Annotated in this window: 92 protein-coding genes, 1 tRNA gene, 1 other RNA gene and 1 pseudogene (1 of these 95 cut by a window edge); 34 read left to right on the plus strand and 61 right to left on the minus strand. The window is 61.8% G+C overall.

Annotated features, from left to right (window positions below):
• The 12 genes from tolA to rcdA form a co-directional block, all read right to left on the minus strand.
• A protein-coding gene (gene tolA / locus NKI95_RS04395; RefSeq protein ID WP_352714432.1) for a cell envelope integrity protein TolA crosses the window boundary here: on the minus strand, positions 1 to 318 show its 5' portion. 840 nt of this gene lie to the left of the window's left edge; 318 of the gene's 1,158 nt are visible here — the first part of the coding sequence; the start codon lies at positions 316 to 318; its stop codon lies beyond the left edge, outside the window.
• A gap of 7 nt (positions 319 to 325) precedes the next feature.
• The gene (tolR, locus tag NKI95_RS04400) at positions 326 to 784 is read right to left on the minus strand and encodes a protein TolR (RefSeq protein ID WP_352522864.1); all 459 of its coding nucleotides are present in this window, start codon (positions 782 to 784) and stop codon (positions 326 to 328) included.
• A 9-nt stretch (positions 785 to 793) separates the two neighbouring features.
• Positions 794 to 1,504 carry a protein TolQ gene (gene tolQ / locus NKI95_RS04405; RefSeq protein WP_254816465.1) on the minus strand — a complete coding sequence of 237 codons (711 nt, stop codon included), beginning with the start codon at positions 1,502 to 1,504 and terminating at the stop codon, positions 794 to 796.
• A gap of 295 nt (positions 1,505 to 1,799) precedes the next feature.
• Positions 1,800 to 2,270, minus strand: coding sequence for a tol-pal system-associated acyl-CoA thioesterase (ybgC, locus tag NKI95_RS04410; protein WP_352714434.1), 471 nt, complete (start codon positions 2,268 to 2,270; stop codon positions 1,800 to 1,802).
• A 146-nt stretch (positions 2,271 to 2,416) separates the two neighbouring features.
• Positions 2,417 to 3,457, minus strand: coding sequence for a Holliday junction branch migration DNA helicase RuvB (gene ruvB, locus NKI95_RS04415; RefSeq protein ID WP_352714436.1), 1,041 nt, complete (start codon positions 3,455 to 3,457; stop codon positions 2,417 to 2,419).
• A 58-nt stretch (positions 3,458 to 3,515) separates the two neighbouring features.
• The gene (locus NKI95_RS04420; RefSeq protein ID WP_352714438.1) at positions 3,516 to 3,920 is read right to left on the minus strand and encodes a type II toxin-antitoxin system VapC family toxin; all 405 of its coding nucleotides are present in this window, start codon (positions 3,918 to 3,920) and stop codon (positions 3,516 to 3,518) included.
• On the minus strand, positions 3,917 to 4,201 hold the full coding sequence (locus NKI95_RS04425) for an AbrB/MazE/SpoVT family DNA-binding domain-containing protein (protein ID WP_352714440.1): 285 nt from the start codon (positions 4,199 to 4,201) through the stop codon (positions 3,917 to 3,919). The genes NKI95_RS04420 and NKI95_RS04425 overlap by 4 nt, the downstream gene beginning before the upstream one ends.
• Before the next feature lie 67 nt (positions 4,202 to 4,268).
• On the minus strand, positions 4,269 to 4,889 hold the full coding sequence (gene ruvA, locus NKI95_RS04430) for a Holliday junction branch migration protein RuvA (protein WP_352522865.1): 621 nt from the start codon (positions 4,887 to 4,889) through the stop codon (positions 4,269 to 4,271).
• A gap of 13 nt (positions 4,890 to 4,902) precedes the next feature.
• Positions 4,903 to 5,325 carry a type II toxin-antitoxin system VapC family toxin gene (locus NKI95_RS04435; protein WP_352714442.1) on the minus strand — a complete coding sequence of 141 codons (423 nt, stop codon included), beginning with the start codon at positions 5,323 to 5,325 and terminating at the stop codon, positions 4,903 to 4,905.
• Positions 5,303 to 5,572, minus strand: a complete 270-nt coding sequence (locus NKI95_RS04440) for an AbrB/MazE/SpoVT family DNA-binding domain-containing protein (protein WP_352714443.1) — start codon at positions 5,570 to 5,572, stop codon at positions 5,303 to 5,305. Before NKI95_RS04440 ends, NKI95_RS04435 begins: the two co-directional genes overlap by 23 nt.
• A 56-nt stretch (positions 5,573 to 5,628) precedes the next feature.
• Complete coding sequence (gene ruvC / locus NKI95_RS04445) at positions 5,629 to 6,141, minus strand: crossover junction endodeoxyribonuclease RuvC (protein WP_352714444.1); 513 nt, start codon at positions 6,139 to 6,141, stop codon at positions 5,629 to 5,631.
• 322 nt (positions 6,142 to 6,463) lie between these two features.
• Positions 6,464 to 6,991, minus strand: coding sequence for a protease adaptor protein RcdA (rcdA, locus tag NKI95_RS04450; RefSeq protein ID WP_352714446.1), 528 nt, complete (start codon positions 6,989 to 6,991; stop codon positions 6,464 to 6,466).
• Positions 6,992 to 7,569: 578 nt separating this feature from the next.
• Here rcdA and NKI95_RS04455 point away from each other — a divergent pair.
• The gene (locus NKI95_RS04455) at positions 7,570 to 8,121 is read left to right on the plus strand and encodes a DUF2269 family protein (RefSeq protein WP_352714448.1); all 552 of its coding nucleotides are present in this window, start codon (positions 7,570 to 7,572) and stop codon (positions 8,119 to 8,121) included.
• 40 nt (positions 8,122 to 8,161) lie between these two features.
• Here NKI95_RS04455 and NKI95_RS04460 read toward each other — a convergent pair whose 3' ends face one another.
• Together NKI95_RS04460 and NKI95_RS04465 are read right to left on the minus strand one after the other, a co-directional pair.
• On the minus strand, positions 8,162 to 8,932 hold the full coding sequence (locus NKI95_RS04460) for a sulfite exporter TauE/SafE family protein (protein WP_352714450.1): 771 nt from the start codon (positions 8,930 to 8,932) through the stop codon (positions 8,162 to 8,164).
• A 95-nt stretch (positions 8,933 to 9,027) separates the two neighbouring features.
• Positions 9,028 to 9,477 carry an Lrp/AsnC family transcriptional regulator gene (locus NKI95_RS04465; RefSeq protein ID WP_023678010.1) on the minus strand — a complete coding sequence of 150 codons (450 nt, stop codon included), beginning with the start codon at positions 9,475 to 9,477 and terminating at the stop codon, positions 9,028 to 9,030.
• Between the two features lie 133 nt (positions 9,478 to 9,610).
• Between NKI95_RS04465 and NKI95_RS04470 the strand changes: the two genes are divergently transcribed.
• The 3 genes from NKI95_RS04470 to NKI95_RS04480 all read left to right on the plus strand — a co-directional run bounded on the left by NKI95_RS04470 (position 9,611) and on the right by NKI95_RS04480 (position 12,351).
• Positions 9,611 to 10,495: a DMT family transporter gene (locus NKI95_RS04470; RefSeq protein ID WP_352714451.1), complete on the plus strand. Its 885-nt coding sequence runs from the start codon at positions 9,611 to 9,613 to the stop codon at positions 10,493 to 10,495.
• A 175-nt stretch (positions 10,496 to 10,670) separates the two neighbouring features.
• Positions 10,671 to 11,318, plus strand: coding sequence for a thiamine phosphate synthase (locus tag NKI95_RS04475; RefSeq protein WP_352714453.1), 648 nt, complete (start codon positions 10,671 to 10,673; stop codon positions 11,316 to 11,318).
• A 1-nt stretch (position 11,319) separates the two neighbouring features.
• Positions 11,320 to 12,351 carry a tetratricopeptide repeat protein gene (locus NKI95_RS04480; protein ID WP_352714455.1) on the plus strand — a complete coding sequence of 344 codons (1,032 nt, stop codon included), beginning with the start codon at positions 11,320 to 11,322 and terminating at the stop codon, positions 12,349 to 12,351.
• A gap of 44 nt (positions 12,352 to 12,395) precedes the next feature.
• On the opposite strand, the gene NKI95_RS04485 is transcribed toward NKI95_RS04480, so the two are convergent.
• Positions 12,396 to 13,412 carry a zinc-dependent alcohol dehydrogenase family protein gene (locus tag NKI95_RS04485; RefSeq protein ID WP_352714457.1) on the minus strand — a complete coding sequence of 339 codons (1,017 nt, stop codon included), beginning with the start codon at positions 13,410 to 13,412 and terminating at the stop codon, positions 12,396 to 12,398.
• Positions 13,413 to 13,524: 112 nt separating this feature from the next.
• Here NKI95_RS04485 and NKI95_RS04490 point away from each other — a divergent pair, with 112 nt between their 5' ends.
• The 7 genes from NKI95_RS04490 (at position 13,525) to NKI95_RS04520 (ending at position 19,613) form a co-directional block, all read left to right on the plus strand.
• Entirely contained in the window at positions 13,525 to 14,382 is an 858-nt protein-coding gene (locus tag NKI95_RS04490) for a LysR family transcriptional regulator (protein WP_352714459.1), read from the plus strand.
• 138 nt (positions 14,383 to 14,520) lie between these two features.
• Positions 14,521 to 15,087 (plus strand): elongation factor P, encoded by a 567-nt coding sequence (efp, locus tag NKI95_RS04495; RefSeq protein ID WP_292664037.1) that lies wholly within the window; start codon positions 14,521 to 14,523, stop codon positions 15,085 to 15,087.
• Positions 15,088 to 15,168: 81 nt separating this feature from the next.
• The gene (locus NKI95_RS04500) at positions 15,169 to 15,969 is read left to right on the plus strand and encodes an inositol monophosphatase family protein (RefSeq protein ID WP_352504937.1); all 801 of its coding nucleotides are present in this window, start codon (positions 15,169 to 15,171) and stop codon (positions 15,967 to 15,969) included.
• A gap of 99 nt (positions 15,970 to 16,068) precedes the next feature.
• Positions 16,069 to 16,776 (plus strand): PAQR family membrane homeostasis protein TrhA, encoded by a 708-nt coding sequence (gene trhA / locus NKI95_RS04505; protein ID WP_352714461.1) that lies wholly within the window; start codon positions 16,069 to 16,071, stop codon positions 16,774 to 16,776.
• A gap of 115 nt (positions 16,777 to 16,891) precedes the next feature.
• Positions 16,892 to 17,917: a MotA/TolQ/ExbB proton channel family protein gene (locus NKI95_RS04510; protein ID WP_352714463.1), complete on the plus strand. Its 1,026-nt coding sequence runs from the start codon at positions 16,892 to 16,894 to the stop codon at positions 17,915 to 17,917.
• A gap of 1 nt (position 17,918) precedes the next feature.
• The gene (locus tag NKI95_RS04515; protein WP_352714465.1) at positions 17,919 to 18,950 is read left to right on the plus strand and encodes a peptidoglycan -binding protein; all 1,032 of its coding nucleotides are present in this window, start codon (positions 17,919 to 17,921) and stop codon (positions 18,948 to 18,950) included.
• Positions 18,951 to 19,214: 264 nt separating this feature from the next.
• The gene (locus NKI95_RS04520; protein ID WP_352714467.1) at positions 19,215 to 19,613 is read left to right on the plus strand and encodes a hypothetical protein; all 399 of its coding nucleotides are present in this window, start codon (positions 19,215 to 19,217) and stop codon (positions 19,611 to 19,613) included.
• 79 nt (positions 19,614 to 19,692) lie between these two features.
• Here the strand turns inward: NKI95_RS04520 and NKI95_RS04525 are convergent, their stop codons facing one another.
• Positions 19,693 to 20,025, minus strand: a complete 333-nt coding sequence (locus NKI95_RS04525; protein WP_352714469.1) for a DUF1304 domain-containing protein — start codon at positions 20,023 to 20,025, stop codon at positions 19,693 to 19,695.
• An 85-nt stretch (positions 20,026 to 20,110) separates the two neighbouring features.
• Here NKI95_RS04525 and NKI95_RS04530 point away from each other — a divergent pair, with 85 nt between their 5' ends.
• Both NKI95_RS04530 and NKI95_RS04535 read left to right on the plus strand, forming a co-directional pair.
• Positions 20,111 to 21,595, plus strand: a complete 1,485-nt coding sequence (locus NKI95_RS04530) for a carboxypeptidase M32 (RefSeq protein ID WP_352714470.1) — start codon at positions 20,111 to 20,113, stop codon at positions 21,593 to 21,595.
• A 206-nt stretch (positions 21,596 to 21,801) separates the two neighbouring features.
• Positions 21,802 to 23,829 (plus strand): DUF3857 domain-containing protein, encoded by a 2,028-nt coding sequence (locus tag NKI95_RS04535; RefSeq protein WP_352714472.1) that lies wholly within the window; start codon positions 21,802 to 21,804, stop codon positions 23,827 to 23,829.
• A 138-nt stretch (positions 23,830 to 23,967) separates the two neighbouring features.
• On the opposite strand, the gene NKI95_RS04540 is transcribed toward NKI95_RS04535, so the two are convergent.
• Positions 23,968 to 25,770, minus strand: a complete 1,803-nt coding sequence (locus NKI95_RS04540; protein ID WP_352714474.1) for an ABC transporter transmembrane domain-containing protein — start codon at positions 25,768 to 25,770, stop codon at positions 23,968 to 23,970.
• A gap of 205 nt (positions 25,771 to 25,975) precedes the next feature.
• Here NKI95_RS04540 and rpmE point away from each other — a divergent pair, with 205 nt between their 5' ends.
• Positions 25,976 to 26,197 (plus strand): 50S ribosomal protein L31, encoded by a 222-nt coding sequence (gene rpmE / locus NKI95_RS04545; protein ID WP_006327661.1) that lies wholly within the window; start codon positions 25,976 to 25,978, stop codon positions 26,195 to 26,197.
• A 67-nt stretch (positions 26,198 to 26,264) separates the two neighbouring features.
• Here the strand turns inward: rpmE and NKI95_RS04550 are convergent, their stop codons facing one another.
• Positions 26,265 to 26,906, minus strand: a complete 642-nt coding sequence (locus NKI95_RS04550; RefSeq protein WP_352714475.1) for a TetR/AcrR family transcriptional regulator — start codon at positions 26,904 to 26,906, stop codon at positions 26,265 to 26,267.
• 112 nt (positions 26,907 to 27,018) lie between these two features.
• Here NKI95_RS04550 and NKI95_RS04555 point away from each other — a divergent pair, with 112 nt between their 5' ends.
• Positions 27,019 to 27,852, plus strand: a complete 834-nt coding sequence (locus NKI95_RS04555; RefSeq protein ID WP_352714476.1) for a Rossmann-fold NAD(P)-binding domain-containing protein — start codon at positions 27,019 to 27,021, stop codon at positions 27,850 to 27,852.
• A gap of 1 nt (position 27,853) precedes the next feature.
• A complete protein-coding gene (locus tag NKI95_RS04560; RefSeq protein WP_352714477.1) occupies positions 27,854 to 28,333 on the plus strand; it encodes an anthrone oxygenase family protein in 480 nt (159 codons plus the stop codon).
• Positions 28,334 to 28,360: 27 nt separating this feature from the next.
• Here the strand turns inward: NKI95_RS04560 and NKI95_RS04565 are convergent, their stop codons facing one another.
• The 3 genes from NKI95_RS04565 to NKI95_RS04575 form a co-directional block, all read right to left on the minus strand.
• Complete coding sequence (locus NKI95_RS04565) at positions 28,361 to 28,672, minus strand: Rdx family protein (RefSeq protein WP_352714478.1); 312 nt, start codon at positions 28,670 to 28,672, stop codon at positions 28,361 to 28,363.
• On the minus strand, positions 28,669 to 29,418 hold the full coding sequence (locus tag NKI95_RS04570) for a YebC/PmpR family DNA-binding transcriptional regulator (RefSeq protein ID WP_023678028.1): 750 nt from the start codon (positions 29,416 to 29,418) through the stop codon (positions 28,669 to 28,671). The genes NKI95_RS04565 and NKI95_RS04570 overlap by 4 nt, the downstream gene beginning before the upstream one ends.
• A gap of 235 nt (positions 29,419 to 29,653) precedes the next feature.
• On the minus strand, positions 29,654 to 29,977 hold the full coding sequence (locus NKI95_RS04575) for an ArsR/SmtB family transcription factor (protein WP_352666129.1): 324 nt from the start codon (positions 29,975 to 29,977) through the stop codon (positions 29,654 to 29,656).
• A gap of 51 nt (positions 29,978 to 30,028) precedes the next feature.
• Between NKI95_RS04575 and NKI95_RS04580 the strand changes: the two genes are divergently transcribed.
• The 4 genes from NKI95_RS04580 to NKI95_RS04595 are packed head-to-tail and all read left to right on the plus strand — an operon-like array spanning position 30,029 to position 31,850.
• Positions 30,029 to 30,511 (plus strand): SRPBCC domain-containing protein, encoded by a 483-nt coding sequence (locus NKI95_RS04580; RefSeq protein ID WP_352714480.1) that lies wholly within the window; start codon positions 30,029 to 30,031, stop codon positions 30,509 to 30,511.
• A 28-nt stretch (positions 30,512 to 30,539) separates the two neighbouring features.
• Positions 30,540 to 30,932, plus strand: coding sequence for a VOC family protein (locus tag NKI95_RS04585; RefSeq protein WP_352714482.1), 393 nt, complete (start codon positions 30,540 to 30,542; stop codon positions 30,930 to 30,932).
• Positions 30,933 to 30,987: 55 nt separating this feature from the next.
• Entirely contained in the window at positions 30,988 to 31,350 is a 363-nt protein-coding gene (locus NKI95_RS04590) for a hypothetical protein (RefSeq protein WP_352714483.1), read from the plus strand.
• Between the two features lie 32 nt (positions 31,351 to 31,382).
• Positions 31,383 to 31,850 carry an SRPBCC family protein gene (locus tag NKI95_RS04595; protein WP_352714485.1) on the plus strand — a complete coding sequence of 156 codons (468 nt, stop codon included), beginning with the start codon at positions 31,383 to 31,385 and terminating at the stop codon, positions 31,848 to 31,850.
• Positions 31,851 to 31,871: 21 nt separating this feature from the next.
• Here NKI95_RS04595 and NKI95_RS04600 read toward each other — a convergent pair whose 3' ends face one another.
• The 4 genes from NKI95_RS04600 to ssrS form a co-directional block, all read right to left on the minus strand.
• On the minus strand, positions 31,872 to 32,636 hold the full coding sequence (locus tag NKI95_RS04600; protein WP_352714487.1) for a TerC family protein: 765 nt from the start codon (positions 32,634 to 32,636) through the stop codon (positions 31,872 to 31,874).
• Positions 32,637 to 32,706: 70 nt separating this feature from the next.
• Entirely contained in the window at positions 32,707 to 33,531 is an 825-nt protein-coding gene (locus NKI95_RS04605; RefSeq protein ID WP_023678036.1) for a TIGR00282 family metallophosphoesterase, read from the minus strand.
• An 81-nt stretch (positions 33,532 to 33,612) separates the two neighbouring features.
• Positions 33,613 to 34,200: a 5-formyltetrahydrofolate cyclo-ligase gene (locus tag NKI95_RS04610; RefSeq protein WP_352714488.1), complete on the minus strand. Its 588-nt coding sequence runs from the start codon at positions 34,198 to 34,200 to the stop codon at positions 33,613 to 33,615.
• A 141-nt stretch (positions 34,201 to 34,341) separates the two neighbouring features.
• A non-coding RNA gene (gene ssrS, locus NKI95_RS04615) (6S RNA) lies at positions 34,342 to 34,497 on the minus strand.
• A gap of 177 nt (positions 34,498 to 34,674) precedes the next feature.
• On the opposite strand from ssrS, the gene NKI95_RS04620 reads away from it, so the two are divergent.
• The 5 genes from NKI95_RS04620 to msrB all read left to right on the plus strand — a co-directional run bounded on the left by NKI95_RS04620 (position 34,675) and on the right by msrB (position 38,615).
• Entirely contained in the window at positions 34,675 to 35,514 is an 840-nt protein-coding gene (locus tag NKI95_RS04620) for an AAA family ATPase (RefSeq protein WP_352714490.1), read from the plus strand.
• 118 nt (positions 35,515 to 35,632) lie between these two features.
• Positions 35,633 to 36,079, plus strand: a complete 447-nt coding sequence (locus NKI95_RS04625; protein ID WP_352714492.1) for a GNAT family N-acetyltransferase — start codon at positions 35,633 to 35,635, stop codon at positions 36,077 to 36,079.
• A gap of 8 nt (positions 36,080 to 36,087) precedes the next feature.
• Positions 36,088 to 37,278: a vWA domain-containing protein gene (locus NKI95_RS04630; RefSeq protein WP_352714494.1), complete on the plus strand. Its 1,191-nt coding sequence runs from the start codon at positions 36,088 to 36,090 to the stop codon at positions 37,276 to 37,278.
• Complete coding sequence (locus NKI95_RS04635) at positions 37,279 to 38,100, plus strand: MBL fold metallo-hydrolase (RefSeq protein WP_352714496.1); 822 nt, start codon at positions 37,279 to 37,281, stop codon at positions 38,098 to 38,100. It abuts the gene before it with no gap.
• Positions 38,101 to 38,210: 110 nt separating this feature from the next.
• Positions 38,211 to 38,615 (plus strand): peptide-methionine (R)-S-oxide reductase MsrB, encoded by a 405-nt coding sequence (msrB, locus tag NKI95_RS04640; protein ID WP_352489224.1) that lies wholly within the window; start codon positions 38,211 to 38,213, stop codon positions 38,613 to 38,615.
• A gap of 3 nt (positions 38,616 to 38,618) precedes the next feature.
• Here msrB and NKI95_RS04645 read toward each other — a convergent pair whose 3' ends face one another.
• From NKI95_RS04645 to NKI95_RS04705, 13 genes are all read right to left on the minus strand, one after another.
• Positions 38,619 to 38,933, minus strand: a complete 315-nt coding sequence (locus tag NKI95_RS04645; RefSeq protein ID WP_352714497.1) for a hypothetical protein — start codon at positions 38,931 to 38,933, stop codon at positions 38,619 to 38,621.
• Between the two features lie 71 nt (positions 38,934 to 39,004).
• Entirely contained in the window at positions 39,005 to 39,445 is a 441-nt protein-coding gene (locus NKI95_RS04650; protein ID WP_292658543.1) for a hypothetical protein, read from the minus strand.
• Positions 39,446 to 39,486: 41 nt separating this feature from the next.
• Positions 39,487 to 39,747 carry a DUF2312 domain-containing protein gene (locus NKI95_RS04655; RefSeq protein WP_023719653.1) on the minus strand — a complete coding sequence of 87 codons (261 nt, stop codon included), beginning with the start codon at positions 39,745 to 39,747 and terminating at the stop codon, positions 39,487 to 39,489.
• A gap of 160 nt (positions 39,748 to 39,907) precedes the next feature.
• Positions 39,908 to 43,366, minus strand: coding sequence for a pyruvate carboxylase (pyc, locus tag NKI95_RS04660; protein ID WP_352714499.1), 3,459 nt, complete (start codon positions 43,364 to 43,366; stop codon positions 39,908 to 39,910).
• A gap of 234 nt (positions 43,367 to 43,600) precedes the next feature.
• Positions 43,601 to 44,731 (minus strand): branched-chain amino acid ABC transporter substrate-binding protein, encoded by a 1,131-nt coding sequence (locus NKI95_RS04665; RefSeq protein ID WP_352714501.1) that lies wholly within the window; start codon positions 44,729 to 44,731, stop codon positions 43,601 to 43,603.
• Between the two features lie 138 nt (positions 44,732 to 44,869).
• Complete coding sequence (locus NKI95_RS04670) at positions 44,870 to 45,217, minus strand: DUF6867 family protein (RefSeq protein ID WP_254816421.1); 348 nt, start codon at positions 45,215 to 45,217, stop codon at positions 44,870 to 44,872.
• Between the two features lie 18 nt (positions 45,218 to 45,235).
• Positions 45,236 to 45,964 carry an ABC transporter ATP-binding protein gene (locus NKI95_RS04675; RefSeq protein WP_254816420.1) on the minus strand — a complete coding sequence of 243 codons (729 nt, stop codon included), beginning with the start codon at positions 45,962 to 45,964 and terminating at the stop codon, positions 45,236 to 45,238.
• A complete protein-coding gene (locus NKI95_RS04680; RefSeq protein ID WP_352714502.1) occupies positions 45,964 to 47,112 on the minus strand; it encodes an ABC transporter ATP-binding protein in 1,149 nt (382 codons plus the stop codon). The genes NKI95_RS04675 and NKI95_RS04680 overlap by 1 nt, the downstream gene beginning before the upstream one ends.
• Positions 47,112 to 48,740 carry a high-affinity branched-chain amino acid ABC transporter permease LivM gene (gene livM, locus NKI95_RS04685; protein ID WP_352714504.1) on the minus strand — a complete coding sequence of 543 codons (1,629 nt, stop codon included), beginning with the start codon at positions 48,738 to 48,740 and terminating at the stop codon, positions 47,112 to 47,114. Before livM ends, NKI95_RS04680 begins: the two co-directional genes overlap by 1 nt.
• Before the next feature lie 4 nt (positions 48,741 to 48,744).
• Positions 48,745 to 49,647, minus strand: coding sequence for a branched-chain amino acid ABC transporter permease (locus NKI95_RS04690; RefSeq protein ID WP_023678052.1), 903 nt, complete (start codon positions 49,645 to 49,647; stop codon positions 48,745 to 48,747).
• Between the two features lie 336 nt (positions 49,648 to 49,983).
• The gene (locus tag NKI95_RS04695; RefSeq protein ID WP_352714506.1) at positions 49,984 to 50,985 is read right to left on the minus strand and encodes a 4-hydroxyproline epimerase; all 1,002 of its coding nucleotides are present in this window, start codon (positions 50,983 to 50,985) and stop codon (positions 49,984 to 49,986) included.
• A gap of 28 nt (positions 50,986 to 51,013) precedes the next feature.
• A complete protein-coding gene (locus NKI95_RS04700; protein ID WP_352714507.1) occupies positions 51,014 to 52,264 on the minus strand; it encodes an NAD(P)/FAD-dependent oxidoreductase in 1,251 nt (416 codons plus the stop codon).
• 48 nt (positions 52,265 to 52,312) lie between these two features.
• Entirely contained in the window at positions 52,313 to 53,206 is an 894-nt protein-coding gene (locus NKI95_RS04705) for a dihydrodipicolinate synthase family protein (protein WP_352714509.1), read from the minus strand.
• Positions 53,207 to 53,309: 103 nt separating this feature from the next.
• Between NKI95_RS04705 and NKI95_RS04710 the strand changes: the two genes are divergently transcribed.
• Positions 53,310 to 53,963, plus strand: a complete 654-nt coding sequence (locus tag NKI95_RS04710) for a GntR family transcriptional regulator (RefSeq protein WP_352714511.1) — start codon at positions 53,310 to 53,312, stop codon at positions 53,961 to 53,963.
• Between the two features lie 14 nt (positions 53,964 to 53,977).
• Here the strand turns inward: NKI95_RS04710 and NKI95_RS04715 are convergent, their stop codons facing one another.
• The 3 genes from NKI95_RS04715 to NKI95_RS04725 form a co-directional block, all read right to left on the minus strand.
• Positions 53,978 to 54,292, minus strand: a complete 315-nt coding sequence (locus NKI95_RS04715) for a hypothetical protein (RefSeq protein ID WP_352714513.1) — start codon at positions 54,290 to 54,292, stop codon at positions 53,978 to 53,980.
• Positions 54,293 to 54,596: 304 nt separating this feature from the next.
• Positions 54,597 to 54,893: a hypothetical protein gene (locus NKI95_RS04720; RefSeq protein WP_352714514.1), complete on the minus strand. Its 297-nt coding sequence runs from the start codon at positions 54,891 to 54,893 to the stop codon at positions 54,597 to 54,599.
• 208 nt (positions 54,894 to 55,101) lie between these two features.
• A complete protein-coding gene (locus tag NKI95_RS04725; protein WP_292658506.1) occupies positions 55,102 to 56,598 on the minus strand; it encodes a CoA-acylating methylmalonate-semialdehyde dehydrogenase in 1,497 nt (498 codons plus the stop codon).
• A gap of 375 nt (positions 56,599 to 56,973) precedes the next feature.
• Here NKI95_RS04725 and NKI95_RS04730 point away from each other — a divergent pair, with 375 nt between their 5' ends.
• On the plus strand, positions 56,974 to 57,855 hold the full coding sequence (locus NKI95_RS04730; protein WP_352666100.1) for a LysR family transcriptional regulator: 882 nt from the start codon (positions 56,974 to 56,976) through the stop codon (positions 57,853 to 57,855).
• 39 nt (positions 57,856 to 57,894) lie between these two features.
• Here the strand turns inward: NKI95_RS04730 and NKI95_RS04735 are convergent, their stop codons facing one another.
• The 8 genes from NKI95_RS04735 to rsfS form a co-directional block, all read right to left on the minus strand.
• Entirely contained in the window at positions 57,895 to 59,145 is a 1,251-nt protein-coding gene (locus NKI95_RS04735) for a D-amino acid dehydrogenase (RefSeq protein WP_352714516.1), read from the minus strand.
• 138 nt (positions 59,146 to 59,283) lie between these two features.
• Entirely contained in the window at positions 59,284 to 60,453 is a 1,170-nt protein-coding gene (gene alr, locus NKI95_RS04740; protein WP_352714518.1) for an alanine racemase, read from the minus strand.
• A gap of 29 nt (positions 60,454 to 60,482) precedes the next feature.
• The gene (locus NKI95_RS04745; RefSeq protein ID WP_352714520.1) at positions 60,483 to 61,004 is read right to left on the minus strand and encodes an RNA pyrophosphohydrolase; all 522 of its coding nucleotides are present in this window, start codon (positions 61,002 to 61,004) and stop codon (positions 60,483 to 60,485) included.
• Position 61,005: 1 nt separating this feature from the next.
• Positions 61,006 to 62,202, minus strand: coding sequence for a divergent polysaccharide deacetylase family protein (locus NKI95_RS04750; protein ID WP_352714522.1), 1,197 nt, complete (start codon positions 62,200 to 62,202; stop codon positions 61,006 to 61,008).
• Between the two features lie 199 nt (positions 62,203 to 62,401).
• Positions 62,402 to 63,727 (minus strand): S41 family peptidase, encoded by a 1,326-nt coding sequence (locus NKI95_RS04755; RefSeq protein ID WP_023719673.1) that lies wholly within the window; start codon positions 63,725 to 63,727, stop codon positions 62,402 to 62,404.
• Positions 63,728 to 65,071 carry a murein hydrolase activator EnvC family protein gene (locus NKI95_RS04760; RefSeq protein ID WP_352714524.1) on the minus strand — a complete coding sequence of 448 codons (1,344 nt, stop codon included), beginning with the start codon at positions 65,069 to 65,071 and terminating at the stop codon, positions 63,728 to 63,730.
• 151 nt (positions 65,072 to 65,222) lie between these two features.
• Positions 65,223 to 65,705 (minus strand): 23S rRNA (pseudouridine(1915)-N(3))-methyltransferase RlmH, encoded by a 483-nt coding sequence (gene rlmH, locus NKI95_RS04765; protein WP_352714525.1) that lies wholly within the window; start codon positions 65,703 to 65,705, stop codon positions 65,223 to 65,225.
• Between the two features lie 61 nt (positions 65,706 to 65,766).
• The gene (gene rsfS / locus NKI95_RS04770) at positions 65,767 to 66,144 is read right to left on the minus strand and encodes a ribosome silencing factor (RefSeq protein WP_023678068.1); all 378 of its coding nucleotides are present in this window, start codon (positions 66,142 to 66,144) and stop codon (positions 65,767 to 65,769) included.
• 239 nt (positions 66,145 to 66,383) lie between these two features.
• Between rsfS and NKI95_RS04775 the strand changes: the two genes are divergently transcribed.
• The gene (locus NKI95_RS04775; protein WP_352714527.1) at positions 66,384 to 67,241 is read left to right on the plus strand and encodes a mechanosensitive ion channel family protein; all 858 of its coding nucleotides are present in this window, start codon (positions 66,384 to 66,386) and stop codon (positions 67,239 to 67,241) included.
• A gap of 26 nt (positions 67,242 to 67,267) precedes the next feature.
• Here the strand turns inward: NKI95_RS04775 and NKI95_RS04780 are convergent, their stop codons facing one another.
• The 5 genes from NKI95_RS04780 to obgE form a co-directional block, all read right to left on the minus strand.
• Positions 67,268 to 68,557: an MFS transporter gene (locus tag NKI95_RS04780; RefSeq protein WP_352714529.1), complete on the minus strand. Its 1,290-nt coding sequence runs from the start codon at positions 68,555 to 68,557 to the stop codon at positions 67,268 to 67,270.
• Positions 68,558 to 68,631: 74 nt separating this feature from the next.
• Positions 68,632 to 69,219 carry a nicotinate-nucleotide adenylyltransferase gene (locus tag NKI95_RS04785; protein ID WP_254820477.1) on the minus strand — a complete coding sequence of 196 codons (588 nt, stop codon included), beginning with the start codon at positions 69,217 to 69,219 and terminating at the stop codon, positions 68,632 to 68,634.
• Positions 69,220 to 69,469: 250 nt separating this feature from the next.
• Positions 69,470 to 70,756: a glutamate-5-semialdehyde dehydrogenase gene (locus NKI95_RS04790; RefSeq protein ID WP_352714531.1), complete on the minus strand. Its 1,287-nt coding sequence runs from the start codon at positions 70,754 to 70,756 to the stop codon at positions 69,470 to 69,472.
• A 13-nt stretch (positions 70,757 to 70,769) separates the two neighbouring features.
• Positions 70,770 to 71,924, minus strand: a complete 1,155-nt coding sequence (proB, locus tag NKI95_RS04795) for a glutamate 5-kinase (protein WP_352714533.1) — start codon at positions 71,922 to 71,924, stop codon at positions 70,770 to 70,772.
• A gap of 2 nt (positions 71,925 to 71,926) precedes the next feature.
• Positions 71,927 to 72,958 carry a GTPase ObgE gene (gene obgE / locus NKI95_RS04800; RefSeq protein WP_352714535.1) on the minus strand — a complete coding sequence of 344 codons (1,032 nt, stop codon included), beginning with the start codon at positions 72,956 to 72,958 and terminating at the stop codon, positions 71,927 to 71,929.
• A 171-nt stretch (positions 72,959 to 73,129) separates the two neighbouring features.
• Between obgE and NKI95_RS04805 the strand changes: the two genes are divergently transcribed.
• Positions 73,130 to 73,999, plus strand: coding sequence for an endonuclease/exonuclease/phosphatase family protein (locus tag NKI95_RS04805; RefSeq protein WP_352714536.1), 870 nt, complete (start codon positions 73,130 to 73,132; stop codon positions 73,997 to 73,999).
• Between the two features lie 172 nt (positions 74,000 to 74,171).
• Here NKI95_RS04805 and NKI95_RS04810 read toward each other — a convergent pair whose 3' ends face one another.
• The 3 genes from NKI95_RS04810 to NKI95_RS04820 all read right to left on the minus strand — a co-directional run bounded on the left by NKI95_RS04810 (position 74,172) and on the right by NKI95_RS04820 (position 75,952).
• Complete coding sequence (locus NKI95_RS04810; protein WP_352714538.1) at positions 74,172 to 74,759, minus strand: GNAT family N-acetyltransferase; 588 nt, start codon at positions 74,757 to 74,759, stop codon at positions 74,172 to 74,174.
• 117 nt (positions 74,760 to 74,876) lie between these two features.
• Positions 74,877 to 75,146, minus strand: a complete 270-nt coding sequence (rpmA, locus tag NKI95_RS04815) for a 50S ribosomal protein L27 (protein ID WP_023678077.1) — start codon at positions 75,144 to 75,146, stop codon at positions 74,877 to 74,879.
• A 98-nt stretch (positions 75,147 to 75,244) separates the two neighbouring features.
• The gene (locus NKI95_RS04820) at positions 75,245 to 75,952 is read right to left on the minus strand and encodes a 50S ribosomal protein L21 (RefSeq protein ID WP_352714540.1); all 708 of its coding nucleotides are present in this window, start codon (positions 75,950 to 75,952) and stop codon (positions 75,245 to 75,247) included.
• A gap of 338 nt (positions 75,953 to 76,290) precedes the next feature.
• Between NKI95_RS04820 and NKI95_RS04825 the strand changes: the two genes are divergently transcribed.
• The 3 genes from NKI95_RS04825 (at position 76,291) to NKI95_RS04835 (ending at position 77,963) form a co-directional block, all read left to right on the plus strand.
• Positions 76,291 to 76,380: transfer RNA gene (locus tag NKI95_RS04825), tRNA-Ser, on the plus strand.
• Positions 76,381 to 76,778: 398 nt separating this feature from the next.
• Complete coding sequence (locus tag NKI95_RS04830) at positions 76,779 to 77,456, plus strand: site-specific integrase (protein WP_352714596.1); 678 nt, start codon at positions 76,779 to 76,781, stop codon at positions 77,454 to 77,456.
• 264 nt (positions 77,457 to 77,720) lie between these two features.
• Positions 77,721 to 77,963 carry a hypothetical protein gene (locus tag NKI95_RS04835; protein ID WP_352714541.1) on the plus strand — a complete coding sequence of 81 codons (243 nt, stop codon included), beginning with the start codon at positions 77,721 to 77,723 and terminating at the stop codon, positions 77,961 to 77,963.
• A 152-nt stretch (positions 77,964 to 78,115) separates the two neighbouring features.
• On the opposite strand, the gene NKI95_RS04840 is transcribed toward NKI95_RS04835, so the two are convergent.
• On the minus strand, positions 78,116 to 79,411 hold the full coding sequence (locus NKI95_RS04840; protein ID WP_352714542.1) for an RES family NAD+ phosphorylase: 1,296 nt from the start codon (positions 79,409 to 79,411) through the stop codon (positions 78,116 to 78,118).
• A 250-nt stretch (positions 79,412 to 79,661) separates the two neighbouring features.
• A complete protein-coding gene (locus NKI95_RS04845; protein ID WP_352714544.1) occupies positions 79,662 to 81,431 on the minus strand; it encodes an ATP-dependent nuclease in 1,770 nt (589 codons plus the stop codon).
• Between the two features lie 281 nt (positions 81,432 to 81,712).
• On the opposite strand from NKI95_RS04845, the gene NKI95_RS04850 reads away from it, so the two are divergent.
• Complete coding sequence (locus tag NKI95_RS04850; protein ID WP_352714546.1) at positions 81,713 to 82,099, plus strand: hypothetical protein; 387 nt, start codon at positions 81,713 to 81,715, stop codon at positions 82,097 to 82,099.
• A 20-nt stretch (positions 82,100 to 82,119) separates the two neighbouring features.
• Here the strand turns inward: NKI95_RS04850 and NKI95_RS04855 are convergent, their stop codons facing one another.
• A complete protein-coding gene (locus tag NKI95_RS04855) occupies positions 82,120 to 83,472 on the minus strand; it encodes an SIR2 family protein (RefSeq protein WP_352714547.1) in 1,353 nt (450 codons plus the stop codon).
• A gap of 290 nt (positions 83,473 to 83,762) precedes the next feature.
• Here NKI95_RS04855 and NKI95_RS04860 point away from each other — a divergent pair, with 290 nt between their 5' ends.
• The gene (locus tag NKI95_RS04860; RefSeq protein WP_352714548.1) at positions 83,763 to 84,335 is read left to right on the plus strand and encodes a recombinase family protein; all 573 of its coding nucleotides are present in this window, start codon (positions 83,763 to 83,765) and stop codon (positions 84,333 to 84,335) included.
• Between the two features lie 210 nt (positions 84,336 to 84,545).
• Here NKI95_RS04860 and NKI95_RS04865 read toward each other — a convergent pair.
• Positions 84,546 to 84,630 (minus strand): annotated as a pseudogene (locus NKI95_RS04865) (IS5/IS1182 family transposase); the annotation flags it as partial.

Raw genomic sequence — 84,630 nt, forward strand, 5'->3', positions numbered from 1 at the left:
CGGAGCCGCCGTCATGTCGACTGGCTGGGGCTTGGGCTCAGGTGTCGGCGGCTTGTCAGTGTCGACGCTGTTATCGCCGATTTTCTGGGCGTCTGGAACGATGTCGGGACGCTGCGTCGGCACCGGCGCCGGCTTGTCGTGCATCACAGCCTTCTTGTCGCCTTGCAGGACCTGTGCCGTCGCTTCCATCGGCACGATCTCGACCGACACCGATTCCGCATCGGACGCAGGCATCGCGGGCGGCGAGGACAACGTGAACAGCCCGAAGGCGATCGCCACCGTATGCAAGATCACCGATGTGGTGAGGCCGGTCCTCATCTTGCGTCTATTGATCCTGTTCCTGCAGTGAAACCAGGCCGATATTCTTGTAGCCGGCGGCCGAGATGCGAGCCATCACCTTCATGGCCGTGCCATAGTCGGTAGATTTGTCACCCCTGATGAAAATGCGCTCGTCATAGCCGGTCTTCGAGATCGCCTGCAGCTTGGCCACCAGCTCCTCGATCGGGATCTCGGTTTCCTGCAGGTAGATCTGACCGGCCGAGTTGATCGAGACGGTTATAGGCTGCGTATCGGCGTTCATCGCCTTGGCTTGCGTATCCGGCAGGTCGATCGGCACGCCGACCGTCAGCAACGGCGCCGCGACCATGAAGATGATCAGCAGCACCAGCATCACGTCGACCATCGGCGTGACGTTGATCTCCGATATCAAGGCGTGATGGCGGCCGCGTCGCCTGTGGCCGCGCCCGCCGCGTCCTCCGCCACCTGCGCTTACGGACATTCCCATGATCGTTCCTCAGGCCTTCTGCGCGACTTTTTCATCGATTTGGCGCGAGAGTATGGCGGAGAACTCATCCGCGAAGCCTTCCATGCGCACCGCGATCTTGCTCGCGTCCGACGACAGCTTGTTATAGGCGATGACGGCAGGGATGGCGGCGAGCAGGCCGATGGCCGTCGCCAGCAGCGCCTCGGCGATGCCGGGCGCGACCACCGACAGGCTGGTGTTCTTCGAGGCGGCGATCGCCTGGAACGAGGTCATGATGCCGATAACCGTGCCGAACAGGCCGATGAAGGGCGCCGCCGAGCCGGTGGTGGCGAGAAAGCCGAGCCGCCCTTCCAGCTTTTCCATTTCGCGGGTCAACGCCAGATCCATCGCCTTGTCGATGCGGGTTTGCAGGCCGAGCGGCGATTTCGCGCCCTTCTCGAAGCTTTTCTTCCATTCGCGCATGGCGGCGACGAAGATCGCGCTCATGCCGGTCGTCTTGCGGTCGGCGAGCGTGCGGTAAAGTTCTTCCAGCGACTGTCCCGACCAGAACACCTGTTCGAAGCGGTTGAGCGCCAGCCGCATGCGGGCATAGGCGACGAGCTTGTCGACGATGATCGCCCAGGTCCAGATCGAGGCGCAGAGCAACCCGATCATGACCAGCTTGACCACCCAACCGGCCTGCATGAACAAGGCCCAAATCGATAAATGCGCGCCCGGTTCGGCGAGAGCGATGTTTTCCATGTTACGTCCTTAAAGATTTTCCGGGCGTGGCTGGCGGCTGGCCCATGGGCATCCCTTGTGGTCCGTTCGCGTTAAGCTGGCGGAATAACCCCAAATGCACCGTTGGCGGCCTTTTCGGGGCAAATATTGGTGAAAGGAAGGCGCTTGGATTCTCCCAATCTTAACCAATCCCTTCATGGACCGTTATGGTTAAGGATGGGTTAGGACGTACAGCGCGGCGCATTGCCGCGCCCAGACGAGCCGCCCGGCGATCCTGGCCCCGACCGGGAGCTCGGGATCGTTGCCTCTGAAACCTTTATTTGCGCGTTCTGGGCATGAAGGCTGCCACCCAATCCTTGGGAAAGCGCCGCGGCCGGCCGTTGTCGCCGACGATCGCCGCTTCGACCCGCGCCTCGACCAGCACTTCGCTGCCGCGCTTCAACTGCTGCGCCATGACGATGCGCGCACCGGAAATCTCTTCGGTGCGCGTATCGATGGTCAGGATGTCGTCCATGCGGGCCGAACCGCGGAAATCGATCTCCATGCGCCGCACCACCCAGACTATTTTCTCGCCATGCTTGCCGTCGGCAAGCTCGGTGTGGTGGACGCCGGTGAGCCGCAGATAATCGGAACGACCGCGCTCGAAGAATTCGAGATAGCGGGCGTGGTAGACGACGCCGGAAAAATCGGTATCGGCATAATAGACCCGCGCCATCAATCGATGGCCGAATTCCGTCAGCGCGCCGGAAAGCCCGGCGGACAATGCCGATTCACCATGATCGTCCATTGCGCTGTCCTTTTGGTCCCGACCAGCACCTGTTTTTGGCACCACCTGTTTTGCGCATAGACCGGCGATGATCAAGACCTGGAGGGCGGAGCTGTTCTCGCTGGCAGTGTTGCTGTTTCCGGGACTATCGGCAACGAAGCCGCAAGCTAGGGCTCTTCCTGGAACAGGCTGATCTGCTGCTGCGCCAGGTCCTTCGGCGCGTCGAGGCCGAGATGCCGCCAGGCATTGGCCGCCAGCACGCGGCCGCGCGGGGTGCGCATGATGAAGCCCTGCTGGATCAGAAAGGGCTCGATGATGTCCTCGATGGCATCGCGTGGCTCGGAAAGCCCGGCAGCGATTGTCTCGATGCCGACCGGCCCGCCGCCGAAATTCCGGGCGATCATCGACAGATAGCGGCGGTCGAGCGCGTCGAGGCCGAGCCCGTCGACCTCCAGCCGCGTCAGCGCCTCGTCGGCGATCTTGCGGTCGACATGACCGTCGCCGGCAACGCTGGCGAAGTCGCGCACCCGGCGCAACAGCCGGCCGGCGATGCGCGGCGTGCCGCGCGCCCTCCGGGCGATCTCCAAGGCGCCGTCGTCGCCGAGCGGCATTTGCAGGATGCGGGCGCCCCGCCGCACGATCTGCTCGAGTTCCTCGACCGAGTAGAAATTGAGCCTGACCGGAATGCCGAAGCGGTCGCGCAGCGGGTTGGTCAACAGGCCGAGCCGGGTGGTGGCGGCGACGAGGGTGAAGCGGGCCAGGTCGATCTTGACCGAGCGCGCCGCCGGCCCCTCGCCGATGATCAGGTCGAGCTGGAAATCCTCCATCGCCGGATAGAGGATCTCCTCGACCGCCGGGTTGAGCCGGTGGATCTCGTCGATGAACAGCACGTCGCGGTCTTCGAGGTTGGTCAGCAGCGCCGCGAGATCGCCGGCCTTGGCGATGACCGGACCCGAGGTCGAGCGGAAATTGACGCCGAGCTCGCGCGCCATGATTTGCGCCAGCGTCGTCTTGCCGAGGCCGGGCGGGCCGACGAACAGCACATGGTCGAGCGCTTCGCTGCGGCCCTTGGCGGCTTCGATGAAGACTTTGAGATTGGCCCGCACCGCAGCCTGGCCGACGAAGTCGCCGAGCGTCTGCGGCCGCAAGGTCTGCTCGGCATCCTCGCCGCGTTTGTCGGGAGCAATGAGGCGTGGCGAAAGGCTCATGCGGACATCTCGAAGAAACATCGAATGATGGGAGAGACCATAGAATGGTATCTGTCGCTCATGCGAGCAGTTCCATACCGGGGATAGCCCTGGCAGCGCGCTGATCGAAGGTGACCGTGTGCGAGCAACCTAATTTTCGATTGTGCTCCGCAATCAACGCGTCGGCAAAGTCGACCTGCACTGAATTCGATCGCTCGAGCGCGATGACGATGGCATCGAAGTCTTCGAACTCCAGCGTCTTGATCTTGAGCAGCCTCTGGATCGCGGCCAACACCTGTTCCTTTGGCTGCCTGTAGCGCGAAGCCAACGACCAGCTGAATTCGACCAGCACGATCAAGCTCACGAAGCCGGGCATTTCCACACTAAGGCCGCTGCCGAACGCAAGCGCCTTCGCCCGCTGCTCCGGATCATCGTTGAGCACCATGCGAAGCAGAACGTTGGTATCGATGCCGATCGGCGTCAAGCGGGACCCTCTTGTCCGTCATTTGGTCTATCCCCGACAACATGCCGGCCGACCGCATCCCGCACAGCGGCGTCGATTTCCTCCAGCGTAGCGGGACCGCCAGGCGGATCTCCCAAGAATCCGGCGAGATCGGCAAATCCGAGATTGCGCGGCGTTCCGATCAGGTAACCATCCATGACCGTCCAGGCGATCGTATCGCCTGTCTTGAGCGACAAGGCGTCGCGGACGTCCTTTGGGATCGTGAGCTGTCCCTTGGAGGTCAGACTGGCATATGCGCCCATGTTCTTACTCCTGGAAAAAATTCTTACCGATTACATAATAGTTGGAATTTCACTTTCCAGCAACGTCTCACCGTGCCAGCTCCTTCAGCCCGAAGCGGATCAGCTTCGATGCGTCCGCCTCCTCGCCTGCCGTCTTCAGCGCCGCCGCCACCGCATTGGCGGCGGTGTCGCGCGAATAGCCGAGATTGACCAGCGCCGAGACGGCATCGGTGATCGGCGCCGAGGCAACGCCTTCGCCGAGCTCCTGCTTCAGGCCGATGGTGCCCGAGGCAGTGCCCGCATAGGCCGGCGCCTTGTTCTTCAGCTCGGTGACGATGCGCTCGGCCACCTTCTTGCCGACGCCGGGCGCGCGGCTGACCATGGCAATATCGCGCAACGCAATCGCATTGGCGAGATCGGCCGGTGCCAGCGTCGACAGGATGGCCAGCGCCACCTTGGCGCCGACGCCTTGCACATTGTTCATCAGCAGCCGGAACCATTCGCGCTCCAGCACCGACTGGAACCCATAGAGCCGCAGCATGTCCTCGCGCACATAGGTCTCGATGAACAGCACCACCGCCTCGCCGGGCGGCGGCAACGCGGCAAGCGTGCGCGCCGAGCAATAGGCGACGTAGCCGACGCCATGCACGTCGACGATGCAGAAATCCTCGTCGATCTCGTCCAGCGTGCCTTTTAGCTTGCCGATCATTTGAGCTTGCCGATCATGCCGGGTGGGTTTCCGGAGAGATGATATCGAGGTCCGGGAAGTAGCTGCGATAGCGCGCGGCATCGCGCGTCAGCAGGCGATGCCCGGCGACAACTGCATGGGCTCCAATAAAGAAATCCGGCAGCGTTCGTTCGCGGAGGCCGCCGGCGCGGCGATAGCGGGAATGCGTGACACCAGCGAGGAAGGCTGCTTCCCACGGCAGGAATTCGCGATCCATCTTGAGCATGTCGACTGCTTGACGAAGAGCCTGTTCGGTCGCAATCAACGGCGCGAGTTCGGACCAGACGATTGCATTGATGACGAGTGCGCCGTCGCGCCGGCATGCGGTAATCGCGGATGCCGACCATTTCGTCTCCCGTCCGGCAGGACCCCAAACGTCGATCAGGACATCTGTGTCAATCAATGTCGAGATCTTCACGCGGGCCCCTCAGCCATTCCACATATTCGTCCGCCGTCCTGCCCCCCAGATCCAGCGTACCGGCCATACGATCGAGCATCTGGCTGAATCTGCACGAGGCTTCCTCCTCCGACATGTTTTCGTCGACGGCTATGACAAGAGCCCCGTCGTCGGTGGGGACGAACTGCACCTCCGAGCCCGGGCCGATACCCAGATGATCCCGTATTTCCTTCGGGATGGTCACTTGGCCCTTGGTGGTAACGCGCATGGTAATACCTGGTTGGTATTACTTATTGCCCACTGGAGAACAAGTCAAGAACATACTTATCCGGCCAGCGCCGCCATCCTGTAGGCGATGCTCTGCCGGTGATGCGCGTGACAGATGGCGATAGCCAGCGCGTCGGCGGCGTCATCGCTGTCGAAAGTCGCCTTCGGCATCAGCACCTTGACCATCATGTGGATCTGCTTCTTGTCGCCATGGCCGACGCCGATCACCGCCTTTTTGACAGCGTTTGGCGCATATTCGGCAACGACAAGCCCGGCACGCGCCGGTACCAGCATGGCGATGCCGCGTGCCTGGCCGAGTTTCAGCGTCGCCGCGGCATCCTTGTTGACGAAGGTCTGCTCGACCGCCGCCTCGTGCGGCATCCCGGCATGCAGGATCTGGGCGAGCCCGTCATGTAATTGGCAAAGACGCACCGCCAGCGCGGCCTTGTCGTCGGACCGTACTGTGCCGGAGGCGACGAAGCGCAGCGAATTGCCGAGGCTTTCGACGATGCCCCAGCCGGTGCGCCTAAGCCCCGGATCGATGCCGATGATACGAATCGCTTCCCCCATCCGCCAAGTTTACCCTTGGCTAGGGGAGCGATGCCAGCGAAATGTGAACAAACCAGCAACGAGGTCTGGCTACGTCCCGCAGGCTGTTTGAGAATTCGCTCTGACGACGCAGATGGCGTGGTTTTCGAGAACCGAAGCGGAGCGGACGTTTGGTCCGTGAGCCCACGCATGATTCCGAAAATCGGGTTCGATTTTCAGGTTAAGATCATGCGTAATCAAAGTGCTGCAGCGTCCTTTGCGCGTCCAACGGACGCGCGGCGCTGCAGGTAAGCGCTGAAAACCGCGCCAGGTGTCCGTCAGAGTAGAATTATCAAGCGGCCTATCAGCCGCGGGCGAAAGCCGTGTTGAGCAGCGTGATCTGGTCGGAGACCGGATTGACGCGACGGCTCGACGGCGGCGCCTCGGCCAGGCCGCCATAGATCTCCTCGTCCATGCGGCGCACCAGCGCCTGAAGGCGCAGCGAGCGGTTGACGAGGTCGACGAAATCCGTCGGCAGCTCGGCCCAGCCGGGCGCCTCCTCATGCGCGGAGGCGGTGTCGAGACGCACCTTGGATTTTTCGGAAGCCACCTGATCGCGGGTCATCTCGCCGGAATTCGCCGCCCGCTGCAAAAGCAGCCACGAGGCGACCTGCATCAGCCTGGTAGTCAGCCGCATCGATTCGGCCGCATAAAGCGTCGCCGCCAGCCTCGACAGCTTCTTGGCCTCGGCGCGGCCCTTGCCGTCGAGATATTCGGCCGCCTGCTCGACCAGGCCCATGCCTTCCTGATAGAGCGGCTTGAAGGATTGGGAGAAAACCCGGCGCTCCGCCAGCTTGATGGTTTTCGCGCTCGCCTTCGAAGGCTCGTTCATCGCTACGCCCCTGCACTTGCCTGACAGCCGGCCGATTCGGCTCCTGGCCGCCATATCCGGCAGCCTAAACGACTGAAGCTTGAAAATGCGCTTCGCTGCCAGCGAAGGCAAGCACATGTTTAACAAACGGTTAACGGCCGCATTTAGCCGGAAGGACGCCCAGGCCGGCGCACAAAAAAAGAGCCGCGGATAAGGCGGCTCTCAGGAGTTTAACAGGGAGGCGTCAAACAAAGTGGCTCCAACCACTCGGTAAGAATCCAGATCACTGGATGGACATAGTAAACGCCTGTAAAGCTTAACGAAGCCTTAACGCGGGGCATATTTTTCGATCAAGCGCCCAGCATCTGTGCCGTAACAGCACAGCTGACTGGCCACGGCGCCGTTCACACCACCGGCTGGAAAGTCGGGGCGACGCTTGCGCCATGGTTTCCTCCAGATCGTGACCGGCTTACCGAAACAAAACGGCACTGCGCGCGACATCGTTCCGAAACAGGCGCCGCGCTAAACGCCCGTTCCTCGCAACGAGGCGGAGCAAAATTGCGCTCCGGCAATCATGAAAATCTCTCAAGGAGCGAACAATGGACTGGTACTCGGCCGTTAAATTTCTGCACATCGTCTCGGCGATTCTCTGGGTCGGCGGCGGCTTCACACTGATGCTGCTTGCGGTACGCGCCGACCGTGCTGGAAACGTCGAAGGCATGTTGCAGGCGATGCGCGCCACCGGCGAGCTCGGCAACCGGTTCTTCGCGCCGATGTCGATGCTGACATTGCTCTTCGGCCTCATCATGTGCGGCTTTTGGGTCGGCTTTTCCGATCTGTGGGTGCTGATCGGCCTTGCCGGTTATGCGACGACCTTCTGCATCGGCATGTTCGTCTTCAAGCCGACGGCCGACCGCATGGCGGGCATGATCGCCAAGGATGGCGTGACGCCGGCAGTGCTTGCCCAGGGCCAGCGCGTCCTCAGCGCCGCGCGCTTCGACTATTCGGTGATGCTGGTGATCATCGCGGACATGGTGCTGAAGCCGACGCTGCACGACATCACCATTCTGGGCTGCATGGCGTTCGTGCTGGCAACCGGCGTTGCCCTGGCGCTTGGCAGGACGCGGCCGCTGCTGCCGAGTGCCGCCTGAGGTTTAAGGAATCCGGCGGCGGCCGACTGGGGCCGCCGTCTTACAGAAGGCCAGCTATGCCGTCCCACAGAAGCTTGACCGCGACGACCGCCACGGTCGCATAGGTAAAGGGATAGAACAGCTCCGGCCGCATCCGCCGCACCAGCCAGGCGCCGGCGATTGTCGACAGCGGCGCCAGCGGCATCAGCACCGCCGACGCGGTCAAATTGGTGCTGTCGAACTGGCCGAGCGCGAAATAGGGGATGAGCTTCAGCGCATTGGTGACCGCGAAAAAAATCGCCGCGGTGCCCGACAGCACCTTCGGATCGAGCCTGATCGGCAGCGCGTAGACCTGAAAAGGCGGGCCGCCGACATGGGCGACGAAGCTGGTGAACCCGGCAACAGTACCCCAGAAACCGGCGGCGACGCGGTTGGGCTCCGCCGCATGGCCGGCACCGTGGCGGAGTTGCAAATAGAGCCAGCGCAGCACGAAGATCAAGGCAACCGCGCCGACGATCAGCCGCACCATCTCTTCGGTTACAAGTGCCGCCGTCAGCCAGCCAAGGGCGATGCCGATCACGGCGCCCGGCATCATGTCGGCCAGCATCTTGCGGTCGAAGATGCCCCACCATGTCCACACCGAGACAATGTCCATCAGGCACAGAATTGGCAGAAGAATTGCGGCAGCCTGAACCGGCGGCACGGTCAGCGCCATCAATGGCACGCCGACAAAGCCGACGGCGCCGCCGAAGCCACCTTTCGACAGGCCGACGAGGATGACGGCCGGAATGGCCGCGGCATAGAACCAGGGATCGACGAGCAGGCCTGACATTGGGAAGGGACGCTGGAGGGAAAGTTGAACTCTGGAATAGACCAGAAATGGCCAGACCGCGACCGCAAATATGTGGGCCACGCCACCGAAACCCGTCACATGTTTGGCATGTCGAGCGGCGGCGGGCGTCTCCGGATCGGCTGCGCCTTGATGATGGCGGTGCTGGTTTCGGCCTTGTCGGCGATGCGGTCGAGAATCCCGTCGAGCTCGCCGATCGAGCGAACGAACAGCCGGGCAACGAAGCAGTCATCGCCCGTCACCTTGTCGCATTCGCCGAATTCCGGGATTTCCTCGATCAGCTTCTGGACGATGTGCAGCTTGCCCGGCAATGGCCGGATGCGAACGATCGCCTGCAAGGCGTAGCCGAGCGCTTGCGGATCGATATCGATGGTGAAAGCGCGGATGACGCCGCGATCCTCAAGCCGTCGAAGCCGCTCCGAAACGCTTGGCGACGACAACCCGACCTGCAGCGCCAGTTCCTTCAGCGAAGTCCGTGAATCCTTGACCAGGATATCGAGGAGCTTTCTGTCGAGCTCGTCCAGCATTTTACAATTCCAAGAAAAAGCCGATGTTTACCTAATTAAATGAGGTTCGTTCTGCATATCACCAGCTACAAGTCATGGAAAGGCCCGATCCGCCGTGGGATTATAAAATCTCAACAGAGTTTCGGGAGCATCCATGGACAACACGGTACGCGGCACGATCGAAATGACGGCGGCGATGGCGATCCTCGGCACGATCGGCTGGTTCGTCGTCCTTTCCGGCCAGCCCACCATGGACGTGGTGTTCTGGCGCTGCGCCTTCGGTGCGGTAACGCTGCTGATCATCTGCGCGGCGCTGGGACTGCTGCGCGGCAGGCTGTCGCTTCGCATTGTCGCGATCGCGGCTCTCGGCGGTGCTTCCATCGTTATCAACTGGCTGCTGCTGTTCAGCGCGTTTTCGCGTGCCTCGATCTCGATCGCCACGGCTGTCTACAATACGCAGCCCTTCATGCTGGTGGGTTTTGGCGCGCTCTTCTTCTCTGAACGGCTGACGATGACCAAGCTGACCTGGCTCGCCATCGCCTTCGCCGGCATGCTGCTGATCGTGCAGGCCGCGCCCGATGCAGGCGATCATGGTACGGACTACTTTACCGGCATTGCGATGGCGCTGGCCGCGGCTTTCTTCTGGGCCGTTGCGGCTATCGTCACCAAGAAGCTCAAAGGCACGCCGCCGCACCTGATCGCCCTGATCCAGGTCTGCGTCGGCGTCGTCATGCTGGCACCCTTCGCCAATCTCACCCACCTTCCCGTCGATGCGCGGAGCTGGGTCATGCTGGCGACGCTCGGCATCGTCCATACCGGCCTGATGTACATCCTCATGTACGGTGCCATCCAGAAGCTGCCGACGCATCTGCAGGGATCGCTGTCCTTCATCTACCCGGTCGTCGCCATCCTCGTCGACGTCGTCGCCTTCGGCCATCGGCTGCATCCGGCGCAGATCGTCGGCGGCGCCGCGATCCTGGTCGCCGCCGCCGGCATGAATCTCGGCTGGTCGCTGTGGAAATCGAAGGTGCCTGCGTAGGGCCGCAAGCGGCCAGGCGAGGAGAATTTCGGCCAGCGGCAGCCATGCGCCGAGCCCCGATAGAATGTTGACGGCAATCGTGATCCCCCTGCCGCCTGTTCAATCCCCGCACTTTGCTCTATGCCGCAATGCAACCATCTTCGCCCGGCATAGGCGATAACCGGGATCGAATTCAATGAATGACGCAACGCCGCCCAACCGCTGCCGTATCGTGCTGATCGCGCCGCCGAACGTGCCGGCCGAGCGCATCGCCGGGGCCTTCGACGGCGGTGACGTCGCCTCGCTCATCCTGCCGGAAAACGGCCTGGACGAGGCCGCCTTCCAGGCCTTTGCCGAACAGATCGTGCCGGTGGCGCAAGCGGCCGGCATTGCCGTCATCATTGCTGGCGACACCCGCATCGCCGGCCGCGTCCAGGCCGATGGCATCCATGTCGAGGTCGGCAAGGACGAGCTCGCTGAAACGATCGAACACTTCCAGGCCAGGATGATGGTCGGCACCGGCGGCGCCAAGACCCGCGACGATGCGCTGGAACTCGGCGAGGTCAGGCCTGATTACATTTTCTTCGGCCGCTTCGGTTACGACAACAAGCCTGAGCCGCACCCCCGCAACCTGTCGCTCGGGCAATGGTGGGCGGACGTCATCCAGATCCCTTGCATCGTCATGGCCGGATCCGATCTTGCCTCGGTGGAAGCTGTCGCCGCCACCGGCGCCGAATTCGTTGCGCTGTCCAGCGCCGTCTTCGCCGACGGCGTCGATCCGAAGATGGCGGTTGCCGCCGCCAACGCGCTGCTCGACGAAACCGCGCCGCGCTTCGAGGACTGACGTGCGCTCGCGGACAATCCTTTTCAGCGCCTTTCTTGCAACGGCCGTGACGCAGGCGATAGCGGCGGAACCCGTTCCGCTGCCGCAGCCCAGGCCGGATTCCAGCGAACCTGCCGACAAGCCGATCGCCGCACAATTGCCGCAGCCCGCCACCACCACCCCGTTGCCGTCGGCCGACACCATCAACCCCGACCGCTTCGGCGCAAAGCCGTCCGACGCCGCCTACGGCGCCTTTCAGCGCGGGCTCTACAAGACGGCCTACAACCTTGCGCTTTCCCGCGCTCAAAACGGCGATCCGGCGGCACAGACGCTGGTGGCCGAGATACTGTCACGCGGCCTCGGCGTGCCGGTCGACGCGGCAGGGGCGGCGAAGTGGTATGCGCTTGCCGCCGAGCAGGGCGTCCCGGAATCGCAATTCCAGTATGCGCTGATGCTGCTCGACGGCCGCTACGTCAAAAAGGACGAGAAGGAAGCCTATGCGCTGATGCAGGCCGCCGCCGAGGCCGGCAACCGCCTGGCGCAGTTCAATTTTGCGCAGTTGATGGTCGAACAGGAGCCCGGCGATGCCGGTATTGCCAAAGCCGTATCCTATTACGAGCGCGCTGCCGCGACCGGGCTTGCCGACGCACAATATGCGATGGCACAGGTCTACGCCAATGGCGCCGGCGGCAAGCCGCGCGACGATGTCCGCGCCCGCGGCCTGCTGGCACAGGCCGCGCGGCAGAACTACGACACGGCACAGATCGATCTTGCCACCTGGATGATCGAGGGGCGCGGCGGCGCCCGCGACCTGAAATCCGGCTTCAACTGGATGAAGCAGGCCGCAGAGGGCGGCAATGTCGCCGCCCAGAACCGTCTCGCCAAGCTCTACATGAACGGCATCGGCACCGATCCGGATCTGATCCTCGCCGGCGCCTGGTATGTTGTCGCCCGCCGCGCCGGGCTCATCGACCAAAAGATGGACGATTTCCTGCAGGGCCTGACCGACGAGCAGACGCAGCAGGCGCTGCAACGGGCCAACCGCTTGCCCTGACCGCGATCTCGCGACTCATTGCGCCCGGACTCGCAAGCGCGAGCTCATTGCATGTGATCGAGGACGACCTTGCCGAAGGGCGAGCCGTGTTCGAGGTACCGAAAGGCTTCGGCGGCCTGGCTCCACGGCACGACCCGGTCGATCACCGGTCTCAACCGGTTGACGACAATGGCGCGGTTCATCGCCTCGAAGGATTCGCGTGAGCCCACCGGTATGCCTCGCGCCCGGACCTGCCGGCGGAAGATGTCGAGCGGGTTGATGGCGCCGTCACTGCCGCCGAGATAGCCGATGACGTTGATCTGCGCGCCGCGAGCCGCTGCCCTCAGCGATTGTGCAAAGCTCTGCGGTCCGCCAACCTCGATGATATGGTCGGCGCCGCGGCCATCGGTCAATCCCAGCACGGCCGATGCCCAATCGGGGACGCTGCGATAGTTCACGCCATCCTGCGCGCCAAGTTGCTTTGCCCGCGCAAGCTTCTCGTCGCTGCTCGACGTCACGATGACGCGCGCCCCGGCAGCGGCGGCGAACTGCACCGCAAATAGCGAAACGCCGCCGGTGCCGAGGCAAAGCACGGTGTCGCCGGGTTTGACGCTGCCCTCAGTAAACAGCGCGTGCCATGCCGTCACGCCGGCGCATGGCAGGGTCGCCGCCTCGAGGTCGCTCAGATTGGCCGGCGCCAGCACCGCCGCCTGTTCGTCGAGCCGGGCAAATTCGCTGAGCAGCCCGTCGATCGGGCCGCCACGTTGATAGGAGGGCTCGGCCATCGCGAAACTGCCGCCGACCCAGCACTGCCAGAACGTGCCGCAAACCCGGTCGCCGATCTTGAACCGGCTGACCTCGGCGCCGATGGCAATGACTTCGCCGACGCCGTCCGACAGCGGCACCAGCGGCAATGCAAACTTCGTGTGATAGCTGCCGCGGACGATCTCGGCATCGCGGTAGTTCAGCGCCGCGGCCTTGACCTTCACAATCATCTCCTGGCGCCCTGGCTCAGGCATCGGCCGCTCGACCATTCTGAGGTTCTCGAGGCCGCCCGGGCTCTGCAATTCGATCGCTTTCATCGTCGCTCCTTTCCGGCTGGGTCCTGCCGGAGGAAAATCGCTTGCCATCCATCGGATTTCAAATTCATAATGTTCAGCATAATTATGCTTCTATGACATGTTCGGGTGTGTCGTGCTTGAAGAACTGAAAACACTGGCCCTCTTTGCCGAGGAGGGTTCGATTCAGAAAGTGGCTCTACGCCTGCCGTTGACGCAGCCGGCCGTCACCCGCCAGATCCAGCGGCTGGAGGAGATGCTCGGCACGGAATTGCTCGACCGCCGGCTGAAGCCGTCGCGACTGACCCCGGCCGGCGTAGAGGTGCTGGCACGCGGCAAGGACATTCTCGCCGCCGTCGCCGCGCTGAAATCATTCGCCAAGGGCGACGAGCCGGAGGGCCTGCTGCGGCTCGGCCTCGCGCACGGGCTTTGCGATAAAGCCGTGGCGCACGCCATTGCTGATGCCCTGGAGCGGTTTCCGAAGGTCTCGCTGCGTCTGAAGAGCGGCTGGAGTCTTGAGCTGGCCGACCAGCACAAGCGCGGACAGCTCGACCTCGCCTTCATACTGGACGGCAGCAATTCCAAAGCTGGCGACGGCGTTGTCGGAACCGAGCCCCTCGGCATCATCGCTGCCGAAAACAGCGGCGGGCAAGCCGACGTCAAGACCATGCCCTGGGTCCTCAGCCCTGAACCTTGCGACGCGCGCCGACGGCTTGCGGCTGCCCTTGCCGAGGGCGGCCACAGGTTGATGGTCGGCGCCGAGATTCAGGACAGCGCGCTGCAGATCGACTGGGTTCGTCGAGGCCAAGGCCTTGGCCTGCTGCCCAAGCGGCTGCTGCGGGAAAAGCTGCCGCAGGGCATTGCCCTGGTCGACGCTCCCGGCCTCGAGCTGTCGCTGCGAATTGTCGTCCTGCGTTCGCCGCACCTGCATCTTTTGAGAGAGGTCGCCGACGCAGTGACCGAGGCCGTCACCGCGGCCGTCGGGACCAACTGAGGCTGCCAAGCCGCGCTGCCGGGCCAGCCTCGTTGCCGCTTCATCGGAAGGCGCTCCTTGCCTCTGCTGGCGATTTGTGGTCTTGGAGGCGCCAAATTGCCCTTCGCGGCGATCATCTCATTTCCGGATCACCTCACCATGGCCAAGATCAATGGCAACGAAATCCGTCCCGGCAACGTCATCGAGCACGATGGCGGCCTTTGGGTGGCGGTCAGGACCAACACCGTCAAGCCCGGCAAGGGCGGCGCCTACAACCAGGTCGAACTCAAGAACCTGATCAACGGCACCAAGCTCAACGAGCGCTTCCGCTCGGCCGAGACGGTCGAGCAGATCCGACTCGATCTGAAGGATTTTTCCTTCCTCTACGAGCAGGGCGACGCGCTGGTGTTCATGGACACCGAAAGCTACGAGCAGCTCGAATTGCAAAAGGAGTTCGTCGGCGATCGCGCCGCCTTCCTGCAGGACGGCATGATGGTGACGGTCCAGCTCTATGACGAAAGGCCGATCGGCATTTCGCTGCCCGACCAGGTCACGCTGACCATCACCGAGGCCGACCCGGTGGTGAAGGGCCAGACGGCGGCCTCGTCCTACAAGCCGGCGATACTCGAAAACGGCATCCGCGTGCTGGTGCCGCCGTTCATCGGCTCGGGCGAGCGCATCATCGTCGATACCAACGAAATCACTTACGTACGCCGCGCCGATTAAGGCGTGATCCCAAAAAGTGGCAGACTTTTTGGATAAGATCATGCGTCAGGGCAAATAGGCGCAGCGACAGGAAGAACAGCAATGGCGCGTTCCGCGATCCTCAATGTCATGGTCCAGGCCGCAATGAAGGCCGGCCGCTCGCTGTCGCGTGACTTCGGCGAAGTGCAGAACCTGCAGGTCTCGATGAAAGGGCCGGGCGACTATGTCAGCCAGGCCGACCGCAAGGCCGAAGACATCGTCTTTGCCGAACTGTCCAAGGCGCGGCCCGGCTACGCCTTCCTGATGGAGGAACGCGGCGTGATCGAGGGCGACGACGGCCAGCACCGCTGGATCGTCGACCCGCTCGACGGCACCACCAATTTCCTGCACGGCATTCCGCTCTTTGCCGTTTCGATCGCACTGGAGCGCCAAGGCCAGATCGTCGCCGGCGTCGTCTACAATCCGGCGATGGATGAGCTCTATACCGCCGAGCGCGGCGGCGGCGCTTTTATGAACGACCGCCGGCTGCGCGTCGCCGGCCGCACCAAGCTGGTCGATGCAGTGATCGGCTGCGGCATGCCGCATCTCGGGCGTGGCCAGCACGGCAATTTCCTCATCGAGTTGCGCAATGTCATGGCCGAGGTCTCTGGCGTCCGCCGTCTCGGCTCCGCCTCGCTCGATCTCGCCTACGTCGCTGCCGGCCGCATGGACGGGTTCTGGGAAACCGGCCTGTCGGCCTGGGATGTCGCCGCCGGCATTTTGCTGATCCGCGAGGCGGGCGGTTTCGTCTCCGATTTCGCCGGGGGACAGGATGTGCTGAACGCCGGTTCACTGGTTGCCGGCAACGAACTCATCCAGCGCGCGCTGTTGAAGACTATAAAAAGGCCACTTTCAGCCAGCTGATAGAGGCACGCCGCGCTGAAGCGCCGCAGTCGCAAAACCGCAACCAAAGCTTGAAATACTGTCCCGCGGCCGCCCAGATAAGGCGACGCAGGATCATCGATGACGAACAGCCGGCCCCAACCCCAGAGCGAACTCTCCCAGCTCGACATCCCCTTCATGGGGCGCTGGCATTACTCGCGCGCCGAGATCATCGCCGACGGTATTGTCCACGCCGTGGGCATCGTGCTGGCGATCGCTGCCGGCTCGACGCTGCTGGCACTGGCCGCCTATCGAACCGGCCCCGGCGAATATGTCGCCGCCGCCTTCTATGTGGTCTCGCTGCTCACCGTGCTGTCGGTTTCGCTGGCCTATAATCTCTGGCCGGTATCGTCGCCGGCGAAATGGATATTGCGGCGCTTCGATCATGCGGCGATCTACCTGCTGATCGCGGCGACCTACACGCCTTTCCTGGCCCAGCTCGGCGGCTCGCCGCTGGCCGTTTCGATGATCGTCCTGGTCTGGATCGCCGCGGCTGTCGGCATCGCCATCAAGGTCTTTCTTCCCGGCCGTTTCGACCGACTGGCGATCGTCTTCTATCTAGCTATCGGCTGGAGCGGCATCGTTCTGGTGGAGCCGCTCGTGCGGACGCTGCCGGCGACATCGATCGCGCTCATCGTTGCCGGCGGCATCGTCTATTCCTGCGGCGTGATCTTCTTCGCCTGGAAGGGCCTGCGCTTCCACAATGCGCTGTGGCATGGCTTTGTCGTCACCGGCGCCGGCCTGCATCTGGCCGCCATGGTCGACTGCCTGGTCATCAACCGGCTTTGACCTCCGGTCGCGGACAGTGGCAATATTGCCAAGCGCCATTCAATTTCGTCACAATTCCGTTTAGAGTCGCAAACACAAATTGATCGGCGGCGACGGCATCGGAAACGGGGCACGGATGACTCTTCTCAGATCCTTCGGCATGGGCAGGCGCTCCGACGTTCTGATCTACGATCCGCACAAATTGTCGAGCCCGCAGGTGTTTCTGCTGACCATGGTGATCTTTCTGTTCATCGTGGCCTTTATCGCCGCCATCCTGACCCGCCAGATCTCGACGGCCTTCGTCACCAATCCCGGCCTCAACGGCCTGATCATCGGCGTGCTGGCGGTCGGCATCCTGTTGGCCTTCGTCCAGGTCGGCCGGCTGTTCCGCGAGGTGCGCTGGGTCAACTCGTTCCGCGCCGGTTCCGAAACCACCGAACCGGTGCTGCTGGCGCCGATGAAGGCGATGATCGGTCGCTCGTCGACGATTGCCTTCTCGACCAGTTCGATGCGCACCATGCTGGATTCGATCGCCACCCGCCTCGACGAAAGCCGCGACACGTCGCGCTACCTTGTCGGACTGCTGGTGTTCCTCGGCCTGCTCGGCACCTTCTGGGGCCTGCTCAACACGATCGGCTCGATCCGCGAAACCATCGAGTCGCTCGATCCCGGCACCGGCGATGCCGCCGCCGTGCTCGAATCCCTGAAGCAGGGGCTTTCCGCTCCGTTGGCCGGCATGGGCACCGCCTTCTCGTCCTCGCTGTTCGGCCTGTCCGGCTCGCTGGTGCTCGGCTTCCTCGACCTGCAGGCCGGCCGCGCCCAGACGCGCTTCTATACCGAACTCGAAAACTGGCTGTCCTCGGTCACCGACCTGTCCTCCGACATCGTCGTTGCCGACGCGGCCAAGACCGAACCCTCCGAGGAAATCCGGCTGTTGTCGGAAAAGCTGCGCACCCTGCAGGAGAATGGCGGCGGCTCCAATCCGCGCGTCGCCACCGCCATGGCCAATCTCGCCGACGGCATTTCCGGCCTGGTCAAGAACATGCGCTCGGAACAGCAGATCATGCGCGACTGGGTCGAGGCCCAGTCCGACGAGCAGAGGGCGATGCGCAACACCTTGGAGAAGATCGCCGACGCCTTGAAGAAGACTGGAGTGCATTGACGTGGCGTTGGCACGAGGCCGGCGCTCCGACCGCCGCATCGATTACTGGCCGGGCTTCGTCGATGCGCTGTCGACGCTGCTGTTGTCGATCATGTTCCTGCTCACGGTTTTCGTGCTGGCGCAGTTCCTGCTCGGCCGCGAGATCTCCGGCAAGGACACGGTGCTCAACCGCCTCAACTCGCAGATCAACGAGTTGACCCAGCTTCTGGCGCTGGAGCGCTCGACGACGCAGGACAAGGAAGACACCCTTGCCAATTTGCAGGCATCGCTGTCTGCGTCGGAGGCGGAAAAGAGCCGGCTCGAGCAATTGCTGGCGCAAGGCGCCGGTGCCGGCGATGCCGCCAACCAGCGCGCAACGGCCCTTTCCGGCGAGCTCGACAGCCAGCGCCAGATCAGCCAGCAGGCGCTAAGCCAGGTCGAGATCCTCAACCAGCAGATTTCGGCGCTGCGCAAGCAGATCGCAGCGCTCGAACAAGCGCTCGACGTGTCCGAAACGCGCGACCGCGAATCCAACACCAAGATCGCCGATCTCGGCCGCCGCCTCAACGTCGCACTGGCGCAACGCGTGCAGGAGCTGAACCGCTACCGCTCCGATTTCTTCGGCCGCTTGCGTGAAATTCTCGCCGACCGCGAGAACATCCGCATCGTCGGCGACCGCTTCGTCTTCCAGTCGGAAGTGCTTTTCCCGACCGGCTCCGAACTGATCAACGATGCCGGCAAGGTCGAGATGAAGAAGCTCGCCGATGCCATCATCGAATTGCAAAAGGAAATCCCGCCGGAGATCAACTGGGTGCTGCGCGTCGACGGCCACACCGACAACAAGCCGCTCTCCGGCACCGGCCGCTACCGCGACAATTGGGAATTGTCGACGGCGCGCTCGACATCGGTGGTCAAGTTCCTGATCGAGAACGGCGTGCCGGCCAACCGGCTGGTCGCGGCCGGCTTCGGCGAATTCCAGCCGCTCGACCCCGCCGATACCGAAGAGGCGCGCAACAAGAACCGCCGCATCGAGTTGAAGCTGACCGAGCGGTGATCTGCAGAGCCTTTGGCTTGTATCATGTGCCAGGTCGAGCCGGCTCAAGTCGGCGGCATTTAGGGCACTGGCGCGGCAGCGGCAAGAGCTGAAAGAATTACCTTTTTTAATTACACTTTGCCGCCATGGGATTTTAGCCTTGGTCATGGGCCGAGAACCGCCGGCGGTGGAACCGCTCATCGCGTCGCGACGGAACCTGACGGCCCGCGGCCGGAAGGCAGGCCCCTCCCAACCACCGCTTTCCCCAGTAAAGGAGACGCAACCATGCCCTTCTCCGCTCCCAGGAATCTCAGGACTGCTACGCTCGCCACACTTCTCCTCGCCGTTCCGTTTGCTGGCGCTTACGCCGGCCCGCGTGCGACGGCCTTGATCAATCAGATCCAAAGCGTGGAGACGGGTATCCAGGGCGCCATCCGGGCGAACAAGCTCGAGCCGGGCGAGGCACGTGACTTGCGCAGGCAGGTCGCTCAACTCGATCGGGCCGCCCAGAGGGCCGCGCGCGATGGAACGATGCCGAGCACGCAATATCAGCAGTTGCTGGCGCAGCTCGACGATGTCAGCCAAAAGCTGCGCGCCGATACCGGCAGTGCCTTCCTCATCGGCAACGGCGCCGATGGCGGATACTATCCAAACGGCTATGGCCCAACTTATCCAGGCGGCTGAAATCGGCCGCAGCGCCCGGCGCTGTGGCAATTGATTTTGCGCATGATCCTTTTCCAGCTTTCGGTTCAGGGATCATGCGCTAGCCCAACGCCAGCGCAATCAGCGCCAGCACTGCCGGCACTGTCTGGATGAACAGGATTTTACGGCCCGCCGTCGCTGCGCCGTAAAGGCCGGCGACGGCGACGCAGAGCAGGAAGAAGACTTTGAACTGGAAACCGGCTTCGCCGAGGTAAAGCCCCCAGATCAGTCCGGCTGCGAGAAAGCCGTTGTAAAGCCCCTGATTGGCCGCGAGCACTTTCGAGGCAGTGGCGAATTCCGGCGTCAGCTTGAATACCATATGGCCGCGCGGCGTGTCCCACAGCACGCCACCGCTTCCGCAAGATGCTTTTCGGCCGTTGCGGCCGGCAGTCAATGCATCGGTCGCAGACGGTCTTCAGGGGTTGCCAACAGTTTTGCATTGATATCTTTTTCTCGCCGTCAAATCAGCGGAACCCACAATGTCCTTTCAAAAACTCGACGACCTCGGCCACAAGCTCGAAGCGCTGGAACACGCCCTCGCCATCCTCGGCGCCGACGAGGCGACGCATATGGCGGTCGGCGGCGGCGAGAAGCGCGCGGAGGCAATGTCGGCGCTTGCCGGCATGCACCATGCCCGGGCGACTGCGCCGGAGATTGCCGACTGGATAGCGGCGGCCGAGCAGGAAGCGCTGAACGAACCGCAGCAGGCCGCAGTCAGGGAATTCCGCCGGCAATACACCAACCTGACCTGCCTGCCGGTCGAGTTCGTCGAGCGCCAGACGACCGCGCGCATGCGCTCCGAGCAGCTCTGGCGCGACCTGCGCGCCAAGAACGACTGGGCCGGCTTCCTGCCGGCGCTGGAAGGCGTCGTGGCGCTGGTCCGCGAGGAGGCGGCACTTCGCGCCGAGGTGCTCGGGCTCGAGCCTTACGACGCGCTGATGGAGCAATATGACCCGGGCAATCGCACCGCCGACATCACGCCTGTGTTTGCCGAGTTGAAGGCCTTCCTGAAAGGCTTCGTGCCGGAGGCACTTGCCGTGCAGGAAGAGCGGCTGGCGAAACATCCGCTGAAGCCGCTTTCCGGCAGCTACCCCTTGGACAAGCAGCGCGAGCTTGGCCTCGCGATGATGGCGGCAGTCGGCTTCGACCTCACCCACGGCTCGCTGTCGGTTTCGCACCATCCGTTCTGCGGCGGCGTGCCGAGCGACGTGCGCATCACCACCCGCTACAAGACCTCGGATTTCCTGTCGGCGCTGATGGGCGTGCTGCACGAGACCGGCCATGCGCTGTACGAGCAGAACCTGCCGAAGGCGTGGGCGCACTGGCCGCTCGGCAGAGCGCGCGGCATGGCGGTGCATGAAAGCCAGAGCCTGTTCGTCGAAAAGCAGATCGGCCGCAATCCAGAATTCTGGCGCTGGGCGCTGCCGGTGGTCGAAAGACACCTTGGTGAGAGCTGGACGATCGACGACATCCTGCCGCATGTGCACCGGGTCGAGCGCGGTCTGATCCGCGTCGATGCCGACGAGGTCACCTATCCGCTGCACGTCATCCTGCGCTACGAGCTGGAGCAGGAGCTTGTCTCGGGTCGGCTGGAGGCAGCCGACCTGCCCGAGGCCTGGGATGCCAAGATGCGCGATTATCTCGGCCTGTCGACATCAGACAATCCGGCTGATGGTCCGATGCAGGACGTCCACTGGCCGGGTGCCGCCTTCGGCTATTTCCCCTCCTACACGCTGGGCGCCATGATGGCGGCGCAGCAATGGGCGGCGCTGACCAGAGATCATCCTTCAGCCGATGAAGACCTCGCCAAGGGAGATTTCGCCGCGATCAACGACTGGCGCCGCAAAAGGATCTGGTCGCAAGGCTCGCGCTGGTCGACGCCCGAACTGCTCGAACGCGCCACCGGCGAAAAGCTCAATGCCGTGCATTTCACCGATCACCTGAAGAAGCGGTACGGGAACTGAGCAGCTTCATCTATTCCTGGTTCTTGACGCGGTGACCGCAGAAATCCGCGAAACTGGCCTTTACTTTGGTGGGAAAGCCTCTGAAAAAGGAGTTCTTCCAAGTTGGGCGAGCGTAGATGTCTGCCTGTTACAGTTTTCATAGGGTGAAGTCTTTCTGGCGCCGCTTGGTATTTTTCATCTTATTGATCGGTCTGAGTTCTCCGGCCATGTCCGACGACATGGTTCTCAAGGGTCCGGCAGAAAGCTGGGTAAAGCAGCTTGATATTCCGGCTGCCGATCCCACCCGATCGGATCAAATCAAGAATGGCGTTTCGTGGCTGCTCTCGGACGATCAGATCAAGCATCGCGCCGGCGGCTATGTCGAGTACTCGCGCACCGTCTATAAAATCGTCGACCGTCCCGGCCTGGATCGTGGCGCGAGCATCGATCTGCAGTTCGATCCGTCCCGGCACAAGGTCACGCTCAACCATCTTCACATCATCCGCGATGGCGCCGTTTTGGACCGGCTGGAAGGCGCGGAATTCGACATCTTCCGCAGGGAAAGAGATGCCGAGAAAGGCGTCTTCGACGGCTGGCTGACAGCACATGTCAACATCGATGATGTGCGTACCGGCGACATCGTCGATTACGGGTCGACCTATGAAATAACACCGCTGGTCGGCAAGGATCTCTTCTTCAAGAATTTCTCCACCGAATGGGAAGAGCCGGTAGCACTTATCCGCACAAGCATCATTTGGCCTTCGGGCCAGCCGCTCGAGATCAAGACCAGGGGAACCCGACTCAAGCCCTCAATCTCCCCGACTGGGCCGGACACCACCTATCTGTGGGAAATTCCAAACCCGAAACCGGTCAATGTCGAGGATAACCTGCCCGTGACCTATCCAGGCTGGGGCTCTATCGATGTCGCGTCTACCGCGAATTGGCAAAGTGTGGTCGATGCTGTTGCGCCCTACTACAAGCCAGCGACGGTTTTTCCCTCGGCTTTTGCCGCAAAGCTCGACGACATCGCTCTGCGGCATCCGGTGCCCGAAGACCGGATGGTCGAGGCAATGCGGCTGGTGCAGGACCAGATCCGCTATGTAAGCCTGTCGATGGGTGCCGGTTCCTACGTTCCGCGTGATCCCGCGACGGTCATCCTGAGCGGGTTTGGTGACTGCAAGGACAAGGCACTGCTGCTGGTTTCGTCGCTTGTGCGGCTTGGCATTGCTGCAGAGGTCGCCTTGGCCGATCTCGACGAGGGACGGGCCCTGGACCAGCATCTGCCGGCGCTTCGCGATTTCGACCATGCCATCGTCAAGGCAAGGATCGGAGCAAAGACATATTGGCTGGACGCCACGAACTATCTTCAGGGCGGCAAGGCGCACAATCTCGCACAGCCGGACTACGGCTTCGCGCTGCCGCTTTCCAGCACCGGGGGGTTGGAGAAGATGCCGAGTCCTGTGCTTACCAGCCCATCGATCCAGATCGTCGAGGACTTCGACTTTCCGCGGAAACCGGGCGATCCCCTCGTGCTGACGGTCTTCTCGACATATGAGGACGCCGATGCCGATTGGATGCGCGGCAACTTGGCCAGCCGGTCGCTGAGCGAGGTGTCGGACGCCTACCTGAAATATTACAACAAGCAATATCCGGGCATCCAAACCGTCGCCAAGCCGGAAATCGTGGATCGCCGCGACGGCAACATAGTGAGCGTGAAGGAAAGTTATCGCTTGCCGGCGGAGGCGCTGGCGGCCAACGATCTGGCAAAGAATTTCCCGATCCGCGCGGCCGATCTCGGCAACAACTCTCTTCCAACCCCGACAATCGTCGACCGAACCGGGCCCGTCTCCCTCGGCCCCCAGTTCTACCGGCGTCACAAGGTGACCGTGCGCAACCTCAAGGCGAGGTTTTCCGGCGAGTCGATGAAAAACGTCGTGACGCCCTATCTGTCTCTCAAGGCGTCCTGGTCCAACACGCCCACCGAATTTCAAGTTGAATGGAACTTTCAGACGCTGGCAACCGAAGTGCCGGCCAAGGCGATTGCCGACTATCTGAAAACCGTCGATGACGTCGCAGACGAAATTCGGTGGCAGTACGATTTTACCTATGAAGAGCCGCCTGCCGATGTGCAGCTCAGCGATCCGGCAAAGGAGCAGCGACAGACCGTCGCCAGCATGCTTTTGTTGTCGCTGCTTGTCGGCGTTCCCCTGTTCATCGCCTATCGACGCGGCAAACGCCGAGCTTTCGGTGGCTGAAGAATCCCAGCGGCCGCGGGCGGACAATGATGCCGAAAAGCGGATGCCGGTTTTCGGAAAAGATCACGGTCAAATGAGAAGATAGAGCCCGACCCCGATGTCATCGGTATGGAACAGGCTCTGGCTCGGTAGCCGATGCTACTCGGCCGCGCCCCTGAAAGCATTCGCCCCGGTATCGAACTGCAGCTTGGCCAGCCGCGCATAGATGCCGCCCTTGGCGACCAGGCTCTGATGCGTGCCTTCCTCGACGATGCGGCCGCCATCCATGACCAGGATGCGATCGGCCTTCAGCACGGTTGCCAGCCGATGGGCGATGACGATCGTGGTGCGGCCCTGCATCAGCCGGTCCAGCGCCGTCTGCACCAGCGTCTCGCTTTCGGCATCTAGTGCCGAGGTCGCCTCGTCGAGCAGCAGGATCGGCGCATCGCGCAAAATGGCGCGGGCGATGGCCACGCGCTGGCGCTGGCCGCCCGACAGCGTCACACCGCGCTCGCCGACCTGGCTGTCATAGCCCTTTTCGAGTTTTAGGATGAACTCGTCGGCAAGCGCGTCCTTCGCCGCCGCCTCGATCTCGGCCTGGGCGGCCCCCGGCCGGCCAAAGCCGATATTGTCGCGCGCGCTTGCGGCAAAGATGGTGACGTCCTGCGGCACGATGGCGATGCGCGCGCGGATCGCGGCCGGATCGGCCTCGCGCAGATCGACCCCGTCGATGACGATCCTGCCGGCCTCCGGATCGTAGAAGCGCAGAAGCAGCGAAAAGACGGTGCTTTTGCCGGCGCCGGATGGCCCGACGATCGCCACCGTCTCGCCGGGTTTGACCTGAAAGCTGAGGCCGTGGACGGCGGCGCGGTCGGGCCGGGCCGGATAGGAGAAGGAGACATCGTCGAAGCTGATCGCGCCTCTCGCCTTTGCCGGCAGCGGCTTCGGATCGGCGGGCGCCTGGATCGCGGGTTTCTCGGCCAGGATCTCGGTCAGCCGTTCGGCAGCGCCGGCTGCCTGGGCAAGTTCACCCCAGACTTCCGACAGGGCGCCGAGCGCGCCGGCGGCGAACACCGAATAGAGCAGGAATTGGCCAAGCGTCCCTGGCGACAGCGTGCCGTCGAGCACGTCGCGCGAACCGAACCACAGCACCGCCACCACCGAAGAAAAAATCATGAAAATGGCGAAGAAGGTGAGAAAGGAGCGGGCAAGGATCGAGGCCCGCGCCGCTTCGAACGCTGCTTCCACGGCGGATGAAAAATACCCGGTTACAAGCTTCTCGTTGGTGAAGGCCTGCAGCGTGCGCACCGCGCCGATCTGCTCGCTGGCGTAGGCGGTGGCATTGGCCAGAGTATCCTGCGCCAGCCGTGACTTGCGCCGCACCGAGCGGCCGAAGGCGACCAGCGGCAGCACGATTACCGGAATGGCCGCGATGACCAGGCCGGACAGTTTTGGGCTGGTGAAGACCATCATCGCCACGGCGCCAAGGCCGAGGATGACGTTGCGCAGCGCCACCGAGGCGGTAGCACCGACGGCCGATTTGACCTGTGTCGTGTCGGCGGCGAGCCGCGAGACGATCTCGCCCGACTGGGCCGTGTCGAAGAAGGAGGGCGACAGCGTGGTGACGTGGGCAAAGACATCGCGGCGGATATCGGCAACGACGCGCTCGCCAAGCGTGATGACGAAATAGTAGCGGCTGGCTGATGCCGCCGCCAGCACGGCGGCCATCACCACCAGCATGGCGAAATATTCGGCAATGAAGCTGGAGTCGGAAGCGGAAAAGCCGTGATCTATCATCCGCCGCACAGCCAGCGGCAGCGCCAGCGTCGTCGCCGCCGCGACGGCCAGCGAGATGATCGCACCGATGACCATTTTGCGGTAATGGGTGATGTAGGGAAACAGGCGCTGCAGCGGCCTCAGCGAGCGCCTGCGCTCGTCTGCATCGCCGCTGATGTTCGCCATGACCGTTTCCTTTGGCCCTTTGAGGTTTGCGCCCATCAATATGCGCTTGCCGCGGCCTTGTGATTCAATTCCGGCTGATGTATAGGCTCGCCGACCGTTTTAGAAGCCGTGGCTCCTCAATAGCCGCGGCTTCGAGTTTTAAAAAGGGGCGCATCGACGCAGGCTTCAGCCCGTCGGCAGCACCCGGCAAGCCAGGAACAGAACCATGAAGACCGACATCCATCCCGACTATCACACCATCAAGGTCGTTATGACCGACGGCACCGAATACATGACCCGTTCGACCTGGGGTAAGGAAGGCGATACGATGAACCTCGATATCGACCCGACCACCCATCCGGCCTGGACCGGCGGCCAGCAGACCCTGCTCGACCGCGGTGGCCGCCTGTCGAAGTTCAAGAAGCGCTTCGAAGGTTTCGGCCTCTAAGCCAACGACCTTTCGTACATCGAAAACCCGCCCCTCGTGGCGGGTTTTTTGTTGCCTAGGTGCGGTCCTACCGATCGAGCAACTCCCGCAGCGCCATCCGCTTGTAGGCGGCAACCAGCCTGTCGCCTTCTTGCCGCCCGACCGAGATCGCCAGCCGCATTGCGGCCTCGCCCATCTGCCAGATGAGAAATGCCGTCGTTTCCAGCGCTTCCGGATCGGCGGACGGCCGCAACCGCTTCAGCACCGCAGTGAGGAATTCGGCGTTGGCCCGGCTGTCGGCGAGCTCAAGTTCGCGCAACGCCTTGTCGGCCTGCGTGCCCGACCAGATGTCGCGCATCACCGGCTCCGCCAGGAACATTCCGTAGTAGATATCCACCAGTTCCGAAAATGCCTGGCGCAGGCCTTCGGCGTCGTTGACCTCGGCCAGTGCTGCCGCAATGCAGGCCTGGCTTTCGGCGGTGTAGCGTTCGGCCAGCGCCCAGATGATCGCCCGCTTGTCCGGGAAGAACTGGTAGAGCGAGCCGATCGACACGCCGGCCCTCTCGGCCACCTCGCCCATGCGCATGGCGTCGCTGCCTTGCTCGGCGATCAGCGCCGAGGCGGCGGCCAACATGCGCTCGACCCGCTCGCGGCTGCGCTGCTGGCTCGGTGCCCGGCGCGGCGATGCGATCTGGCCGTCCTGTGAATCCGATACGGCAGAGCCTTCCATCACTGTCTCCAGACGAACAATCAACAAATTGGCTTGACTCGCAAAATACGAGGGTTTATCACGTTTTGCAAATGTGAGGATTACTCACATTTGTAAACTGAGGAAAATCGACATGAACCCTACTGTAACGAAACCAACTTTGATCCTCGGCGGCACCGGCAAGACCGGCCGCCGTCTCGCCGAGCGGCTGACGGCGCGGGGCCTGCCGGTGCAGATCGGCTCGCGCTCGGGTACGCCGCCCTTCGACTGGGAAAATAACACGACCTGGGAACCCGCGCTTGATGGTGTCGGCGCCGTCTACATCAGCTACTATCCTGATCTTGCGGTGCCCGGCGCGGCCGACACCGTCGGCGCCTTCTCTCGTCTTGCCGTGGAGTGTGGTGTGCGCCGGCTGGTACTGCTGTCGGGGCGCGGCGAAACGGAAGCACAGCGCGCCGAAGAGATGCTGAAAGCTTCGGGCGCCGATTGGACGATCCTGCGCTGCGCCTGGTTTTCCCAGAACTTCAGTGAAGGCTTTCTCGTCGAATCTTTGCTGGAGGGCGAGGTGGCGTTGCCGGTCGGCAGTGTGGGCGAACCATTTGTGGATGCCGACGATATCGCGGAGGCCGCCTTTGCCGTACTAACCCAGCAAGGACATGTCGGAGAGCTCTATGAGCTGACCGGGCCGCGGCTGCTGAGCTTCGCCGACGCGGTCGCCGAGATCGGCAGGGCGGCCGGCCGCGACATCCGTTTTATCAGGATTTCGCATGCCGAATTCACCGCCACCACAGCGGAGCACGAATTGCCTGCCGAGTTCGCGTGGCTGCTTAACGAGCTGTTCACCGAAGTGCTTGACGGCCGCAACGAGTCGCTGACCGACGGCGTCCAGCGCGTGCTCGGCCGCGCCCCAAAGGACTTTTCCACCTACGCAACCGAAACCGCCGCCACGGGCATCTGGAGGAACTGACATGATCATGAAGCTGCTTCCCACCCTCACCTTCGTCGCTGCCATTGGCTCAGGCGTTGTCGGCGGCGTTTTCTTCGCCTTCTCCAACTTTATCATGCCGGCGCTCGCCCGCTTGCCTGCCGGAGGCGGCATCGCCGCCATGAATTCGATCAACATAACCGTGATTACGCCGGCATTCATGACCGCGCTTTTCGGCACCGGGCTGGTCTGTCTTGTCCTTGCCGCCGGCGCTCTTATCGGCTGGAGCCAACCGGGTGCATTCTGGCTCCTCGCCGGCGCCCTGATCTACCTCGTCGGCAACCCGATCGTGACGATGATGTTCAACGTGCCGCTCAACAACGCCCTGGCGGCCATCGATCCGGCAAGCGCCAACGGCGCCGCGGTATGGGCCATTTATCTCAGGGACTGGGTGATGTGGAACCACGTCCGCACCATCACTGCCATCGTGGCGCTGGGCTGCTTCATCTTCGCATGGCGGTGAATGCAGGACGGAAGTGTAAAAGGCCGGTCAGGCAGGGTCTTTTGACTTATGGCCCTTGCGGTCGGCGTGGCCGAGATCGCGATCCGGATCGATGACGTCGCGAACCAGTTGCTTGAGCTTTGCGGCGTCGGGAAAACCGCCGTCACGCTTGCGGTCCCAGACCAGCGTGTTATTGCAGGAAATGGTGAAGATGCCGCCGGTGCCGGGCACCAGCGTCACTTCGCCGAGATCGGTACCGAAGGTGGACAACAACTCCTGCGCCATCCAGCCGGCCCTGAGCAGCCATTGGCACTGGGTGCAATAGGTGATGCGGACTGTGGGCAGCGCGTGTTGGGTCATGCCGCGCTGAGCTTCGCCAAGGTCTCCTCGTCAACCTCGAAATTGGCGTAGACGCTCTGCACGTCGTCGTCGTCCTCGAGCGTCGCGACCAGCTTCATCAGCGATTGTGCCCGCTCCTCATCGACCGCGATATTGGTCTGCGGCTTCCAGATCGGCTTCACCGATTCAGCCTCGCCGAGCGCGCCTTCCAGCGCCTTCGACACTTCGCCGAGATTCTCGAAGGCGCAATAGATCGTGTGGCCTTCCTCGTCCGACTGGACGTCGTCGGCACCAGCCTCGATCGCTGCGTCCATCACCTTCTCGGCGCTGCCGGCCGATGCCGGATAGTAGATCTCGCCGACGCGGTCCCACATGAACGAAACCGAGCCGGTTTCGCCCATCGCCCCGCCGGCCTTGGTGAAGGCGGCGCGCACATTCGACGCCGAGCGGTTGCGGTTGTCGGTCAGCGCCTCGACGATCAGCGCGACGCCGCCTGGCCCGTAACCCTCGTAGCGCACGGCTTCGTAGGTCTCGGCATCGCCCATCGACGCCTTGTTGATGGCGCGCTGGATATTGTCCTTCGGCATCGACACCGCCTTGGCATTCTGCACCGCAAGGCGCAGGCGCGGGTTCATCGATGGATCGGGCGTGCCGCTCTTGGCAGCGACGGTGATTTCGCGCGCCAGCTTGGAAAACATTTTCGACCGCACCGCATCCTGGCGGCCCTTGCGGTGCATGATGTTCTTGAACTGTGAATGGCCAGCCATGGCACCCCTGTCGTCTTCTCGGCTAGAGCATCTGCCGCCTGGTGAGCCACCCGGCATCTTGCAAAATGCTCGAATTCAAAATTTCAGAACGTCCTGCTGCGTCCGGACGGACGGACGGCGCTCTCTGTCGGAATGGCCGGCTTATAGATAAATCGGCTCAATTCGTCCAGCCGCGCCATTGCTGCCGGCACGCAAGGGTTTCAAGACCCGAAAATCGGCAGGCTTCGGCAACCTTTCACCCCTCAAGATCGGATTTCAGCCGGTCGAGGATGCTGATCGCGTGCGTGGCATATTGGCTGATCCAGCGGTCGTGGATGTGCTTGATCGGCAGCGCGTTGAGATGGTTCCAGCGCTCGCGCCCCTCGCGCCGCGCCACCACGAGGTCGGCCTCCTCCAGCACCTTCAGGTGCAGCATGACCGTGCAGCGGTCCATGTCGGGGAAGGCATCGCACAACATGCCGGTGGTCTGCGGCGCATCCTTCAGCTGGTCCAGCAACGCACGCCGGCGCGGATGCGCCAGCGCCTTGAAAACATTATCGTCCCGCGATTGGCTTGACATGTTATATTTCTATAACATATCGTTGACCCGTTCAAGAAAGGAGCTGTGGATATGTCTCTTGGATTCAGGGTTTCGGGCCGCATCGGCAAACCGGTCGCCGAAGTCTTCGATGCGGTCGTCAATCCGAAGAAGCTCAGCGGCTACTTCACCACCATCGGCGGCGCCAGCGCACCGCTGGTGGCGGGCGCCGGCGTCGTCTGGTGGGGCAAGGTCCCGGTCGAGGTCGACGAGGTGAAGAAAGACAGCCGCATCGTGCTGCGCTGGGATGCCACCGGCGCCGACGGCAAGCCAGCCTACAAGACCCGCATCGAGATGAATTTCGAACCGCTCGACGATGGCGGCACTTTCGTCACCATCGCCGAAACCGGCTGGCACGAGGACGCGGTCGGCCTGAAGAAGTCCTACCTCAATTGCGAGGGCTGGTCGCAGATGCTGGCCTGCATGAAGGCCTATGTCGAATACGGCATCAATCTGCGCGACGGCTATTACCGCAGCGAGATGAAGGGCGAGCCGGCCAACGAGAACAACATCTGAAAAACCACCAAGATGACGGAGGCCTGCGATGAAGCAAGTGACGCCATTTCTGATGTTCGAGGGCAAGGCCGAAGAGGCAATGACCTTCTATTGCGAGACGATCCCCGACAGCAACGTCCTTAACGTCACACGTTACGGCTCCGGCGAAGACGGCCCGGAAGGAACGGTCAAGCTGGCGCGCGTGTCCATAAGCGGTCTGGAAGTGATGGTCTACAACAGCCCCGTGCACCATGCCTTCACGTTCACGCCGTCGGTCTCGCTGTATGTGGATTGCTCCACGGAGGCAGAGCTGAACGGCATTGTCGAGGCGCTGGCCAAGGACGGCAAATTTCTGATGCCGCTGGACAATTATGGTTTCAGCCGCCGGTTTGCATGGCTCAACGACAGGGTCGGAGTCTCCTGGCAAATCAATTTGGCATAGCGGGTTCTGGACCGAACCGGCCAATCGAACCTGAACACGGCAATGGGGCCAGCAAATGACCGCGAAGATCACCGGCGGCATCAACATCGCCATGAAAGTCCCGCCGCATCAATACCAGGCGACGAACGCCTTCTATCGCAACGTCGTCGGCCTGAAGCCATTCACGGCCAAGGCGCCGGCCGTCGGCTTTGAACTCGGCCCCAATCGCCTGTGGATCGACGAGGCGCCGATGATGAGCCAGGCCGAGATCTGGCTGGAGCTGTTCACCGATGATTTTCCGGCCGCGGCGGAGCATCTCGCCAAGGCCGGTGTCGTGCGCTGCGACGCCATCGAGGCACTGGGTGAAGGCTTTCGCGGCGGCTGGATCACCAATCCGGCCAACATCATTCACCTCGTGCGCGAGCCCGATGCCTGGTGAACAGGCGGCGGCGCCATGGAAAGGAGGACGATATGGAAATCCGCGAAACACCGACCGCCGAAGCCGGCATGCTGATAAGGCGGCCGGTCGCCGACGTATTCGAAGCCTTCGTCGATCCGGCGATCACGACGAAGTTCTGGTTCACCCATGGCAGCGACAGGTTGGACAGCGGCAGGGAAATCAGTTGGGAATGGCGCATGTATGGCGTCTCGACGACGGTCAATGTCAGTGAGATCGTCGAAAATAAGAAGATCGTCATGCAATGGACCGATCCGCCGACCACGGTAGTGTGGACTTTCGCCGAGATGCCGGGCGCCACGACCTTTGTCGAGGTCCGCAATTTCGGCTTTGCCGGCAGCCCCGATGAGCAGGTCAAGCAGGCGATCGGCTCGACCGGCGGTTTTGCGCTGGTGCTCGCCGGCGCCAAGGCGTGGCTGGAGCAAGGCCTGACGCTTGGCCTGATCGGCGACCGCCATCCGAAGGGTGTGCCGGGGCATTAGGTCAGCCGCGGTGGGCCATCCTCAGTGGCCGCCGCCCTTTGCCTTCTTCCGCCGCCGCGCCAGCATGTTGAGCCCTTCGACCAGCGCCGAAAAGCCCATGGCAGCGTAGATATAGCCTTTCGGCACATGGTAACCCATGCCGTCGGCGATCAGCGTCATGCCGATCATCAGCAGGAAGCCGAGCGCCAGCATGACGATGCTGGGGTTCTTGGCGATGAAATCGGCCAGCGGCCCGGCCGCCAGCATCATCACGCTCACCGCCGCGATCACCGCGATGTACATGATCGCGATTTCGTCGGTCATGCCGACCGCGGTGATGATCGAGTCGATCGAGAAGACGAGGTCGAGCAGCAGGATCTGAAAAATCGCGCCAGCCAGCGACAGCTGCAGTGTCTCGCCCATCATCGTGTCCTGGTGATCATCGAGATCGACCGTGTGGTGGATCTCCTTGGTCGCCTTCCAGACGAGGAACAGGCCGCCGGCGATCAGGATCAGATCGCGCCATGAAAAGCCGTGGCCGAAGGCGGTGAATATCGGCGTCGTCAGTTGGACGATGATCGAGATGGTGGCCAGCAGGATCAGCCGCATCACCAGCGCGGCGGAGATGCCGAGCCGCCGAGCGCGGGCGCGCTGCGCTACCGGCAATTTGTTGGTCAAAATCGAGATGAAGATCAGATTGTCGATGCCGAGCACGACCTCCAGCACGATCAGCGTCAGCAGCGCGACCCATGCCGTCGGATCGGAGACAAAGGCGAAATGCGGCGCCAGGAATTCGACTAGCTGCATGGAGGTCGTCCCCTCTACGATCTAGAGCAGTTTCGCCGGCAATTGGGTATTGCAAGCGTCTATATCAATGTCATGACCAGAAGGATGGAGCCGTTTCCTCCAGCCGCGGGCCGCGGCGAAACGGCGCGATGCGTTCGGTCAGGCCGCTACGGTCGGAAATGTCGACGCCGACGCCGCACAATGTCGCCGGTCCGGTCGACGCCTCGAAGCGGCCTTTCGGCACCTTGGACAAAAACCGGTTGAGCGGCTCCTCCTTGTCCATGCCGAGCGAGGAATCGTAATCGCCGCACATGCCGGCATCGGAAATATAACCGGTGCCGCCATTGAGGATCTGGTGATCGCCGGTCGGCTGATGCGTATGAGTGCCGACAACAAGGCTGGCACGGCCGTCGACGAAATGGGCGAAGCACATTTTTTCCGAGGTCGCCTCGGCATGGAAATCGATGACGATCGCATCGGCCTGCTCGCCAAGCGGACAAGCGGCAAGTTCGCGCTCGCCGGCCTGGAACGGATCGTCGAGCTCGGGATGCATGAACACCCGGCCCATGATGTTGGCGACCAGCACGCGCGCGCCGTTCCTGGCGATGTAGACGCCTGAGCCGCGCCCCGGCGTACCCTTGGGGAAATTGGAAGGACGCAGGAAGCGCTCTTCGCGCGGCGCGAAAATCAGCGCATCGCGCTGGTCCCAGACATGGTTGCCGGTGGTGACGACATCGGCGCCGGCAGAGATCGTCTCGCGAAAAATCTCCTCGGTGATGCCGAAGCCGCCGGCGGCGTTCTCGCCATTGACGATGACGAAGTCGAGTTTGAAATCCGAGATCAGGCCGGGCAGTTGTTCCCACACCGCCGTACGTCCTGTCTTGCCGACCATGTCGCCGAGGAAGAGAAGTCTCATATAAGCGTGATCCCGAACCGAAGGTCAGCGAAGCAAAAAGCTGCATGACTTTCGGAAAAGACCATGCGTCCAGGAACTTATCTACAATTTCGGCCCGAACCGGCGCAACCCGCTCTCGGTGAGTATTTCCGGAATGATCATGTCATGCGGCTCGTCCGGCACCAGGGCCACCTCCTGGCAGTCGAAGGCAATGCCGATCAGCCGCGGCTGCTGCCCCTTGTCGGCCAGCCGTGCGATCGCCCGGTCGTAATAGCCTGCGCCGTACCCGATACGGTGCCCGCGCGCATCGAAGGCGGCAAGCGGCACCAGCATAACCTGCGGATCGAGCACCTCGGCTTCCTCATGCGGCCCGACGGTGCCGAAGCCCATGTCGATCATCGGCGCGCCGCGCACCAGTTCGCGAAAAACGATGGTGGTCTTGTCGAGAATGGCCGGCAGGCAGAGCCTTGCCCCCTTTTCGCGCAAGGCGAACATCAGCGGCCGGACGTCGACTTCCGAGCCCATCGGCCAGAAACCGGAGACGATCTGGCCCGGCTCGACCGTGATCTGGTCGCGCGCCATCTCGGCCATTTCGAGTGCTGCCTCCACCCGCCAGAAAGGATCGAGCGCGTCGCGGCGCCCGAGGGCTTGGTTGCGGAGATTTTTTTTCAGGTCTTTTGGGGAGGTCATGCGCCGACGGTAGAAAAGGTCAGATTTGGATAGAGTTTTACGAGCGACGTTTCGGAGGAGCGGAGCGAATTTTTCGTTCGTGAGAGCACCGCACAAAGCGGCGCGACGACAAGATCCGCCAGATATGGCCTTTTCGATAGGTGACGATCCACACAACCGGTGGAGAGAGCGATCCCGGGAACCTACAAAGTAGGTGGGCGCCGTATGAGAAAACCCACGGGTCTTCCCAGGGACAGCTCCCTAGGGATCATTAAGGCCCCGGGGAAAATGTTCTCCTGCCGGGAAGCGCAGACCGTCATACCCAATATAGGCTGACGCCAGACCATGCGCCAGAGAGACGACATGTTTCGAGCGCTTAATTCGACGCAGAACCCCTCGACGAGGTCAGCGCCGGCAAGATCCCCGTTTCGCCAGCGGCGCCTTGCACAGCGAAGGCCGCGTCCTTAGGGTCGCGCGATGAACCCGGGAGCAAAAATGCGTTTCGAAGGCACGGCAGCCTATGTTGCCGACAAGGATCTGATGGTGGCGGTCAACGCGGCGATCGCGCTGGAGCGGCCGTTGCTGGTCAAGGGCGAGCCCGGCACCGGCAAGACCGAACTTGCCCGCCAGGTGGCGGCGGCGCTCGACCTGGATCTGATCGAATGGCACGTCAAATCGACGACACGGGCGCAGCAGGGCCTCTATGAATATGACGCCGTCTCGCGGTTGCGCGACAGCCAGCTCGGCGACGAGCGCTTCAACGACATTCGCAATTACATCAAGCGCGGCAAGCTGTGGGGTGCCTTTGCCGCCGGCAAGAAAGTCGTGCTTCTGATCGACGAGATCGACAAGGCCGATATCGAGTTCCCCAACGATCTGTTGCAGGAACTGGATCGGATGGAGTTCTTCGTCTACGAGACCGGCGAGACCATCCGCGCCACCGTCCGGCCGATCGTCATCATCACCTCCAACAACGAAAAAGAGCTGCCGGACGCCTTCCTGCGCCGCTGCTTCTTCCATTACATCCGCTTTCCCGACGTCGAGACGCTGCACAAAATCGTCGACGTGCACTATCCCGGCATCAAGCAGAACCTGGTGCGCGCCGCACTCACGCAATTCTATGAAATCCGCGACGTGCCGGGCCTGAAGAAGAAGCCGTCGACCTCCGAGGCACTCGACTGGATCCGCCTCTTGGTCGCCGACGACATCGCGCCCGAGGACCTGCGCGCCGACCCGAAGAATGCGCTGCCGAAATTGCATGGCGCGTTGCTGAAGAACGAACAGGACGTGCATCTGTTCGAGCGCCTAGCCGTCATGGCGAGACGGCAAGGGTGAAGGGCCGGTCAGTCGGAAGCCGACGAAAGCCCCCGGACAGCGCTTTCCCGTCGCTGGACCGTTGCCCTTGGCCAGGCACGGAGGCAGCTTCGGGTTGCCGACTTCAGAGGGAAACGAAATGACCGAGATCACCGTCCGCCCATTGGCGCAATCCGACCATGCCGACTGGCGACGTCTGTGGACCGCCTATCTCACCTTCTACGAAACCAAGCTGCCGGAAGAGGTTTACGCCGTCACCTGGAAACGGCTGTTCACGGCGGGCGAGTTCGAGCCAAAGGGTTTCATCGCCACCCTCGACGGCAAGGCCGTCGGCCTGACGCACTATCTCTACCATCGCTCCTGCTGGTCGGAGATAAACAACTGTTACCTGCAGGACCTGTTCGCCGACCCCGATGTGCGCGGCAAGGGCGTCGGCGCCGCGCTGATCGAAGCGGTCAAGCAGGAAGCCGGCAAGATCGGCGTCAAGAACGTCTATTGGATGACCCACGAGACCAACACCACCGCACGCAAGCTCTACGACCACGTGGCGCGCAGGACCGGCTTCATCGAGTACGATCTGCTGTAGACGGTGAGATGTTCATCCCCTTCTTCCTCGAACTGAAGGCAGCGCGGGTTCCGGTCTCGCTCCGCGAATATCTGTCGCTGCTGGAGGGGCTGGAAGCCGGGCTGGTCGACTATGATGTCGAGGGCTTTTACTATCTCGCCCGCGCCGCTCTGGTGAAGGACGAGCGCCACATCGACCGCTTCGACCAGGTCTTTTCGCACATCTTCAAAGGTGTCGAGGCGCTGGCCGGCGAAGACCCGGTCGATGTCGCAAACATCCCGGAGGAGTGGCTGCGGAGGCTCGCCGAAAAGCACCTGACCGACGAGGAGAAGAAACTGGTCGAGGCGCTGGGCGGCTTCGAAAAGCTGATGGAGACGCTGAAGAAGCGGTTGGAGGAGCAAAAGGGCCGGCATCAGGGCGGTTCGAAATGGATCGGCACCGGCGGCACCTCGCCCTTCGGCGCCTATGGCTACAATCCCGAAGGCGTGCGCATCGGCCAGCACGAAAGCCGCAACCGCCGCGCGGTAAAAGTCTGGGACAAACGCGAGTTCAGGAATTTCGATGACGCCGTCGAACTCGGCACCCGCAACATCAAGGTCGCGCTGAAGCGGTTGCGCCGCTGGGTGCGCGAAGGCGCCGAAGAGGAATTCGACCTGCCTGGCACCATCCACGCCACCGCCGAGCACGGTTATCTTGATGTTAAGACACAACCCGAACGTCGCAATGCCGTGAAGCTGCTGATGTTCTTCGATGTCGGCGGCTCGATGGACGACCATATCAGGAGTGTCGAGGAGCTGTTTTCGGCCGCCCGCGCCGAATTCCGCCAGCTCGAGTATTTCTACTTCCACAACTGCCTCTACGAGGGTGTGTGGAGGGACAATCGCCGCCGCCATGCCGAGGTGATTCCGACCTTCGATCTCCTCCATAAATATGGCCCCGACTACAAGGTGATCGTCGTCGGCGACGCCTCGATGAGCCCTTATGAGATCGCCCAACCCGGCGGCTCGGTCGAGCACTGGAACCAGGAGGCCGGCGCCGTCTGGCTCGGCCGGTTGCTGCAGCAATGGCCAAACGCGGTATGGCTCAACCCCGAAGCCGAGAAGAATTGGGGTTTTACCCATTCGATCGCCATGATCCGCGATATCTTTGGCGGCCGCATGTTTCCGCTGACGCTCGCCGGCCTCGAAGCCGCGACGAAGCAACTTTCAAGGAAGCACTGAATGGATCCGCGCAAAACAGGACGGTCGACCTGTTTCCTTTGCCTGCAATGCGGTGTCCAGTTCGCGGCGACAGCGACGCCGCCGCAACATTGCCCGATCTGCGAGGACGAGCGGCAATATGTGCGCTGGGAGGGCCAGGCCTGGACCACGCCGGAAGAGCTCGCCGGCGGGCATCGGGTCGTGATCAAGGATGATGCCGGCGTGCTCGCCTTCGGCATCGAGCCGCGCTTCGCCATCGGCCAGCGGGCATTGCTAGCGCAAACGCCGCACGGCAACGTGCTGTGGGACTGCATCTCGATGGTCAGCGACGAGGCGGTGGCCGAGATCAACCGCCGGGGCGGCCTGGCCGCCATCGCCATTTCGCACTGCCAATATTATTCGGCAATGGTCGAGTGGAGCGAGGCGTTTGGCGGCGTGCCGATTTATCTGCACGCCGATGATCGTCAGTGGATCATGCGGCCGCATCCGGCGATCATCAGCTGGGAAGGCGAGACGCGCGCCATAAACCCGTCGCTGACGCTCATCCGCTGCGGCGGCCACTTTGCCGGTGGCCAGGTGCTGCACTGGAAGCGCGACGGCGGCAATGCCATCCTGGCCGGCGATATCCTGCAGGTGACGCCGACTCGCCGTCATGTCAGCTTCATGTACAGCTATCCGAACTATATCCCGCTCAACGCGACGAAAGTGCACGGCATCAAGGCCGCGCTGGAGCCTTTCGCGTTCGACCATATCTACGGCGCGTGGTGGAACCAGAACGTCATCGGAGATGCAAAGGCGGCATTTTCAGCATCGGTTGCGCGCTATCTCGCTGCCATCGCCTGAGGAATTCTTCGCAGCAGGAATTGGAAATACGGGCAAACGCCGTAACAAATGCCTATTTCAGGCGAAGTTGGGAAGGCAACCCAAATAGCAAGATAAGCTAAGAGGAAAAAATGGACAGCCACACCTACCCCGTTACCCGCACCGACGCCGAATGGCGCGCCCGGCTGACGCCCGAGCAATATGCGGTGATGCGCAACCACGGCACCGAGCGACCGGGAAGCTGCGCGCTGCTGCACGAGAAGCGCGCCGGCACCTTCTCCTGCGTCGGCTGCGACCAGCCCTTGTTTGAATCCAAGCTGAAATTCGAGAGCGGCACCGGCTGGCCGAGCTTCAACGATCCCGTGCCGGGCTCGGTCGAGACCACCGTCGACCGCAGCTACGGCATGGTCCGTACCGAGTGCCATTGCGCCCGCTGCGGCAGCCATCTCGGCCACGTCTTCGACGACGGCCCGCCGCCGACCGGTCTGCGCTATTGCATCAACGGCGTGGCGCTCAAATTCGAGCCGGCCGCCTGATCGTCAGGCCACAACCACCAGGATCAGCCACAACGTGGCGCCAAGCGTCATCAGCGAGGCCTTGACACCACTCGATTTTCCGGCAGTTCGCCAAACGGCAAAGGTCAGGAAGATATTGTAGGGCACCGGCGCGAAATGCACCGCCAGGACGAGCGCAAGCGGCAGCTTCAGCCCAAGCAGAATGAGCGCCGCCACCGACGACGCGACGTTGATCGCTGTGCCGACAACGACCAGGTCGCGCCAGAACAGCCGATCGAGCGGCACGCCGCCCAGCCAGCGTGAGCGGAAGAAGGCGGCAACGCGCGACATGATCGTCATCGATCCACCGGCTCCCTCGCTCTGCTCACCAGAGCAATCCTTCCACAAGGATTGCGCCTGGAAACTCTGCTTTATTCCTGACCCAGAACTTCGGCAATCGCACGCTCGAAACGTGAGGCTTCCGTCACCAGCCAGTCGGTCATCGCCGGCCAATTGTCCTCGGCGAAACAATTCACCCGCCACATCGAATTGATGCCGAGGCCGTCGCAACTTTGTTCTGGCCTGAGCTTCAGCCTGTCTTCGATGGCCGGCTGGAACGGCTTCAACCGCGACCAGGCTTGCGTGGCACCGAACTTCTCGTTGCGGCCGAAGAAAACGCCGACATGATTGTGCGCAGGCGCGACATACATTGAAAGGACCAATGCGAAGTCGGGCAGCCCACGCTGCCAGAACCACGGTCCGCGCCTCGCCAGCAGAGCCCTTTCATCCGGATGCCGTTCCGCGAACAGCGTCCAGAAGCTGCGTTGGCGGAATTCAGAGGCGCGGCGGGCGCCAAAATCGAATTCGCTCATGGTTCGATGCCCGCTCCAGCATCAGGCCGAGACTGTTGTCTCTACACCATTCCAAGCGCGGCCTTGTACAGATCGAGAATGGATTCCTCTTCCTGCCGCTCGGCCTGGTCCTTCTTTCGCAGCCGGATGATCGACCGCATCGCCTTGGTGTCGAAGCCGGTGCCCTTGGCCTCAGCGAACACTTCCTTGATGTCGTCGGCAATCGTCTTCTTCTCTTCCTCGAGCCGCTCGATGCGTTCGATGAAGGCGCGCAGCTGGCCGGCGGCAACAGTCTGGCTGGTCTCGGTGATGTCGTCGGCCATAGTCTTCTCTCCGCGTCGTTTCTCGCCGCGACTCGGGGTGACCCGAGCGGCGAATTGCAGCGGTTCGATGCCCGACCGGGCGCGGCGGGTCAAGGTGCTATCGATGCGGCATGAAGGGCTGCTGCCAGGCGCCGACAAGACTCCCTGATGCCGGCCTATTTCACCCGAACGCGATCAGCAGATCCTTGGCATCGATCTGGTCGCCGGCCTTGACCAGCACTTCGGCTATGGTGCCGTCGCGTTCGGCATGCAACGCCGTTTCCATCTTCATCGCTTCGATCGACAGCAGCACGTCACCAGCCTTCACCGCCTGGCCGGCAGCGACCGCAAGCGCCGAGACGACGCCAGGCATCGGCGCGCCGACATGCGCCTCGTTGCCCGGCTCCGCCTTGCGCCGCGCCTTGGCGGCGGATACGCCATGCGCCCGGTCCGGCACCTTCACGCGGCGCGGCTGGCCATTGAGCTCGAAGAACACGGTGACCATGCCCTTTTCGTCGACATCGCCCAGGGCAAGGCAGCGCACCACCAGCGTCTTGCCTTTTTCGATGTCGACGAAAATTTCATCTTCCGGCTTCATGCCGTAGAAATAGGTCGGCGTCGGCAGCACGCTGACCGGCCCGTAGGTCTCCTGCGCGGCGGCAAAATCGGAAAACACCTTCGGATACATCAGCCACGACGCGAACTCGAACTCACTGAGCTTGCGCTCGAGCTTTTCCTCGACCTCCGCGCGGCTGGCCTTGAGATCCGCCGGCTTGAGCAGCGAACCCGGCCGCACCGTGATCGGCTTTTCGCCCTTCAGCACCTTCTTCTGCAATGGCTTTGGCCAGCCGCCCGGCGACTGGCCGAGATCGCCGCGCAACATCGACACCACCGAATCCGGGAAGGCGATGTCCCTCGCCGGATTCTCGACATCGGCGACGGTCAGGTCCTGGCTCACCATCATCAGCGCCATGTCGCCGACGACCTTGGATGACGGCGTCACCTTGACGATGTCGCCGAACATCAGATTGACGTCGTGATAGGTCTGCGCCACTTCGTGCCAGCGTGTCTCCAGCCCGAGCGAGCGCGCCTGTTCCTTGAGGTTGGTGAACTGCCCGCCCGGCATTTCGTGCAGATAGACCTCCGATGCCGGCCCCTTCAGGTCGCTCTCGAAGGCGGCGTATTGGTTGCGCACCGCCTCCCAGTAGAACGAGATGTTCCTGATCCATTGCGGGTCGAGGCCCGGGTCGCGCTCGGTGCCCTTCAGCGCCTCGACGATCGAACCCAGGCACGGCTGCGAGGTGTTGCCCGATAGCGAATCCATCGCCGCGTCGATGGCGTCGACGCCGCTCTCCACCGCCGCCAGCACGGTTGCCGCCGACAGGCCGGATGTGTCGTGGGTGTGGAAGTGGATCGGCAGGTCCGTCGCCTCGCGCAGTGCCTTGAACAGCACGCGGGCCGCCGCCGGTTTCAAAAGCCCGGCCATATCCTTGACGGCGATGATATGGGCGCCTGCCGCCTGCAATTCCCCGGCCAGGCCGACATAATATTTCAGATCGTATTTGGCCCGCGCCGGATCGAGTATGTCGCCGGTATAACAGATAGCCGCTTCGATCAGTCTGCCCTCGGCGCCGACCGCATCCATGGCGACGCGCATGTTCTCGACCCAGTTCAGGCAGTCGAAGACGCGGAACAGGTCGATGCCGCCGGCCGCAGCCTGCTTGACGAAATGCTGCACGACATTGTCGGGATAGTTGGTATAGCCAACGCCATTGGCACCGCGCAGGAGCATCTGCAGCAGAAGGTTGGGTGCTGCCTCGCGCACCAGCGACAGCCGCTCCCATGGGTCTTCGGTGAGAAAGCGCATGGCGACGTCGAATGTGGCGCCGCCCCAGCATTCGAGCGACAAAAGCTGCGGCAACGCACGCGCATAGGTGCCGGCAATGCCGGCGACGTCATAGGTGCGCACACGCGTCGCGAGCAGGGATTGATGCCCGTCGCGCATTGTCGTGTCGGTGACCAGCACCTCTTTTTGCTCGCGCATCCACGCGGCGAATTTCTCCGGCCCGAGCACGTCGAGCTTCTGCTTGCTGCCTTGAGGCACATTGCCGTTGAGATATGGCACCACTGGTGGCGCCGCATCGGCCTTTGGCTGCGGCCGGCCGCGCGTCTCGGGATGACCATTGACCGAAACGTCGGCAAGATAGTTGAGCAGCTTGGTCGCGCGGTCCTGCCGCTTCACACTGGCGAACAGTTCCGGCGTCGTGTCGATGAACTTGGTGGTGTAGGAATTGTCGGCGAAGCTCGGGTGATTGATGATCGCCTCGAGGAAGGTGAGATTGGTCGCCACGCCGCGGATCCGGAATTCGCGCAGCGCCCGGTTCATGCGGGCGATGGTCTCGGCCGGCGTCGGCGCCCACGCCGTCACCTTTTCCAGCAGCGGATCGTAGAAGCGGGTGATGACCGCGCCCGAATAGGCGGTGCCGCCATCAAGGCGGATACCGAAGCCGGTGGCACCGCGATAGGCGGTGATGCGGCCATAGTCGGGGATGAAATTATGCTCGGGATCTTCAGTGGTGATGCGGCACTGCAGTGCGTGACCGTTGAGCCTGATGTCCTTCTGCGCCGGAACGCCCGATTCCGCCGTGCCGATGGCAAAGCCGTCGAGGATATGGATCTGCGCCTTGACGATGTCGATGCCGGTCACCTGTTCGGTGACGGTGTGCTCGACCTGGATACGCGGATTGACCTCGATGAAATAGAATTTTCCGGTATCGGCATCCTGCAAGAACTCGACCGTGCCGGCGCCGATATAGCTGGTTTCGCGCGCGATCCTCAGCGCGTAGCCGCAAAGCTCCTCGCGCTGTGGCATTTCAAGATACGGCGCCGGCGCCCGCTCGACCACTTTCTGGTTGCGGCGCTGGATCGAACAATCGCGCTCGAACAGGTGCACGGCGTTGCCTTGGCGGTCGCCCAGCACCTGCACCTCGACATGGCGTGCGCGCTCGATCAGCTTCTCGAGATAGACCTCGTCCTTGCCGAAAGCCGCCTTCGCCTCACGCTTGCCTTCCATCACCTCGCGGGCGAGATCGGCCTCGGAGCGGATGGCGCGCATGCCGCGGCCGCCGCCGCCCCACGACGCCTTGAGCATCACCGGGTAGCCGATCGTCTTGGCGAGTTCCTTTACCGCCGCCATGTCGTCCGGCAAGGGATCGGTAGCGGGAATTACCGGCACACCGACTTCGATTGCGAGATTGCGGGCGGCGACCTTGTTGCCCAGCCGGCGCATCGTATCGGGCTTTGGTCCGATGAAGATGATGCCGGCCTTGGCACAGGCCTCGGCGAATTCCGGGCTCTCCGACAGCAGCCCGTAACCCGGATGGATGGCATCGGCGCCCGAAAGCCTGGCGACACGGATAACCTCCTCGATCGACAGATAGCTTTCGATCGGCCCCATATCCCTGGTCAGGTGCGGCCCGCGGCCGACCTGGTAGCTTTCGTCGGCCTTGAAGCGATGCAGCGAGTATTTGTCCTCCTCTGCCCAGATCGCCACGGTTTTGAGGCCGAGCTCATTGGCCGCGCGGAAGACGCGGATGGCAATTTCGGAGCGGTTGGCGACAAGAATCTTCGAGATTGCCAAGGACAAGGCTCCGGACGCGGAGGGTAAGGAAACTGACGACATGATTAACGCGAAAATGCTGCAGTGCAAACAAAATCGAAAAGAGGATTAAATCGATTTAGTTTGATCTATCGCGTCGACGCATTGCATGTCGATCCGGAGAACGCCTGGGCAGTTCCGATCCAAGCGTTCGGGAAACCCCCATGAAAAATGCCCGGCGCGAGGCGCCGGGCATTTTCATGTAGCAACGTCCGGTTATTTGCCGGGTGCGTTCTCGACATAGGTGTACTTGCCGTCGTCACCCTTCTTCCAGGTGTACATGACGTAGTCCGGACGGGTGATATCGCCCTTTGCGTCGTAGCCGATCTCGCCGATCGCGGTCTTCCAGGGGCCGGCCGACTTGATGGTCTCGGCTACCTTCTGAGCGTCGTCGGCTGAACCGGTCTTGGTGATGGCGGCCGCGATGATTTCCATCGCGGCGTAGGAGTAGAGGGTATAGGCCTCAGGCTCGAAGCCGGCCGCACGGAACTTCTCGACGAGTTCCTTGGCGTTCGGATTCTTGCGCGGATCCGGAGCGAACGTCATCAGCGTGCCCTCGACGGCGTCGCCGGCGATGGAGGCCAATTCGTTCGACACGATGCCGTCGCCGGACATGAAGGTTGCCTTGAGGCCCTGGTCAGCGAGCTGGCGTATGATCAGGCCGGCTTCGGTGTGCAGGCCGCCATAGTAGACCACCGAGACGCCCGCGTCCTTCATCTTGGCGATGAGGGCCGAGAAATCCTTGTCGCCGACATTGATGCCTTCATACATGGCCTCAGTCACGCCGTTGGCTGCGAGCGCCTTCTTGGTTTCGTCGGCGAGGCCCTGGCCATAAGGCGTCTTGTCATGGATGACAGCGATCTTGGCATCCTTGAAGTTCGCGGCGAGATAGTCGCCAGCGACCTTGCCCTGCTGATCGTCGCGTCCGCAGGTGCGGAAGGTGTTCCACATGCCACGTTCGGTGAGCTTCGGATTGGTCGCGGCCGGCGTGATCTCAAGGATGCCGTTCTCGGCGTAGACTTCCGACGCCGGAATCGAGACGCCGGAGTTGAAGTGGCCATCGACGTACTTGACGCCGTCGGCGACGAACTTGTTGGCGACCGAGATGCCTTGCTTGGGATCGGAGACGTCGTCGCCGACTTCAAGCTTCAGCTGCTGGCCAAGAACGCCGCCCGCCGCATTGATATCGGCGACTGCCTGTTCGGCACCCTTCTGAAGCTGGGCGCCGAACGCTGCGTTCGGACCGGTGATCGGACCGGCAACGCCGATCAGGATGTCAGCCCACGCGTTGCCGCTGAACGCGACAAGCGCGGCCAGGGCGACGGCGGACAAAAGTGACTTTTTCATTGAAACGCTCCCATTTACCGAGTGGGCGTGGATGTTGCTTTCATGCGATGCCCACTCTTGCTCGCAGAAAGAGTACTTTGCCGATTTTCAGGCACTTGTCACGCCGATTCATCCCTGAAACGCCGTTAATGATAAATGTCAACCTTTTGGTTTCCAGCTCAAAAGAGAGGCTCTTTCGTAAAGCCAATTATACTGCGTTACCATCTGGTTGGTGCGCGTGTATTGGTAGCCAATGAAGCCCAATATCATCAGCACGATGGTATCGACCACGTAGTAATGCAGCGAAAACATCGTTCCGCCGAACAGCGCATGATGGATGAATCTTACGCCGATGCCGAGCCCCAGCATATAGGCGAATAGCTGGGCGAAGCTGCGCCATGTTTGGGCACACGCCTTGCCCGTCATCCAGGCCGCCCAGCCACCGAGCAGGCAGGTCACGAAAAAGAACTGCCAAATCGAGGGTTCCTCATAAAGAATGCCCTGCATGATGAAGACTCCTGAAACTCAGTGATGGCCGCCCTCGAGATAGGCGGCGCGCACTTCCGGATTGGCGAGCAGTTCCTTGCCGGTGCCGCTCATCGTCACATTGCCGTTGACCATGACATAGCCGCGCGTGGCGAGCTTCAGTGCGCCGAAGGCGTTCTGCTCGACCAGGAACACGGTCAGTCCCTGCGTGCGGTTTAGCTCGCGAATGGCGTCGAAGATCTGCTTGACGATCAGCGGCGCCAGGCCTAGCGACGGCTCATCCAGCAAGAGCAGCTTCGGCCTTGCCATCAGCGCGCGGCCGATCGACAGCATCTGCTGCTCGCCGCCCGAAAGCGTGCCGCCACGTTGGCCGACGCGTTCCTTGAGCCGCGGGAACAGCGTGAAGACCCTTTCGACGTCCTCGTCGTAATGCTTGAGACCGTCGAGGCTGGCGCCCATCTGCAGGTTTTCCATCACCGTCATGCGCGGAAAGATGCGCCGGCCCTCCGGCGACTGCGCGATACGCATGCGCGCGATCTCGTGGGTCGGCATCTGGGTGATATCGGTGCCGGCGAAAGTGATAGTGCCGGCACGAGCGCGCGGAGCACCGAAGATGGTCATCATCAGTGTCGACTTGCCGGCGCCGTTGGCGCCGATCAGCGCCACGATCTCGCCCTGTTTGACGGTGACGTCAACGCCGTTCAGCGCCCTGATGTTGCCGTAGTAGGTCTGGACGCCCTTGATATCGAGCAGCGTTGTGCCGGCCATTATTTCCGCCCCCCACGCCGATTAGAGGTGCCGGGAGTTTTCGACTTCGCCGGAGCCTTGCCCGGCTTTGCCATGGAAGATTTCGCGGCCGATTTGGCTTTGGCCGGCGATCCGGACTTTGCAGCAGCGCTCGACCTTGCATCGATCTGCCCGGCCTTCGAAGCGCCCTTTGACACTGTGACGCGTTCGCCCTCGCTATGGCCGACCGTATCGGCCACCGGTCCGGCAAGATAGGAAGACGATGTGCCCGGTCCATGCGCGGCATCCGGACCGGTATCCAATTGCTCGATGACGTCCTCGTCGCCGACTTCGGTCAGTACCGTCTCGACGTCCTCGTCTTCAACGCCGAGATAGGCGGCGATGACGCGCGGGTCGGTTCGTACCGATTGCGGGTTGCCGTCGGAGATCTTGCGCCCGTATTCGAGCACGACGACATGGTCTGAAATCTGCATAACCACCGCCATGTCGTGCTCGATCAACAGGATCGACGTACCGGTGTTGTCCTTGATGTCCATCAACAGCGCATTGAGCGCCGCCGATTCCTTCGGATTAAGGCCGGCAGCCGGCTCGTCGAGGCACAGAAGCTCAGGGCCGGTGCACATGGCGCGAGCAATTTCGAGCCGTCGCTGCGCGCCATATGGCAGATCGCCGGCAGGATCGTCGGCGCGGTCGACGAGATCGGCCTTCTCCAGCCAGTGCTCGGCCAGTTCAACCGACTCCGCCGAAGCCTGTCTGTATCCGCTATAGCCGAACAGGCCGAGAATAGTATAGCCGGACGCCTTCATCAGCTTGTTGTGCTGGGCGACCAGAAGGTTCTCCAGCAGCGTCATGCCCGAGAACAGGCGGATATTCTGGAAGGTGCGCGCCACCTTGGCACGCGCCGGGATTTCATGGTTCGGCAAGCGTTCGAGCAGGAAGGTCGAGCCGTCGCGCCGGTTGAGCGTGATCATGCCTTCCGACGGCTTGTAGAAACCGGTGATGCAATTGAACACGGTGGTCTTGCCGGCGCCGTTGGGACCGATCAGAGCGGTGATCTCGCCACGTTTGGCCTGGAATGACAAATCGCCGATGGCGACGAGACCGCCGAACTTCATCGACAGATGCTCGACCTGCAGGATGGCATTGTTCACGGAGGGGCTCGCGTTCATCAGCCGTGTCCCTCCTTGGTGAAGGACCCGGACACCGCCCTGCGCACCTTGAGGAAGGCCGTCGGCTCGCGGCTGCCGACGAAGCCACGCGGCTTCCACAGCATGACGATGACCATGGCCATGCCGAACAACAGCATGCGATAAAGTTCCGGCGTGAAGTCGGGGCCAAACCCGGGTATGACCTTGATGTTGCCCCAACTCAGGCCGGTCTTGAGGAAATCCAGTTCGCGCAGGATTTCGGTGCCGCCGATCATCACCATGGCGGCGACGGCAATACCGACGAGCGAGCCCATGCCGCCAAGCACGACGATGGCAAGGATGATCGCCGATTCCAGGAAGACGAAGGATTCCGGGCTGACGAAGCCTTGCCGCGCGGCGAAGAACGAGCCGGCGAAGCCGCCGAACATCGCGCCCGTGGCAAAGGCCGTGAGCTTGGTGGTGGTGGTGTTGATGCCGAGCGAGCGGCAGGCGATCTCGTCTTCGCGCAGCGCTTCCCAGGCGCGGCCGACCGGCAGCCGCCTGAGCCTCACCGTGACGAAGGCGGTCAGCAGGCAGAGTCCAAGGATTAGGTAGTAGAGGAAGATCTTGTAGTAGGCGCCGGACTGCGCGATGCCGAGCACCTTGGAGATGTAGTTCGGGTCGGAGACGTTGAACGACATCAGGCCGAAGAACGAGACCTTCGGGATGCCGGAAATCCCGGCCGAGCCGTTGGTCAATTCGCGCCAGTTGATGATCACTAGCCTTATGATCTCGCCGAAAGCGAGCGTCACGATCGCCAGATAGTCACCGCGCAGGCGCAGCACCGGGAAGCCCAGCATGACGCCCCAGAATGCAGCCATCATGCCGGCGGCGGGCAGCAGGATCCAGAAGGAAAGGCCGTAATGCGTGCCGAGCAGCGCATAGGCATAGGCACCGACAGCGTAGAAGGCGACATAGCCGAGGTCGAGCAGGCCGGCCAAGCCAATAACGATATTCAACCCCCAGGCCAGCATCACGTAGATCAGGATCTGGATGCCGAAATTGTCGACATACTTCAGCGAACCCTGGAAACCGACCGCCATGGACCCGGCATATAGCGCCAGCACCAACACCACGACGATCGGGTAGAGCGCCAGTGCGGTTATGCCCAATGCCGAGAAATGAGCATGAATGAAGGCCCGGAAACGATAAATCAGCCAGGCCAGCGCATAGATGATTGCAAGCGCCCGCAGGAACCGCACAAAATCGGAAAGTTCCGGCCCTAAGGCCTCGGTCAGGAAGCCGCTGAGCGCCAGCAGAATAACGGCGACGGCGACCGCCACGATGAACGCGGGAAGGCGGAAGAATCGCGAAGCCAGGCTGACCGGCAGCAGGCCGGTGGCGACGTCGATGATCTTCTGGTTCGCCAGGAAAGGTTGGCCATAGGCGACGTAAAGGAAGCGTCCGGCCATAGTGGCGATCACGACGCCGGCGAGCAAGCCCCAGCGCTGCAACAGGATCAGTTCGTTGGAGATGTTCTGGTCGGTCTTCAGGCCGATGAACAGCACGAACAGGCCAAGCGAGATGGCGCCGGCATAGAGCGCTTCGCGAAAAGCGCGCTGGACCGGGGTGGCGACGACGGTGTTTTCCGGAGATACGGTGACCGCCATGAACTCAGACCTTTTCGACTTCTGGCCGGCCGAGAATGCCGGAAGGCAGGAAGATCAGCACGATCGCCAGGATGGAGAAGGCGGCGACGTCCTTGTAATCGATCGAGAAATAAGCCGACCACATGCTTTCGATGAAGCCAATCATCAGCCCGCCGAGCACGGCGCCGGGCAGTGAGCCGATGCCGCCGAGCACCGCGGCAGTAAATGCCTTCACACCGGGCGTAAAGCCGTCGGAAAACACCACCACACCGTAGTACATCAGGAACAACGTGCCGGCGACGGCGGCAAGGGCGGCGCCCATGATGAAGGTGATCGAGATGGTGCGGTCGACGTCGATGCCAAGCAGCGCCGCCATCTTGCGGTCCTGCTCGCAAGCGCGCTGCGCCCGGCCGAGCGAGGTCTTGTTGACCAGGTACCAGAACAGCGCCAGCAGGACTATGGTGACCAGGACGATGATGATCTGCTTCAGCGAGACGCTGATGCCTTCGATGTTGTAGACCTTGGACACCATTGGCGGGACCGGCTTGTTGCGCGGCCCTTGCGTCACCTGAACGAAATTGGACAGCGCAATCGACATGCCAATCGCGGTGATCAGCGGCGCCAGCCGGAATGAACCGCGCAAAGGCCGGTAGGCGACCTTCTCGATCGTCCAATTATACAGGCTGGTCAGCAGCATCGCGACGATCATCATGATCAGCAGCGCAACGACGATCGGCAACGAATAGAACAACGCACCGAGGATAAGGAAAACGATGAGCGCGGTGAAAGCGCCAATCATGAAAATGTCGCCATGGGCGAAATTGATCATGCCGATGATGCCGTAGACCATCGTATAGCCGATCGCGATCAGCCCATAGATCGATCCCAGCGTCAGCCCATTGATAAGCTGCTGGACAAAATACTGCATGCTGTCGTGGCTCCCCTGGAATGTCGCCCATGCAGACGCATTCCTTTTCGTATTTCCCCTAGTCGTAAAGTTTCGAGCCCGGATTGCAACGTGATTTTTCGATGGTTATGCGTGTTTTCGCCGCACGCCATCCGATTGCCCGTTTTGTTCCCGTCCGACCCCTGGACTATCGAGGACCCTACCATTGGCCTAACGCAATGTCTTTGACGATTCAATCGCAGCATGCACTCCATTTCGAAGAAATCGCCGTCAAAATAAGTTGATGAGCGGGATCGTTGCGCCGTTGACGTCAATCCGCTTGCGCTCTCTTTCTTTCCCCTGCGTCAGCGATTTTCCTTATTTGACGACGAAGCCGTGCGCGAACGGGTCGCGGTCGTCGATGAAGATCGTGTTCAATCCGGTCATTCGTGCCCAGCCGCCAATCGACGGAATGATTGCCGGCTTGCCGGCGACGGTGACCTCTTTCTCCACCCTGCCCTTGAACAGCGAACCGATGATCGATTCATGGACGAAGTCGTCGCCTACCCCAAGCTTGCCCTTGGCGTGAAGCTGCGCCATCCGCGCCGAGGTGCCGGTTCCGCAGGGCGAGCGGTCGATTGCCTTGTCGCCGTAGAACACGGCGTTGCGGGCATCGGCTTGCGGGTTGGTCGGCGCACCGGTCCACAATATGTGCGACAGCTTGTCGATGCCGGGATTCTCCGGGTGGACGAAGGAATATTTCTCGTTGAGCCGCTGCCGCACCACCGGGCTCCAGGCGATCAGGTCGCCGGCCGAATGATCGGCCATGTCGCGATAGTTCTTTTGCGGTTCGACGATGGCATAGAAATTGCCGCCATAGGCGACATCGACGCTGATCTCGCCGAGCCCGGGGCATTCGACCGTCAGTCCCTCGGCATAGAGGAACGACGGCACATTGGTGATGCGCACCTCCTCGACATAGTCGCCGACCTGCTTGTACTCGGCGACGACCAGGCCCGCCGGCGTATCCAGCCTGAGCACGCCCGGCGTCTTCGGCTTGATCAATCCATTTTCGACGGCAAAGGTCACAGTGCCGATGGTGCCGTGGCCGCACATCGGCAGACAGCCCGAGGTCTCGATGAACAGGATGGCGATGTCGCAATCTTCACGCGTCGGCGGATAGAGGATCGAGCCGGACATCACGTCATGGCCGCGCGGCTCAAACATCAGGCCGGTGCGGATCCAGTCATATTCGGCCAGGAAATGCGCTCGCCGCTCCATCATCGTCGAGCCGTTGAGCAGCGGTCCGCCGCCGGCGACCAGCCGCACCGGATTGCCGCAGGTGTGGCCGTCTATGCAGAAGAAGGAATTCTTGGCCATGCCGGCTCCCAACTGAATATCGTCGAACTCAAAACCGTTGCGGGCTGAACGGGCCGAGATCGAGCGATGGATTCTGCCCGAGAACGAGCTCGCGGATCAAGCGCCCGGTCGCCGCAGCCTGGGTCAGCCCGAGGTGACCATGGCCGAAACCGTACACCACCGACGGCGTTTGTTGCGAACGTCCGACCACCGGCAGCGAATCCGGCAGCGACGGCCGGAACCCCATCCATTCGCGGCCATTGGCCGGATCCAGTCCCGGCAGGAATTTCTGCGCCTTTTCGAGCAGCGCTTTCGAGCGCGCATAATTGGGCGGCCTCTCAAGGCCGCCGAGTTCGACCGCACCACCGACCCGCAGGCCCGTATCGAGCGGCGTGATGACGAAGCCATGCCCGGAGAAGATCAATTGTCGCTTTACGTCGAAGGCAGTCTTCGGCAACGTCGTGTTGTAGCCACGCTCGGTCTCCAGCGGGATTCCGTCGCCGAGATGTCTCGCCAGCAGATGCGACCAGGCCCCGGCAGCGATGACGAGATGCTTCGCCCCTCGCCGCGTGCCGTCGGCCGTGGTCAGGATCGCGCCGTCCTGTCCCGCCTCGACACGCTCGATCCGGGCCTTTTCGAACCCCGCGCCCAACCCCTCGGCATAGGCCCACAAGGCCTTTCCAAGCAGCTTGGGATCGGCGACGGTTTTCCACCCCGGCACGAACGTTCCCTTGACGAAGCGCGGCGACAGACCGGGCTGCAAGGCGGCGAGAGCGCTGCCCTCGACATGGCTGAAGCCGATGCCGAAGCGCTGTCTTGCCGCCCAGCCGGGCAGCGACGCCTTGAACTCGGCCTCGCTGTCATAGAGTTCGAGCGAGCCGTCCTCGTGCAGCATCGGCCGTGTGCCGGAACGGTCGAGCAAGCCCATCCATTCCGCCTCGGCGAGCTTCATCATCCCGGCCTGCGCGGCAAGGCCGGCTTCATAGCGGTCGCTTCGGCCGGCGCGCCAGAAGCGGACCAGCCAGGGCAACAGCTTCAGCAAATAGGCGGGCGGAATGCTGAGCGGGCCGAGCGGGTCGGCGAGCCATTTCGGCAACTGCCTGATCATGCCCTTGTGAGCCAGCGGCAGCACATCGGAGAAGGCAAAGGCAGCGGCATTGCCGGAGCTGGTTTCCTCGCAGATCCCCGTCCGATCGAAAATCGTGACGTTTCGGCCCGCCTCGGCCAGAAAGGCGGCGGCGCAGATGCCGATAATGCCGCCACCAATGATGGCAACATCGAGCGTAGCATTATCATTCATTGCCATGCGCCGCGCTGCACATCTGCAAATACCCTCGAAGGGACTGGATCAGAATGTCGGCAGCTCTGGCCGCACCGCCAGCGCGTCCCTGACGATCTTTTCGACAGCCTTGCGCCGCTCGCCCGCCAACGGCTGGCGCGGCATGCGCACGCGGTCGTTGGTGTTGATCGCCAAGACTTCGGCGAGCTTGATGTTCTGCACCAGATAGGTCGATACGTCGAGATCGAGCAGCGGCCGGAACCAGCGGTAGATCTTCAGCGCCTCCTCGCGGCGGCCCTGTCTCATCAGCTGGTAGATGGCGACCGTCTCGCGCGGGAACGCGGTGACCAGGCCCGCCACCCAGCCAATGGCGCCGACCGACAGCGCCTCGAAGGCGAGGTTGTCGACGCCGGTGAACAGATCGTAGCGGTCGCCGAGGCGGTTGATGATCTCGGTCGAGCGACGGATGTCGTCGGAGGACTCCTTGATGGCAGCGAAGCGCTGGTCCTTCGCCAGCTCCTCCATCTGGTCGACAGTGACGTCGACGCGGTAGGCAAGCCGGTTGGAGTAGATCATCACCGGCAGGTCGCCGGCCGCGGCGACGGCGCTGAGTGCCGCGACTGTCTCCTCGGCATTGGTATGATAGATCGGGCTCGGCACCACCATCAAACCGTTGGCGCCTTCTTTTGCGGCGCGGCGTGCGATCGCCGCCGCCTCGCGTGTGCCGGCTTCGTTGACCGTCAACAGCACCGGTTTGTTGCCGGCGATCTTCTGCGCGGTCTTCAGCACCGCGATCTTTTCGTCATGCGACAGCATCGGTCCTTCGCCAAGCGAGCCACAGACGATGATGCCGTCGCAGCCGGCCTCCATCTGCAGCGCAAAGCAGCGCTCCATCTCGGCATGGTCGAGGCGGTCATCCTCGGTGAACTTGGTCGTAACGGCGGGGAAGACTCCGGCCCACATGTCGGTCGCTCCATCTGATATATCAGCTGTATATTTCTTAAGAAGCCGGCTGTCAACATTGAATCTGATATGATATATCAACAATATATCAGGAGACGCCGCATTGGTATATGACAACCCAGGCTCCGAGCCGGCGACTGCAAAGGCCTACCGCAGGCTCGAGCACATGATCGTAACGCTCGAACTGGCGCCCGCGAGCTTCATCACCGAGGGGGCGCTGATCGACAGGCTCGGCCTCGGCCGCACGCCCGTTCGCGAAGCAATCCAGCGGCTGGCATGGGAGGGGCTGCTTGAGGTCCGGCCGCGTGCCGGCATCGCCATTGCGCCGCTTCACCCTGGCGACTGGCTACGCGTCCTCGACGCCCGCCGTGGCGTCGAGGTCGTGCTTGCCCGCTCGGCCGCCCGCTTCGTCACCCGCGAGGCCGCCGACCTGTTTCATGACGCTGCCCTTGCCATGCAAAAGGCGGTGATTTCGGAAAATGTGTTTTACTTCATCCAGGCCGACAAGGCGCTCGACGAAGCGCTGGCGCTGGCTGCCGACAACCCGTTCGCCGCGCGCCTGGCGGCACCCTTGCAAACCCACAGCCGTCGCTTCTGGTTCCGCTACAAGGCCGACACCGGCTTGGCCGAATCCGCCGAGCACCATGTTGCGCTGATCCGCTCGATCCTCGCCGGCGACGAAGAGGCCGCGGCCAAGGACGCCAAGCGGCTGATGGCACTGCTGCGCGGCCATGCCGAGGCGGCCGCGACGCGCTGACGCCGCCCGCTCCCTCATGAGTTTTGGCCGGGCAGGGCCTCCACGCTTTCCCAATTTTCGCCGGCTGCGACAATGCAGCTTCTGCCGGCGACGTCGGTCACGATGACCGTCCAGCTTCCGCTATCGGCGACAAAAACTTCCATGACCGCCTCCTGACCGATCAGTCCGAGAGCAAACTGTTTTTCCTGGAAATTCTCAGTCAGGTGGGCGACGAGGTCGGCATGTTCAACGCAGTATTGATATTGGGCGCTCGCGGCATTCGTACCCAGCGCGAATAAGCCAGCAAAAGCTACGGTCTTCACCCATCCTAACAGCGATTTGCGTGCCATAGGGCACCTCCTTTGCCATCACGATCCGGCAAAGGGAGGTGATTGACGGCCTCATTTTGCCGGAGCGATCCAGGCCGGTTCCGACGTCATCATCGCGTCGCTCCTTTCCGTGTTCCGGTCTGCCGTCAGCGATCGATTCTAGATGTTCTCGCTATGTTCCCATATATGGTATCGCTATCGAAAAATAGCAAGCCGTGCGCGCCTCAAGCGGGCGCGGGGAGATCCGTTTCAAAGTCGCCGAGAATAAGGCCGCAGCCCGGCTGCCGTGCCGAGGCTGCGGCCAGGTGAATAGGAAAGGCCTACTTCAGATACCGGGCAGCGCCGCTAACGTCATCGCGCTCTCCCAGCCTTCGCCGACTGAAATCACGCAGCTTTGACCTTTTGTATCGCTGGCGAGGATGGTCCAGGTGCCCTTGTCGGAAACGAAAACTTCAAGCACCACATTCGGATTGACGACGCCGACCGCGCTCGGGTTTTCATGAAACTTCTCGCCGAGCGCCTTGACCATATCGGCGCGTGCCGCACATTGCTCGGCAGCCGTTGCCGGGACGGCGGAAAGGGCCATTGCCGCGCAAGCTATAGTCGCCATGAGACGTGTCATCTGACACCTCCTTTGCGCCGGACGATATGCCCCGGAGCCGTCACCAGCGCCGTTGGTTGATCTGCCAGCGTCTCCTTCGCGGCAGGACTGCAACCTAAGAAGATTGCTGCCTTCTTGGTTCCATCACATTAGTGTTCATGCCGATGAAGACCGCGACAAAAAAGGCCCGGGTCGAGCCCAGGCCTTCTTTTGCTTTCCGCGATCTGGATCAGTTCATCGTCGGGATGACGAACTCGGCGCCATCCTTCACGCCGGACGGCCAGCGCGACGTCACCGTCTTGGTCTTGGTGTAGAAGCGGAACGCGTCCGGCCCGTGCTGGTTGAGGTCGCCGAAGGAGGACGCCTTCCAGCCGCCAAAGGTGTAGTAGGCGATCGGCACCGGGATCGGCACGTTGATGCCGACCATGCCGACCTGGACCCGCGAGGCGAAGTCGCGCGCCGCGTCGCCGTCGCGGGTGAAGATGGCGACGCCATTGCCCATCTCGTGCTCGTTGGCGAGCTTGATGGCGTTCTCGTAGGTTGGTGCGCGCACCACCGATAGCACCGGCCCGAAAATCTCTTCCTTGTAGATGCGCATGTCGGCGGTCACATTGTCGAACAGGCAGCCGCCCATATAGTAGCCGTTCTCGTAGCCCTGCATGGAAAAGCCGCGGCCGTCGACGACCAGCTTGGCGCCTTCCTTGACGCCGGTGTCGACATAGGACTTGACCCGCTCCAGCGCCTGCGCCGTGACCAACGGGCCGAAATCGGCGGAAGAATCCGTCGACGGACCGACCTTCAGGCTCTCGACGCGCGGCACCAGTTTTTCCATTAGCCGGTTGGCGGTGTCGTTGCCGACCGGGACGGCCACCGAGATCGCCATGCAGCGCTCGCCGGCCGAGCCGTAGCCGGCGCCGATCAGCGCGTCGACGGTCTGGTCCATGTCGGCATCGGGCATGATGATCATGTGGTTCTTGGCGCCGCCGAAGCACTGCACGCGCTTGCCGGCCGCGCAGCCGCGCGAATAGATGTACTGGGCGATCGGTGTCGAGCCGACGAAACCGATAGCCTTGATGTCGGGATCGTCGAGGATGGCGTCGACCACTTCCTTGTCGCCGTTGACGACATTAAGGATGCCGGCCGGCAGGCCGGCCTCTATGAACAGTTCGGCAATCCGCATCGGCACGCCCGGATCGCGCTCCGACGGCTTGAGGATGTAGGCATTGCCGCAGGCGATGGCCGGCGCGATCTTCCACAACGGGATCATCGCCGGAAAATTGAATGGTGTGATGCCGGCGACGACGCCGAGCGGCTGGCGCATCGAATAGACGTCGATGCCGGGGCCGGCGCCATCGGTGAACTCGCCCTTCATCATATGCGGCGCACCGATGCAGACCTCGACCACTTCGAGGCCACGCTGGATGTCGCCCTTGGCGTCGGCGATGGTCTTGCCGTGTTCGCGCGCCAATATCTCGGCCAGCGCGTCATACTCCTTGGCGACCAGCTCGAGGAATCGCATCAAGACGCGCACGCGCCGCTGCGGGTTGGTCGCCGCCCAGCCGGGCTGTGCCGCCTTGGCGTTTTCGACCGCCGCGCGCAATTCCGCCTGCGAAGCCAACGCCACCGTGCCGCGCACCGTGCCGTCCATCGGCTGCATGACGTCCTGCTTGCGGCCGCTGGTTCCTGCGACACGCTTGCCGCCGATGAAATGACCATATTCGATCATGATCTCTCTCCCTGGTTCGTGATGAGGCATTGTCCGCCTTTGCGGGAGCGATGGCAACGCGAGCGAAAACGCAACCGTTGTGCATAAAATAGAGTGCGAGAGGTGCCTGTGCATCAAATGGCGCAAATGGTAGGGAGTGTACTCCTATCGCTTGGATTGCTGAGTTGAGTTTCTTCACACCCCCCTCTGTCCTGCCGGACATCTGCCCCGCAAGGGGGGAGATTGGCGGCTTCGGCCTTACCGCCCTTTTTGCGACGTTGGAGATTGGCGAAAGCCGACCCGGCATCCGATCTCCCCCCTTGCGGGGGAGATGGCCGGCAGGCCAGAGGGGGGTGGGCGGGAACGCGGCGCTCCCTATCGAAACGGACCATCCCCATGAACTGGGATGACGCTCGCATCTTCCTTGCCGTGGCGCGGGCCGGCCAGATCCTCGGCGCCGCCAGGCGGCTGGAGCTCAATCACGCCACCGTCTCGCGCCGCATTGCCGCCCTCGAGGATGCGCTCAGGACAAAACTGTTTCGCCGGCTTACCACCGGCAGCGAGCTGACGCCGGCGGGCGAGCGTTTCCTCGAGATCGCCGAACGCATGGAGGGCGACATGATCGCCGCGCGCTCGACTGTTTCAGGCGAAGGCGACGACGTCTCGGGCACCGTGCGGATCGGCGCGCCGGACGGTTTTGGCGTCGCCTTCCTGGCCAGGCGCCTCGGCGCGCTGACCGCTCTGCACCGTGAACTCACCATCCAGTTGGTGCCGGTACCGCGCTCCTTCTCGTTATCCCGGCGCGAGGCCGACATTGCCATCACCGTCGAACGGCCGACGGAAGGCCGCCTGGTGGCGGGAAAGCTAGTCGACTACACGCTCGGCCTGTTCGCGTCGCGGGCCTACGCCGACACGCATGGCCTGCCCGGAACCGCCGCCGAGCTAGGGCAGCACACGCTGATCGGCTACGTGCCGGACCTGATCGTCAGTCCCTCGCTCGACTACGCGGCCGAATTCAGCGCCGACTGGCGCACCAGCTTCGCCATTTCCTCAGCGCTCGGCCAGGCCGAAGCGGTGCGTTCCGGCGCCGGCATCGGCATCCTGCACACCTTCGTTGCCCGCTCGATGCCGGAGTTAGTGCCTCTCGATATCGTCGCACCCATCCGCCGCGCCTACTGGCTGGTCTATCATGAATCGGTCAGACCGCTGCGCCGCGTCCAGATCGTCTCAAGCTTCATCACCAAGGCCGTCGAACGGGACAGGGGTTTGTTCGCGTGAAGCGTATCGGCCGTTGGCTGTCTTAAGCTGCTGGGGGTCTTACTTGGCGTATCGTCCCGGCCCGAGATCGCCGACGTCTGGCACCCGGCTGGAGATGATGTCGGCTAGAACCTTGGCCGAGCCGCAGGCCATGGTCCAGCCGAGTGTCCCATGGCCGGTGTTGAGATAGAGATTGGAGAAATCGGTGCAGCCGATCAGCGGCGGCCCGTCCGGTGTCATTGGCCGCAGCCCGCACCAGAAGGTCGCCGATCGCATGTCGCCGCTGCCCGGAAACAGGTCGCCGACCGAATGTTCGAGCGTGCGCCGCCGCGATTCGTGCAGCCGCAGGTCGAAGCCGGAAATCTCCGCCGTGCCGCCGACCCGGATACGGTCGCCGAGCCGGGTGATCGCTACCTTGTAGCTCTCGTCCATGACGGTCGAGACCGGTGCCGCGGCGGCGTCCTTGATCGGCAGGGTGATCGAATAGCCCTTGACCGGATAGACCGGGATGGGCCGCTTCAGCATGCGCATGAACCGCGCCGAATAGCTGCCCATCGCCATCACATAGGCATCAGCGACCATCCAGCCCTTGCTGGTGCTGATGTTGGTGATGCGATCACGCTTCTTGACGACGCGCCGTATCTCCGTGTCGTATTCGAAGGTGACGCCGCGTGCCGCGCAAAGCTCGGCAAGCCTGTCGGTGAACATCTTGCAGTCGCCGGTTTCGTCGCCGGGCAACCGCAGGCCACCGACGAATTTTTCGCGCACGCCGGCCAGCCCAGGCTCGGCCGCAATGCAGCCGTCGGGGTCGAGGACCTCGTAGGGGACGCCATAGGCCTTCAGCACCTCGACATCGCCGCCGACGCCGTCGAGCTGCTTTTGCGTTCGGAAGAGCTGCAGCGTGCCCTTGGCGCGCTCGTCGTAGGCGATGCCGGTCGCCTCGCGCAGCGCCTTCAGCGTGTCGCGGCTGTACTCGGCCAGCGGCACCATGCGCGCCTTGTTCAGCGCGTAGCGTTCAGCCGTGCAATTGCGCAGCATCTTGACCAGCCATATCCACATATGCGGATCGAGCGCCGGCCGCACCACCAGCGGACCGTGCTTCATCAAAAGCCATTTGATGGCCTTCAGCGGAACGCCGGGCCCGGCCCAGGGCGAGGCATACCCGGGCGAGATCTCGCCGGCATTGGCAAAGCTGGTTTCCAGCGCCGGGCCTTTCTGGCGATCGATCACCGTCACCTGATGGCCGGCCTCGGCAAGAAAATAGGCGGAGGTGACCCCGATCACGCCGCCGCCCAGCACGAAGATCTTCATCGTTTGGTTCTCCGCAACGACGTCTCGTCAGGGTCCGAGACCGGGATCATCGCCGCCTTCTGTCTGCCGGATTCTGCGGCGTCAGCCAAGTGCCGATGCTTAGGGAAAAGACATGCGTGAGGACAACAAGCTTGCGTCCTAGCCATTCACATAGCGCCGATGGAAACGGTGGCCGAGGCTGGTCAAGACCTCGTAGCCGATGGTGCCGGCATGGCCGGCTACCTGGTCCACCGTCTGCGACGACGGCCCGATGAGTTCGACGAGGTCGCCGGCCTTCAGCCTGCCGGGCGGCAGCGCGGAAATGTCGAGGATGATCGTATCCATCGAAATCCGGCCGACGAAGGGCAGCCGCACATTTTCGAACCAGGCGGAGGAAGCGGCGCGTCGATGCCAGCCATCGCCATAGCCGAGCGAAATCGTCGCCGCGGCAAGCGGAGCCTTGGCATGGAAAGTGTGACCGTAGCCGACACCGGCGCCGGCCTCCAATATCCGCGTCTGGATGACCTTGGCTTGCAATCGCACCACCGGCAGCATCGGATTGTCCTTCGCCGGCGTCGGATTGATGCCGTAGAGAGCGGCACCCGGACGGACGAGGTCGTAGTGATAGCGCTGCCCGAGAAAAATGCCTGATGAATTGGCAAGGGAAGCCGGCGCTTCCGGCAGCATCCGGCGCAGCCGTTCGAATTCCAGCCGTTGCCGTTCGTTGGCCGGTTGCTCGGGTTCGTCGGCGCAGGCGAGATGGCTCATCACGAAGGTCAGTTCGACACCGTCGAAGGCCTGCGGATCCCGCGCCACCGCTTTCACCTCCGCCGGCGTCATGCCGAGCCGCGACATGCCGCTGTCGACCTGGACGGCGGCCGGCAACTTACGCCCCACCCGCCCGGCCATCTCGCGCCATGCCGCGAGTTGGCTGGCGCTGTTGAGTACGGTGCAAAGCCCTGCCGCAACCGCTTCCCTTTCCGCACCCGGCGGAATGCCGTTCAGCACATAGATGGCCGGGTCTGAGCCGAGCGCCTTGCGCAGCAAGATGCCGCCGGCCAAATGCGCGACAAAGAAAATGTCACAGCCTTCAGCCATCAGCGCCGCCGCCACCGGCGCCGCGCCAATCCCGTAGCCGTCGGCCTTGACCACTCCAGCACAGCTGATGCCGCCCAGCCGCGCCTTCAGCCGCCGGTAATTCTCACGGACGGCGCCGAGATCGATGGTCAGGATCGCCCCCGCCGCCGCTTCGCTGATCGGCTCGCTCGGGGCGCCAGCCTGCGGTACAGAGACGGTCTGCGGAAGAGATTTGCTGGAGATATCATTCATGCCGACCTGTTTTAGCGGAAGGCCGACGGCTACGCCACCAGGTGCCGGAACGCTGCCACCACGTCTTCGTAAACCTTGCGCTTGAACGGCACGATCAGGCCCGGCAATTCCAGCATCGGCCGCCACGCCCACCGGTCGAACTCGGCCTTGTGGCCACCCGGCGGCGGATTGATCTCGATCTCGCTTTCGTCGCCGTGGAAGCGGAAGGCAAACCATTTCTGCGTCTGGCCGCGATATCGTCCCTTGAAGGCGACACCGACCAGATGGGCCGGCAGGTCGTAGTTGATCCAGTGCGGCGCCTCGGCCAGCAGCGACACCGAGCGCATGCCGGTCTCTTCGTAGAGTTCACGCGCCGCCGCGGGCAGCGGCTCCTCGCCATCGTCGATGCCGCCCTGCGGCATCTGCCAGAGCTGTGTCGTTCCGGCGAACTCGCTGTCCGGCTCGGCAATGCGGTGACCAACCCAGACCAGGCCGTCGCCATTGAGGACCATCACCCCTACGCAGGGCCGGTAGGGCAGTGTCTCGGCGTCAACGAGCTTGTTCTTTGCCATCTCAGCCTTTTTCCGGATCTATCGCCACCGCCGAAACCGGCACGATCTCGATGCCGCGCTTCTTGGCCTCGGTCACCCAGGAAGACACGGTATCCACCGTCAGGTCGAAGGCCGAGCCGATGCCGACGGCAAAGCCTTTCGCTCGCGCCGTCGCTTCCAGCCCATCCAGTTTCTTCAAAATGGCGCCGCGGTCCTGCACCGCGTCGATCGCCGTATCGCCGCCGACGAACGGCACGCCGTCCTTCAGTGCCAGTTCGGGTGCCAAGCTGCGCGCCGAGGAACCGTCATCGACATAGGCGAGACCACGCTTGCCAAGCTCGGCCATCAATGGCCCCATCGCCGTCGCGTCCGCTGAAAAGCGGGCGCCCATATAGTTCATGACGCCGGTGTAGTTGGTCGTTCGCGACAGCGCCCAGCGTAGATTCTTCAAATTCTCGTCCGGCGTCGCAGCCACGGTCAGCGTGTTGCGGCCGGGATTGACGTTCGGATAGTCGAACGGCTCGAGCGGCACCTGCATGATGACCTCATGGCCGCTCTGCCGCGCCATCTGCATCCAGCGGCCAATGCTGTTGCCTTGCGGCGCGAAGGCCAGCGTCACTTCCGCCGGCAGCTTGGCGATGGCTGCCTGCGTGCCGGTCTGCGACACGGCAAGCCCGCCGATGACGAGGGCCACGCGTGCACCGCGTGCGCCCGACCACGGCCGCGCATAGACATCGAACGGGCGCCGGCCGTCGGCGGCGCGGATCGGCAACAAACCGGTTTCGCTGGCCTCGATCAGCGCCTTGTCGGGAATGTGCGCGATCCTGAGGTTCTGGCCGATCGTCGAAGGGTCGCGGATGACGATGGCCGCCTTGGGCGGACCGTCGCCCTCTTCGGTCTGGACATGGATGATCTGCGGACCGCCCGTCTTCCCGCTTGTCGTTTGTTCGCTTGCGTTGCTTGGCGCTTCCGTTGCGGGCGTCGCCTTGGCCGGCGCCGCGGCGGTTTCGGCCGCTGCCGGCATCTTCGGCGCCGAAACGGCGACTTCTTGCGGCTTGCGGAATGGCTTGTCGCGCAAAGCGATCGCGCTGGAAACGCCGACCACGGACAGCACGACAAGCGCGGCCGCGACCGCACCGGCGCTGATCCCGCTGCCTGAGCGCGGCGGCCGGATCGCCTGTCCGAGAGGTCGTTCTATGTCCTTGCCGATATCAGCCAAGCCCGCACCCCCGGCGTGCATCCCCGAAGTAAACCTTCTCCGGAGGCGCAAAATCCAAAATGTCGGCGCGTCCCCTTGCTTCACTGACGCGCAGCATGCCGGCCGCAGCCCCGAATCAAACTGCCGGAGCCTCGCGGCCCCGGCAGCATCGCATCGCTTCGCTCAGGCAGCCAGACCTGTTTGGCCCGGCTTGCCGCCCTTACTGGTTCAACACGGCCTTTTGCGGATTCGGCGGGAACGCCGGATCCGTCTTCTGGCCGCGCAGCAGCTGCTCGGCATAGATGAGCTGCAAATCGTCCTTCGGTTCCGGCGGCACATAGGCTGCCGAACCCGAACCGGTCGTGCCTTCGTCGGCGCCCTTGATGTGGCCCTTGAGGTCGGATTCGCCGCGCGTCAGGTCCCTGCCCTGCAGTTCCGCCGGCAGCGGTTGGTCGACCTTGATGTCGGGCGTGATACCCTTGCCCTGGATCGACTTGCCGGACGGCGTGTAATAGAGCGCCGTCGTCAACCGCAGCGCCCCGTTCTCACCAAGTGGGATGATGGTCTGCACTGAACCCTTGCCGAAGGATTGCGTGCCGACCACCGTGGCGCGGCGCAGATCCTGCAGCGCGCCGGCAACGATTTCCGATGCACTGGCCGAGCCGCCATTGACGAGCACGATCAGCGGCTTGCCGCCGATGTCATCGCCGGCGCGCGCGTCGAAGCGGGTGACGTCCTTCGGATCGCGGCCGCGCGTCGAGACGATCTCGCCACGGTCGAGGAAGGCATCCGAAACGCTCACCGCCTGGTCGAGCAAACCGCCCGGATTGAGGCGCAGGTCGAGCACATAGCCCTTGAGCTTGTCGTTCGGCACCTGCTTCTTGATGGTGTCGATGGCATTCTCGAGATCGTCATAGGTCTTTTCGGTAAAGGAGGTGATCTTCATGTATCCGATGTCGTTTTCGACCCGGAACTTGACCGCCTTGACCTTGATGATGTCGCGCACCACCGTCAGTTCGATCGGCTTGTCGGCGCCCTGGCGCAGGATAGTGAGCTTGATCGGCGTGTTGACCAGCCCGCGCATCTTCTCGACGGCGTCGTTGAGCGTCAGGCCGCGGACCTCCTCGCCGTCGATCTTGGCGATATAGTCGCCGGCGAGCACACCAGCCTTGGCGGCCGGCGTATCGTCAATCGGCGTGATCACCTTGACCAGATCGTTTTCCATGGTGACCTCGATGCCGAGGCCGCCGAACTCGCCCTTGGTTTGCACGCGCATGTCCTGCGCTTCTTCGGCGTTCATGTAGGAGGAGTGCGGGTCGAGCGAGGACAGCATGCCGTTAATGGCATTTTCAACCAGCGACTTGTCATCGGGCGGCGTCACATAATTCGCCCGCACCCGTTCGAAGATATCGCCGAAGATCGCCAGTTGCTTATAGGTCTCGGAGCCCGCAGCCTTCGCCGTCGAGCCGGGCGCGCCATAGACCAGGCTCATCGCCGATGCACCCATCAGCGCACCGGCAAACAGAAGCGACAGTTTCCGCATCATTCACGTCCTTCCAGAAAAACGGTCCGCCCACCATGGGGCCGGATCGACGGGTTTTCCATCCTTGCGGAACTCGACATAGAGCTCCGGCGTGGCATTTCCATTCTTCGATGCCGAGGTGCTCGCCACCCGGGCCTCTCCCATCGCGCCGACCGGCTCTCCTGCGAGCACCGACTGGCCAGACGCGACGCTGATTCTGCTCATCCCCGCCAGGACGACATGATAGCCGTCACCCGCATTCAGGATCAAGAGTTGACCGTAAGAGCGGAAAGGCCCCGCATAAAGCACATTTCCATCCGCCGGCGCTGTGACGATGGCTCCCGATTGTGTCGCAACCATGTCACCGAGCATCACCGCGCCGTTACCGTCGTTGGCGCCGAAGCGCCGCTTGATCCTGCCGGTGACCGGCAGCGCGATCTGCCCTTGAAGCGCGGAAAACGGCGCGGCAGCGGTGAGCCTGTTGCTCTCCGGCACCGGCAGCGAGGCCAATTCCGTCGGGGCCGGGGTTGATGCCGGGCCCTTGTCGGCGTCCGCCGTCTTTTGCTCGGCTGCCTTGGCCGCATCCGCCGCCTTGCGGGCCCTATCGGCCTCGAGCGAGGCGATCAGTTCTTTCAGGCTGCCGGCCTTGGCCGCCAGCGTCGCGGACCGCTGCTTTTCGGCGGCCAGCGCGGTTTGCGTATCGGCGGCGAGCTTCTGCTTGGCTTCGAGCAGCATGCCGAGCCGCTTTTTTTCCGCCGCCTGCTCGCCGACCGCTGCCGTCAGCCGCGCCCGCTCGGCCTCGATCGAGGCCGTCACCCGCGACTGCTCTTTGAGGTCGGCCAGCAACATGTCGGTCTGCTGGCGCAGTTCCGGCACCACGGCACCGAGCAGGATGGCGCTGCGCACCGACGACAATGCGTCCTCCGGCTTGACCAGGATCGCCGGCGGCGGGTTAAGCCCCATGCGCTGCAGAGCGCCGAGCACTTCGGCCAGAACATCGCGTCTAGCCGCCAGTGAGGCGCGGATCTTCTGCTCCTGCGCCTTCAGCCCCTCGAGCTTGCCGCCAATGTCCTCGATGTCCTGGCCGAGCTTCTGCTCGGTCATCGCCGACTGGATCAGCGCGGCTGTGATCGAGGCGTGGTCCTTCTTGACCGCCGCTATGTCGGCGGCGAGCTTGGCCAGCCGCTCGGACGACAGCGTGATCTCTTTCGATACTTTTTCGTATTCGGCGCGGCTCTGGTCCGGGTCGGGCGCCAGGTCGAGCGTGTTCTCGGCCCGCGCGACGCCGAGCGAAAGCGCGATCGTCGCCACGGCGATGCCGCAGCGCACGCGCCAGGAGCCCGTTCGTGATTTCCAGTCTTCAGACATTGAAGCCTAACTCTATGCGCGGCTTCGTTAACGAACCATCAACCATGTTCGAGCCCCGGCCGCCATCCGCAAACCCCGTGAGCCCAAACTGTCGATGAGCATTGGGGCAAAAATCCGGGCGACTGGCGTCAATTCGCCGACCGAGCCGACTTCATGAACGATGGTAGGGGTGGCCGGAAAGGATCGTGGCCGCCCTGTAAAGCTGCTCGCCCAGCATCACGCGGACCAGTTGATGCGGCCAGGTCTGTGCGCCGAGCGACACCGTCAGATCAGCCAGGTCGCGCAGCGACTGGTCATGGCCGTCGGCGCCGCCAATGGCGATCACCAGCGCCTTGCGCCCGCCATCGCGCAGCGAGCCCATGCGGCCGGCGAAATCCTCGGAGGAAAGGTTCTTGCCGCGCTCATCCAGCAGCATCAGCGCCGTGCCCGGTTGCAAGTGCGTCTGCAGCTTCTGGCCTTCCTCGCGCCGGCGCTCATTGGCCGTCTGCGCGCGGCCTTCGGAAATCTCGACGATCCCGGCGAATTCGAGGCCTACGGCAGGGCCGCTCTTGGCAAAACGCTCGAAATAGCGGTCGGCCAACTGCTTCTCGGGGCCGGCTTTCATTCGGCCCACGGCATGAACGGTAATCTTCATCCCTGCCTCGAAGAGCCGCTGATGCATGTCGGACAACGACATGCATCAAGACGAATACGGCTCAGTGGAGGGTCTCCTCCTCGAGATCAGGCGCCTGCCACATCTTTTCGAGATTGTAGAAGTCGCGGACCTCGGGGCGGAAGACATGGACGATGATGTCGCCCGAATCGATCAGGACCCAGTCGGCGCCAGCCAGCCCCTCGACGCGCGCCGTGCCGAGCCCGGCATCCTTGAGCGCCTTGAGGAGATGATCGGCGACAGCCGAGACATGACGGTGCGATCGGCCCGATGCAACGACCATGTAGTCGCCGAGGCTCGATTTTCCCTGGATGTCGATTGAGACGATGTTTTCGGCCTTGGAGTCTTCCAGACTGGCAAGGACTGTCTTGATGGCGCGGGACACGGCGTCGTTTACGCTGATCCCGGCCGGCGAAGGCACGATGTCGGCCTTCTTCCGCAGTGCTGTTCTCAGTGTATTTCCTTTCGCAGCAAGAACAACCAAATCACCTCTGAAATCAGGTGACACTGCTTAGATAGGCAGAGTTAGGTTGCAGTTTCAAGACACCGCTCGCAAGCAGGCGCCCGGCAGCGGCCGAATATCCGGCTTTTCGGGCCAGAAATTCGGAACCGCCTCGCCCCGCAGCGGTTATCGGCTCATCCACGAACCGGAATCCCGACATGCCAATCGATCCCCAGAACGCTCTCCTCACCGTGCAATCCGGCCTTGCGCAGCTCAGCATGCTGATCGTTTCCTACTCGCTTTCGGCGGTCGGCGCCGTCATCCTGCTGGTCATCGGCTACATCGTCGCCGGCCTCGCCGAGCGTTCGATCTATGCCGGCCTCGGCCACGTTCACGGCTTCGACGAAACGCTCCGCCATTTCTTCTCGCAGGTCGTCCGCTACGCCATCCTGGGGCTTGTCGTGATCATGGTTCTCGGCCAGTTCGGCGTGCAGACGGCTTCGATCATTGCCGCTATCGGTGCCGCCGGCCTGGCCATCGGCCTGGCGCTGCAAGGCACGCTGCAGAACATTGCCGCCGGTATCATGCTCCTGGCGCTGCGGCCGTTCCGCATCGGCGAATATGTCGAAGTCGGCGCCATATCCGGTACCGTCGAGGAGATCGGGCTGTTTGCCACAACGCTGAGGACGGTCGAAGGCGTCTACGTGCTTGCACCCAACTCGACCCTGTGGAACCAGCCGGTCCGCAATTTCACCCGCAACGGCGTGCGCCGCGGCGACATCACGCTCAACATCGGCTCGTGGAACGACATCGATTTCGCGCAAAAGACCATGCTTGGCGTCGCCGCCGCCGACCGGCGCGTCAGGCGGCAGCCGGCGCCGATCGCCTTTGTCGCGACCGTCGGCGACAGCACCGTCGCCATCACCTTGCGCTACTGGACGGCGGCCGCCGATTTCTTCGTCGCCCAGATCGACCTCACTAAGAGCGTCAAGCAGGCATTCGATGCCGAAGGCCTTTCAATACCAGCGCCGGCGCCGCAAGCGCCTCAGCCGGATGCCTCAGCCACGCGGCAATAGAGCATTTGAAACCAGCTGGAGGGTGTTCAAAGTCCTTCGCGCCGGCGCTGATCTTCGGGCGCGAAGGCGAGATCGACAGGCAACGGCGCCTGAGCCGTCATTGGCGCGAAACTGCCGGTCTCGGTGGCGGGCACCGGCCGCACCACGACGACGCGCCAGAGAACGAACAGGCAATAGGCGGCGGCAATGACGATCGCCACATAGATGAAGGCTTGCGTGCCGTAGATGGCGGAAAGCCCGGTCACAATGCCGGGCACGACGAAGCCGGATAGCGACCAGGCAAACAAAAGCGAGCTCGACAACGCCACCATGTCGTCCTTGCCGGCGCGGTCGCCGGCATGGGCGCTGGCCAGAGAGTAGATCGATTCCGAGGCGCCGTCCCAGACCACGTAGATGACGAGCAGCGCCGCCAGCGCGCCACCGTCGAAACCGAGGGCAAACAGGCCCGCCGCGGCGGCAAGCGCCGACGCCGCGATCAGCACAAAGCGCCGGTCGGTGCGGTCGGAAATCCAGCCGAGCGGGATCTGCAGGATCAGCGTGCCGACCGGCATTGCCGAAAGCAGCAAGGCGACGTCGGCCTGGCTGTAGCCCTTGGCGGTGGCATGGATTGGCGCAAAACCCGAAATGGTCATCGACAGGCCACCGACGGCAAGCATGCCGGCAACGCCGACCGGTGAGATCCGCCAGGCCCTGCCGAGCGCCACCGACGCCGCTTGCGGCGCCGGCGGCTGCGCGAGCCGCGTCAGCCCGACGGGAAGGATCGACAGCGCGGTGAAGGCAATCCCGATCAGCGGCGCGTCAGCCGCGCGGATATCGATCAACGCCAGTGTCGAGTAGCCGACGCCGAGCCCGGCGACATAGGCAACGTAGAAGATAGCCATGACCCGGCCGCGGATGGCGTTGGCAACGACATCGTTCAGCCAGCTCTGCGCGACGATGAACAGGCCGCATATGGCAAAGCCGTAGAGCGCCCGTGCAGCGATCCATGGCAATGGGTGCGGCCCGGCGCCGACCGCGGCGTTGGACAGCACGATCAGTGCCGACAGCACCATGAACACGCGGGCATGGCCGACACGCCGCACCAGCGGCCCGGTCAGGATACAGCCGGCGAGGCCGCCAGCCGAAAGGCCGGTGACGATCAGCCCCGCCCATGTCGGATCGAAGCCCTCGGCGCCGAGCCGAACTGGGATATAGGCGAACATCAGCCCATTACCGACGGCGATCAGCGCCATCGACAGGAGGATGCTGGCAATGGCGATCGACGGCGCCGGCTGCCCTAGACCGTTCTTGTCCTGGTCGCGCTCGAGAATCGTCATGACCGAGGATCGCCCATCAAGCAGGTCAAGGCAGCGGCAAAAGCGACATCACCGGACTTGCCTTCCGTGTTGGCTCAGCCCCTCGCCACCTTGCGGATCGCGCTCGACGACAGTGACGAACGCGGGCCGTGGATGAAGGTCCAGGCCGGCGCGTTCATGCGGGCGAGCCGCGGTGCGTCGCCCTCGTCGACGCGGGCATAGTCGAACGTCTTGGCGACCACCGACGACAGGAACGACAGCGTCGCACCTGGCCGGTCGACCACCGCGATCGGGAACGTCATCACGATGCGGCGCCAGCGCTGCCAGCGGTGGAAGTCGCGAAGCGAGTCGGCCCCCATGATCCAGACGAAATCGACGCCCGGGTTACGCGCCTTGACCAGCGCCAGCGTGTCGGCGGTGAAGCGGACGCGGTGGGCCGCCTCGAATGCGGTGACCTTGATCTTCGGGTTCTTCGCGATCTTTTCGGATAGCTGCAGCCGCTCGGCCAGCGGCGCCAGGTCTCCGGCATTCTTGAGCGGATTGCCGGGCGTCACCATCCACCACAGCTGATCGAGCGCAAGGCGTCTGAGTGCGATCTCGGCGACCAGCGCATGGCCGGCGTGCGGCGGGTTGAACGAACCGCCAAACAGCCCGACCGCCACGCCTTTCCCGGCATGCGGCATCTTGAGGTAGCGGGAGGATATGGCATGTTCGGACAAGGCAAGCATGCGTCAGGCACCCCCCTCTGCCCTGCCGGGCATCTCCCCCTCAAGGGGGGAGATTGTCAGCTTCATCCCTGGCGCCCTTAGTGCGACATCGAAAATTGGCGAAAGTATATGCGACATCCGATCTCCCCCCTTGCGGGGGAGATGTCCGGCAGGACAGAGGGGGGTGGCTGGGCGCACGCCTCTCAGGCTCTGACTACGAACGGATTCAAGGCCTCACCTGTCCCGACCCGCGTACGCGATATTTGAACGACGTCAGTTGCTCGACGCCGACCGGACCGCGCGCATGCATCTTGCCGGTGGCGATGCCGATCTCGGCGCCCATGCCGAACTCGCCGCCATCGGCAAACTGGGTCGAGGCGTTGTGCAGAAGGATCGCCGAATCGATCTCGTTGAAGAACCGTTCGACGGCCTTTGCATCCTCGGCGATGATCGCCTCGGTGTGATGCGAGGAGAACGTCTCGATATGCTCGATCGCGCCGCCAATGCCGTCGACCAGCTTCACCGCAATGATGGCGTCGAGATATTCGGTCACCCAGTCTGCATCGGTCGCGGGCTGGGCATCGGCATAAAGCTTCAGCACCTCGGCATCGGCATGGATCTCGCAGCCTGCCGCCTGTAGGGCCTCGAGGATCGGCACCAGGTGCGTGGCAGCGACGGCACGGTCGACCAGCAGCGTCTCGGCAGCGCCACACACCCCGGTGCGCCGCATCTTGGCATTGACCGCGATCTTGACCGCCATGTCGAGATCGGCCGATCGGTCGATATAGAGATGGCAGATGCCCTCGAGATGCGCGAACACCGGCACCCGTGCCTCGCTCTGCACACGCTCGACCAGGCTGCGGCCGCCGCGCGGAATGATGACTTCGAGATTGCCGGAAAGCCCTTTCAGCATTTCGCCGACGGCGGCGCGATCGGTGGTCGGCACCAATTGGATGGCATCCTCCGGCAGCCCGGCTGCCTTGAGCCCCTCGACCAGGCAGGTATGGATCGCGGCGGAAGAATTCACCGAATCCGAGCCGCCGCGCAGGATCACCGGATTGCCCGCCTTGAGGCAGAGCGCGCCGGCATCGGCGGTCACGTTAGGCCGGCTCTCATAGATGACGCCGACGACGCCGAGTGGCGTGCGCACCCGTTCGATATGCAACCCGTTCGGCCGCTCCCATGCGGCAATGACATCGCCGACCGGATCGCGTAACCCGGCGATCTCGCTGATACCGTCTGCCATGGCGCGGATGCGAGCGGGATCGAGCTTCAGCCGATCCATCGACGCTGCCGATAGGCCAGCCTCCTCGCCATTTCTGATGTCGATGGCATTGGCGTCGAGGATATCCTGCTCATGTCGAAGGATCGCCTGAGCCATGCCGATCAGCGCCGCGTGCTTGCGCTCGGCCGCAGCGATGGCCAGCGGTCGGGCCGCGGCACGCGCGCGGCGGCCGATATCGGCCATCAGCGCCACGGTATCATCCCGGGATTTTTCATGCAGCGTCAGCATGGCTCATCCTCCGCTATGTAACCTGGTCACCGACTACTTGCTCGCCACCGGCATGGCTCACCACAAGGTCGTCGCGGTGGATCATCGCCGAACGCGCCTCGTAGCCGAGCACGGTTTCGATCTCGGTCGTCTTCAGGCCAGCGATCCTTACGGCATCGGCCGCATCATAGGCAACCAGTCCGCGCGCAATCTCGCGGCCCTCGGGCGATAGGATCGCCACCGTGTCGCCACGCGCAAAATTGCCGCTGACCAGTTTAACGCCGGCCGGCAGCAGCGACTTGCCGGAGAGCAGCGCGTCGATGGCGCCGGCGTCGACGGTCAGCCGCCCCGCCGGTTCGAGCTGCCCGGCGATCCAGGTCTTGTAGCCTTTGACCGGATTGGGGCTCGGCCGGAAGAAGGTGGCGCGCTCGCCGCGCTCGATTGCCAGCAGCGGCGACAGCCGCGTGCCCGATGTGATGATCATGGCGGTGCCGGCGGCGGTCGCGATCTTGCCGGCGTCGAGCTTGGTGCGCATGCCGCCGCGCGACAATTCCGAAGCGGCGGCGCCCGCCATCGCCTCGATGTCGGGGGTGATCCGGTCGACGACCGGAATGAACCGAGCTTGCAGATCGCGCGCCGGCGGTGCCGTGTAGAGCCCGTCAATGTCGGAAAGCAGCACCAAAAGATCGGCGCCCATCATGGTGGCGACACGCGCCGCCAGCCGGTCGTTGTCGCCATAGCGGATTTCCGACGTCGCCACCGTGTCGTTCTCGTTGATGACCGGCACCGCCTTCATCTTGAGCAGCGTCGAGATCGTCGCGCGTGCGTTGAGGTAGCGTCGGCGCTCTTCGGTGTCGCCGAGCGTCAACAGGATCTGGCCCGATTTCAAGCCATTCTTGCCGAGCGCATCCGACCAGGCGCCGGCCAAGGCGATCTGCCCGACGGCAGCAGCGGCCTGGCTCTCCTCGAGCTTCAGCGCTCGTTTGCCGAGGCCGAGGATGGTGCGGCCAAGTGCAATCGCCCCGGAAGACACGACGAGAATTTCGGCGCCGCCATTGGCCAGCACGGCGATGTCGTCGGCAAGCGAGGCCAGCCAGTCGCGCTTCAGGCCCGTCGTGCGGTCGACAAGCAGCGCCGAGCCGATCTTGACGGCAATGCGCCGATAATTTTTCAGCGATTGGGCGGCCATGGCTATGTGTTCCAGCGCGTCTCGACCGGCGCAGCGACAGCTTCGCGCGCATCCGCCACCACAGCCATCAGCGCGCGCAACACCGCTTCGACACCTTCGCCGGTGACGGCCGAAAGCAGCATCGGCGCGCGGCCGGCGGCGCGTTTCAGCGAGGCGGTCTTTTTCTTGCGTGCGTCGGCATCGAGTATGTCGACCTGGGAAAGCGCGACGATTTCGACCTTGTCGGTCAGCCCGTTGCCGTAGGCTTCGAGCTCGGCGCGCACGGTCTTGTAGGCCTTGGCCGGATTTTCTTCCTGCGCCGAGACAAGATGCAGAAGGACGCGCGTGCGTTCGACATGGCCGAGGAAGCGGTCGCCGATGCCGACACCTTCATGCGCGCCTTCGATCAGGCCCGGAATATCGGCGATGACGAATTCGCGCCCGTCGATGCGGGCCACGCCAAGGCCCGGATGCAGCGTGGTGAAGGGATAGTCGGCGATCTTCGGCTTGGCCGCGGTGACCGCCGCCAGGAAGGTCGACTTGCCGGCGTTGGGCAGCCCGACAAGGCCGGCATCGGCGATCAGCTTCAGCCTGAGCCAGATGTTGAGCTCTTCGCCAGGCAGTCCGGGATTGGCGCGGCGCGGCGCCTGGTTGGTCGAGGTCTTGAAATGCTGGTTGCCGAAGCCGCCATTGCCGCCCTTGGCCAAAAGAAAGCGCTGGCCGACGACCGTCAGATCGCAGATCAGCGTCTCATTGTCCTCGGCAAAGACCTGTGTTCCCGCCGGCACTTTCAGCGTCACATCGGCACCCTTGGCGCCGGTCATATTGCGGCCCATGCCGTGCGTCCCCGTCTTGGCCTTGAAATGCTGCTGGTAGCGATAGTCGATCAGCGTGTTCAGCCCATCGACCGCTTCCACCCAGACATCGCCGCCGCGGCCACCGTCGCCGCCGTCCGGACCGCCGAACTCGATGAACTTTTCGCGCCGGAACGACACCGAACCGGCGCCGCCGTCGCCGGAGCGGATATAGACCTTGGCTTGATCGAGAAATTTCATCGGATTGTATGGTTTCTGCTATTGGCTTTGCGGGATTGCTCTAAACCAAGGCGGGTCGAAGGGCGAGGGCCGTTTTTGCTACTGTAACGTCGCGCGTATCTCTGGACGCGTAGCATTTGGTTGACCCCTTGCCGAAAATCGATCCTCGGCTTCCAAGCGCGAGATGTCGGAATGAAGCTGGTAACTTACAATATCCATTACGGCGTCGGTCTCGACGGCCGCTATGATGTCGGCCGTATCGCCGATGCCGTGCGGGGCGCCGACGTGATCGCACTGCAGGAGGTCACCCGCGCCAACCCGAAGAATGGCGGCCGCGACATGGTGGCCGAGCTCGGCGAGGCGCTGCCCGAACATTTTGCCGTCTACGGCAGCAATTTCGAAGCCGACGCTGGCTCGCGCCTGGAGAACGGCCGCGCCATCACGACCACCTTCCAGCTCGGCAACATGGTGCTGTCGAGGACGCCGATCCATCTGTCGCGCAATCTCCTTTTGCCGCGCAGCCGCAGCTTCGAGGCGATGAACTTCCAGCGCGGCGCGCTGGAGGCGCTGATCGAAACGCCGCTTGGTTCGATCCGCTTCTATTCCACCCATCTCGACCACCGCAGCCCGGTTGAACGCCTGAGCCAGATCCGCTTTCTGCGCCAGCGCCTGTTGAACTACCCGCTCGAGGGCGGTGGGCTCTCCGGCGTCGCCGAGATCGGCTTGCCGGACCTGCCTTGTCCCGAAGCCTTCGTCGTCATGGGCGACTTCAACATGCTGGCCGGATCGCCGGAACATGTCGAACTCGCCGGCCAGCCCGACCATGAATTCGGCACGCCTGTAACCGCCGATCTCGCCGTCGATGCCGCCGCGCGCCTCGGCGCTGCCGGCGCCGATCTCGTCACCTGGGTCGACCCCAAGCGGCCGGACGATGCCAGCCGCCACAAGTGCATCGACTACATCTTCACCAGCGCTTCGCTTGCCAAATCGCTGAGGCGCCTGTGGGTCGACCGGCAAGCGGCCGGTTCGGACCACTTGCCGGTCTGGCTCGAGATAGCGTGACGTCAACGTTGGTCCGCAATCTTTCGCGCCGAGGTGTGTCGAGATTCAGGTCAGGCCGTGCCGAGAGTGGTGGCTTCCGAAAACCGGAGCGGAGCGTACTTAAAGTACGCGAGCACCGGAAGCGCAGGAAGCCGCCATTCGCAGGCCGGCATCACCTGAATATCGGCATGCCTCAGAAATGCACCCAGTTCCGCAGGCTGGTCCAGGTCTTGCGATCGAGGCGGTAGCGCTCGACCGGCACCTGACCGGCAACGATCGAATTCAGCATGCCCTGGCCGGCATACTGGAAGCCGCATTTGTGGATGACCCGGCGCGAGGCCGGATTGATCACCCGCGTCGAGGCGTGCAGCACCTGGATCGTGGTTCTCTGGAAGGCAAGGTCGACCAGTGCGTGCGCTGCTTCCGTCGCGTAGCCGCGTTTCCAGTACGGCTCGCCGATCCAGTAGCCGAGCTCCAGCCCGCGATCCGTGGTGTTGAGCCCGGCACAGCCGACGAAGGTCTCGGTGCCGGCCAGCGTCAACGCATAGGCGATTCCGGCCCGGCGCGATGCCGTCATGGCCAGGAAAGCGCGTGCCTCGGCCTCGCCATAGGGATGCGGCATGCGGGCCAGCATCTCCGCGACATGGCGGTTGTCGGCGAGCGCCACCAATTGCTCGATGTCGCTTTCACGCGGGGCACGCATGACCAGCCGCTCGGTCGCGAGCACAGGGCAATCTACCGTGTAACTTTCGTCGTCTGAGTCTTCCGCTTCGGCAACCATGTCAAAGTCCTCCAGGCAAGAAAAAAGGGAGATGGAAACCCATCTCCCCTGATCCTTTTCCTGGCTTGGCCAGACACCGGTCCCGAGATGGGTGCCGGTGTTCTCGTGCGGAACCGGCTACTCCGCTGCCTTCGTCATCGGGTTCACCGATACGTAGGTTCGGCCATTGGCTTTTTTGTTGAAGGTGACTGCGCCAGCTTCCAGCGCAAACAGCGTGTGGTCCGTGCCAATGCCGACATTGGTGCCGGGATGCCACGTCGTGCCACGCTGACGAATGATGATGTTGCCCGGAATCACGGCTTCGCCGCCGAACTTCTTCACGCCGAGCCGCTTGGAATGGGAGTCGCGACCATTGCGCGACGATCCGCCAGCTTTCTTGTGTGCCATCTAACTACTCCGATGCGCCGCGAGGCGCCTAAACGATCTTATGAACGCGTTCGCGTTCCGTTTCAAGTCCGATCCGGCGACGATTGCGCCGGTTCGTTCTACTTCTTCGCCAATTCCTTGGCCTGCTCGCGCCAGTCCTTGATCTGGTCGGCGCTGAACGGCATGTGCTCGTCGATCTTGGCGACATCCTTGTCGGACAGCTTGGCGATCTGGGCGAAGGTGGTGATGCCCTGTTCGTTGAGCTGTCCGGCGGCAACCGGGCCGATGCCCTTGATCACCGTCAGATCGTCCGGCTCGCCCTTCGGCGCCTTGAACAACGGTGCGGCGGCTTCGGCAGTCTTGTCCTCGGTCGTCTCAGCCTTGGCTTCCTTCTTCGGCGCAGCCTCTGCCTTCGCTGCGGCCTTCGGCGCGGCTTCAGCCTTCGCCTCGGTCTTGGCCGCAACCTCGGCCTTCGCTTCGGTCTTGGCGGCGGCCTTCGTCGCCGGCTTTGCGCCGCCCAGCAGAATCTCGGCGATCCTGACGGTGGTCAAAAGCTGGCGATGGCCGATCTTGCGGCGCGAATTCTGCCGGCGGCGCTTCTTGAAGGCGATGACGGTGCGGTTCTTGCCCTGCTCGACGACTTCGGCGGTGACCATCGCACCATCGACGAACGGCGCGCCGAACGTGACGTTCTCGCCCTCGCCATGCGCGAGCACATTACCGATTTCGACGATGTCGCCGACATTGGCTTCGAGTTTTTCGATCTTCAGGAGATCGTTGGCGGCAACGCGATACTGCTTGCCGCCCGTTTTGATGACTGCGAACATTTTTTGCCTTTCGCTGTTCGGTCGGCCTTGATGAACCGCTTCAGGCGGTTCGGCCGTCTTTTTGTCAGTCTGCGGGTTCAAAAAACAAGCGGCGCGGAAGATCCCTCCACGCCGATTGCGCGCTGTCCCTAACCGAAGGTTCGGCTTGAGTCAAGGCAAGCGCCGCGGGCAAGCGGCGAATGAGTTGAGCCCAGTCCGGCAAATATCGAACAGCGGCTACCGGAGCCTTGAAGAAAGCACGAACGGGAACCTGCGGCGCCGGGGCAGATTGGCCCTTGTAACCTGCCTGTCCAGCCGTTATCTAGTGCGCCGCGCCGGCAACGGCGGACCATGACCGCGGAGAGGTGGCAGAGTGGTCGAATGCACCGCACTCGAAATGCGGCATGGGTGCAAGCCCATCGGGGGTTCGAATCCCTCCCTCTCCGCCATAAGTCAATAAAATCAATGACTTAATCCCCAAGTTCTTTTTGCCCCCACTGCCGGAAAACAGCCTTGGCACAATTTTGGCACACGGTGGCTAGCTATGGCGTCTATCCGGAAGCGGGGAAACTCTTGGCACGTTCAGGTCAGGCGAAAGGGGTTCCCCAGCCTTACCAATTCCCTGCCTTCAAAGGCCGAGGCGTTGGCGTGGAGTCGAGCACACGAACACACCATCGATAGTGGCGACCGTCAGCCAGTTAGTCGCCGGTTGGATTCCATCCGGGTGGCGGACCTTCTAAAACGCTACGAGACAGATGTATCTGCGCAAAAGCGAGGAGCTGATCGGGAGGCCTTCAAGATACGGGTTCTCCTTCGGTCGCCCATGGCCGACTTACCATTGTCCAAAGTGACCAGCGCAATGATAGCGGCATTTCGAGATCAGCGGCTGCAAGTGGTGAAAGCTGGCACGGTTCGCCGGGAACTGGCATTGCTCCGTCACTGCTTTGAAATCGCTAGGCGTGAGTGGGGAATTCCAATTGGCCGCAATCCGTTCCTTGATATGAAAATGCCATCAGTAGCTAACTCCAGAGAACGCAGGTTGGAAGCTGCCGATCACAAGGCACTTCAAATCGCCCTGAACCGCAGCAAAGCTTGGTATCTGGCACCGATGATAGAGTTGGCCATTGAAACCGGTATGCGACGAGGCGAATTGTTAGCACTTCAATGGCGCTACGTGGCCATCGATCAGCGGATCGCTACTTTGCCTAACACTAAAAATGGTCGCAGCAGAAAAGTCCCTCTGACGGCTCGTGCGGTCACAATAATCTCGGCTCTTCCACGAAAGGGCGAACATCTGTTTTCGGTAAAACCCGGCGCTTTCGGAGAGGCGTGGGAGCGTTTGGTAAAACGAGCATCGTTGGGAGATCTCCGATTTCATGACCTTCGCCACGAAGCCATCAGCCGCTTTTTCGAAATGGGGCTATCGCTACCAGAGGTGGCGTTGATCAGCGGCCACCGGGACTACCGAATGCTCCTTCGCTACACCCATATTCGGGCAGAGGACGTTGCGAAAAAGCTGCAATAGATGTTCATTTAACACTTGCCGCATGCCGCAGGCCACCGCTCGCAGCCCGGCCACTTCTGCTCGATGACCCGATAACAGGCAATTGATACCTTTCAAAGTTCCGACCTCGGACTTTGCCGTTCCAACGAACCTCGCCTTCCCGCCAGCCTGTTCTGCTCAAGGGATTGGAACGGTAAGTTCAGAAGCCTGAAAGAACAGCCAAGCGGTTGCGGGCCAGCCGGTCGCTGATGTAGCCTCCCGGCATCTGGGTTGGGGACCGTTGCAATGAACTTCAGACTGGGTTTGAAGCGGGTTTACATCGTGGGCGTGGTAATAGCCGAACTGGTACTGGTGGTCCTGCCGTTGCTGTCCTTTGTATCGAGGGCCAGCTATGACCGGCGAGTTGAAGCCTACGGGCTTGCGACCACGGATTTTGTGTCAATTCTCATTGGAGCGACACTCCTTTGGTTCGTCGGTTGGGGGATTTTCGACTGGATCAAGCGAGGCTTTGCCGACACAAACCGATAGGAATACGTTCTTCCTCCGTCTCATCCATAGTCATGTTATCCCACGCCTACGATTCAACTAAACACAAAGCTGGTTAATCAGGACGGTGAATTGCGAGCGCCGTCATCGCAACGTGCCTTCGAATGCGAAGCACCGTATCGAGAACAGCAATGCTAATATTCTCTGTCAGCCCCAAGACTACGTACAAAATATTCTCCCGACGTGATTGGCGTGCATTTATATTCAGCGCCACGAACTACGTAGTCAAGGACAGTACCCTTAACCACCTCTAGTCCATAGTTCCTTGCCAGTTGTTTTTCTGACCATTCAATCAATTCGCCAAAATAACCAGACTTTTCAGGCTTTTCTTCCGAATGTTCAACAAACACCTGCGCAGCTTCGCCAAAGATGGCTATATTTTTGCCCGATGGCCTTTGGGAAGATCCGTATATTATACCTTCTATCCTCGTATCCTTCCCACCGACCTGCATCTTTAAAATTGCCGTAAGAAATTCTGCGATCACCTGTGTGGGGATGTAGTCCAAATGGCTGTTTAGTTCAGAAATCGGCTTGCTAATTTGGTTCTGAAACGCTTCGAGAAAGACCCATTGCGCTACTTTGTGACTGTAGCCCTCCACAAACGGACTGTTGACCCGCTGCGGCTGAGTGAATTGTGTGAGATCCAGAACGCATATAGGCCGACGCAGGTTGAAATTCGCCACAGTCAGTGTGCTGCCAACGGCTGGACGAAGTTCGGCAAAACATGTTTCGACTTCGAAGGCGCCGTAAAACACGGCGATACCAGAAGGATTCATTCTTCCAGCCACTCGCTTCTCGGCAGGAGGGCAGCCTAGATTCTTCCAAGGTTCAGCGTGGATGCTCTTTCGGGTGGCTCCATCGCCGGACGCCCTCGCTCGAAAAATCACAACAGGCCGCTCTTGCCCGAGCATATAAACTGGTGAGCGGCCGTTGGCCGTTCGCTGCTTGTGGATCTCTCCGAATAAAGACGTGAGGTTTTGAATCGCCCGTTCATTAAAGAAGCGCCGTTCGTGAAGAATGCTCGATTGAAACCCCTGCCACAGATAACTGTAGCTATCGGCCATGTATTCGCTTGATTCATAGCCGACTTCCTCGGAGTAGAATGGCGTGTCGCCATCTGGTAGCCAATATGGATCGTTCCGAATGAGCGCACTGGCGATTGCTTCGGCTGCCCGGTAGTCGTCGATATTCCCCAGATCGGTGACTACGGAATTTAGATCCTCACCTCTTGGTTCGCCATTGTAGTCGTAGTCAGCGTGTTGGTACTTGGCACGGATGACTCCGTCAAAAAGCTCGGCAACAGAGTCGGCAGGAATCCCTTTCTTTGAGGGATGGAAATCGCATTTTTCATCGGTGAATTGGGGCCTGATCTTCTCGAGGCGCCGCCGAAGAACTTTGTCGTCAAAGCAATCTGGGCAGACCAGCGTCATCGCAGACCCTCAATAGATTCTCTAGCCGAAGATTTTCTGCTGGCACAATAAATAGCAAGCTCATCCGCTGAGTGTGATCATTAGCCAACTCGGATATCTCGCCGCACGATGTGGCGGCAAACATGGGAACGTCACCGACAACCATTTTTTTCATGCCACGGTACGGCAGAAGGCACACATTTTGGCCGGATCGCTTCGGCCGGAACTGAGCCGCAGGGTTTTACCCATAAGGATTCTCCCCGGCGGCACACTATCGAGCAGCGCCGGCAGTACTCTCATGAATTATACGATTCGCTTTCTTGATGAATTTTACGAGTTGGCCCACCTGCCCTTCTAAATCAAGCCGAGACCAATCTGTTTCGTGCGCTAGTGCGGCCTTTGCGAATTTGATCTTATCCACTTTTTCAACGACCACTCCTTTTGAAGTCGTATAGGCCAATCCGTTCGCATAATCGTTCCCCTTGTAGGCTGCCCCTACAGAGCCTGTGTGGGCCAATTTCGAAACGGCATCTCTGGTTGCGTCAGAAAGGTAATTCTCGATTTCCCTTCCCTTGGTGACCCAGCTAAAGCCGGAAACGGCCTCAAACTCATCGACAATGCGCTTTTTTGTGTCGTTTATTTTTGCGTGCCTTGATCGCTTGTCGCTATCGATCAATATGCAAGGAAAGCGATTGATCGGAAGCAATTGAATGAATTCGCCGACCTCACTGTCCTCCACCTTCAGATGACTTAGCAGTCGCCCGCCATAAAACATTATGGAATAGTGGATACCTTCTACCAACGTGGAATCTTTATTGCTGATCCAGTGGTTCAGATAGAGACGGTCAGAAGGCCCCTCGACCCACACGATGCAATTGCTCTGTAGAAGGTCACTGGGACGATAGCCAAGGTCGTCACAAATCGCACGCCTAGACTGTCGTCCAATCGCACGCCGAAAATGAGTGCTTCCTTCCTTCAACTCGACGCTGAACACTGCGGCATCGACCGCATCCATCACGTGCGCAGAATGAGTCGTGATAAAATATTGGTTGGTGGTCTCCGCCTCTAGGAATCGCATAAACTGCCGCTGGAGCTCAGGATGCAAATGAAGTTCAGGCTCTTCAATACAAACTATCGAGTTTGTAACGGAAATGACATTAGCAGCCATGAGAATAATTTGATGAAGACCTGTTCCAAGCGCTTCAACCGGCAGGACACGACCATCCATGTTTATGTTTATCGTAGATTTATCATGGGGTATTTCAACTTTTACGTCCGATCTAGACAGAACGGAGTTAATGAACGTCTCAATGGCCGCAAATCGGATCCGATCCTGCTGCTGGTCCCAAGGTGGGCTAGCTAACGCTGCAAGCTTATCAATGATTTCGTCATGGCCCGCTGTGGCACCAAATTCAGATCTAAATTCCTCCAGACGAGTGTCTATGCGCCTTAGGGCTTGGATAACAACAACGCTCGTCGCTCGGAAGAACGGCTTGATATATGTCTCAAGAAACCACGGCAGCCAATCCTCGACGCTTCCACCGCTAGAGTTATTTATATGCGACCACAGACTGTACATCCTTCTTGTCTCCTGATCAGAAAAACGTTGGACGAGAGAATTAATAATGGCCTTGTCTTTGTGTATCTTGCTTCCAGTTTCTGCTATCGGCAGCCATATCATTTTAAGGTCCTTGGTCGATGTTGACAGGCGCCGCATTATTGTAACGATTTCGTCGAAAAATTGTTCATGCTTACTACCGAAAACCTCAGCAAAAAGCGCCTTGTCAATAGGGAATAACATCCACGTATACTGCTTTGGAGTATACCCATTTCGTGGGATATCCGTTGCTGCCGGCTTCGGCGCCTTTCCGGACAGGGACGCCGATACATACCGGCTGACGTACCGAATCACGTTCGACTTGCCAGAGTTGTTTTGGCCAATGAAGATATTGATTTTCTCGAGAGGCCCGATCTCTTGCACGTCTCGATAGACGCTTCTAAAGCCCTCAATTTTGAATCCGTAAATCGGCAGCCGTAACATTCTCAAAGCCCCTGCTCTTGTGAAAACGACTATATCCGCCGATCCCCCTCCCACAAGAGTCGCATTGCCGTCCTAGGACACTCAGCCTAGAACCTCCTTGAGGCTTGTGGGGAGGATCGGCAGTGCAGCAAATGTTATTTTGGCAAACGACTCGGCGTGCGACCGTTTCCGCAGTGGTTTTTCTCTGCACCGTCAATCTCTCACACTCAGAAGATATCATCAGCCGAACTGGCTCGTGGTTCACGTCCTCGTTCACAAATCCCGCAGGGGTGACTTATTGTATGCTCAGCACTGCCGACCGCAAATTACTGCGCTCTTTCGGACTCGAATGGGACAGTCAGACTCGGCAGTTCTCGGCTAATCTGGCTGCCTTTGGCAATACGCTGACAACTGGCTATCATTCGCAGGGAACGATCACCTTTGCGAAGGGAAGAAGCTACACCCTAGGCTTTCGGTTTTTCGATACCTCGACAGCGAAGGGAACCGTCCCAATCAACATCAAAAATGACGTCGTTACAGGCGCCTTTGGCCAAGATTTCGGGAAGGCTGCTACCCTAATGATAGCACTAGATGCCGTTCATTGGACCATCGATATGCACGGCTCTTCTACCGAATTTAAAGCGTTCAAGGGTTGCGTCGAGAGTGTGACGACAGAGGTCGGAGATTAGCCGAAGCCAATGACAACACTTCATAGCGTTATCGTATAATCCTCATTGTCCCTAATTCTCTTTAGCAATGCGACTGCCTCTTTTGAATAACGCCGAAACCATCCATTCCCGGATGGAACAGCATAGTGATATTGATTGTCGCTTTGACATATATCAACTCCTTTTTCGTCACGGGCCTTTTCGATCAATTTCCGAGGAGTATGCCACCTATTGTACCCAAGCTGCTTTCCAACTGCTGTAAGCGTAAACGGGTGGCTTGCATTTGGGCTCTCAGATTTTGCGATGCCCAATAATTTTGGAAGCTCATCATCTGAATCGGCAACAGACTGCAACTGGTCGTAGTTTATCTCCAGACCGCCTTTTGGGATGTCAGTCCGAAGCAACTTAAAGAACCGAGCGGAAATCGCACGAAGCAACTTAGGATTTACCCACTTGAGCGGGCTTTGCTCGGATAACCTCGTAAAAAGCCAATCAAATCTGTCAGTCACGATTGCCCGAACTCGCAGCTGCGAATCTTCCGAACCGATGACATACTCCTCCCGGAAATCAGTCAGGGTGGCAGCGTCTGGTTGCCACTCGACATAGAAAATATTCTCAATAAGCTTGTCAGGTCCGCCCAATATCTCCCCTATATCTTGTATTATTTCGGTAACATTTGGATCTCCGAGGCCGTACCCGAAAACAAATACGGGGTGCTCAGCAAGGTATGTGAGAAGCTTTGCGGAGATATATTTCTTTTTAGTCCGATAATTCTTATAGTCATCGCCCGTGACGACGAGCGATGCAGGGTCTTCCATCGATCCATGAATCTTGAATATCTCGCCGATGAGATTCATATCACGGCGAATAACTTTCTCTCCGACTACGGCCTCATAGTCGCCGAATATGCTCTCAAGAAAATTGTCATAGTTCGTTGTTATGATTGCGTGAGGGTTGGTTTTCTGAAGGAGCTTTATCTCCTCAACGAACTCCAGTCCGTCAATTTCAGCAGCTGTCGGACTTGTTCCTGCAATCTGCTGGGATACGATATGCTTTAAGAATAGAGACCTGTCGGAATTGTCCTCGAAATACTCGCTCGGAAAGCTGTTCTTGCCCGTCGTCCACGCCCATTCGAACACCTTCTCTTCGAGGATCGTTCCTATCTCAATGGGGCTTTGGTTTGTCTTCTGACGTAAATACTGAAAGTCAGGATCAGACATGCCGATGTAATTTGCGACGCCTTTCAAAAGCTCCATCCACGTCGGCGCATTAAAATAGCGCTTTGATATTCCCGTGCCGATGAAGAAGATTGGCTGGCATTCCAAATCCTCAAGCGTTTCTCTGATTAATGAAGACGTTCGCGCTTGGTAACGCTCATACGGCGATTGCGACATAAACCTCCCCCCTTCGATTGTTTTGGAGACGCACTGAGAATCGTCTCTCTAGACCCCTGCTCTTGTGGGAGCACCCTAGCCTATGTTTCGGACGTTAGAGAAGCGGTGTCTCATGCGGACGACTGCCGACTGTTCCTGAGGGGGTCCAATCAAAAACGAAGGTTTTAAAGAATGAAGCGTCGAGATCGATGCATCCCTCGCAATCATAGCTTTCGGGCGTCTTGAAACAGTATCTCGAAACCTGTATATCCAGAGCTGGACAACTAATGAGTTTTGAGAGGTGCACCCTTTTGAAGATCGGATACGCCCGGGTTTCGACGGTGGAACAATCGCTGGACCTTCAATTGCAGGCGCTCGAACGGGATGGCGTTGAAAAGGTCTTTCTCGAAAAGGCATCGGGAGCGCAGCGTGATCGTCCAGAGCTGGCCAAGGCGCTGGATTACCTTCGCTCCGGCGACACATTGATCGTCTGGAAGCTTGACCGCTTGGGCAGATCGCTTCGCCAGCTTCTCGATACGGTGGAGGATCTCAATAACCGAGGGGTTGAACTCCGTTCCATAACCGAGCAATTGGAAACAGGATCGCCGGGTGGTCGCCTCATTTTCCATGTCTTTGGTGCGTTGGCCGAGTGGGAACGATCCACCATCCGTGAAAGGACACTCGCCGGGCTTGCGGCCGCCAAGAAGCAGGGAAAGCTCGGCGGACGGCCACGTTCGCTGAAGGATTCCGACATTGCTGCCGCAAAGGCCCTACTGGCCAATCAAGCTATTACCGTGAAGGAGGTAGCGGAGCGACTCGGCGTTTCCCTTCCAACTCTCTATCGATACCTACCGTCTGCCCGAGCGATGCAATTGGCGCAATAGGATGGCGCAAGCTGAAACCATGGGGTTCCATGCCTGAAAATCGACTGATGTATCGTCGCCCGAAGACCCAGAAGAAGACATTCCGCATCATCGAAATGCATTTGGCGAAAAAGAGCCCGAACCAAATTGCAGCCATAGCCGGGTTGAGCCGATCCACGGTTCGCAGGGTCATCTCGGATATAATGGACAATCAGAAATCAGGATCGAAGGCTAGGCCGTAGACTCATAAGCGCGAAGCCACAGTCGCATTGAGGCGAGTTGGATCATGGCGAGGAAGTTGGCTGCCAGTTTGTCG

Source organism: Mesorhizobium sp. M0306, from assembly GCF_040321655.1.
Lineage (GTDB): Bacteria > Pseudomonadota > Alphaproteobacteria > Rhizobiales > Rhizobiaceae > Mesorhizobium.

Excerpts from the sequence above, each read along its gene's own strand:
- NKI95_RS04805 (WP_352714536.1), top strand. The coding sequence starts at position 73,130 with ATGAAGCTGGTAACTTACAATATCCATTACGGCGTCGGTCTCGACGGC.
- ruvC (WP_352714444.1), bottom strand. The coding sequence starts at position 6,141 with ATGGGGGAAGCGATTCGTATCATCGGCATCGATCCGGGGCTTAGGCGC.
- NKI95_RS04610 (WP_352714488.1), bottom strand. The coding sequence starts at position 34,200 with ATGACCTCCCCAAAAGACCTGAAAAAAAATCTCCGCAACCAAGCCCTC.
- ruvA (WP_352522865.1), bottom strand. The coding sequence starts at position 4,889 with ATGATCGGCAAGCTAAAAGGCACGCTGGACGAGATCGACGAGGATTTC.
- NKI95_RS04650 (WP_292658543.1), bottom strand. The coding sequence starts at position 39,445 with ATGAGCGAATTCGATTTTGGCGCCCGCCGCGCCTCTGAATTCCGCCAA.
- NKI95_RS04725 (WP_292658506.1), bottom strand. The coding sequence starts at position 56,598 with ATGATCGAATATGGTCATTTCATCGGCGGCAAGCGTGTCGCAGGAACC.
- efp (WP_292664037.1), top strand. The coding sequence starts at position 14,521 with ATGGCCAAGATCAATGGCAACGAAATCCGTCCCGGCAACGTCATCGAG.
- NKI95_RS04665 (WP_352714501.1), bottom strand. The coding sequence starts at position 44,731 with ATGAAAAAGTCACTTTTGTCCGCCGTCGCCCTGGCCGCGCTTGTCGCG.
- NKI95_RS04635 (WP_352714496.1), top strand. The coding sequence starts at position 37,279 with ATGGATCCGCGCAAAACAGGACGGTCGACCTGTTTCCTTTGCCTGCAA.
- alr (WP_352714518.1), bottom strand. The coding sequence starts at position 60,453 with ATGAATGATATCTCCAGCAAATCTCTTCCGCAGACCGTCTCTGTACCG.
- NKI95_RS04590 (WP_352714483.1), top strand. The coding sequence starts at position 30,988 with ATGACCGCGAAGATCACCGGCGGCATCAACATCGCCATGAAAGTCCCG.
- NKI95_RS04485 (WP_352714457.1), bottom strand. The coding sequence starts at position 13,412 with ATGAAAGCGATCGAATTGCAGAGCCCGGGCGGCCTCGAGAACCTCAGA.
- NKI95_RS04570 (WP_023678028.1), bottom strand. The coding sequence starts at position 29,418 with ATGGCTGGCCATTCACAGTTCAAGAACATCATGCACCGCAAGGGCCGC.
- rcdA (WP_352714446.1), bottom strand. The coding sequence starts at position 6,991 with ATGAACGAGCCTTCGAAGGCGAGCGCGAAAACCATCAAGCTGGCGGAG.
- NKI95_RS04855 (WP_352714547.1), bottom strand. The coding sequence starts at position 83,472 with ATGTCGCAATCGCCGTATGAGCGTTACCAAGCGCGAACGTCTTCATTA.
- ruvB (WP_352714436.1), bottom strand. The coding sequence starts at position 3,457 with ATGAGCCTTTCGCCACGCCTCATTGCTCCCGACAAACGCGGCGAGGAT.
- NKI95_RS04675 (WP_254816420.1), bottom strand. The coding sequence starts at position 45,964 with ATGGCCGGCACAACGCTGCTCGATATCAAGGGCGTCCAGACCTACTAC.
- NKI95_RS04695 (WP_352714506.1), bottom strand. The coding sequence starts at position 50,985 with ATGGCCAAGAATTCCTTCTTCTGCATAGACGGCCACACCTGCGGCAAT.
- NKI95_RS04700 (WP_352714507.1), bottom strand. The coding sequence starts at position 52,264 with ATGAATGATAATGCTACGCTCGATGTTGCCATCATTGGTGGCGGCATT.
- NKI95_RS04680 (WP_352714502.1), bottom strand. The coding sequence starts at position 47,112 with ATGAACGCGAGCCCCTCCGTGAACAATGCCATCCTGCAGGTCGAGCAT.
- NKI95_RS04645 (WP_352714497.1), bottom strand. The coding sequence starts at position 38,933 with ATGACGATCATGTCGCGCGTTGCCGCCTTCTTCCGCTCACGCTGGCTG.
- NKI95_RS04510 (WP_352714463.1), top strand. The coding sequence starts at position 16,892 with ATGACTCTTCTCAGATCCTTCGGCATGGGCAGGCGCTCCGACGTTCTG.
- NKI95_RS04840 (WP_352714542.1), bottom strand. The coding sequence starts at position 79,411 with ATGACGCTGGTCTGCCCAGATTGCTTTGACGACAAAGTTCTTCGGCGG.
- NKI95_RS04845 (WP_352714544.1), bottom strand. The coding sequence starts at position 81,431 with ATGTTACGGCTGCCGATTTACGGATTCAAAATTGAGGGCTTTAGAAGC.
- msrB (WP_352489224.1), top strand. The coding sequence starts at position 38,211 with ATGGACAGCCACACCTACCCCGTTACCCGCACCGACGCCGAATGGCGC.
- livM (WP_352714504.1), bottom strand. The coding sequence starts at position 48,740 with ATGGCGGTCACCGTATCTCCGGAAAACACCGTCGTCGCCACCCCGGTC.
- NKI95_RS04520 (WP_352714467.1), top strand. The coding sequence starts at position 19,215 with ATGCCCTTCTCCGCTCCCAGGAATCTCAGGACTGCTACGCTCGCCACA.
- NKI95_RS04790 (WP_352714531.1), bottom strand. The coding sequence starts at position 70,756 with ATGCTGACGCTGCATGAAAAATCCCGGGATGATACCGTGGCGCTGATG.
- NKI95_RS04565 (WP_352714478.1), bottom strand. The coding sequence starts at position 28,672 with ATGACCCAACACGCGCTGCCCACAGTCCGCATCACCTATTGCACCCAG.
- NKI95_RS04470 (WP_352714451.1), top strand. The coding sequence starts at position 9,611 with ATGGACAACACGGTACGCGGCACGATCGAAATGACGGCGGCGATGGCG.
- NKI95_RS04775 (WP_352714527.1), top strand. The coding sequence starts at position 66,384 with ATGCCAATCGATCCCCAGAACGCTCTCCTCACCGTGCAATCCGGCCTT.
- NKI95_RS04535 (WP_352714472.1), top strand. The coding sequence starts at position 21,802 with ATGTCCGACGACATGGTTCTCAAGGGTCCGGCAGAAAGCTGGGTAAAG.
- NKI95_RS04600 (WP_352714487.1), bottom strand. The coding sequence starts at position 32,636 with ATGCAGCTAGTCGAATTCCTGGCGCCGCATTTCGCCTTTGTCTCCGAT.
- NKI95_RS04550 (WP_352714475.1), bottom strand. The coding sequence starts at position 26,906 with ATGGAAGGCTCTGCCGTATCGGATTCACAGGACGGCCAGATCGCATCG.
- NKI95_RS04630 (WP_352714494.1), top strand. The coding sequence starts at position 36,088 with ATGTTCATCCCCTTCTTCCTCGAACTGAAGGCAGCGCGGGTTCCGGTC.
- ybgC (WP_352714434.1), bottom strand. The coding sequence starts at position 2,270 with ATGGACGATCATGGTGAATCGGCATTGTCCGCCGGGCTTTCCGGCGCG.
- NKI95_RS04560 (WP_352714477.1), top strand. The coding sequence starts at position 27,854 with ATGATCATGAAGCTGCTTCCCACCCTCACCTTCGTCGCTGCCATTGGC.
- NKI95_RS04475 (WP_352714453.1), top strand. The coding sequence starts at position 10,671 with ATGAATGACGCAACGCCGCCCAACCGCTGCCGTATCGTGCTGATCGCG.
- NKI95_RS04745 (WP_352714520.1), bottom strand. The coding sequence starts at position 61,004 with ATGGCAAAGAACAAGCTCGTTGACGCCGAGACACTGCCCTACCGGCCC.
- NKI95_RS04460 (WP_352714450.1), bottom strand. The coding sequence starts at position 8,932 with ATGTCAGGCCTGCTCGTCGATCCCTGGTTCTATGCCGCGGCCATTCCG.
- NKI95_RS04540 (WP_352714474.1), bottom strand. The coding sequence starts at position 25,770 with ATGGCGAACATCAGCGGCGATGCAGACGAGCGCAGGCGCTCGCTGAGG.
- NKI95_RS04655 (WP_023719653.1), bottom strand. The coding sequence starts at position 39,747 with ATGGCCGACGACATCACCGAGACCAGCCAGACTGTTGCCGCCGGCCAG.
- NKI95_RS04620 (WP_352714490.1), top strand. The coding sequence starts at position 34,675 with ATGCGTTTCGAAGGCACGGCAGCCTATGTTGCCGACAAGGATCTGATG.
- tolR (WP_352522864.1), bottom strand. The coding sequence starts at position 784 with ATGGGAATGTCCGTAAGCGCAGGTGGCGGAGGACGCGGCGGGCGCGGC.
- NKI95_RS04720 (WP_352714514.1), bottom strand. The coding sequence starts at position 54,893 with ATGACACGTCTCATGGCGACTATAGCTTGCGCGGCAATGGCCCTTTCC.
- trhA (WP_352714461.1), top strand. The coding sequence starts at position 16,069 with ATGACGAACAGCCGGCCCCAACCCCAGAGCGAACTCTCCCAGCTCGAC.
- NKI95_RS04500 (WP_352504937.1), top strand. The coding sequence starts at position 15,169 with ATGGCGCGTTCCGCGATCCTCAATGTCATGGTCCAGGCCGCAATGAAG.
- NKI95_RS04730 (WP_352666100.1), top strand. The coding sequence starts at position 56,974 with ATGAACTGGGATGACGCTCGCATCTTCCTTGCCGTGGCGCGGGCCGGC.
- NKI95_RS04595 (WP_352714485.1), top strand. The coding sequence starts at position 31,383 with ATGGAAATCCGCGAAACACCGACCGCCGAAGCCGGCATGCTGATAAGG.
- NKI95_RS04465 (WP_023678010.1), bottom strand. The coding sequence starts at position 9,477 with ATGCTGGACGAGCTCGACAGAAAGCTCCTCGATATCCTGGTCAAGGAT.
- NKI95_RS04835 (WP_352714541.1), top strand. The coding sequence starts at position 77,721 with ATGAACTTCAGACTGGGTTTGAAGCGGGTTTACATCGTGGGCGTGGTA.
- NKI95_RS04785 (WP_254820477.1), bottom strand. The coding sequence starts at position 69,219 with ATGCCGCATGCCGGGAAAGGCGTGGCGGTCGGGCTGTTTGGCGGTTCG.
- NKI95_RS04425 (WP_352714440.1), bottom strand. The coding sequence starts at position 4,201 with ATGGGCGCATATGCCAGTCTGACCTCCAAGGGACAGCTCACGATCCCA.
- NKI95_RS04820 (WP_352714540.1), bottom strand. The coding sequence starts at position 75,952 with ATGTTCGCAGTCATCAAAACGGGCGGCAAGCAGTATCGCGTTGCCGCC.
- NKI95_RS04585 (WP_352714482.1), top strand. The coding sequence starts at position 30,540 with ATGAAGCAAGTGACGCCATTTCTGATGTTCGAGGGCAAGGCCGAAGAG.
- NKI95_RS04530 (WP_352714470.1), top strand. The coding sequence starts at position 20,111 with ATGTCCTTTCAAAAACTCGACGACCTCGGCCACAAGCTCGAAGCGCTG.
- proB (WP_352714533.1), bottom strand. The coding sequence starts at position 71,924 with ATGGCCGCCCAATCGCTGAAAAATTATCGGCGCATTGCCGTCAAGATC.
- rpmA (WP_023678077.1), bottom strand. The coding sequence starts at position 75,146 with ATGGCACACAAGAAAGCTGGCGGATCGTCGCGCAATGGTCGCGACTCC.
- NKI95_RS04705 (WP_352714509.1), bottom strand. The coding sequence starts at position 53,206 with ATGTGGGCCGGAGTCTTCCCCGCCGTTACGACCAAGTTCACCGAGGAT.
- NKI95_RS04760 (WP_352714524.1), bottom strand. The coding sequence starts at position 65,071 with ATGTCTGAAGACTGGAAATCACGAACGGGCTCCTGGCGCGTGCGCTGC.
- NKI95_RS04755 (WP_023719673.1), bottom strand. The coding sequence starts at position 63,727 with ATGATGCGGAAACTGTCGCTTCTGTTTGCCGGTGCGCTGATGGGTGCA.
- rlmH (WP_352714525.1), bottom strand. The coding sequence starts at position 65,705 with ATGAAGATTACCGTTCATGCCGTGGGCCGAATGAAAGCCGGCCCCGAG.
- NKI95_RS04670 (WP_254816421.1), bottom strand. The coding sequence starts at position 45,217 with ATGCAGGGCATTCTTTATGAGGAACCCTCGATTTGGCAGTTCTTTTTC.
- NKI95_RS04735 (WP_352714516.1), bottom strand. The coding sequence starts at position 59,145 with ATGAAGATCTTCGTGCTGGGCGGCGGCGTGATCGGGGTCACCTCCGCC.
- obgE (WP_352714535.1), bottom strand. The coding sequence starts at position 72,958 with ATGAAATTTCTCGATCAAGCCAAGGTCTATATCCGCTCCGGCGACGGC.
- NKI95_RS04810 (WP_352714538.1), bottom strand. The coding sequence starts at position 74,759 with ATGGTTGCCGAAGCGGAAGACTCAGACGACGAAAGTTACACGGTAGAT.
- NKI95_RS04625 (WP_352714492.1), top strand. The coding sequence starts at position 35,633 with ATGACCGAGATCACCGTCCGCCCATTGGCGCAATCCGACCATGCCGAC.
- NKI95_RS04605 (WP_023678036.1), bottom strand. The coding sequence starts at position 33,531 with ATGAGACTTCTCTTCCTCGGCGACATGGTCGGCAAGACAGGACGTACG.
- NKI95_RS04850 (WP_352714546.1), top strand. The coding sequence starts at position 81,713 with ATGCTCAGCACTGCCGACCGCAAATTACTGCGCTCTTTCGGACTCGAA.
- rpmE (WP_006327661.1), top strand. The coding sequence starts at position 25,976 with ATGAAGACCGACATCCATCCCGACTATCACACCATCAAGGTCGTTATG.
- NKI95_RS04580 (WP_352714480.1), top strand. The coding sequence starts at position 30,029 with ATGTCTCTTGGATTCAGGGTTTCGGGCCGCATCGGCAAACCGGTCGCC.
- NKI95_RS04575 (WP_352666129.1), bottom strand. The coding sequence starts at position 29,977 with ATGTCAAGCCAATCGCGGGACGATAATGTTTTCAAGGCGCTGGCGCAT.
- NKI95_RS04690 (WP_023678052.1), bottom strand. The coding sequence starts at position 49,647 with ATGCAGTATTTTGTCCAGCAGCTTATCAATGGGCTGACGCTGGGATCG.
- NKI95_RS04555 (WP_352714476.1), top strand. The coding sequence starts at position 27,019 with ATGAACCCTACTGTAACGAAACCAACTTTGATCCTCGGCGGCACCGGC.
- NKI95_RS04780 (WP_352714529.1), bottom strand. The coding sequence starts at position 68,557 with ATGACGATTCTCGAGCGCGACCAGGACAAGAACGGTCTAGGGCAGCCG.
- NKI95_RS04715 (WP_352714513.1), bottom strand. The coding sequence starts at position 54,292 with ATGGCACGCAAATCGCTGTTAGGATGGGTGAAGACCGTAGCTTTTGCT.
- NKI95_RS04440 (WP_352714443.1), bottom strand. The coding sequence starts at position 5,572 with ATGCGCGTTACCACCAAGGGCCAAGTGACCATCCCGAAGGAAATACGG.
- NKI95_RS04455 (WP_352714448.1), top strand. The coding sequence starts at position 7,570 with ATGGACTGGTACTCGGCCGTTAAATTTCTGCACATCGTCTCGGCGATT.
- tolQ (WP_254816465.1), bottom strand. The coding sequence starts at position 1,504 with ATGGAAAACATCGCTCTCGCCGAACCGGGCGCGCATTTATCGATTTGG.